The organism is Pseudomonas sp. RIT409 (genome assembly GCF_003052515.2).
In the GTDB taxonomy this organism is placed as follows: Bacteria; Pseudomonadota; Gammaproteobacteria; order Pseudomonadales; family Pseudomonadaceae; genus Aquipseudomonas.
Window position 1 is genome coordinate 288,358 of sequence record NZ_QARE02000003.1, and the last position, 114,340, is coordinate 402,697.

The 114,340-nt window shown below is 61.8% G+C and carries 97 protein-coding genes, 2 pseudogenes and 2 riboswitches (1 of these 101 cut by a window edge); of the genes and pseudogenes, 46 read left to right on the forward strand and 53 right to left on the reverse strand.

The window, feature by feature from the left end; genetic code table 11:
- A protein-coding gene (locus DBP26_RS05855; RefSeq protein WP_108236757.1) for a LysR substrate-binding domain-containing protein crosses the window boundary here: on the forward strand, nt 1-380 show its 3' portion. The gene continues 580 nt to the left of window position 1, outside the view; only the last 380 of its 960 coding nucleotides appear in the window; its start codon lies off the left edge, out of view; the stop codon is at nt 378-380.
- Between the two features lie 22 nt (nt 381-402).
- On the forward strand, nt 403-747 hold the full coding sequence (locus tag DBP26_RS05860) for an MmcQ/YjbR family DNA-binding protein (protein WP_108236530.1): 345 nt from the start codon (nt 403-405) through the stop codon (nt 745-747).
- Nucleotides 748-763: 16 nt separating this feature from the next.
- Here the strand turns inward: DBP26_RS05860 and DBP26_RS05865 are convergent, their stop codons facing one another.
- Nucleotides 764-1,198 (reverse strand): DUF1294 domain-containing protein, encoded by a 435-nt coding sequence (locus DBP26_RS05865; protein WP_108236529.1) that lies wholly within the window; start codon nt 1,196-1,198, stop codon nt 764-766.
- A gap of 4 nt (nt 1,199-1,202) precedes the next feature.
- The gene (locus tag DBP26_RS05870; protein WP_108236756.1) at nt 1,203-2,033 is read right to left on the reverse strand and encodes an undecaprenyl-diphosphate phosphatase; all 831 of its coding nucleotides are present in this window, start codon (nt 2,031-2,033) and stop codon (nt 1,203-1,205) included.
- 279 nt (nt 2,034-2,312) lie between these two features.
- On the opposite strand from DBP26_RS05870, the gene pnuC reads away from it, so the two are divergent.
- Both pnuC and DBP26_RS05880 read left to right on the forward strand, forming a co-directional pair.
- Nucleotides 2,313-2,876 (forward strand): nicotinamide riboside transporter PnuC, encoded by a 564-nt coding sequence (gene pnuC, locus DBP26_RS05875; RefSeq protein WP_108236528.1) that lies wholly within the window; start codon nt 2,313-2,315, stop codon nt 2,874-2,876.
- Between the two features lie 6 nt (nt 2,877-2,882).
- Nucleotides 2,883-3,410, forward strand: a complete 528-nt coding sequence (locus tag DBP26_RS05880; RefSeq protein WP_108236527.1) for an AAA family ATPase — start codon at nt 2,883-2,885, stop codon at nt 3,408-3,410.
- Between the two features lie 58 nt (nt 3,411-3,468).
- Here DBP26_RS05880 and DBP26_RS05885 read toward each other — a convergent pair whose 3' ends face one another.
- Nucleotides 3,469-4,788 carry a sigma-54 dependent transcriptional regulator gene (locus DBP26_RS05885; RefSeq protein WP_108236526.1) on the reverse strand — a complete coding sequence of 440 codons (1,320 nt, stop codon included), beginning with the start codon at nt 4,786-4,788 and terminating at the stop codon, nt 3,469-3,471.
- A 388-nt stretch (nt 4,789-5,176) separates the two neighbouring features.
- Between DBP26_RS05885 and DBP26_RS05890 the strand changes: the two genes are divergently transcribed.
- Nucleotides 5,177-5,443: a hypothetical protein gene (locus DBP26_RS05890; protein ID WP_108236525.1), complete on the forward strand. Its 267-nt coding sequence runs from the start codon at nt 5,177-5,179 to the stop codon at nt 5,441-5,443.
- 51 nt (nt 5,444-5,494) lie between these two features.
- Here DBP26_RS05890 and DBP26_RS05895 read toward each other — a convergent pair whose 3' ends face one another.
- The 4 genes from DBP26_RS05895 to cobW form a co-directional block, all read right to left on the reverse strand.
- Nucleotides 5,495-6,127: a VWA domain-containing protein gene (locus DBP26_RS05895; RefSeq protein ID WP_177411012.1), complete on the reverse strand. Its 633-nt coding sequence runs from the start codon at nt 6,125-6,127 to the stop codon at nt 5,495-5,497.
- Between the two features lie 26 nt (nt 6,128-6,153).
- Nucleotides 6,154-7,173, reverse strand: coding sequence for an ATP-binding protein (locus DBP26_RS05900; RefSeq protein ID WP_108236523.1), 1,020 nt, complete (start codon nt 7,171-7,173; stop codon nt 6,154-6,156).
- A 114-nt stretch (nt 7,174-7,287) separates the two neighbouring features.
- The gene (gene cobN, locus DBP26_RS05905) at nt 7,288-11,067 is read right to left on the reverse strand and encodes a cobaltochelatase subunit CobN (protein ID WP_108236522.1); all 3,780 of its coding nucleotides are present in this window, start codon (nt 11,065-11,067) and stop codon (nt 7,288-7,290) included.
- A gap of 3 nt (nt 11,068-11,070) precedes the next feature.
- Nucleotides 11,071-12,135 carry a cobalamin biosynthesis protein CobW gene (gene cobW / locus DBP26_RS05910; RefSeq protein WP_108236521.1) on the reverse strand — a complete coding sequence of 355 codons (1,065 nt, stop codon included), beginning with the start codon at nt 12,133-12,135 and terminating at the stop codon, nt 11,071-11,073.
- 123 nt (nt 12,136-12,258) lie between these two features.
- Nucleotides 12,259-12,479: riboswitch (cobalamin riboswitch) on the reverse strand.
- A gap of 125 nt (nt 12,480-12,604) precedes the next feature.
- Nucleotides 12,605-12,820: riboswitch (cobalamin riboswitch) on the forward strand.
- 94 nt (nt 12,821-12,914) lie between these two features.
- On the opposite strand from cobW, the gene DBP26_RS05915 reads away from it, so the two are divergent.
- The 4 genes from DBP26_RS05915 (at nt 12,915) to cobM (ending at nt 15,087) form a co-directional block, all read left to right on the forward strand.
- A complete protein-coding gene (locus DBP26_RS05915; RefSeq protein WP_108236520.1) occupies nt 12,915-13,100 on the forward strand; it encodes a CbtB domain-containing protein in 186 nt (61 codons plus the stop codon).
- An 11-nt stretch (nt 13,101-13,111) separates the two neighbouring features.
- Nucleotides 13,112-13,831 (forward strand): CbtA family protein, encoded by a 720-nt coding sequence (locus DBP26_RS05920; RefSeq protein WP_108236519.1) that lies wholly within the window; start codon nt 13,112-13,114, stop codon nt 13,829-13,831.
- Nucleotides 13,828-14,274, forward strand: a complete 447-nt coding sequence (locus tag DBP26_RS05925) for a cobalamin biosynthesis protein (RefSeq protein WP_108236518.1) — start codon at nt 13,828-13,830, stop codon at nt 14,272-14,274. Before DBP26_RS05920 ends, DBP26_RS05925 begins: the two co-directional genes overlap by 4 nt.
- 66 nt (nt 14,275-14,340) lie before the next feature.
- On the forward strand, nt 14,341-15,087 hold the full coding sequence (cobM, locus tag DBP26_RS05930) for a precorrin-4 C(11)-methyltransferase (protein WP_108236517.1): 747 nt from the start codon (nt 14,341-14,343) through the stop codon (nt 15,085-15,087).
- Nucleotides 15,088-15,164: 77 nt separating this feature from the next.
- Here cobM and nfuA read toward each other — a convergent pair whose 3' ends face one another.
- From nfuA to DBP26_RS05945, 3 genes are all read right to left on the reverse strand, one after another.
- On the reverse strand, nt 15,165-15,758 hold the full coding sequence (gene nfuA, locus DBP26_RS05935; protein ID WP_108236516.1) for a Fe-S biogenesis protein NfuA: 594 nt from the start codon (nt 15,756-15,758) through the stop codon (nt 15,165-15,167).
- Nucleotides 15,759-15,855: 97 nt separating this feature from the next.
- Nucleotides 15,856-16,878, reverse strand: coding sequence for an acyltransferase (locus tag DBP26_RS05940; protein ID WP_108236515.1), 1,023 nt, complete (start codon nt 16,876-16,878; stop codon nt 15,856-15,858).
- 196 nt (nt 16,879-17,074) lie between these two features.
- The gene (locus DBP26_RS05945) at nt 17,075-19,390 is read right to left on the reverse strand and encodes a fatty acid cis/trans isomerase (protein WP_108236514.1); all 2,316 of its coding nucleotides are present in this window, start codon (nt 19,388-19,390) and stop codon (nt 17,075-17,077) included.
- A 169-nt stretch (nt 19,391-19,559) separates the two neighbouring features.
- On the opposite strand from DBP26_RS05945, the gene metH reads away from it, so the two are divergent.
- A complete protein-coding gene (gene metH / locus DBP26_RS05950) occupies nt 19,560-23,270 on the forward strand; it encodes a methionine synthase (RefSeq protein WP_108236513.1) in 3,711 nt (1,236 codons plus the stop codon).
- 78 nt (nt 23,271-23,348) lie between these two features.
- Here metH and DBP26_RS05955 read toward each other — a convergent pair whose 3' ends face one another.
- Nucleotides 23,349-24,437, reverse strand: coding sequence for an ABC transporter substrate-binding protein (locus tag DBP26_RS05955; RefSeq protein WP_256600733.1), 1,089 nt, complete (start codon nt 24,435-24,437; stop codon nt 23,349-23,351).
- Nucleotides 24,438-25,117: 680 nt separating this feature from the next.
- Between DBP26_RS05955 and DBP26_RS05960 the strand changes: the two genes are divergently transcribed.
- Both DBP26_RS05960 and DBP26_RS05965 read left to right on the forward strand, forming a co-directional pair.
- On the forward strand, nt 25,118-26,776 hold the full coding sequence (locus DBP26_RS05960; protein WP_108236511.1) for a nitrite/sulfite reductase: 1,659 nt from the start codon (nt 25,118-25,120) through the stop codon (nt 26,774-26,776).
- Nucleotides 26,760-27,254 (forward strand): DUF934 domain-containing protein, encoded by a 495-nt coding sequence (locus DBP26_RS05965; protein ID WP_108236510.1) that lies wholly within the window; start codon nt 26,760-26,762, stop codon nt 27,252-27,254. Before DBP26_RS05960 ends, DBP26_RS05965 begins: the two co-directional genes overlap by 17 nt.
- A 289-nt stretch (nt 27,255-27,543) precedes the next feature.
- Here DBP26_RS05965 and sohB read toward each other — a convergent pair whose 3' ends face one another.
- Nucleotides 27,544-28,566, reverse strand: coding sequence for a protease SohB (gene sohB, locus DBP26_RS05970; RefSeq protein ID WP_108236509.1), 1,023 nt, complete (start codon nt 28,564-28,566; stop codon nt 27,544-27,546).
- A gap of 218 nt (nt 28,567-28,784) precedes the next feature.
- On the opposite strand from sohB, the gene DBP26_RS05975 reads away from it, so the two are divergent.
- From DBP26_RS05975 to DBP26_RS06000, 6 genes are all read left to right on the forward strand, one after another.
- Nucleotides 28,785-29,495 (forward strand): histidine phosphatase family protein, encoded by a 711-nt coding sequence (locus DBP26_RS05975; RefSeq protein WP_108236508.1) that lies wholly within the window; start codon nt 28,785-28,787, stop codon nt 29,493-29,495.
- A gap of 56 nt (nt 29,496-29,551) precedes the next feature.
- Nucleotides 29,552-29,866 (forward strand): SCP2 sterol-binding domain-containing protein, encoded by a 315-nt coding sequence (locus DBP26_RS05980; RefSeq protein ID WP_108236507.1) that lies wholly within the window; start codon nt 29,552-29,554, stop codon nt 29,864-29,866.
- A 208-nt stretch (nt 29,867-30,074) separates the two neighbouring features.
- A complete protein-coding gene (locus DBP26_RS05985; protein WP_108236506.1) occupies nt 30,075-31,142 on the forward strand; it encodes a phosphotransferase family protein in 1,068 nt (355 codons plus the stop codon).
- Between the two features lie 44 nt (nt 31,143-31,186).
- On the forward strand, nt 31,187-31,954 hold the full coding sequence (locus DBP26_RS05990) for an SDR family oxidoreductase (protein WP_108236505.1): 768 nt from the start codon (nt 31,187-31,189) through the stop codon (nt 31,952-31,954).
- Nucleotides 31,955-32,187: 233 nt separating this feature from the next.
- Complete coding sequence (locus tag DBP26_RS05995; protein WP_108236504.1) at nt 32,188-33,327, forward strand: Gfo/Idh/MocA family oxidoreductase; 1,140 nt, start codon at nt 32,188-32,190, stop codon at nt 33,325-33,327.
- 137 nt (nt 33,328-33,464) lie between these two features.
- Nucleotides 33,465-34,238 carry a TSUP family transporter gene (locus DBP26_RS06000; RefSeq protein WP_108236503.1) on the forward strand — a complete coding sequence of 258 codons (774 nt, stop codon included), beginning with the start codon at nt 33,465-33,467 and terminating at the stop codon, nt 34,236-34,238.
- Here the strand turns inward: DBP26_RS06000 and nudC are convergent.
- A complete protein-coding gene (nudC, locus tag DBP26_RS06005) occupies nt 34,200-35,048 on the reverse strand; it encodes an NAD(+) diphosphatase (protein WP_108236502.1) in 849 nt (282 codons plus the stop codon). The two genes, DBP26_RS06000 and nudC, sit on opposite strands and share 39 nt — an antisense overlap.
- Nucleotides 35,049-35,136: 88 nt before the next feature.
- On the reverse strand, nt 35,137-35,949 hold the full coding sequence (locus tag DBP26_RS06010) for a crotonase/enoyl-CoA hydratase family protein (RefSeq protein WP_108236501.1): 813 nt from the start codon (nt 35,947-35,949) through the stop codon (nt 35,137-35,139).
- Nucleotides 35,950-36,191: 242 nt separating this feature from the next.
- On the opposite strand from DBP26_RS06010, the gene DBP26_RS06015 reads away from it, so the two are divergent.
- Both DBP26_RS06015 and DBP26_RS06020 read left to right on the forward strand, forming a co-directional pair.
- A complete protein-coding gene (locus DBP26_RS06015) occupies nt 36,192-37,676 on the forward strand; it encodes an ATPase domain-containing protein (RefSeq protein WP_108236500.1) in 1,485 nt (494 codons plus the stop codon).
- Complete coding sequence (locus DBP26_RS06020; RefSeq protein ID WP_108236499.1) at nt 37,673-39,703, forward strand: PAS domain-containing sensor histidine kinase; 2,031 nt, start codon at nt 37,673-37,675, stop codon at nt 39,701-39,703. Before DBP26_RS06015 ends, DBP26_RS06020 begins: the two co-directional genes overlap by 4 nt.
- Before the next feature lie 163 nt (nt 39,704-39,866).
- On the opposite strand, the gene DBP26_RS06025 is transcribed toward DBP26_RS06020, so the two are convergent.
- The 5 genes from DBP26_RS06025 to DBP26_RS06045 all read right to left on the reverse strand — a co-directional run bounded on the left by DBP26_RS06025 (nt 39,867) and on the right by DBP26_RS06045 (nt 46,565).
- Complete coding sequence (locus DBP26_RS06025) at nt 39,867-40,244, reverse strand: response regulator (RefSeq protein ID WP_108236498.1); 378 nt, start codon at nt 40,242-40,244, stop codon at nt 39,867-39,869.
- A gap of 155 nt (nt 40,245-40,399) precedes the next feature.
- Nucleotides 40,400-41,581 (reverse strand): hybrid sensor histidine kinase/response regulator, encoded by a 1,182-nt coding sequence (locus DBP26_RS06030; protein WP_108236497.1) that lies wholly within the window; start codon nt 41,579-41,581, stop codon nt 40,400-40,402.
- Nucleotides 41,575-42,192, reverse strand: a complete 618-nt coding sequence (locus DBP26_RS06035; protein WP_108236496.1) for a chemotaxis protein CheB — start codon at nt 42,190-42,192, stop codon at nt 41,575-41,577. Before DBP26_RS06035 ends, DBP26_RS06030 begins: the two co-directional genes overlap by 7 nt.
- Entirely contained in the window at nt 42,189-43,010 is an 822-nt protein-coding gene (locus DBP26_RS06040; RefSeq protein WP_108236495.1) for a protein-glutamate O-methyltransferase CheR, read from the reverse strand. The genes DBP26_RS06035 and DBP26_RS06040 overlap by 4 nt, the downstream gene beginning before the upstream one ends.
- 48 nt (nt 43,011-43,058) lie before the next feature.
- Complete coding sequence (locus DBP26_RS06045; protein WP_108236494.1) at nt 43,059-46,565, reverse strand: response regulator; 3,507 nt, start codon at nt 46,563-46,565, stop codon at nt 43,059-43,061.
- 271 nt (nt 46,566-46,836) lie between these two features.
- On the opposite strand from DBP26_RS06045, the gene DBP26_RS06050 reads away from it, so the two are divergent.
- Nucleotides 46,837-47,202, forward strand: coding sequence for a response regulator (locus DBP26_RS06050; protein ID WP_108236493.1), 366 nt, complete (start codon nt 46,837-46,839; stop codon nt 47,200-47,202).
- Nucleotides 47,189-48,499 carry a glycosyltransferase gene (locus tag DBP26_RS06055; RefSeq protein ID WP_256600597.1) on the forward strand — a complete coding sequence of 437 codons (1,311 nt, stop codon included), beginning with the start codon at nt 47,189-47,191 and terminating at the stop codon, nt 48,497-48,499. Before DBP26_RS06050 ends, DBP26_RS06055 begins: the two co-directional genes overlap by 14 nt.
- A gap of 47 nt (nt 48,500-48,546) precedes the next feature.
- On the opposite strand, the gene DBP26_RS06060 is transcribed toward DBP26_RS06055, so the two are convergent.
- The 5 genes from DBP26_RS06060 to DBP26_RS06080 form a co-directional block, all read right to left on the reverse strand.
- A complete protein-coding gene (locus DBP26_RS06060) occupies nt 48,547-50,277 on the reverse strand; it encodes a PAS domain-containing sensor histidine kinase (protein WP_108236491.1) in 1,731 nt (576 codons plus the stop codon).
- A complete protein-coding gene (gene ercA, locus DBP26_RS06065) occupies nt 50,261-51,424 on the reverse strand; it encodes an alcohol dehydrogenase-like regulatory protein ErcA (protein ID WP_108236490.1) in 1,164 nt (387 codons plus the stop codon). The genes DBP26_RS06060 and ercA overlap by 17 nt, the downstream gene beginning before the upstream one ends.
- Before the next feature lie 94 nt (nt 51,425-51,518).
- Complete coding sequence (locus DBP26_RS06070; protein ID WP_108236489.1) at nt 51,519-52,058, reverse strand: methylated-DNA--[protein]-cysteine S-methyltransferase; 540 nt, start codon at nt 52,056-52,058, stop codon at nt 51,519-51,521.
- A 102-nt stretch (nt 52,059-52,160) separates the two neighbouring features.
- Nucleotides 52,161-52,838 carry a hypothetical protein gene (locus DBP26_RS06075; protein WP_108236488.1) on the reverse strand — a complete coding sequence of 226 codons (678 nt, stop codon included), beginning with the start codon at nt 52,836-52,838 and terminating at the stop codon, nt 52,161-52,163.
- Nucleotides 52,839-53,042: 204 nt separating this feature from the next.
- Nucleotides 53,043-54,179: an MFS transporter gene (locus DBP26_RS06080; protein WP_108236487.1), complete on the reverse strand. Its 1,137-nt coding sequence runs from the start codon at nt 54,177-54,179 to the stop codon at nt 53,043-53,045.
- A 424-nt stretch (nt 54,180-54,603) separates the two neighbouring features.
- Between DBP26_RS06080 and DBP26_RS06085 the strand changes: the two genes are divergently transcribed.
- From DBP26_RS06085 to DBP26_RS06105, 5 genes are all read left to right on the forward strand, one after another.
- Nucleotides 54,604-55,626: a LacI family DNA-binding transcriptional regulator gene (locus DBP26_RS06085; protein WP_108236486.1), complete on the forward strand. Its 1,023-nt coding sequence runs from the start codon at nt 54,604-54,606 to the stop codon at nt 55,624-55,626.
- 100 nt (nt 55,627-55,726) lie between these two features.
- A complete protein-coding gene (locus tag DBP26_RS06090) occupies nt 55,727-56,524 on the forward strand; it encodes a TIM barrel protein (RefSeq protein WP_108236485.1) in 798 nt (265 codons plus the stop codon).
- Nucleotides 56,517-57,476 (forward strand): sugar kinase, encoded by a 960-nt coding sequence (locus DBP26_RS06095; RefSeq protein ID WP_108236484.1) that lies wholly within the window; start codon nt 56,517-56,519, stop codon nt 57,474-57,476. Before DBP26_RS06090 ends, DBP26_RS06095 begins: the two co-directional genes overlap by 8 nt.
- A 75-nt stretch (nt 57,477-57,551) precedes the next feature.
- Nucleotides 57,552-58,868: an MFS transporter gene (locus tag DBP26_RS06100; protein WP_108236483.1), complete on the forward strand. Its 1,317-nt coding sequence runs from the start codon at nt 57,552-57,554 to the stop codon at nt 58,866-58,868.
- 14 nt (nt 58,869-58,882) lie between these two features.
- Nucleotides 58,883-59,866 (forward strand): NAD(P)-dependent oxidoreductase, encoded by a 984-nt coding sequence (locus tag DBP26_RS06105; protein ID WP_108236482.1) that lies wholly within the window; start codon nt 58,883-58,885, stop codon nt 59,864-59,866.
- A 47-nt stretch (nt 59,867-59,913) separates the two neighbouring features.
- Here the strand turns inward: DBP26_RS06105 and DBP26_RS06110 are convergent, their stop codons facing one another.
- Nucleotides 59,914-61,539, reverse strand: coding sequence for a methyl-accepting chemotaxis protein (locus DBP26_RS06110; protein ID WP_108236481.1), 1,626 nt, complete (start codon nt 61,537-61,539; stop codon nt 59,914-59,916).
- A gap of 563 nt (nt 61,540-62,102) precedes the next feature.
- On the opposite strand from DBP26_RS06110, the gene DBP26_RS06120 reads away from it, so the two are divergent.
- Nucleotides 62,103-62,384, forward strand: coding sequence for a DUF1652 domain-containing protein (locus DBP26_RS06120; protein WP_108236755.1), 282 nt, complete (start codon nt 62,103-62,105; stop codon nt 62,382-62,384).
- Between the two features lie 72 nt (nt 62,385-62,456).
- Here DBP26_RS06120 and DBP26_RS06125 read toward each other — a convergent pair whose 3' ends face one another.
- Entirely contained in the window at nt 62,457-64,970 is a 2,514-nt protein-coding gene (locus DBP26_RS06125) for a UvrD-helicase domain-containing protein (RefSeq protein ID WP_256600591.1), read from the reverse strand.
- Between the two features lie 270 nt (nt 64,971-65,240).
- Between DBP26_RS06125 and DBP26_RS06130 the strand changes: the two genes are divergently transcribed.
- Entirely contained in the window at nt 65,241-65,936 is a 696-nt protein-coding gene (locus DBP26_RS06130) for a pirin family protein (protein WP_108236479.1), read from the forward strand.
- A 65-nt stretch (nt 65,937-66,001) separates the two neighbouring features.
- Here the strand turns inward: DBP26_RS06130 and cobF are convergent, their stop codons facing one another.
- Complete coding sequence (cobF, locus tag DBP26_RS06135) at nt 66,002-66,763, reverse strand: precorrin-6A synthase (deacetylating) (RefSeq protein ID WP_108236478.1); 762 nt, start codon at nt 66,761-66,763, stop codon at nt 66,002-66,004.
- A 172-nt stretch (nt 66,764-66,935) separates the two neighbouring features.
- Here cobF and DBP26_RS06140 point away from each other — a divergent pair, with 172 nt between their 5' ends.
- From DBP26_RS06140 to DBP26_RS06175, 8 genes and pseudogenes are all read left to right on the forward strand, one after another.
- On the forward strand, nt 66,936-67,841 hold the full coding sequence (locus DBP26_RS06140) for an AraC family transcriptional regulator (RefSeq protein ID WP_108236477.1): 906 nt from the start codon (nt 66,936-66,938) through the stop codon (nt 67,839-67,841).
- A 241-nt stretch (nt 67,842-68,082) separates the two neighbouring features.
- The gene (locus DBP26_RS06145) at nt 68,083-69,408 is read left to right on the forward strand and encodes a sugar ABC transporter substrate-binding protein (protein WP_108236476.1); all 1,326 of its coding nucleotides are present in this window, start codon (nt 68,083-68,085) and stop codon (nt 69,406-69,408) included.
- A 153-nt stretch (nt 69,409-69,561) separates the two neighbouring features.
- Nucleotides 69,562-70,419: pseudogene (locus tag DBP26_RS06150) on the forward strand (sugar ABC transporter permease); the annotation flags it as partial.
- Between the two features lie 10 nt (nt 70,420-70,429).
- The gene (locus DBP26_RS06155; protein ID WP_108236475.1) at nt 70,430-71,263 is read left to right on the forward strand and encodes a carbohydrate ABC transporter permease; all 834 of its coding nucleotides are present in this window, start codon (nt 70,430-70,432) and stop codon (nt 71,261-71,263) included.
- Nucleotides 71,264-71,446: 183 nt separating this feature from the next.
- Complete coding sequence (gene ugpC, locus DBP26_RS06160; RefSeq protein WP_108236474.1) at nt 71,447-72,550, forward strand: sn-glycerol-3-phosphate ABC transporter ATP-binding protein UgpC; 1,104 nt, start codon at nt 71,447-71,449, stop codon at nt 72,548-72,550.
- A 34-nt stretch (nt 72,551-72,584) separates the two neighbouring features.
- Nucleotides 72,585-74,084 (forward strand): mannitol dehydrogenase family protein, encoded by a 1,500-nt coding sequence (locus DBP26_RS06165; RefSeq protein ID WP_108236473.1) that lies wholly within the window; start codon nt 72,585-72,587, stop codon nt 74,082-74,084.
- Nucleotides 74,085-74,091: 7 nt separating this feature from the next.
- Nucleotides 74,092-75,573 (forward strand): xylulokinase, encoded by a 1,482-nt coding sequence (xylB, locus tag DBP26_RS06170; protein ID WP_108236753.1) that lies wholly within the window; start codon nt 74,092-74,094, stop codon nt 75,571-75,573.
- A gap of 30 nt (nt 75,574-75,603) precedes the next feature.
- On the forward strand, nt 75,604-76,548 hold the full coding sequence (locus DBP26_RS06175) for a carbohydrate kinase (RefSeq protein ID WP_108236472.1): 945 nt from the start codon (nt 75,604-75,606) through the stop codon (nt 76,546-76,548).
- 177 nt (nt 76,549-76,725) lie between these two features.
- Here the strand turns inward: DBP26_RS06175 and DBP26_RS06180 are convergent, their stop codons facing one another.
- The 17 genes and pseudogenes from DBP26_RS06180 to DBP26_RS06260 form a co-directional block, all read right to left on the reverse strand.
- On the reverse strand, nt 76,726-77,340 hold the full coding sequence (locus tag DBP26_RS06180) for a hypothetical protein (RefSeq protein ID WP_108236471.1): 615 nt from the start codon (nt 77,338-77,340) through the stop codon (nt 76,726-76,728).
- A 301-nt stretch (nt 77,341-77,641) separates the two neighbouring features.
- Nucleotides 77,642-78,001 (reverse strand): helix-turn-helix domain-containing protein, encoded by a 360-nt coding sequence (locus DBP26_RS06185; RefSeq protein WP_108236470.1) that lies wholly within the window; start codon nt 77,999-78,001, stop codon nt 77,642-77,644.
- 76 nt (nt 78,002-78,077) lie between these two features.
- Complete coding sequence (locus tag DBP26_RS06190) at nt 78,078-79,202, reverse strand: GGDEF domain-containing protein (protein WP_108236469.1); 1,125 nt, start codon at nt 79,200-79,202, stop codon at nt 78,078-78,080.
- A 177-nt stretch (nt 79,203-79,379) separates the two neighbouring features.
- Nucleotides 79,380-80,291, reverse strand: a complete 912-nt coding sequence (locus DBP26_RS06195; protein ID WP_108236468.1) for a sigma-54 dependent transcriptional regulator — start codon at nt 80,289-80,291, stop codon at nt 79,380-79,382.
- Nucleotides 80,292-80,378: 87 nt separating this feature from the next.
- Entirely contained in the window at nt 80,379-81,326 is a 948-nt protein-coding gene (locus DBP26_RS06200) for a sigma 54-interacting transcriptional regulator (RefSeq protein ID WP_108236467.1), read from the reverse strand.
- 1,075 nt (nt 81,327-82,401) lie between these two features.
- Nucleotides 82,402-83,493: pseudogene (locus DBP26_RS06205) on the reverse strand (transglycosylase SLT domain-containing protein); the annotation flags it as partial.
- Nucleotides 83,494-83,571: 78 nt separating this feature from the next.
- Entirely contained in the window at nt 83,572-84,453 is an 882-nt protein-coding gene (locus DBP26_RS06210; RefSeq protein ID WP_108236465.1) for an NAD(P)-dependent oxidoreductase, read from the reverse strand.
- Nucleotides 84,446-85,810: an MmgE/PrpD family protein gene (locus DBP26_RS06215; protein WP_218565090.1), complete on the reverse strand. Its 1,365-nt coding sequence runs from the start codon at nt 85,808-85,810 to the stop codon at nt 84,446-84,448. The genes DBP26_RS06210 and DBP26_RS06215 overlap by 8 nt, the downstream gene beginning before the upstream one ends.
- 48 nt (nt 85,811-85,858) lie before the next feature.
- Nucleotides 85,859-86,626, reverse strand: coding sequence for an SDR family oxidoreductase (locus DBP26_RS06220; RefSeq protein ID WP_108236463.1), 768 nt, complete (start codon nt 86,624-86,626; stop codon nt 85,859-85,861).
- On the reverse strand, nt 86,623-87,465 hold the full coding sequence (locus tag DBP26_RS06225; RefSeq protein ID WP_108236462.1) for an N-acyl homoserine lactonase family protein: 843 nt from the start codon (nt 87,463-87,465) through the stop codon (nt 86,623-86,625). The genes DBP26_RS06220 and DBP26_RS06225 overlap by 4 nt, the downstream gene beginning before the upstream one ends.
- A gap of 89 nt (nt 87,466-87,554) precedes the next feature.
- Nucleotides 87,555-88,319: a carboxymuconolactone decarboxylase family protein gene (locus DBP26_RS06230; RefSeq protein WP_108236461.1), complete on the reverse strand. Its 765-nt coding sequence runs from the start codon at nt 88,317-88,319 to the stop codon at nt 87,555-87,557.
- A gap of 101 nt (nt 88,320-88,420) precedes the next feature.
- Complete coding sequence (locus DBP26_RS06235) at nt 88,421-88,810, reverse strand: cupin domain-containing protein (RefSeq protein WP_108236460.1); 390 nt, start codon at nt 88,808-88,810, stop codon at nt 88,421-88,423.
- Entirely contained in the window at nt 88,807-89,718 is a 912-nt protein-coding gene (locus tag DBP26_RS06240; RefSeq protein ID WP_108236459.1) for an NAD(P)-dependent oxidoreductase, read from the reverse strand. The genes DBP26_RS06235 and DBP26_RS06240 overlap by 4 nt, the downstream gene beginning before the upstream one ends.
- Nucleotides 89,719-89,736: 18 nt before the next feature.
- The gene (locus DBP26_RS06245; RefSeq protein ID WP_108236458.1) at nt 89,737-91,077 is read right to left on the reverse strand and encodes an MFS transporter; all 1,341 of its coding nucleotides are present in this window, start codon (nt 91,075-91,077) and stop codon (nt 89,737-89,739) included.
- Nucleotides 91,078-91,147: 70 nt separating this feature from the next.
- Complete coding sequence (locus tag DBP26_RS06250) at nt 91,148-91,543, reverse strand: carboxymuconolactone decarboxylase family protein (RefSeq protein WP_108236752.1); 396 nt, start codon at nt 91,541-91,543, stop codon at nt 91,148-91,150.
- A 94-nt stretch (nt 91,544-91,637) separates the two neighbouring features.
- Nucleotides 91,638-93,065 (reverse strand): aldehyde dehydrogenase family protein, encoded by a 1,428-nt coding sequence (locus DBP26_RS06255; protein ID WP_108236457.1) that lies wholly within the window; start codon nt 93,063-93,065, stop codon nt 91,638-91,640.
- Nucleotides 93,066-93,078: 13 nt separating this feature from the next.
- Nucleotides 93,079-93,960, reverse strand: a complete 882-nt coding sequence (locus tag DBP26_RS06260; RefSeq protein ID WP_108236456.1) for an NAD(P)-dependent oxidoreductase — start codon at nt 93,958-93,960, stop codon at nt 93,079-93,081.
- 168 nt (nt 93,961-94,128) lie between these two features.
- Here DBP26_RS06260 and DBP26_RS06265 point away from each other — a divergent pair, with 168 nt between their 5' ends.
- Nucleotides 94,129-94,455 (forward strand): NIPSNAP family protein, encoded by a 327-nt coding sequence (locus DBP26_RS06265; RefSeq protein ID WP_108236455.1) that lies wholly within the window; start codon nt 94,129-94,131, stop codon nt 94,453-94,455.
- A 113-nt stretch (nt 94,456-94,568) separates the two neighbouring features.
- Here the strand turns inward: DBP26_RS06265 and DBP26_RS06270 are convergent, their stop codons facing one another.
- From DBP26_RS06270 to DBP26_RS06305, 8 genes are all read right to left on the reverse strand, one after another.
- A complete protein-coding gene (locus DBP26_RS06270) occupies nt 94,569-95,249 on the reverse strand; it encodes a GntR family transcriptional regulator (protein WP_108236454.1) in 681 nt (226 codons plus the stop codon).
- A 156-nt stretch (nt 95,250-95,405) separates the two neighbouring features.
- Nucleotides 95,406-97,016, reverse strand: a complete 1,611-nt coding sequence (locus DBP26_RS06275) for a gamma-glutamyltransferase family protein (RefSeq protein WP_108236453.1) — start codon at nt 97,014-97,016, stop codon at nt 95,406-95,408.
- Between the two features lie 25 nt (nt 97,017-97,041).
- Entirely contained in the window at nt 97,042-98,133 is a 1,092-nt protein-coding gene (locus DBP26_RS06280; protein WP_108236452.1) for a polyamine ABC transporter substrate-binding protein, read from the reverse strand.
- Between the two features lie 20 nt (nt 98,134-98,153).
- The gene (locus DBP26_RS06285; RefSeq protein ID WP_108236451.1) at nt 98,154-98,933 is read right to left on the reverse strand and encodes an amino acid ABC transporter ATP-binding protein; all 780 of its coding nucleotides are present in this window, start codon (nt 98,931-98,933) and stop codon (nt 98,154-98,156) included.
- Nucleotide 98,934: 1 nt separating this feature from the next.
- Entirely contained in the window at nt 98,935-99,702 is a 768-nt protein-coding gene (locus DBP26_RS06290) for an amino acid ABC transporter permease (RefSeq protein ID WP_108236450.1), read from the reverse strand.
- 24 nt (nt 99,703-99,726) lie between these two features.
- Nucleotides 99,727-100,533, reverse strand: a complete 807-nt coding sequence (locus tag DBP26_RS06295) for an ABC transporter substrate-binding protein (protein WP_108236449.1) — start codon at nt 100,531-100,533, stop codon at nt 99,727-99,729.
- Between the two features lie 96 nt (nt 100,534-100,629).
- Complete coding sequence (locus DBP26_RS06300) at nt 100,630-101,310, reverse strand: GntR family transcriptional regulator (RefSeq protein WP_108236448.1); 681 nt, start codon at nt 101,308-101,310, stop codon at nt 100,630-100,632.
- 340 nt (nt 101,311-101,650) lie between these two features.
- Nucleotides 101,651-102,901: an aspartate aminotransferase family protein gene (locus DBP26_RS06305; protein ID WP_108236447.1), complete on the reverse strand. Its 1,251-nt coding sequence runs from the start codon at nt 102,899-102,901 to the stop codon at nt 101,651-101,653.
- A gap of 744 nt (nt 102,902-103,645) precedes the next feature.
- On the opposite strand from DBP26_RS06305, the gene arnB reads away from it, so the two are divergent.
- From arnB to DBP26_RS06345, 8 genes are read left to right on the forward strand one after another with little or no spacing between them, the layout of a single operon-like run.
- On the forward strand, nt 103,646-104,806 hold the full coding sequence (arnB, locus tag DBP26_RS06310; RefSeq protein WP_108236751.1) for a UDP-4-amino-4-deoxy-L-arabinose aminotransferase: 1,161 nt from the start codon (nt 103,646-103,648) through the stop codon (nt 104,804-104,806).
- Nucleotides 104,803-105,813 (forward strand): undecaprenyl-phosphate 4-deoxy-4-formamido-L-arabinose transferase, encoded by a 1,011-nt coding sequence (gene arnC / locus DBP26_RS06315; RefSeq protein WP_108236446.1) that lies wholly within the window; start codon nt 104,803-104,805, stop codon nt 105,811-105,813. The genes arnB and arnC overlap by 4 nt, the downstream gene beginning before the upstream one ends.
- Nucleotides 105,810-107,801, forward strand: coding sequence for a bifunctional UDP-4-amino-4-deoxy-L-arabinose formyltransferase/UDP-glucuronic acid oxidase ArnA (gene arnA / locus DBP26_RS06320; protein ID WP_108236445.1), 1,992 nt, complete (start codon nt 105,810-105,812; stop codon nt 107,799-107,801). Before arnC ends, arnA begins: the two co-directional genes overlap by 4 nt.
- A complete protein-coding gene (arnD, locus tag DBP26_RS06325) occupies nt 107,798-108,685 on the forward strand; it encodes a 4-deoxy-4-formamido-L-arabinose-phosphoundecaprenol deformylase (RefSeq protein WP_177411019.1) in 888 nt (295 codons plus the stop codon). The genes arnA and arnD overlap by 4 nt, the downstream gene beginning before the upstream one ends.
- On the forward strand, nt 108,682-110,328 hold the full coding sequence (gene arnT, locus DBP26_RS06330; protein WP_108236444.1) for a lipid IV(A) 4-amino-4-deoxy-L-arabinosyltransferase: 1,647 nt from the start codon (nt 108,682-108,684) through the stop codon (nt 110,326-110,328). The genes arnD and arnT overlap by 4 nt, the downstream gene beginning before the upstream one ends.
- Nucleotides 110,325-110,669: a 4-amino-4-deoxy-L-arabinose-phosphoundecaprenol flippase subunit ArnE gene (arnE, locus tag DBP26_RS06335; RefSeq protein ID WP_108236443.1), complete on the forward strand. Its 345-nt coding sequence runs from the start codon at nt 110,325-110,327 to the stop codon at nt 110,667-110,669. Before arnT ends, arnE begins: the two co-directional genes overlap by 4 nt.
- The gene (gene arnF / locus DBP26_RS06340; RefSeq protein WP_108236442.1) at nt 110,666-111,082 is read left to right on the forward strand and encodes a 4-amino-4-deoxy-L-arabinose-phosphoundecaprenol flippase subunit ArnF; all 417 of its coding nucleotides are present in this window, start codon (nt 110,666-110,668) and stop codon (nt 111,080-111,082) included. The genes arnE and arnF overlap by 4 nt, the downstream gene beginning before the upstream one ends.
- Nucleotides 111,079-112,473, forward strand: a complete 1,395-nt coding sequence (locus DBP26_RS06345) for a UDP-glucose/GDP-mannose dehydrogenase family protein (protein ID WP_108236441.1) — start codon at nt 111,079-111,081, stop codon at nt 112,471-112,473. The genes arnF and DBP26_RS06345 overlap by 4 nt, the downstream gene beginning before the upstream one ends.
- A gap of 67 nt (nt 112,474-112,540) precedes the next feature.
- On the opposite strand, the gene DBP26_RS06350 is transcribed toward DBP26_RS06345, so the two are convergent.
- Nucleotides 112,541-114,070: a phospholipid carrier-dependent glycosyltransferase gene (locus tag DBP26_RS06350; protein ID WP_108236749.1), complete on the reverse strand. Its 1,530-nt coding sequence runs from the start codon at nt 114,068-114,070 to the stop codon at nt 112,541-112,543.
- Nucleotides 114,071-114,340 lie beyond the last annotated feature (270 nt).

Consider the following 114,340-nt stretch of genomic DNA (forward strand, 5'->3'; position numbering starts at 1 on the left):
GCTCATTGACTCACCCGCGGGAGTTGCTGGACCTGCCGTTCCTCGGCGCCCTCGATCCCGATCGGCTGTCACGGACGCGGCTGTTTAACGCGAGCGGTGAGCGGTTCGACCTGGCGATGCCGGCAAGGCTGGGGGTCGAAGACTTCACCATGCGTAAACAGGCGGCGTTGGCGGGATTGGGCTTCACGGTGTTGCCCATGATGTATTGCGAAGCGGAACTGGCCGAAGGGACGCTGGTGCGCCTGCTTCCGCAGTGGCACTGCCCTCCCGCCTGGTTACAGGCGGTCTATCCTCACAGGCGAGGCGTCTTGCCTGCAGTGCGCGCCTGGCTCGAACACCTCACCCATGCCTTCGACCAATGCGCGGGGCGGCCTATTTGAAAACCCTGTCTTGAAAACCCCTATGAAGATTGAAGAAGTTGCACACTTTTGCCTGTCGCTGCCCGGCGCCAGGGAAGATTACAAATGGGGCGGTGTGCGCGTCTTTTCCATCGCCGAGACCAAAATGTTCGCGGTGATGGGGCTGGCCGGGGACGATCTGTCCTTTAAGGTCGCGCCGGAAGGCTTTCTCGGCTACGTCGACCGCCCCGGTATCCGCCCTGCCCCTTACCTGGCCCGAGCGCACTGGATCACCCTCAGGGTGCCGCTGGCCATGGGCGACGAGGAATTGCGCGATGCGCTCGTACGTTCGCACCAGTTGGTGGTGAGCCGGCTGCCGAAGAAACGCCAGGCAGCCCTCAAGCTCTGATTGCCCGGCAAACGACTCAATAGAAGTGCCGTGCGAGAAAGTTGCCGCCGGCCAGCACCTGATCGGCCCACAGCAGTTCATGCATCAGCACGATCAGCCAGAACACCCACTGAAAACTGAACTTGCGTGTCTTGTGGCGAAACACTTGTTGCGCCACCAGCGCGCCCGGCCAGCCGCCCAGAAGCTCGACGCTGTGCAACCACTTTTCGGCGATGCGGTGCCCCTGGCGGCGGGCCTGTTGCTTGTCGTAGCCGTACAGTCCGAACGCCAGCAGGCTCATCAACGGGTAGATGCCCAGAACCCACCCATGGCCGCCATGCAGACCGTAGGCGACCATGCCATAGCCTGGCAAGGCGCACAGGCCGACCAGCATCAGCAGCTTGAATTTGAGAAACCGTACTGGGCGTTTCTCGGCATGGCTGTCGCGGGTGGGCTTGATGGGCTGATTCATCGGCTTACACCTGCACGCTGGACCAGTCGACCCAGCCGAATGCCCACGTCGCCAGAATCAACAGGCCGAACGCGATGCGGTACCAGGCAAAGACCGCATAACTGTGGGTGGCGATGAACTTGAGCAGCCCTCGCACCGCAATCATCGCGAAGACGAATGAGGTAATGAACCCCAGCGCGAACACTGCGAAATCGCCCGGTTGAAACAATGCGTGGTACTTGTAGCCCGAATAGACCGATGCCGCGACCATGGTCGGCATCGCCAGGAAGAACGAGAACTCGGTGGCCGCTTTGCGCGACAGGCCGAACAACAGGCCGCCGATGATGGTCGAGCCTGAACGCGACGTCCCGGGGATCATGGCCAGGCACTGGGCGAAGCCCACTTTCAGGGCTTCGACCCACGTCATGTCGTCGACGGTCTCGGCGCGTATCTCATGCTCCCGGCGCTCGGCCCACAGCATGACGAAACCGCCGATGACCAGTGCCGCCGCCACGGTGATCGGGTTGAACAGGTATTCGTGGATCAGATCCGAAAACAGCATGCCCAACACCACGGCGGGCAACACACCGATGATCAGGTTGAACGTGAAGCGCCTGGCCTGGGGCTGAGTGGTCAGCCCGCTGGCGACATCCAGAATCTTGTGCCTGAACGCCCACATCACGGCGAGGATCGCCCCCAACTGGATGATGATGTTGAACGCCATCGCACGTTCTCCACCGAAGCCGATGAGGTCGGCCACGATGATTTGGTGGCCCGTGCTGGAGATCGGCAAAAACTCCGTCAACCCTTCGACGACACCGAGTATCAACGCCTGTGCGGCGGTCCAAAAATCCATCATTCCCCCAAATGGAGCCCGCTCATGGCAAGGCTCTCTTGATATGTTTCGAGCACTGTTCGGCGCACGATAAACCGGTTGATGTAAAAAACGCATGAACAGTCAAGACAGCACCTCCCGCCCGCAGGCGCGGCGATCCTACCAGACCTCCGGGACAATCGCTCTAGCCTCGCTCGAACCCCACGGCGCCTTGATGAGCTTTCCCGAGCACCGCTCACCACAACCGCCAACAAAGCGCTTACAATCCCCGCCCCTTGCGCAACGACCTCAGGAGCTTCCATGTCCGGGCTTGAATTGTTCGCCGCTGCACTCGGCGTCATCGCCGTCTGGCTGACGGTCAAACAAAACCCCTGGTGCTGGCCGATTGGCCTGGTGATGGTGCTGCTTTACGTCTGGATCTTTTTCGACGTGAAGCTCTACTCCGACATGCTCTTGCAGGTTGTCTATGCCGTGTTGCAGCTGTATGGCTGGTGGCAGTGGACCCGGCGCGGCGAACGCAGAGACGTGCGCCAAGTCACCTCGCTGGGCGGCGGCCCCCTGGCGATGAGCCTGGCCATCGGCGCCATCGTGAGCCTGGCGCTGGGGGCCGCGATGGCGCATTTCACCGACGCCGCGCAGCCCTGGCTGGATGCCGCGTTGACCGGCTTCAGCCTGGTCGCCCAGGTGTGGATGGCCCAGAAACGTGTGCAATGCTGGCCGCTTTGGATTGTGCTCGACGTCATTTTTGTAGGGCTCTTCCTTTATAAAGCGCTGTACCTGACAGCGGGCTTGTATGCTTTGTTCACGCTGCTGGCGGTCCAGGGTTGGCGTGAGTGGCGCGCAGACCCTGCGCTGGCACGCTGATCCACGATGAAAGTTCTGGTATTGGCAGGTCCGGAATCCAGCGGCAAAAGCTGGCTGGCCGAGCAGATTCAACAGCGCTTCGGCGGTGTGCTGGTGGGCGAATACGTGCGCGACTTCATTGACGAGCACCAACGAGACACCTGCTATGCCGACATTCCAGCCATCGCTCGCGGGCAATTGGCGCGAGAAGATGCCGCCCGGTCGGGCGCACCGTCACTCCTGACACTCGATACCCATCTGCTGAGCAACCTGTTGTGGAGCCAGACACTGTTCGGCGACTGCCCGCCATGGCTGGAAACCGAACTGCTCGCCCGGCGCTATGACTTGCACTTGCTGTTGTCACCGGACGGCGTCGATTGGGTGAGCGACGGGCAGCGATGCCAGCCGTTGCTCTCCGAGCGTCGAGCGTTCTTCCGCGCGAGCCAGAGCTGGCTGGAACGGCATCATCAGCGGTTCGAGGTGATCGACGGAAGTTGGAGCTACCGCAGGGATCGAGCGTTTGCGGCAGTGGAACGATTGCTGAATCAAGCGTGAAGCCATTGGCCAGCGTCCGAAGGGCCGGGGGGCACTCGGCAAGGCCGCGTAACGGTGATTATCGGATCTGATGCTTGTGCAACAACCGGTAGAACGTCGGCCGCGAGATGCCGAGCACCTTGGCCGCGACACTCAGGTTATCGCTGTGGCGGGTCAGCACGTCGCACAGCGCCTGTCGCTCCGCGCGGCTTTTGTACTCGTCCAGCGTGCCCATGCTCGAACTGATTTCCTCTTCACCGAGCAGCCCGAGATCGAACGCTTCGATCTGACGGCCTTCGGCGAGTACCAGGCCTCGACGCACGCGATTTTCCAGCTCGCGGACATTCCCCGGCCAGTCGTGCTTGCCCATAGCGACCAGCGCGTCTTGACTGAAGTTGCGCGGGCGTCGCCCGGTTTCCTGGCTGTAAAGATGCGCAAAATGATTGGCCAGCAAGGCCAGGTCGCCGTGCCGCTCACGGAGGGGCGCAGTCCCCACCTGCAAGACGTTCAGACGGTAATACAAGTCTTCGCGAAACCGCTTCTTGCGTATCGCCGACTCGAGATCGATATGGGTCGCCGCCAGGATCCGCACATCCACCAGCACCCGGCCCCCGGCGGTTTCGATATACCGGTCCTGCAGGAAGCGCAGCAGCCTGGCCTGCACGTCCAGGGGCATTTCCCCCAGCTCATCGAGAAACAACGTGCCACCGTCAGCGGCTTCGATACGCCCCGGTTTGCGCGGCGAACCACCGGGGTGGGTGTCACCTTCTTCACCAAACAATTCGACATCGAGCTGATGTTCGGGAATGGCACTGCAGTTGACTGAAACGAATGGCTGATCGCTCCGTTGCGACTGTTCGTGCAGCATGTGCGCCACCAACGCCTTGCCGGTGCCCGTCTCGCCCCGGATGAGCACTGGCGATTCGGTTGGGGCCAGCTTGGAAAGCAAACGACGCAACTCGCGAACGGGCCGACTCTCACCCAGCATCTGGTGCTCCGCTGCTGCGCTGTACCCAGCCCCCTGCGCACGCAGGCGGGCCATGCCGTATGCGCGCCCAAGCGTGACCTGCACCCGCGCGACATCGAACGGTAAGGTGTGGAAGTCGAAGAACCATTCGCAAACGAAGTCGCCAATGGACTCCCGACGCAGGTCGTCAGCGGTCAGCACCGCGATCCATTCGGTCTGGCTGCGGGTGATGAGATCCTTGATGCGCTGTGGCTGATCGAAATGCTGAGGCAGCAGACGAATGAGGCCAACGTCACACGGATGAGACAGCGCCTCATCCAACCCGCAGGTGTCGACTTCCCATCCCGCGATGCGCAGGCCAGGAATCAGACGCAAACAGTCTTCGCAGGGTTCGACGATCAGCAGGCGACGGACAGAGGCCAGTTCATGCATACGGGTTTCCTTGGCGCCGGAGGGCAACGGGATTTGCACACAGAAAACACATTTAGAAACAGTGTCTTGGCGAGGCTGATTGTTACATTAGCAAATATTTGACACGCGCTTGGACCGATTCACTATAAGCCTCAGATCGAAACGTGCTTAACAGGGTTGAGCGAAGGGCGGGAAGGATGAAGTGCAGGCGACGCGGGCCTATGGCATAGGACGGAGCCGACACGCGCGCAAACCCGATGCGACAAATCGCCGCGATGTGTAAATAAATTGAAAAAAGTTGAAATCTCTTGTGACTTCTCCGCTGTTCGCGGTCATCAGTACAGGTATCCAGCCGCTCGGTAAGCCCGCCGACGGGGATTGAATTGATTTGGGCACTTGAGGACATTCCATGAACGCCCCTTTGCGCTTCAACGATGCTTTGCTGATCGCCGGTCACGCCTTCGAACCCTTCCAGTGCGTGGCGTGGTCCCCACAGGACGGCAACGGCGAGCTGACACTGACCGTGATCGATCGCACCAGCACTCGTATTGGTCGCAAACAGATTCCCAGCAGCGCCTACTCCGACCCCAAGCAACTGGCGCATGTACTGGAACAGGCACGCGCTGAAATCAGCGAAGAAGGCTACCGCCTGAAACCCTGGACAATGCCCGCTTGACGCTGCCCGCCATCGTCACGCCGTCCCGGGCGGGGTGACGAACGGAATCGCTCACTGCGGATCGTCGATGTGCCGGTAGTCCGCCTCGAGTGCACGGGCGATCTGCGCGGCCCTGCCCAGACGGATCGGACCGCGCTCGATGTCGATCACCACGCTGGGGCTGTTCATTGGCTGCAGCGACGGCAGATCCTTGACGCGGCCATCGGTGAGGATCAGCACCCGCTGCGACTCGCCAGGATTGCGTTTACTGCGCTCGCTCAGCCAATCACGGGCTTGTGCCAGGGCGTCGAACAGCGGCGTTCCGCCGCCCGCCCCCAATGCATCCAGCCAGGGCTGCATCGCGGCACTGGCCTTCATTCCGTGGCGCTGCCAGCGGGCCGCCCCGCCGCTGGCGGTGAGCAGCGCCAACCTGACACGCTGTCGATAGGCGTCTTCGAACAGCTGCGCCAGCAGCCCCTTGGCGTCGCTGAGCGCCTGATGGCGCCGAGTCGATGCCGAGGCATCGACGATTACCAGCCACAGGGCCTGCTCGCGCCGGGTGCGTGGCAACCGAATCAGATCGACATGCCGTTGCGGGCGACCGCGCAATAACGTTGGCAGCCATGCCACCGCGCCCTCGACACCCGAACGCCGAGCACCGCTCCTCCCGCCGCTGAGCCTGCCCGGTCGAGGACTGGCATCCACCCCCGTGCGTTGCCGAGGGCGGATGCCTAAGGCTTTTTTGGCCAGGCAGGCACTTCACGGCGTTGGCCCGTGCTGAGCGGTTGTGCAGGCATTTCCCCCCACTGTCCGCTCGCCGAGTCCGGTTCGGCGCCTTGCGCCAACGACGGCGCGGGCGCAGGGGGCGCTGCAGGTGGTGTTGCCGGTTCAGGGGCTGAAAGGGTGCGCCGCCGATGCCGCAAGGCAAAATCGGCCACGGCGTCGATGTCTTCCAGCGCGATGGCCGATGATCCGCGCCACGCAGCGTGGGCGCGCGCGGCCCGCAGCCAGACCAGGTCGGCACGCACACCATCGACGCCTGCGGCAAAGCAACGCTCGGTAATGACCGCCAGGCTGCCATCGTCCAGTTCAATGCCAGACAGCAGACGGCGTGCGGTTTCGCAACGGGCCTGCAGCTCACGCTGCTCACCTGCCCAGTGCAGGCAGAAGGCGTGAGGGTCTGCATCGAAATCCAGGCGGCGGCGAATGATCTGACTACGCTGCGCCGGGGCGGTCTGGCCCCTCATGGCGACGTTCAGGCCGAAGCGATCCAGCAACTGCGGCCGCAGCTCGCCCTCTTCCGGATTCATGGTGCCAATCAGCACGAAACGCGCCGTGTGACGATGGGAAATGCCGTCACGCTCCACCTGATTGACCCCACTGGCCGCCACGTCCAGCAACAAATCGACCAAGTGGTCGGGCAGCAGATTGACCTCGTCGACGTACAGAACGCCACCGTCGGCCTTGGCCAGAACACCGGGCGAAAACTGCGCTCGGCTTTCGCCCAGCGCCGCGTCCAGATCGAGCGTTCCGACAAGCCGCTCTTCGGTGGCCCCGAGCGGCAAGGTCACGAACTGTCCGCTGGCCAGCAGGTCCGCCACCCCCCGCGCCAAGGTCGACTTCGCCATGCCGCGTGGCCCTTCGATCAGCACGCCGCCGATTTTCGGGTCAATGGCGGTCAGACACAGCGCGAGTTTCAGCGCTTCGGCGCCCACGACAGCGGCGAGAGGAAAATGCGGCACATCAATCATGGTGGCAGTCTCTGGAGATCCGGGCAGTCAAGGCTGAGAGGCGGATTGGCGCGCGGGCGTGGCATGACCCTGCCCTCCGGACCGCATCGCAGTTCATAAAAGTGCAGGGGGTCATCAGGTCTCCTCGATGTCCAAGAGCAGGTTTTCCAGCGCTTCGCGGTACGCTCCCGGCGCCTGCCACAAACCCCGCTGCTGGGCTTCCAGCATGCGTTCGGTCATGTCTCGCAGGGCATGGGGGTTGTGCTGCTGGATGAATTCACGGGTCGAGGCGTCCAGCAGATAGGCATCCGCCAGCAGCGCGTATTGATGATCCTCGATCAACTCCGTGGTGGCGTCGAAACCGAACAGGAAATCCACGGTGGCCGCCATCTCGAACGCACCTTTGTAGCCGTGACGCTTGACCCCCTCGATCCACTTCGGATTGGCCGCGCGGGAACGCACCACGCGGTTGAGCTCTTCCTTCAGCGTACGGATTTTCGGCAAGTCGGGTTGGCTATGGTCGCCATGGTAGCTGGCAACGCTTGCGCCGCTGAGGCTTTCCACCGCCGCCAGCATGCCGCCCTGAAACTGGTAATAGTCATTGGAATCCAGCAGGTCATGCTCACGATTGTCCTGATTCTGGACGACGGCCTGCACCTGGCTCAGGCGTTTGGCGAAATCCTGGCGGGCAGGCGTGCCTTCGTCTGCAGCCCCATACGCGTAGCCTCCCCAGTTGAGGTACACCTGAGCCAGGTCATCGCGGCTCTGCCACAGACGTCCGTCGATGGCGTTCTGCACCCCCGCGCCGTAGGCGCCCGGCTTCGCACCGAAGATGCGCCAGCCCGCCTGCTTTGCCGCCTGCTCCGCAGTCAGCCCTTCCTGCTCGTATTGCGCGCGCTCCTGGCGCACGCGGGCCGCCAGCGGATTCATGTCGTCAGGCTCGTCCAGCGCAGCGACGGCCTGCACCGCCGCATCGAACAGCCGGATCAGGTTGGCGAAGGCATCGCGGAAGAATCCCGACACGCGCAACGTCACATCGACCCTGGGCCGGTCCAGCAGGCTCAACGGGAGGATCTCGAAATCATCGACCCGCTGGCTGCCCGCTGCCCAGACCGGGCGCACGCCCATCAGCGCCATGGCCTGGGCGATGTCGTCGCCACCGGTGCGCATGGTTGCGGTGCCCCATACCGACAGCCCCAGTTGACGCAGGTAGTCACCATGGTCCTGAAGATGTCGCTCCAGCAAGAGGTTGGCCGACTGGAAGCCGATGCGCCACGCCGTCATGGTCGGCAGGTTGCGCACGTCCACCGAGAAGAAGTTGCGCCCGGTCGGCAGAACGTCCAGCCGCCCTCGACTGGGGGCGCCACTGGGACCGGCTGGCACGAAGCGCCCGCTCAGCGCGTCAAGCAATCCCTTGAGCTCTGCAGCACCGCAGCCGTCAAGACGCGGCGCCACCGTTTGAGAAACAGCGTTAATAACGCTCTCTAACTCATTGTTTTCGAAGCAGTAGACCGCAGAAGGATCCACCAGCGCTTGTGCGATCATTTGCCACGCGTATAGCTCGAGCCGCTCGCGGGTATCACCTACCGTTCGCCAAGGCTCGGCGCTGACTTCATGTAAAACCTGAGGTTTCGGACCCTGCCAGGCATCGCCCAGGGTGCAGTCCAGAGGATCGAATTCCAGCGCGAGCGCCTGGCTCAGCACCCGCAGCAGACTGGCATTGGCCCCGCGCCCATCGCCCCGGGGTACACGCAGCATCGCCAGCAGCGTGTCGACCCGCAAACGGCCGCTGGGCGACTCACCGAACACATGCAGCCCGTCGCGGATCTGCGACTCCTTGAGGTCGCACAAATAGGTGTCGAGCCGCGGCAACCAAATCGCCGCATCGGCTTCACCGTTCAGGTGCTCGTCCAGTGCCAGCTCTCGGTCCAGGTGGGTTTCGCGCACCAGCTTGAGGATGTCCCGTTGCAGCTCGCGAGCCCGACGCGGGTCGAGGAGCTGCGCCTCGTAATATTCGTCCGCCAGCAGTTCCAGGTGGCGCAGCGGCCCATAGGTTTCCGCCCGCGTGAGCGGCGGCATGAGGTGGTCGATGATCACCGCCTGTGTGCGTCGCTTGGCCTGTGCACCTTCACCCGGGTCGTTGACGATGAAGGGGTAGACATGGGGCATGGGTCCGAGGATCGCGTCCGGCCAGCACTGCTCGGACAGGCCGACGCCCTTGCCGGGCAGCCATTCCAGGTTGCCGTGCTTGCCGACATGGACCACCGCGTGGGCGCCGTATGCCTGGCGCAACCAGAAATAGAACGCCAGATAGCCATGGGGCGGCACCAGGTCCGGGTCGTGGTAGACGGCACTGTGGTCGACGTCATAGCCGCGCGCCGGCTGGATGCCCACGAAGGTCAGGCCGAACCGCAACCCGGCCACCATCATGCGGCCGTTGCGGCACATCGGATCGTCCTGCGGCGCTCCCCAGCGCTCGACCACCGCTCGCTGGTTGGCCTCGGGCAAGGCCTGGAACGCCGCCAGGTAGTCGTCCATCGCCAGGCTTTGATGACACGGCCGTTGATCACGACCGTCCGGGTCGTTGGTGACGCCGCCAAGCAGGTCGTGAATCAGCGCAGTGCCGGTCTGCGGCAGGCCTTCCACGGGGTAACCCTGCTGTTGCAATGCCTTGAGAATGTTCAGCGCGGCCGCCGGCGTATCCAGCCCAACACCGTTGCCGATGCGCCCGTCCCGGGTCGGGTAGTTGGCCAGGATCAGCGCGACCCGCTTGTCGGCGTTGGCGGTTCGCGCCAGGGTGACCCAGCGCCGCGCCAGTTCGGCGACGAAATCCATCCGCTCGGGCTGGGCGCGGTAGCAGACCACGTCAGCCTGGCTGCGCTCGCTGCGCCAGGCCAGGTCCTTGAAGCTGATCGGTCGGCTGATGATCCGACCATCCAGTTCGGGCAATGCGATGTGCATCGCCAGGTCCCTCGGCCCCAGCCCTTGGTCACTGGCGCGCCACCCAGGTTCGTTGTCCTGTGCGCAGATGGCCTGGATCACCGGGACATTACGACGGAACGGTCGTAAATGCGGCGCTTCGGGTGTCGACTGGGCGAAGCCGGTGGTGTTGAGGATGATCTCGCAACCCGCTTCGTCGAGCCAGTCCTGCACCGCGGCTAGGCAGGCGGGCTCTTTCAGGCTGGCGACCGCGATAGGCAGCGGATTGAGCCCCTGTGCCACCAGGCGCTCGCAGAAGATGTCGATGAAGGCGGTATTGGCCGCTTGCAAGTGGGAGCGATAGAACAGCACGGCAGCCACTGGCTGATCGGTGCGCCACTCAGCCTGCCAATCAATCAACGCAGCGCGAGCCACTCGAGGATGGTAAATAGCGACGCGGGGCAACACCTGCGGGACTTCCCAGGGGTAATCCCTACCCAGCCAGCGATCGGCCAGGCAATTGAACAACTGCAACGCGTTGTGTTTGCCCCCCTGACGCAGGTAGTGCCACAGGCGCTCGCGATCCTCTGCCGGCTCAGTGCTGAGCTCACTGAGTTCGGGGTCCGGGCGGTCATCCCCCGGCACCATGATCAGTTTGACGCCCTCGCCCTTTCTGGCACCCGCAGCCAGCTCCACCAGCCGCTCGACCCCATAGCGCCAGTAGCCGATCCCGCCATGCAGCGACAGCAGAATCACTTTGGCGTGGCGCAGCACTTGGTCGACATACAGGTCCACCGAGGCGTGGTTCTGCACCTGCATCGGGTTGGCCAGCCGCAGCGTGGGGTAATCTTCCGGCAGTTGCTGTGCGGTCTCTGCCAGCAGGGCGAGATGGGAATCACCGCTGCACAGGATCACCAGTTCGGCAGGCGTCTGGCCGAGGTCGGCGATGCTGTCGTCGGGCACGAACCCGCCGGGCTGGGTGCGCAGCAGGTGCATGCCTTACCCCTGAATGGCTTGGCGCAATTGAGCTTCGAGCACGGCGGCGTCAAGGTCCTGGCCGATCAGCACCAGGCGGCTTTCGCGGGCCTCGTCGGCTTTCCATGGCCGGTCGAAGTGCTTGTCGAAGCGTGTCCCGACACCTTGCACCAGCAGGCGCATGGGCTTGCCGGGAATGGCCACGAACCCTTTTACCCGCAGAATGCCGTGCTGCACGACCGCTTGCGTCAGGGCGTCGAGCAACAGCGCTTCATCGGCTTGCGGCAGCGCAATGGAAATCGAGTCGAAGGCATCGTGATCGTGATCGTCGTGGTCCTCGCCGTCGTGGTGATCGTGGTGCGTCTTGCGCCCGTCGATGTGCAATTCTGACTCGGCACCCAACCCCAACAGCACAGTGAGCGGCAACTGCCCTTTGCTGGCCTCGACGATTTTCACCGCCGCAGGCAGCTCTTCGGCGACTTCCGCCCGCACCGCAGCGAGCGCGGCGGCGTCCAATTGATCGGCCTTGTTCAGAATCACCAGATCCGCGCTGGCCAGTTGATCGGCGAAGAGCTCGTGCAGGGGCGATTCGTGGTCCAGATTGGGATCGAGCTTGCGCTGGGCGTCCACTTGCTCCGGGAAGGCGGCGAACGTGCCGGCGACCACCGCCGGGCTGTCGACCACCGTGATCACCGCATCGACGGTGCAGGCGTTGCGGATCTCCGGCCACTGGAAGGCCTGGACCAACGGCTTTGGCAGCGCCAGCCCAGAGGTTTCAATGAGGATGTGGTCCAGATCGCCGCGACGGGCGACCAACTCCTGCATCACCGGGAAAAATTCTTCCTGAACGGTGCAGCAGAGGCAGCCGTTCGCCAGTTCGTACACCCGCCCGGTGGCCTCTTCCTCGGTACAGCCAATGGTGCATTGCTTGAGGATGTCGCCGTCGATACCCAGTTCGCCGAATTCGTTGACGATGACCGCGATGCGACGCCCCTCGGCGTGGTCGAGCATATGGCGCAACAAGGTGGTTTTACCCGAGCCGAGGAAGCCGGTGACGATGGTGACGGGGAGTTTGGCCAGTGTTTTCATGATTGCCCTCGGGCACAGCGGCGGGCAGACAGGACGAGGACTGCGGGCCGCTGTCGCTGTGGACAGGCGCGCCGCTCGATTCGCCACCGGATCACCCCGCCCGGTTGTAATGAGAATGCGTGGACGTTTCGTCCGCTTCGAGGCAGGTCTCCTGGCTCACGGCGGCGCAGCACTGGCTGAGCCAGTGGCGGCGCATTCATCGCGCCTTCCCGCTCGCGCAGTGGCTGTGCAATGAACATGACCGTTTACAGTTGCGGGGGCAGCTGTGGCATTGACCACATTCCCTTCTTAGCGCCGGTGCCCAGGCAAGGCCGGGCCGGCGAACCTCGACTGCGCAAGGCTACGCAGTGGGCGGGCCGAGGTCAATGTGCATCCGGCAGAGGCTGGCGGGGTCACTGCGAGCCCACCTCACTCGAAGTGTCCGTCGGCGACGACGCGGCCAATTGACGGTTGCGCGCCGCCATGCTCTCCTACACACCTTGTTACGGGTGCCCTTCACAGGGTGAAACGGGAAACCGGTGCGTGCAGAGGGCGACTCTGCGCAAGTCCGGTGCTGCCCCCGCAACGGTAAGCGAGCGAAGGATCAGATCCACTGTGTCGGTCAGCGATATGGGAAGGCGATTCTTGAAGGCATCTTCGGTGCCCCTCGCAAGCCCGGAGACCGGCCCGACATTGACACCTGACAAACCCGCGGTGGGCGGGCGCTGTTGAGTTCGCGACTGACGACCGTCCGTGGCTCGCTTGCGCCTTCCCTACGCCAACACCACGAGGGAACCGCCATGTCGATCAGCACCGCCAGCCATACCGCCTCTTCTACCAGCACCTTGACCCAACGCCTGACCGCCGCTATCAGCGCCATGGTACTGGGCGCCTGCCTGGTCTACTTCGCGGGTTTCTCTCACATCGCGGCCGTCCACAATGCCGCACACGATACCCGTCACAGCTCCGCCTTCCCTTGCCATTGAGGTTCGCTCCCATGTTCAAGCGTATCGCTCAAACGGCCGGCTTCACCGGGCTGCTCGCGGCCCTGATCCTGACGTTGCTGCAAAGTTTCTGGGTCGCGCCGTTGATCCTCAAGGCAGAAACCTACGAAAAGGCTCCGGCCGCCGAAATGCATGAGCACGAGGAAGGCGCCATGAGCGGCCATGTGCACGATGAGCAAGCCTGGGAGCCGGAGGACGGTTGGCAGCGTGTCCTGTCCACCACCGGTGGCAACCTGGTCGTCGCGGTCGGGTTCTCGCTCATGCTGGCGGCGCTGTACACCTTGCGCGAGCCCACTGGCGTTCGTCAGGGCGCGCTGTGGGGGTTGGCCGGTTACGCGGTGTTTGTCCTGGCGCCCACGCTGGGCTTGCCGCCCGAGTTGCCCGGTACGGCAGCGGCTGACCTGACCCAACGACAGATCTGGTGGATCGGTACGGCAGCATCCACGGCCGTCGGATTGGCATTGATCGTGTTTGCTCGCGGCGGGTTGTTGAAAGCGCTCGGCGCCGCGATTCTGGTGGTGCCACACGTGATCGGCGCACCGCAGCCGCAGGTGCATGCCGCGCTGGCGCCCGAGGCACTGGAGGCCGAATTCAAAGTGGCTTCGCTGTTGACCAACGCGTTGTTCTGGGTGGCGATGGGCCTGATCAGCGCGTGGTTGTTCCGCCGCCAGGACGCCCGTCAGACCCAAGCCGGTTTAGACCCCGCGATATGAGCGCACGCCCTCCTCGACCGGTCCGCGTGATCGGCCTTGGCTGCCAGCGCGGTTGCCCGGCGGAGGTGTTGATGGGGTTGGTCGAAGTCACGCTGCTCGAACATCGGATGGCCCTGAACGAGATCACCGCCCTCGCCTCCATCGACACCAAGTCCACGGAGGCCGGGTTGCTTGAGCTCGCCGAACACCTTTCACTGCCGTTGCATTTTTTCGATGCGGGGCAATTGGCGGCTTACGAATCCCGTCTCAGCCACCGCTCGCAGGTCTCCTTCAACCACACTGGCTGCTACGGGGTGGCCGAAAGTTCGGCCCTGGCGCTGGCCACACACCTGAGTCACCAACCCGCCGAGTTGGTGATCGAACGCCGCCACAGCACGCGTGCGACCCTGGCAATGGCCGTTAGCCGAGCCCGGGTTTCGCCTTCCTCTTCACTACACGCTTAGCCCGACGTCTTCGCGAAACATGAGGTTCAACGGGGTCGGCCCCTGCTTCAGCCCTTCGGAGTTTCAATGACTGTTTTTTTCATCGGTGCAGGCCCTGGCGATCCTGACCTGATCACCGTCAAAGGCCAGCGTCTGATCCGCACCTGCCCGGTGATCATCTACGCCGGCTCGCTGGTCCCACCCGCCGTCTTGGAGGGGCATCGAGCGAGCCAGGTGATCAACAGCGCGGCGCTTCACCTCGATCAGATCATCGCCTTGATGAAATCCGCTCATGCACAAGGCCAGGATGTGGCGCGAGTCCATTCAGGCGACCCTAGCCTCTACGGCGCGATCGGTGAACAGATCCGTTGCCTGCGCACGCTGAACATTCCATTCGAAATCATCCCGGGGGTCACTGCCACGGCAGCGTGTGCAGCCTTGCTCGGGACCGAACTGACGCTGCCGGACATTTCCCAAAGCGTCATTCTGACCCGATACGCCAACAACACCGCCATGCCCGAAGGCGAATCGCTGCACGAGTTGGCTCGGCACCGGGCGACCATGGCCATTCACCTGGGAGTCCAGCACTTGGCGAACATCGTCGCGGAATTGACCCCGCATTACGGCGCCGACTGCCCGATTGCCGTGATTCATCGGGCCAGTTGGCCTGATCAGGACTGGGCGCAGGGAACGCTGGCAGACATCGAAGAAAAGGTGCGAGCCAAGGGCTTCCGCCGCACCGCGCTGATTCTGGTAGGCCGGGTGCTGGGCAATGAAGTGTTCGGGGAGTCATCGCTGTATCGCGCCGGCCATGCCCATCTGTTCAGGCCTTGATGCCAGCCATGAGCGCCACCTGACGTAAATGAAAATGCCCCGACAAGTCGGGGCATTTTGCGCAATGGAGCCGCCAATCAGTAGTAGGCGTTCTCTTTCTGCGTATGGTCGGTCACATCGCGCACGCCGGACAGTTCAGGGATGCGCTCCAGCAGGGTGCGCTCGATGCCTTCCTTGAGTGTCACATCGGCTTGGCCGCACCCTTGGCAACCACCTCCGAATTGCAGCACCGCAATGTTGCGCTCGTCTTCCTCGATCACGTCGATCAGCGTCACCTGACCGCCATGGCTGGCCAGGCCGGGATTGATCTCGGTCTGCAGGTAATAATTGATGCGCTCGTTGATGGGGCTGTCGGCGTTGACCATAGGCACTTTGGCGTTCGGCGCCTTGATGGTCAGTTGACCGCCCATGCGGTCGGTGGCGTAATCCACCACCGCGTCTTCCAGGAACGCTTCGCTGAACGAGTCGATCCAGGCGGTGAAGCTTTTCAGGCCGACGGCCTTGTCTTCCGGTTTCTCTTCGCCGGGCTTGCAGTAAGCGATACAGGTTTCAGCGTATTGGGTGCCAGGCTGGGTAATAAACACGCGGATGCCGATGCCAGGGGTGTTCTGCTTTTGCAGCAGATCGGCCAGGTAATCGTGGGCGGCATCTGTAATCGTAATAGCGGTCATGAAATTTCCTCGCAGACGTGGGGCGGAGTTTACGCCATTCCACGGCAACTGACAAAGTCCCAGTAATTCGCTCAGGTAATAGCCCCGATCACTCTTCTCAACGCGCCGCGGTGCCCTGCTCGACCGTTCTCCTGCGGTCCAGCCAGCCCTTGAGGCGACGGTACAGACCCTTCTCGATCCATTCGTAACTCAGCCACGCCCCCAGGGCGATGATCGGCACACACACGGCAAACGCTGCGTAGGGGTTCAGGCCATAGCGCTCGGTTGCCAGCCAGCCCCCGTACAGCACCAGCACGTGCAACAGGTACACCGAATAGGAGCAATCACCCATGGCTTTGAGCAGTCGGCTGCCGCGTAGGTATGGCTCCAGCGACAGGCACGCCACCACGATGACCGCACTGGGCAGCCCCCAGTTGATGATGCGAAGGTCTGGCGGCAATTGCTTGATGGTCAGCAATGCCGCGCCGATGGCCAGCAGCGGCAACCACAAGCGTTCGGCGATCCAGCCACGGCGGTACAGGATACCCACGCCGATACCCAGCAGGAATTCGTAGACAATGTCGTTCCCGTAAAACCGGCTGACCAGCCCCGAGCGCCCCAGCACGTCGGTCACCGCCACCAAGGCTGCGGCGATGATCAACGGGCGCAAGCGTTGCTGGAACAGGAACACCATGGAAAACAGCACGTAGAACAGCATTTCGTAGTTCAGTGTCCAGCCGACGTTCAGCGTGGGGTACAAGCCATAACCGCCAGGGTTTTCCGAAGGAATGAACAGCAGCGACAGGACAAAACTCTGCCAATCGACCACCTGGTGGGGTAACAAGGGATGGGCCATGACCACCAGCAGCCCCATGGCCAGTGTGTAGAGCCAGTAGGCCGGGACGATGCGAATGATGCGATGGAGCATGAAACGGCGAGCGGGAATGTCCTTGTCGACAGTGGAGAGGTAGATCACCAGCCCGCTAATGACGAAAAAGATATCGACGCCCACGGCGCCTTTCTCGGTGAAGAAACGGCCAATCGGGCCGCTGGGATGAAAGTCGAAAAAAATCTGCATGAAGTGGTGACATACAACGACCCACGCGGCGAGTGCCCGCAGGGCTTGAACCGAAATCAACATCTGCAACCTCTTGCTCACACCAGTTTGACCCGCGATCTCAGCCTTCGAAAAGGCCCAGGTCTCGCGGGGGCGACTCAGGGGTCGGAGTCGATGTCGGGCAAAAGGTTCGCAGGCACTGACGGGCTGCATAATGGCTGCGAGCCATGATTTATCAGGATTTTTCGGTCAATCGCCCGCCGTGCGCCCGTTTCGGGTGTCAGAGATTCTCGTACCGGTTCATGTCCAGCACGCCCGCCTCCTGAGGTTCGGTTTCCTGGATGTACCGGTCCAAATCGTGGAAGTAGGTCCAGAACAGCGGGTGGCTGCGCCGCACGCCCCAGCGCTCGACGATTTTCTCGAACGCATCCTTGTGGCCGCGAGCCTGTTCCATCGCATCGACGAATGCAGGGACTTCATTGGCCGGAATGTTGAACATGAAATTCGGGTAGCTGGTGAGTACACCCGGGTAGATGGTCAGGTTGTCCAGCCCCGGCTCGTAGCGGTAGGCCTCGCCAAGGAGGAATGCGACGTTGGTGTGCGCACGGTTGCGCAGCATGCTGTAGACGATGCGCTTACCCGTGCCGTCCTGGATGCGCAACATCGTGGCTTCAGGCAATTGATCGATGACCCTGAGCCCTGCAGCCGGCCTTGCCACCAAGCGACTGAGTGCCTGCTCTACGTCACTGAACACCGGCCCGATACCGGGACGTGAGCAGTACGCGCCGGAACAACGATTGATTGGGTCAGGTGCGACGTTGAGCGTGCCCGCGCGTTCGATCAACTTGCGTTCGAAATCACGCTGTGGGGCCTTTTCATCCAGCTTCATGCCGGTGGGCGTGTCGTCGTCGATGGCCTGGTAGTCCAGCCACATTTTCAGCTTTCCGCTGTTCTGGTACCAACTGCCGAGAATATCGTCGCGCGCGTCGGCAGGCATCAGGCGCAGGAAGTTGACCTCGGCGCCATTGCGAATCAGGTCGAAATACAGCCGCGTCTGAACCTGATGGGAGACGTTGCCGTAGACGTCGAAATTCACCACCAGTTGGTAATACGTGCGCTCCAGCAATGGGTAGTCGAACAGCCAGACGGTGGTCGGCAGGTCGCCGATCAGGCCTTTGTTGACGGTCGCACTGTCGAAGTGGCGGAAGATGGTAAGCAACGCGTTGTCGTTGCCGGCCCACAGCGTGGCCCAACCCGGCGGCGGCATGTGCGCGTAGGCGTCCCGGCGCAGGTCCTCATAGGCATTGCGCTTGTTGCGATAGTCGAGCCACAGGCTCAGCACGCTGCCCACGTCATCGTTCTGGCCCGGCATCGCCAGCAACGGCGTGGCCTCGGCACGGTAGCCGGCGTCGGTGACGTACCGATCGTGGGCCGGCTCCTGGAACAAGGCCCAGAAATGGTCGCGGATCACATCCGTTGCGATCTCGCCCCGACAGACCGGCCCTCGAATGAAGGTGCGCACGAAGTATTCGGCGTTATCCAGCATGAACTGATAACGCGCCACGGCCGGAATTTCCTTGAAGGTATCGAACGGATTGGCGCGGCGCTGAGGGCCATACCCCGGCAACTCGGTGGCGTGCCAATCGCCGCTGTAGAACAGCTGCTTGACCCGCGCCAGCTTCTCCGGCCCCATCGGGTAGGTGATGTGGGTCTTGTGCACGATCACGCCTTGCACCGGCATCAGGCGGTAATAGAACGTCGTGCCCGGATCGTCGTCGGGACGGCGGGTCGCGATCAAGTCCACGGGCTGGCCGCTGGGGGTCCGCGAGCGGACCCACTGGAAGAAGTGCCCGGGCTCGCCGCCGGTGAAGTAGATGTGCGCCAGGAACAGGTGCTCGTAGAGCCAGCGCGCGACCAGCGCTTGCGTGGAACCCGGGCGGTTGAACAGCTGCTCCCATTCGGTGATCTGCGCCGCCTCGCCTGCACTTGGCTGCAAAGGCGCCTGCTCCACCGGCGCCCCGGCCGCCAGCCAGCTTTGCAAGGTGTCGTACTGCGCGTCCGTCAGCCCGGTCACCGCCAACGGCATGCCTTGCCGCGGATGAGAGGCGGCGTAACCATCGAACTCCTGAGGCAACGGGCACATGTTCTCCCGGTTGAGTCCAAGCTGGATGTCATCGGGCAGTTTGGCATTGGGCACCAACGGCGTGCGGTGCCCGAACTCCAGCATGCGCGCCATCAACGCCGCCTGATTGCTCTGGCCGTCGAGCACCGAGTAAAAGCCTTTCTTGCGCCAGGCCTCCGGGCCCTCGGCATCATAGAAAATCCGCGTTGGCGCAATGGCCTGGCTGCGCTCCCCTTGGTACACCGGCACCTTGGACGCGCCGCGCAGCACGCCTTCGCCGCTGCCCAGGTTCAACTGGCAGGCCGCGTCGTTGCATGCATGGCAGGCTACGCATTTCTCGGTAAAGATCGGTTGGATATCACGACTGTAGGAAATTGCCGGGTGAGACGCCGGGGTCGATCCGGAGGGTGACTGCGCGAACGCTGCACCGCAGGAAAATACCGCCAAGACAATGGCAAACACGCGATGCAACATGGAACGAACGTCCTGAGAAGAAAAAACCGGAACGATTCTACCTGTGGCGAGCCGCCATCAACATGAACAGAATTCATCTAAATCGCGTCACGGTTTAAAAGCGTGCAGGTTTGCTATTATTTCGCACCTTTCATCGTCATCTTTTCGCTTTTGTCTTCCAGGTAGGCCTATGTCCGATCGCAACGCGCGTCTCAAAGCACTCCATCAAGCGCTCAACGAGCGCATTCTGATTCTGGATGGCGGCATGGGCACCATGATCCAGAGCTTTCGCCTGGAGGAAGAAGATTACCGCGGCAAACGCTTCGCCGACTGGCCAAGCGACGTCAAGGGCAACAACGACCTGCTGGTCCTCACGCGCCCCGACGTCATCGGCGCCATTGAGAAAGAATACCTGGACGCCGGTGCGGACATCCTCGAAACCAACACCTTCAACGCCACGCAAGTGTCCCAGGCCGACTACGGCATGGAAGCGCTGGTCTATGAGCTGAACGTGGAAGGCGCGCGCCTCGCCCGCCAGGTGGCGGACGCCAAGACGCTCGAAACCCCCGACAAGCCGCGCTTCGTCGCCGGCGTTCTCGGCCCGACCAGCCGCACCTGCTCGCTGTCGCCCGACGTCAATAATCCGGGCTATCGCAACGTCACGTTCGACGAACTGGTCGAGAACTACACCGAAGCCACCAAAGGGCTGATCGAGGGCGGTGCGGACATGATCCTCATCGAAACCATCTTCGACACCTTGAACGCCAAGGCGGCGATCTTCGCCGTACAAGGGGTGTTCGACGAATTAGGCTTCGAGCTGCCGATCATGATTTCCGGCACCATCACCGACGCCTCGGGCCGCACCCTCTCCGGCCAGACCACCGAAGCATTCTGGAACTCGGTGCGTCACGCCAAGCCGATTTCCGTGGGCCTGAACTGCGCCTTGGGCGCCAGCGAGCTGCGTCCGTACCTGGAAGAACTGTCGAACAAAGCCGACACCCACGTATCCGCCCACCCGAACGCCGGTCTACCGAACGAATTCGGCGAGTACGACGAATCTCCGGCAGAAATGGCCAAAGTGGTCGAAGAGTTCGCCCAGAGCGGCTTCCTAAACATCGTCGGTGGCTGCTGTGGCACTACCCCGGCGCACATCAAGGCCATCGCCAACGCCGTGGCCAACTACATGCCGCGTGCCATTCCGGACATTCCGAAAGCCTGTCGTCTGTCGGGCCTTGAGCCTTTCACCATCGATCGTCAGTCGTTGTTCGTCAACGTCGGCGAGCGCACCAACATCACCGGTTCCGCCAAGTTCGCCCGGCTGATTCGGGAAGACAATTACACCGAAGCGCTGGAAGTCGCTCTGCAGCAGGTCGAGGCCGGCGCGCAGGTGATCGACATCAACATGGACGAAGGCATGCTGGATTCGAAGAAGGCGATGGTCACCTTCCTCAACCTGATTGCCGGCGAACCGGACATTTCCCGCGTGCCGATCATGATCGACTCGTCGAAATGGGAGGTGATCGAAGCCGGCCTCAAGTGCATCCAGGGCAAGGGCATCGTCAACTCGATCAGCATGAAAGAAGGCGTCGAGCAGTTCATCCATCACGCCAAATTGTGCAAGCGCTACGGCGCAGCGGTGGTGGTCATGGCGTTCGACGAGGCCGGTCAGGCCGACACCGAGGCGCGCAAGAAAGAGATCTGCAAGCGCTCCTACGACATCCTGGTCAATGAGGTCGGCTTCCCACCAGAAGACATCATCTTCGACCCGAACATCTTTGCCATCGCCACCGGCATCGAGGAGCACGACAACTACGCCGTCGATTTCATCAATGCCTGCGCCTACATTCGTGATGAATTGCCCTATGCGCTGACCTCGGGCGGCGTGTCCAACGTGTCGTTCTCGTTCCGGGGCAACAACCCGGTGCGCGAGGCGATCCACTCGGTCTTCCTGCTGCACGCGATCCGCAATGGGCTGACCATGGGCATCGTCAACGCCGGTCAGCTTGAAATCTATGACGAGATCCCGGTCAAGCTGCGCGACGCGGTGGAGGATGTGGTGCTCAACCGCACCGATGACGGCACCGAAGTGCTGCTGGCCATCGCCGACGAATTCAAGGGTGATGGTTCAGTCAAGGAAGCCGAGACCGAGGAATGGCGCGGCTGGGAGGTCAATGAGCGCCTCAAGCATGCGCTTGTCAAGGGCATCACCACCCACATCGTCGAAGACACCGAGGCCTCGCGCCTGACCTTCGCCCGGCCGATCGAAGTCATCGAAGGCCCGCTGATGGCGGGGATGAACGTGGTCGGCGACCTGTTCGGCTCGGGCAAGATGTTTCTGCCTCAGGTGGTGAAATCGGCCCGGGTGATGAAGCAGGCCGTGGCGCACCTCATCCCCTTCATCGAAGCGGAAAAAGGCGACAAGCCGGAAGCCAAGGGCAAAATCCTCATGGCTACGGTGAAAGGCGACGTGCATGACATCGGCAAGAACATCGTTGGCGTGGTGCTGGGCTGTAACGGCTACGACATCGTCGACCTCGGCGTCATGGTGCCTGCAGAGAAGATCCTGCAGGTGGCCAAGGAGGAAAAATGCGACATCATCGGCCTTTCCGGCCTGATTACGCCGTCGCTGGACGAGATGGTCCACGTAGCCCGCGAAATGCAGCGCCAGGATTTCCATCTCCCGCTGATGATCGGCGGTGCTACCACGTCGAAAGCCCACACCGCGGTCAAGATCGAACCGAAGTACAGCAATGATGCGGTCGTGTACGTCACCGACGCTTCTCGCGCCGTGGGTGTTGCTACGCAGCTGCTGTCCAAGGAGCTCAAAGCCGGGTTCATCGAGAAAACCCGCGCCGAGTACGTGGAGGTTCGCGAACGCACCTCCGCGCGTAGCGCCCGCACCGAACGCCTGAGCTACAGTGCGGCCATCGCCAAGAAGCCTCAGTTCGACTGGGCCGCTTATGCCCCCGTCAAGCCGACCTTCACTGGCACCCGGGTGCTGGAAGACATCGATTTGAACGTGCTGGTGGATTACATCGACTGGACGCCGTTCTTCATTTCATGGGATCTGGCCGGCAAATACCCGCGCATCCTCACCGACGAGGTGGTGGGCGAAGCAGCGACCGTACTGTTTGCGGATGCACAGGAAATGCTGCGCAAGCTGATCGACGAGAAACTGATCCGTGGTCGGGCTGTGTTTGGCTTCTGGCCGGCCAATCAAGTCGATCATGACGATATCCAACTGTTCGACGACCACGGCCAGCCTCTGGCGAAGTTGCATCACCTGCGTCAGCAGACGATCAAGACCGATGGCAAGCCAAACTTTTCCCTCGCCGACTTCGTCGCACCGAAAGACAGCGGCGTGACGGATTATGTGGGGGGCTTCATCACCACCGCGGGCATCGGTGCCGAAGAAGTGGCCAAGGCCTATCAGGACAAGGGCGACGACTACAACGCGATCATGGTCAAGGCCCTGGCCGACCGCCTCGCGGAAGCCTGCGCAGAATGGCTGCACCAGGAAGTGCGCAAAACCTGGTGGGGTTACGCCAGGGATGAGCAACTGGACAACGAAGCCTTGATCAAGGAGCAGTATGTCGGCATCCGCCCGGCCCCCGGCTACCCGGCGTGCCCGGACCACACCGAAAAAGGCGTGCTGTTCGATCTGCTCGATCCGACGCAGGGCGATGGCAAGCCTGGCATCAGCGGTGTGTTTCTCACCGAGCACTACGCGATGTTCCCGGCAGCGGCGGTGAGTGGCTGGTACTTCGCTCATCCACAGGCCCAGTACTTCGCCGTGGGCAAGGTGGACAAGGATCAGGTCGAAAGTTACAACGCCCGCAAAGGCCAGGAGATGCGCGTCACCGAACGTTGGCTAGCGCCGAATCTGGGGTATGACGAGTAACGGCTGGACAGACAAGTCGGTCGGCCCCGCTGACCGCGGAGCTCCGCGCTGAACATCGGTGTCTCTTCAGTGACCGGTTCAGCGCACTGCCTCGACCCGCTCAAAGGGGTACGCCACACCCGCCGGGCTGTGGCCACCCACGAACTGGCGCACATCGATCCCATAGTCGTCCTGGTTATTGGCCTGCATGAAGCGGACACTGTCGCTGCGTTCCCGAACCTGCATCGCCCGCACGCGCCAGGTGGCGATGGGCGAGCGAGTGCGGCTGTCGGCGCGGTCGTAATCGTTCAGTAATACCAGCGCCCAGCCTCCCAAGGTGAAATGGCCGCCGACCACCACACTCAATTGGCCTTGCACCAGCGCCTGCAACGCGGCCGTGGAGTCGTTGACGGTGCCAAGCGACACGTCGACCCCGGGGCGCTTTCCGCTTTCGCCCACTGCGTCGATCACGCCGAACGCCATCAAATCGCTGGCCGTCCAGATGAGGCTGATGGCCGGATAGCGCTTGAGCAGCACTTGCGCCTGTTCGTAAGCCCTGTCCCGCCGCCAGCCGCCCAGCACGATCTGGCGCAAGCGGACTTCAGGGTGTTCGGCCAGCGCCCGGTACAGACCTTGCTCCCGCTGCAGGGACACGGGTGTGGTGTTGGTACCGGAAAAGGCGAGCATTTCCACTGGCTGGCCTGAGGCGTTCGACGGACGGGATTCGATGAGGCGCTTGGCGACCAGGTAGCCGCCCTCTTCATCGTTGGCCACGACGCTGCCGAGAAAGTCCGGGTAGCGAGTGCGCAGATCACCGAGGATGCTCAATTGATCCGCGGTGAAGGTGTTATTGACGGCCAGCAGCTTGACGCCGCTGCCCCGCGACAGGCGCAGGATTTCCGGGGCGACGTTCAGTTCGTTGGAAAATACCAGGTAGTCAGGCCGCGCACTGCCTTGCAACGCCTCGCGAGCAAAGGTCAGCAAAGTGCGGGTGTCACGGTTGGTGTAGTGAATGGTCAGGCCCATGCCCAGGCGATCCGCTGCAGCCTGCATGAAACGCGAGTAACTGTTCCAGTACGGGTCCGGCACGGAGCCGGGATTGAGAAATACCACCGAGGCCGCCCACGCTGCCCCGCCCCACAGCCAAGCCACGCCACACATGAGGCAGCCAATGAAACACCTGATCATGGACACCGAGCCTCATCACCCATAAGTCGTTCGCCGACCCGCATAGGTCTGCTTATACCTTATCGGCCGCTGGCGGGTAAGTCGTACCCCTGCGTGAAGCGGGTATCGCTGCTATTGATGGCTGACCCAGAAAACGGCGGCCCCCACCACGAGGATGATCAGGAAGAGAATCGCCCAGGCGTCTACGCGACTGTCGGACTTGGCAGTTTTAGGATGGGATCTACTCATTGCATCGCCTCTTGTGCTTCTTATGGGTGATTGCAGATGAACCGGTGACATCGAAATCATCGACGCACCTTGCGCAGCGGCACGGCCACTCAGCGAACCTGCGGCCCGCCCTTATCAGCCGCCTCAATCGCCGGGCTGTCGCGAACGGCCTTTCACAGGCTCCGGCGCCGACCGAAGACGGTTGACCTCGGCCCTTGGATGAGTAAAGTCGAGGCCTGTCCTTTGCACAAGTCAGGGCGAAAGCGGCTGACGAAGGGCTTATTACTTCCGGTTCTTTGCTTATATTCAAACTTCACTTTTGCGCATATCAGCAAACTGGTAACCTCCCCCGGCCTCGTTGGAGGCTGCGCGACCGTGCGCGCAGATTTGTTGGGACGCACCGAACGCAGGTGACATCGCATCGCCTCTCTGTGCGTCCAGGCAGCAGTGAATCGCCTGAGAACAGGACCACCATGTACGTATACGACGAGTACGATCAGCGGATCATCGAGGACCGCGTCAAGCAGTTCCGCGACCAGACCCGCCGCTATCTGGCCGGCGAGCTGAGCGAAGAAGAATTTCGCCCGCTTCGGCTGCAAAATGGCCTTTATATCCAGCGCTTCGCCCCGATGCTGCGCGTGGCTGTGCCCTACGGCCAACTGACGTCCCGTCAGGCCCGGATGCTGGCGAAAATCGCCCGCGACTACGACAAGGGCTACGCGCACATCAGCACCCGCCAGAACGTGCAGTTCAACTGGCCCGCGCTGGAAGACATTCCCGATATTCTCGCTGAACTGGCCACCGTGCAGATGCACGCGATCCAGACCAGCGGCAACTGCCTGCGCAACGTCACCACGGACCAGTTTGCCGGCGTCGCTGCCGACGAACTGGTTGACCCGCGCCCCTGGTGCGAAATCGTCCGTCAATGGACGACTTTCCACCCGGAATTCGCCTACCTGCCGCGCAAATTCAAGATCGCGATCAACGGCTCGACTTCTGACCGGGCCGCCATCGAGGTGCACGACATCGGCCTGGAGCCGGTGAAAAACGCTGCCGGCGAGCTGGGCTTCCGCGTGCTGGTGGGTGGCGGTTTGGGCCGCACCCCGGTGGTGGGGGCGTTCATCAATGAATTCCTGCCCTGGCAGGACCTGCTCAGCTACCTGGACGCCATCCTGCGGGTCTACAACCGCTATGGCCGTCGCGACAACAAGTACAAGGCGCGGATCAAGATTCTGGTCAAGGCACTGACCCCCGAAGTCTTTGCCGAGAAGGTCGAGGCGGAAATGGCTCACCTGCGTGGCGGCCAGACCACCCTCACCGAAGCCGAAGTGCACCGCGTGGCCCGGCACTTCGTCGACCCCGACTACAAGACGCTGCCCGACTTCAGCGCCGAACTGTCGGCACTGGACAAGGAACACCCGGGGTTTGCCCGCTGGCGCTCGCGCAATGTCCTGGCGCACAAGAAGCCTGGCTACGCCGCCGTCACCCTGTCGCTCAAGCCGACGGGCGTGGCGCCGGGCGATGTCACCGACAAGCAGTTGGACGGCATCGCCGATCTGGCCGACCGCTACAGCTTCGGCCAATTGCGCACCTCCCACGAGCAGAACGTGATTCTGGCCGACGTCGAACAGAGCCAACTGTTCGCGATGTGGGGCGAACTGCGCGAGCAAGGTTTCGCAACCCCGAACATCGGTCTGCTGACCGACATCATCTGCTGCCCCGGCGGTGACTTCTGCTCGCTGGCCAACGCCAAGTCGATTCCTATCGCCGAGTCCATCCAGCGCCGTTTCGATGACCTGGACTACCTGTTCGACATTGGCGAGCTGGACCTCAACATCTCCGGCTGCATGAACGCCTGCGGCCACCACCACGTCGGCCACATCGGCATTCTGGGCGTGGACAAGAAAGGCGAAGAGTTCTACCAGGTGTCGCTAGGCGGCAGCGCCAGCCGCGACGCGAGCCTGGGCAAGATCCTTGGCCCGTCGTTCGCGCAGGACGACATGCCGGACGTGATCGAGAAACTGATCAACGTCTACGTCGAGAAACGCAACGAGGACGAGCGCTTCATCGACACGTACCAGCGTATCGGCATCGACCCTTTCAAGGAGCGCGTCTATGCAGCGAATCATTAAGAACAACGAAGTCGTGGACGAGACCTGGCACCTGCTGCCCAAGGACACCCCCCTGGACGGCCTGTCCAACTGCGACGATCTGATCGTGCCGCTGGCGCTGTGGCGTGAACATGCCCACGCGCTCAAGGCCCGTGACGGCGGCCTGGGCGTTTGGCTGGACAGCGACGAAGAGGCCGAAGAAATCGGGGACGACGCCAACCAGTTCCAGGTCATCGCCCTTAACTTCCCGGCCTTCACCGACGGCCGCAGTTACTCCAATGCGCGGCTGTTGCGCGACCGCTATGGCTTCAAAGGCGAATTGCGGGCCATTGGCGACGTGCTCCGCGATCAGTTGTTTTACCTGCGTCGCTGCGGGTTCGACGCCTTCGCCATCCGGGCCGACAAAGACCCGTACGAAGCCCTTGAAAGCCTCAAGGATTTCTCGGTGACCTATCAGGCCGCCACCGACGAGCCGTTACCGCTGTTCCGTCGCCGTTGATTGAACGCTGACGTTCCGCCATGCAAAAGCCCCGGCTTCTCACGAAGCCGGGGCTTTTTGTTATCACTCGTATCGTTGATCGTTCCCACGCTCCGCGTGGGAATGAATCGCGTGACGCTCCGCGTCACCGGACGCAGAACGTCCAAGGCTGCGTGCCCACGCAGAGCGTGGGAACGATCAACGACTCGTATCGTAGGAGCGCGCTTGCCCGCGATGGCGGCGTGCCTATGACACAGATGTCGCCTGGCACAACGTCATCGCGGGCAAGCGCGCTCCCACAACAAAATAATTACCAGAACCGCTGTTGAGTCAATCGGCTCCACCAGCCGGTCACCAGCCGATCCACCGAACCACTGGCCGCCAGCCCCACGCGCTCTTGCAGGCTCTTGCGCTCGGCGTAGTGCAGGTGGAAGACATCAGCGGTCTTGGCTTTGTCCGCCAGATACTCGTCGCTGGTTTTCAGCTCATCGACCAGTTGTTTGTCCTTGGCCGCCATGCCCAGCCAGACCTCGCCCGTCGCCACTTCATCGATGTGCAACTGCGGGCGATAACTGGCAACGAAGTTCTTGAACAGCTCATGGGTAATGTCCAGGTCCTGCTGGAATTTTTCACGACCTTTTTCGGTGTTTTCGCCGAAGACCGTCAGGGTTCGCTTGTACTCACCGGCGGTCAGGACTTCGAAGTCGATGTCGTGCTTTTTCAGCAGACGGTTCACGTTGGGCAGTTGCGCCACGACGCCGATCGAACCCAACACCGCAAACGGTGCGCTGATGATGCGATTGCCGATGCACGCCATCATGTAACCACCGCTGGCCGCGACCTTGTCGATGCACACCGTCAGCGGAATCCCCGCCTGACGGATACGCGCCAATTGCGAGGAGGCCAGGCCGTAGCTGTGGACCATGCCGCCGCCGCTTTCCAGGCGCAGCACCACCTCGTCCTTGCCCGTGGCGAGGCTGAGCAACGCGGTGATCTCATGGCGCATGCTTTCAGTGGCGGACGCTTTGATGTCGCCGTTGAAATCCAGCACATAGACCCGCTGTTTCACCTCGCCCTGCTTCTTGTCCTTCTTCTGCTCCTTGGCCTGGGCCTTGCGCAGCGCCTTGAGCTTGGCCTTGTCCAGCAGTGAACCTTCCAGGCGATCACGCAGGCCCTTGTAGAAATCGTTGAGCCGGGTCACGTGCAACTGCCCACCGCCGCCACGACGCCCGCGGCCCCGTAGCGAGGCGATCATGACCAGCACCACGATGATCGCTATGACCACGGTGACGGTTTTTGCCAGGAAGCTGGCGTAATCGAAGATGAACTCCACAGAGGCTCCTTACCTACATGTGCAGGGCCCGGATCGCAGGCCCGAGACAGAATCGCGAACGCCCCAGCATACCGTCGCACCCGGCGGGGAGCCAGCGAAGCGACGGCCAAAGAGGATGACAGTCGAACAATTCAAACAAGCGTATGTTTTTTCGTTGACAGACCCTGCACCGCCCTCCTAACCTCCCAACACTTTCAACGTACCGGGGCGAAGCGGACGTGGGCAGCATCTACCTCATACGACATGGCCAGGCTTCTTTTGGTGCCGACGACTACGATGTCCTGTCGCCGACCGGTTATCGCCAGGCCGAAGTCCTCGGTGCGCACCTCGCCCACTTGGGCCTGACGTTCGACCGCTGCATTTGCGGCAGTCTGTTTCGCCAACGCCACACCGCCGAGACGGTCATGGCGCAGCTGGATGCCGCCGGGCTGACCACCCCAGCGCTGGAAACCGATCCATCATTCAATGAGTTCGACGCCGAAGGCGTGATCCGCGCCCTGCTCCCGGCGATGCTGCCGGACGAACCCGAAGCGCTGGCGATCATGCGCAATGCCGCCCATAACCGCGCCGAGTTTCAGCGCCTGTTCGCGCTGATCATTAGCCGCTGGCTCGGCGGCCAACACGATACCCCGGCGCTGCAAACCTGGCTCGCGTTCGTCGAACAGGCCCGACGCGGCCTGGACGCTGTCCTGGATCAAGCGGCGCCAAGCGACCGCATCGCGGTCTTCACGTCGGGCGGCACCATCACCGCCCTGCTTCACCTGATCACCCGCATCCCTGCGGCCCAAGCATTCGAACTCAACTGGCAAATCGTCAACACCTCACTCAACCACCTGAAATTCAGAGGGCGCGAGGTGTCGCTGGCTTCCTTCAACAGTCATGCACATTTGCAACTGACGAAGGCGCCGGAGCTCATCACTTACCGGTGAGCCCGGCCAACTGCACCGCGAGGTGCCTGCAATCACTTCAATAAAAGGATGACACCATGACCTCCGTAGCCGACGCCGTACAAGCGATGAAAGCCAAGTTCGACCCAAGCGCCGCTGCAGGCCTGGACCTGGTTTTCGGCTTCCGTATCGACGAGGACAAACACTTCTCCCTGATCGTCAAGGACAAGACATGCGAGTTGCAGGAAGGCGAAAACCCTGATGCGCAAGTGACACTGGTCATGGATGGCGACACGCTCGCCGGCATCGTCAGCGGCGAAACCGACGGCATGCAAGCGTTCATGGCGGGCAAACTGCGCGCGGAAGGCGACATGATGCTGGCGATGAAACTGAGCCAGCTGTTTCCGTCCTAAGCGCGCAGGCGCCTCGCTCAACACCGAAGAACCGAAGCCGACCGGCTTCGGTTTTTTTTTGCCAGCCCTGGGTGAGTCGGGCATCAAAGCGGCTGATTACTTCGTAACACGCTCGCCTATAACGGCCCACATGCGCTGTTCCTCACCCTGAGCGCGCATTAGATTAGTCAATGATCCTGATCCTCCGAAATAAACGACAGGGATAAGCATGGCGCTCACCGACCAGTCCACTCAGGTCCGATCCGGCGAAGAACTCGACGCTGGTCTGATCGACCCCTATTTGAAAGCCCACATTCAGGGCCTGACCGGCAGCGCACGCATCAGTCAGTTTCCGGGAGGTGCGTCCAATCTCACCTACCTGCTGCAGTACCCCGAACAGGAATTCGTCCTGCGCCGCCCTCCCTTCGGCCATAAGGCCAAAAGCGCTCACGACATGGGGCGCGAATTTCGCATCCTCAATCAATTGAAGGAAGCGTTCCCTTACTGCCCCAAGGCGTATGTGCATTGCACCGATGAATCGGTGATGGGTGCCGAGTTCTACGTCATGGAGCGGGTCAAGGGCATCATTTTGCGGGCGGAGCTTCCGGCCGAACTGAACCTCGACGCGGCGCGCACCGAAGCCCTCTGCAAAAGCTTCATCGAGAAGCTGGTGGAGCTGCACCAGGTCGACTACAACGCCTGCGGTCTGGGAGACCTGGGTAAACCGCAAGGCTACGTCGAGCGGCAGATTCGTGGGTGGACCGAACGCTATGACAAGGCCCGGACGCCGGACGCGCCAAACTGGGAGCGCGTCGCGCGATGGCTGGCCGACAAGCAGCCCGCCGACCACCCCGCCCCCAGTCTGGTGCACAACGATTACCGGTTCGACAATGTGATTCTCGACCCCACCAATCCGATGCGGATCATCGGCGTGCTGGATTGGGAACTTACGACACTGGGCGATCCGCTGATGGACTTGGGCAACAGCCTGGCCTACTGGATCCAGGCCGATGATCCGGCGCCCGTGCAAATGATGCGTCGCCAGCCAAGCCATGCGCCCGGCATGTTGACCCGCGATCAATTCGTCGCGTACTACGCCGAGTGCTCGGGCATTCGCATCGACAATTTCGACTTCTACTACACCTACGGGCTGTTCCGCCTGGCAGGCATCGTCCAGCAAATCTATTACCGTTTCTATCACGGCCAGACCCAGGACAAGCGCTTCGCACCGTTCATCCACATGAACGCCTTGCTGGAGCAGATGGCCCTGCAGGTCATCGACCGCTCGGCGCTCTGAACCCTGTGTGCAGCCTCCGTTCGCAACACCCCAAGGAAGACACCATGTCCAAGACTCAACTGTTCGACCTCGACGGCAAGATCGCCTTCGTCTCCGGTGCCAGCCGCGGTATCGGCGAAGCCATCGCCAAGCTGCTGGCTCAGCAAGGGGCTCATGTCATCGTCTCCAGCCGTAAACTCGACGGCTGCCAGCAGGTGGCCGATGCCATCATCGCCGAGGGCGGTCAGGCGACGGCCATGGCCTGCCACATCGGTGAAATGGAACAGATCAATCAGGTGTTCGGGCGCATCCGGGAGACCTTCGGGCGCCTGGATATCCTGGTCAATAACGCGGCGACCAATCCGCAATTCTGCAACGTGCTGGACACTGACCTGGGTGCGTTTCAGAAAACCGTCGACGTGAACATCCGCGGCTATTTCTTCATGTCGGTTGAAGCTGGCAAGCTGATGCGCGAACACGGCGGCGGCAGCATCATCAACGTCGCGTCGATCAATGGTGTTTCGCCGGGGGTGTTTCAGGGCATCTATTCGGTGACCAAGGCCGCAGTGATCAACATGACCAAGGTCTTCGCCAAGGAATGCGCCCCGTTCGGCATCCGGTGCAACGCCTTGCTGCCGGGGCTGACCGACACCAAGTTCGCTTCGGCACTGGTCAACAACGACACGATTCTGAAGACCGCGCTGGCGCAGATTCCGCTGAAGCGAGTCGCCGCCCCGAGCGAGATGGCTGGCACGGTGTTGTACCTGGCCAGCGATGCATCGAGCTACACCACCGGCGTGGCGCTGAACGTGGACGGCGGGTTCCTGTCCTGAAGCCTGCGTGTATGACTCAGCAGGGGCGAGTCGACAGGCCAGCCCTCACGCGTCCCTTTCTGCAACGGCCAACCCGCCTGCGCACCGTCAGCTCATCGACTGCAGTGGCGACTGCAGCTCGGTGACCGGCCCTTGAGGTCAATCTGAGGTGCTGGTGAGGGAATATCGGTTCCCTCGAGCCCCATCCCGGCATAGATTTTCAGCACAACAATGAGCCTTCAAGGACATGCGTCATGCGTGAATCTTCTCTGCCGGATTTGGGTGTCGGGCTGATCGGCACCGGCTTCATGGGGCGCGCCCATGCGCTGGCGTTTCATAGCGCGCGCACCGTCTTCGACCTGCCCGTTAACCTCCGACTCGTTGCCCTGGCCGATGCCGACGCCGCTCGCGCTGAGCAGTGCGCCCGATCCTGGGGCTTCGACCGCAGCCACGCCGCGTGGCAAGCGCTGATCGACGACCCCGCGGTCGATCTGGTGGCGATCACCACACCCAATCACTTGCACTACCCGATGGCCATGGCCGCCCTTGAAGCGGGCAAGGCGGTGTATTGCGAGAAGCCGCTGGCGGTCAACCTGGCGCAAGCCCGCGAAATGCACAGCACGGCGAAGAAAGTCGGCGTCGTCACACGGGTGGGCTACAACTATCAACACAACCCGATTCTGGGCCTGGCGCGGCAGATGATTCAGGCAGGCGAACTGGGCCGGATCGTCAGTTTCCAGGGCGAATTCAGCGAAGACTTCATGGGTGATCCGCACGCCCCGTGGTCGTGGCGTTGCGAACACACCCATGCCGGGGGTGCGCTGGCCGACCTGGGCAGTCACCTGCTGGCCATGGCCCGGTACCTGGTGGGTGATGTCGACTCGGTGTGCGCGGACTCGCAAACGGTGCACGCCGAACGCCCTGCCCTCCACGGCAGCCCGGAACGCCGCCAGATCGCCATCGACGACCAGACGTACGCGTTGTTGCGCTTCAGCAATGGCGCGCGCGGTACCTTTGCCAGCAGTTGGCTCAAGCACGGCTACAAGAATCATTTGAGCTTCGAGGTCAGCGGCACGGGCGGCACGCTGTCGTTCGATCAGGAGCGCCTCAACGAACTGCGCTACTACCGCGCAGACGCTCCAGGGCGAGATGGCTTCCAGCGGATTCTGGCCGGTCCGGCTCAGCCCGGTTACGCGGCCTTCTGCCCTGCGCCAGGCCATCAGTTGGGCTACAACGAGCTCAAGACGCTGGAAGTGCACGCCCTGATCCAGGCCATCTGCGGCGGCGGGAACGAAGGGCCGGATTTCGCCGAAGCGCTGGAAGTGGAACGCCTGGCCGCGGCCATCCGAGTGGCGGCCAGGGAAATGCGCTGGGTCAACGTGGCGGACATTTGAGGGCGCCGCCGGGAGGAGCCGGCCTCCACGCCTTGCAGGTTTCGAGAGCAGATGGGCCAGCCAAAGGCCATGGATCACAGGTAGAATGCGCCGCTTCCGGGCAGCCATTCTGCCCTGCTGCCAATAAGCCCTGACCCATGCCCTTCGAACTGTCCGTTGACCTCACTACATTGTGGGTACTTGCCCTCGTCGCCTTCGTGGCCGGTTTCATCGATGCCATCGCCGGTGGTGGCGGGCTGCTGACCACCCCCGCCCTGCTGACCGCGGGTCTACCGCCGCACCTGGTGCTGGGGACCAATAAACTCAGCTCCACCTTCGGCTCAGCGACCGCCAGCTTCACTTTCTATCGCCGCAAACTGTTTCACCCTCGACAGTGGACTCGCGCGTTGCTCGGCACCTTCGCCGGGGCACTGATCGGGGCTGTGGTCGCGCATTATCTGCCCGCCGAATGGCTCAACCAGATGCTACCGGTGATCGTCTTCGGTTGCGGGCTGTACCTGTTGTTTGGGGGCACGCCAAAGGCGCCGCTGGACAGCGATGTGCCGATCAAGACCCGATGGCAGGCAACGCAAGGGCTGGGCCTGGGTTTCTATGATGGCGTGGCAGGCCCGGGCACCGGGGCATTCTGGACGGTGAGCACGCTGTTGATGTACCCGGTTGACCTGGTCAAGGCCAGTGGCGTGGCCCGAAGCATGAATTTCGTCAGCAACGCAGCGGCGCTGACCGTCTTCGCGATCAATGGCACCGTGGACTGGGTGATCGGCCTGTCGATGGGCGCGGCCTTGATGGTCGGTGCCTTTCTCGGCGCGCGGACGGCCATTCAGGGCGGTGCCCGATTCATCCGCCCTGTGTTCATCAGTGTGGTGCTGGCGCTAACTGTCCGCCTGGCCTGGCAGCACTGGTTCAGTTAAGCCCAGTCGCTGTGCCAGATAGAGGTCGATCAGATAACGGGCAATGGAACGGCTCGCGGGCAAAGGCGGCATGGCATGAATGCTGAACCACTGGGCGTCCTCGATTTCGTCGGCCTGAGGCACGATCTCGCCGCTGTCGTATTCGGCGTGGAACCCCAGCATCATCGAATGCGGAAACGGCCAGCATTGGCTGCCCTTGTACTGGATATTCTTGACCTTGATCTGCACCTCCTCCATGACTTCGCGGCGCACGCAGTCTTCGGCGGACTCGCCGGGCTCGGCAAACCCGGCCAGGGTGCTGTAGACCCCGGTGACGAAACGCGGCGAACGCGCCAACAGCACCTCATCGCCACGGGTGATCAGCACAATCATGCTCGGTGAGATACGCGGGTAGGCGCGCAGGTCGCAGTGGCTGCAGTGCATGGCCCGCTCACGCGGAATCTGCTGAGTGGGCCGTCCGCACTTGCCGCAAAAGCGATGCTCCCTGGCCCAGGTGCTGATCTGCGCGGCGTACCCGAGCACCTGAAACAGATCGGCATCCTCGCCCAGCATGAACTGACGCAATGTCTGCCAACGGACGCCTTCCAGTTCGACCGGACGCTCCAGCGCGTAGAGGTACACCGGCTCACCGTCGAAATGGCCGATGCCGTGCTCGCTCAGCAGCGGCAGCTCTTGCCGCCTGAGCCACTCGCGAGGAAACATCGCACCGTTGTCATCCAGCAGAAAACCCTGATCGCTGTGGACCACGGCCCACCCGCCGGTGTCCAGAGGGTCGAGCACAGCGGTGGTCCAACGCCTGGGGCGCGTCATGAAAGCTCTCCTGTTCAGCGGCGACCCAAGCCCCCGGCGCTCGGCTAAGGCCTGACGACGTCAGGCGGCGGGCTGCCTGGTATCACGGTCAATTATCGAACACCGGCTTCTGTTTGCTCATGTGCGCAGCCAGTGCCCGTTTCAGATCCGCCGATTGCAACATGGCAGCGTTCCATGTGGCAACGTATTCCAGGCCGTCGTCCACGCTGTGATCGCGCATGTAACCGATCATGCGTTTGCTGCCGCTGACCGCGATCGGCGACTTCTCGGCGATATCCCTCGCGATAGCGAAGACGCCTTCCAGCAGTTGGTCGTTATCGGTAAACGTGCGATTGACCAGGCCGATGCGCAGTGCCTCGTCCGCCTTGACGTTGCGACCGGTGTAAGCCATTTCGCGCATCATGCCGTCGCCGATCAAGCGCGGCAGGCGTTGCAGGGTGCCCACATCCGCGGCCATGCCCATGTCGATTTCGCGGATCGAAAACAACGCATCGTCCGCGGCGTAACGCATGTCGCAGGCGCTGATCAAGTCAATGGCACCGCCGATGCAATAGCCCTGGATCGCCGCCAGCACCGGCTTGCTGCAACGGTCGACGGCGCTGAACGACGCCTGCATCTGCAGGATCTTGCGCCGCAGCATTCGCGCGTTGCGGCCGACATCCTCGCCCAGTTCATTGGCCACCGATGCCAGCATCATCAGGTCGATGCCCGAGGAGAAATGCTTGCCCGCGCCGCTGAGCACCACCACTCGCGCCTCATCGGTCGCGTCGACCCACTGGAAAATATCGATGATTTCGCTCCAGAATGCCGTGTTCATGGCGTTGACCTTTTCCGGGCGGTTGATCTGTACGTGGGCGATGTGGTCGGTCAAGTCGACCTTGAAGGCGCTGTAGTCGGACACGGCGATTATCCTGTTGAGAGAGGGTAAGGCAGCAAGGCCATCTCGCCGGACTATATCAATGGAGCGAAACCGACGCAGGCAACGGTTGCGCCATTTGCCGGACAATGGCAGCGTTGAAAGACTGAACGCCTGTGTACGGCCGGGGTCCAGAGAAGTGCCAGCGAATCGCCTATGAATCGCTGTGCGGGGCAACCGATTTCGCGATCTGCCCCTTTCCACTACAGGTCGCATGAGGGCGATTTTTGACTACATCAAAAGCGGCAACCGGCATCGAAGGTCTGGACGACGTCCTCTCTGGCGGTCTTTCGAGGAATCACGTCTTTCTTCTGGAAGGCGAGCCGGGCACCGGCAAGACCACCATCGCACTGCAGTTTCTGATGGCAGGTGCGGCGGCTGGCGAGCGCTGTCTGTACATCACCCTCTCTGAAACCGAGCAGGAATTGCGCGACGGCGCTCAGTCACACGGTTGGTCGCTGGGCCCGAATATCGACGTGTTCGAACTCACACCGCCGGAAGACCTGCTCGACGCCGAGCACCAGCAAAGCCTGCTGTACTCATCCGACTTGGAACTGGGCGAGGCCACCCGGCAGATTTTCGAAGTGGTCGAACGCGTACGTCCGAGCCGCGTGGTCATCGACAGCTTGTCGGAGATTCGCCTGCTGGCGCAGGCTTCGCTTCGCTACCGTCGCCAGATACTGGCCATCAAACATTACTTTGTCCGCTATGACGCCACGGTCATCCTCCTTGACGATCTGACGGCGGAACACCAGGACAAGACGGTCCACAGCGTCGCCCATGGCGTGATACGCCTCCAACAGCTGACACCCAACTATGGCGCCGAACGCCGGCGCCTGCGGGTGCTGAAATACCGCGGCCAGAAGTACCGCGGCGGCTATCACGATTTCACGATCGCAACCGAAGGCGTCCAGGTATTCCCCCGCTTGATCGCGGCAGAATACAGGGCCAGCTACGAGAGTCGTCAGGTCAGCAGCGGTATTCCGGAGCTCGACTCGTTACTGGGCGGCGGTATCGACAGTGGCTCCAGCACGTTGATCATCGGGCCTTCGGGCACGGGCAAGACGCTGATTGCCCTGGTGTTCGGCGTGGCGGCCGCCCTTCGAGGCGAAAAGGTGGCAGTGTTCATTTTCGATGAGGAAAAGGGCCTGCTGATCAATCGAATCAATAAGCTCGGGATCGACCTGGCCGCGTTACAGGCGTCCGGCAACCTGGTGGTCGAACAGGTCGATGCCGCCGAATTGTCGCCGGGGGAGTTTTCCCACCAAGTGCGCAGGCGTGTCGATGACGAGGGGATCACCACGGTAATCATCGACAGTCTCAATGGGTATCACGCCGCGATGCCTGAGGAGAATGCCCTGGTTCTGCATGTCCACGAACTGCTGCTGTACCTGAATCGTCGCGGCGCCTCGACCTTCCTGACGGTTGCCCAGCATGGACTGGTGGGCGAAATGGAGGCGCCGGTCGACATCACTTACCTGGCGGACACGGTGATCCTGTTGCGGTATTTCGAGGCCATGGGCAAGGTCCGCCGAGCCATTTCGATCATCAAGAAACGCACCGGGACCCACGAATCCAGCATCCGCGAATACCGTATCGGCGGTTCGGGCCTGAAAATCGGTGTGCCGTTGGACGCGTTCCAGGGCGTATTGCGCGGCGTCCCGGACTACGCAGGTGAAAGCAGCCCCTTGCTGAGGGATGAGGACGCGTGAGTACACCGGGACAACTGTCAGAACGAGCCATCATCCTGGCCCCACTCGGCAGGGACAGCCAGATCGCTTTGCGGATTCTTCAGGAAGCCGGTTTTCCGGCATTGATCACCCATGACCTTGCAGGGCTGTGTCGGGAATTGATCTCCGGTGCCGGGCTGGCCATCGTGGCTGACGAAGCGTTGCGTGGAGTGGACATCAACCCGCTGATGAGCCTCTTGAGCAACCAACCTACGTGGTCGGATCTGCCCATCGTCCTCATGACCCGCCATGGCAGCCCGGAACAGAACCCTTCGTCGCGACTGGGCAAGTTGCTGGGCAATGTGACGTTTCTCGAGCGGCCCTTCCATCCAGTGACGCTGGTGAGCCTGGTAACCACTGCCGTGCGCAGCCGTCGGCGGCAATATGAAGCCCGCAGCCGAATGGAAGACCTGGCCGAAAGCGAGCAGCGTTTGCAACATGCGCTGAAGGCAGGCAGCCTCGGGCCGTGGCAATTGGAAGCGGAATACCTGGAACTGGACTGCTCAGCCCTCACCCGCTCCCACTTCGGTCGCGATGAGAACGCGCCATTCACCTACCCTGAATGGCTGGATGCGGTGTATTCCGAAGACCAGCCGCGTATGCAGTCGGCGCTTCAGCAGAGTCTCGACACCGGCAGCGATTTCGTCATGGAATTCCGTAACGTCTGGGCGGATGGCTCGCTGCATTGGGTCGACGTGCGCGCGCGTGCCCTGCGGGCCCGCAACGGCCGGGTGAGCCTGCTGGCTGGCGTGACCTCGGACATCACCGAACGCAAGCTGGCCGAAACCCAACTGCGCCGCCTCAACGAGACCCTGGAGCAACAGGTCGAGGAGCGCACCGCTCAACTGCGCCACAACGAAGAGGCGCTGCGTCAGTCGCAGAAAATGGAAGCCGTGGGGCAACTAACCGGCGGTATCGCCCACGATTTCAATAACATGCTCACCGGCATCATCGGCAGCCTGGAGCTGCTGCGCCGGCGGATCGCCAAGGGCCGCACCGACGACCTCGACGGGCTGATCGATCTGGGCGTGACCTCCGCCAATCGCGCGGCGGCATTGACTCACCGGTTGCTGGCGTTCTCCCGTCGCCAGTCGCTGGACGCCAAGCCGGTGGAGATGAACAGTCTGGTCATCTCCATGGGGGAGTTGCTGCACCGCAGCATCAATGAAAGCGTCAGTCTGGACATGTGCCTGGCACCAGAGCTGTGGACCGCGGAAGCCGATCCGAATCAGTTGGAGAGTGCACTGCTGAATCTGGTGCTCAATGCCCGAGACGCCATGCCCAGCGGCGGCATGCTGATGATCGAAACCTTCAACCGCCGGCTGGACCCCACCTTCACCGATGCCTATGAAAACCTCTTGCCTGGCGACTATGTGGTGTTGAGCGTGAGGGACACGGGCTCAGGCATGCCGGAAAACGTGATCAGCCGCGCGTTCGACCCGTTCTTCACGACCAAGCCGATTGGCCAGGGAACGGGCCTCGGGTTGTCGATGATCTATGGCTTCGCGAAGCAATCACGGGGGCATGTGGCAATCGAAAGTCAGGTGGGCCACGGCACGACCGTGCAGTTGTTCCTGCCGCGCTTCAAGGGTGACCAGGAGGCGCAGAACCCTCTGATCGATGCCCAGGCGCTGGAAGCCCGGGACGGTGAAACCATCTTGATTGTCGAAGATGACCCCGCGGTACGTGCGCTGGTCAGCCAAGTCCTCAGTGAACTGGGCTATGACTACCTTGAGGCGGGCGACGCCCTGGCCGCGGTGCCGATTCTCGAATCGGGTCAACGCATCGATCTGATGATCAGCGACGTGGGGCTGCCGGGCATGAATGGGCGGCAACTGGCGGACATCGGGCGGCAGTTGCGTCCCTCTCTGAAAGTGCTGTTCATTACGGGCTATGCGGAAAACGCCGGGACTCATGCTGGTTTTCTGGACGTCGGCATGCAGATGATCACCAAACCGTTCGCCTTCGAGCAATTAACCCTCAAGGTGCGGGAGATGATCGAAGGGTGAACCGGTCACCCTGCTGGCGGTGACCGGCGGTCGAGGGCTCGCACGCCGGTCGGGCATTGCCTGCCCGTCTGCGAGCGCGTCGATCGCCATGGGCGTCGAGCGGCTTAAGCAGCGCTGCTGAAGCAGCGTGTAACCTGCCCTCACCGCCCGTAACAGTGCAGGCTCAATTCAGCAGCGTCTGGATTTGCGAGTGCAGGCTGTCCATGGTGAACGGCTTGGCCAGAATGGGTGCCTTGCGTGCGATGGGGCTTCCGGATTCGACGATTTCCGCCGGGTAGCCACTGATGAAAATGACCTTGAGCTCCGGTCGCAGCTTCACCGCGGGCTCGGCGATCATGACACCGGACACGCCACCCGGGAGGCGGTAATCGGTAATCATCAGGTCCAGATGAGGTTTGGTGGCCAGGATTTCGAACGCCTGTTCACCGTTCTCCGCCTGGAGCACCCGGTACCCTTCTCCCGACAGATAGTCGGACAGCAGCATCAGGATCAGCGGCTCATCTTCGACGATCAAAACGACATTTTCTGCATCAGAGCTCATGGTAACGCCTTCAATCTTTAAATAGCTGCCATTACGACCATGGCGCGCTGTGGAGGTTGCGCAGGCAAATCAGATATTTAGCAGTCGCCGACAAAAGCCCGGTGACCGACCGCAACGGATAATCAGCGAAGCGCTCTGCCACGGGCCTCTGGGGTTCAAAGCGGCAGGCTGACCCTGAACGTCGAACCCTGGCCTTCTTCGCTTTCGACGCTGATGCTGCCGCCGTGGGCCGCGACGATCTGGTCGGAAATGAACAGACCCAAGCCCAGGCCTGCCACGGCGTGACTGGCCGACACCCGCTCGAACTGCTGGAAGATGCGCTTCTGGTTTTCCGGGCTGATGCCAATGCCTTGGTCCTTCACCTCGACCCGCGCCTCGCTCTCTGCGGCGTAGACCCGCACGTCGATCGGTTTGTGGGCGCCGTAGCGCATGGCGTTGGTCAGCAGATTCGCCACCACCTGTTCGATGCGGAACTCATCCCAAATGCCGATCACGGGCTCGCTGGCGTGCAGTGTCACGACACAGTCGGCGGCAGCGATTTGCGCGGAGTAACTCTCTACCAGATTGACCACCAGCTCGGACAGGTCGAACGCGCTGGTGCGGATCGACAACTTGCCGGTTCGGATGCGCGAGACGTCGAGCATGTCTTCGATCAGGCGAATCAGGCTCTGGATCTGGCGCTCGTCACGCTCGACCATCGCCTTGAGCTTGTCCAGGGTGAACGCCGAGGCGTTGTCCTTGGCCAGGTGCAGTTTGCGCAGTTGGGTTTCCAGAATCAGCCCGTTGAGCGGGGTACGCACTTCGTGAGAGACGATCGACATGAAGTCATCGCGCATGCGGATCGCATGCTCCAGCTCATTCTGGGTGGACTTCAGTTCGCGCAACAACGCCTCCTGCTCCTGCCGACTGCGCTCCAATTCCTCGACCTGCTGCTTCATCGCCTTGCGCTGGCGATACAGGTCGACGAATACGTTGACCTTGCTCTTGACCGCATGAATGTCCAACGGCTTGTGCAGGAAATCCACCGCTCCGCTTTCGTAGCCCTTGAACGCGTAGTTGAGTTCACGGCCAGCGGCACTCACGAACACGATGGGAATGTTTTTGGTCTTTTCCGTGCCCCGCATCATTTCGGCCAGTTCGAAGCCATTCATGCCCGGCATCTGCACGTCAAGAATCGCCATGGCGAACTCATGCTCCAACAGCAGCGACAACGCTTCGTCTGCCGAGGTGGCCTTGTAGACCTGACGGTCCTCGCGTTTGATCAGCGCTTCAAGGGCCAGCAGGTTTTCCGGCAAATCGTCGACGATCAACAACTTGGCTTTGATTTCACTCAGCATGCGATACGTTCCAGCTCAATGAGCAACAGGCCAATGTCGGCCAAAGACAGGAGAAAGTCAGGGGTGTGTAACGCCAATGCAGCGTCCGGCATCGCCCGTGCCAAGGCTTGCGCCGGGTCTTGGACCACGCTAAGACCGCCGTACTCGGCAATTCGTGCGATTCCTTTGGCACCATCGTTGTTGGCCCCCGTCAGCAGCACACCCGCGAGCCTGTTTTCGTAGGCATCGGCGGCGGACTCGAAGAGGATATCCACACTGGGCCGCGAGTGGTAAACACGCTCTTCCTGGCTGAATGAAAAGGTCAGGTCGCGCTCCACCGACAGGTGATAGCCAGGTGCGGCAAAGTACAACGTGCCAGGGACGATGGGTTCTTTGTCGTCCGCCTCCTTGACCGGCATGTTCAACTGCGATCCGAACACCTCGGCGAGCAGGCTGCGGCGCTCGTCTGGCAGATGAAGCACGACGATGATCGGAAGACGAAAGCCCCTGCGCAGCGGTCGGAAAACGCGCAGCAACGCCTCGACGCCACCTGCGGAGGCGCCCACGACAACCGCATCGACCTTCGGCAGCGCGGGCATCCCCGGATCGGCTGCGGAAAACGACGTTCTCATGATTTACGGTAGATCCGCTCTTGTTTGACCAAGGGCTCGAACTGATCCTTGTAAGCGGAAAACTCCAGCGTTTCCTTGCTGCCCAGCACCAGGAAACCGCGATGGCACAGGGAATCGTGAAACAGTCCGAAGGCCCGATCCTGCAAGTTCTTGTTGAAGTAAATGAGCACGTTGCGACACGAAATCAGGTGCGTCTCGGAAAACACGCTGTCCGTGGCCAGGCTGTGGTCGGCGAACGTGACGTTCGTCCGCAGCGTCTTGTCGAAGATCGCGTAGTCATAGGCTGCCGTGTAGTAATCCGACAGCAGCCGTTTGCCGCCCGCCTTGAGGTAATTGTTGTGATAGTTGTGCACATGCTCCATGGAGAAAATGCCCTGTTTGGCCTTCTCCAACGAGCGGGGGTTGATGTCGGTGGCGTAGATGATCGTGCGGTCAAGCAGGCCCTCTTCGCGCAACAAAATGGCGGTCGAGTAGACCTCTTCCCCGGTGCTGCACCCGGCGATCCAGATTTTCAGCGACGGGTAGGTCTTGAGGATGGGCACGACTTCCTGGCGAATCGCCAGAAAATGGGACGGGTCGCGAAACATTTCGCTGACCGGCACCGTCAGGAACTGCAACAGTTGCATGAACATCGCAGGGTCATGCAGCACGCGCTCCTGCAACGCGGAGATGGTCTTGAGCTCGAATTGACGCAACGCATGAGCGACGCGCCGTTTCATCGACGCGCCGGAATAATCACGAAAGTCATAGCTGTATTTCAGGTAGATCGCCTCGATCAACAGACGCAATTCGATCTCGGCGTTTCGCTCATGGGCCATCGGTAAAACCTGGTGTCTCTGCGGGCGTGGTCAATTGATCCGGCTCATTCAAATACGTTCCATTTTGGGCAGCCACACGCGGATCAGCGAGAACAGGCGATCCAGATCGATCGGTTTGGCCAGGTAGTCGTTGGAGCCTGCCTGCAGGCAGCGCTCCTGGTCGTCCTTCATCGCCTTGGCGGTCACCGCAATGATCGGCAGCTTGCGCCAGCGCGGGTCCTTGCGGATTTGCAGGGTGGCCTCGTAGCCGTCCATTTCCGGCATCATCACGTCCATGAGCACCAGGTCGATATCCTCGACACTGTTCAGTTTGTCGATGGCCTCAAGGCCGTTACGACCGACTTCCACGATCGCACCCTTGTGCTCCAATGCACTGGTGAGGGCAAAGATGTTGCGCACGTCATCGTCCACCACCAGAATCTTGCGCCCCTCGAAGACCCGGTCGCGGCTGCGCGCGGTCTTGAGCATTTTCTGACGCTCGTTGGACAGTTGCGACTCGACCTTGTGCAGGAACAGCGTCACCTCATCGAGCAGCCGCTCCGGGGAGCGCGCGCCCTTGATGATGATGGTTCTGGAGTACTTGAGCAGCTCGGCTTCTTCCTCACGCGTGAGGTTGCGTCCGGTGTAGACGATCACCGGCGGGAACGCGCGGATTTCATCCGTCGACATGCGCTTGAGCAGGTCATTACCGAGCATGTCCGGCAGCTTCAGGTCGATGATCATGCAGTCGTAAGCGTTGTCGCGCAGCAACGCCAGGGCATCCTGAGCGAAGCCGACGGCGGTGATTTCGATGTCGTCGTCGCCGATCAGCCGGGCTATGCTGTCACGCTGCAGGGCGTCGTCTTCCACCAGCAGCACGCGCTTGACCTTCTGCGTCAGCTTGGCCTCGAGACGAGCGAACACGTCCTTGAGTTCTTCACGCGTCGTCGGCTTGACTGCATAGCCGATGGCCCCCATCTGCAAAGCCGCTTCCTGGCGGTCTTCCACGGAGATTACATGCACCGGGATATGGCGCGTCGTCGGCATTTCCTTCAAGCGTTGCAGGACGGTCAGCCCGGAATGGTCGGGCAGGCGCATGTCGAGCAGGATGGCGTCCGGCAGGAAATTGGACGCCAGGTCGAAGCCCTCATCGGCAGCATGGGCCACCAGGCAGTGGTAGCCCAGTTCATGGGCCAGGTCGTAAAGAATGTGGGCAAAGCGCACTTCATCTTCGATGACCAGAATGCAGCGGTTGTCGAACGGCACCTTTTCCCGGTCGTCGGCGAACCGAGGGATGGGTTCGGCCACGGCTGCCGGCGCTGAAGCCATCGACGCGGGCTGTGCAGCGGCAGGCGACACGACCGGCGCAGGGACCGCGGGGGCTGGCGCGGCCTCGATAAGGGTAGCGTCCTCGACGTACTGTTCCGGGAGCACGAGGGTGAACACACTGCCCTGCCCCAACGCACTGGTGACCGAGATGGAACCGCCCAGCAGGCGCGCCAGATCGCGGGAGATCGACAGCCCCAGGCCGGTGCCGCCATAGCGGCGGTTAGTGGTGCCGTCTGCCTGATGGAAGGCTTCGAAGATGCTGTCCTGCTGGTCTTCGGCAATGCCGATGCCGGAGTCTCGCACCGTGAAGACGATCCCTTCGCCGGGCTGACGCGACACGGTCAGGCTGACTGAACCTGCCTCGGTGAATTTGATGGCATTGGACAGCAGATTCTTGAGCACCTGTTCCAGCCGCTGGCGGTCGGTGTACAGCGCCACGGGAGAGCCAGGCTGGATCTCTACCGAAAACTGCAGGCGCTTATCGGCCGCCAGCGGCTCGAACAGCATCCGCAGGCTATCGACCAGACGGCTGACGGAGCAGTTTTCCGGGCGCACATCGAGCTTGCCGGCCTCGACCTTGGCGATGTCGAGAATGTCGTTGATCAGGTTCAACAGGTCGTTGCCGGCGGAGTAGATCGATTCGGCGAATGTCACCTGCTCTTGCGTCAGGTTTTCCTGCGGGTTGTCCGCCAGCAACTTGGCCAGGATGAGCGAGCTGTTCAGCGGCGTGCGCAGCTCGTGGGACATGTTGGCGAGGAATTCGGATTTGTATTTGCTGGAGCGCTGCAACGCATCGGCGCGCGCTTCCAGTTCGATCTGGGCAATGTTCAGTTCTTCGTTGTTGCGATCCAGGGCGTCGCGTTGCTCGGCCAGTGCCTTGCTCTGCTCGGACAATTGCAGGTTGGTCTGCTCCAGCTCGACCTGTTGGGTTTCCAGGTGAGCCTGGGATTCCTTGAGGATGCGCGATTGCTCCTCCAGCTCTTCGTTGGCGGTGCGCAATTCTTCCTGCTGGACTTGCAGCTCTTCGTTGAGTTGCTGGGTCTCCGCCAGAACCTCCTGTAGCCGCTGCCGGTAACGGGCGGCTTCGATGGACGTGCCGACGTTGTCGGCGACCAGCTCCAGAAACTCCAGGTCGCGCTGGGTCAGCTCGCGCAGGAAGCCCAACTCGATGACGCCATTGACCTGGTCGTCATTGCTGGTCGGGACCACGACCACACTGCGCGGCGACCCCTCACCCAGGCCCGAAGTGACCTTGAAGTAATCCTGCGGCACGTTGTCCAGGGTGATGATCCGATCCTGTTCGGCGGCTTTGCCCACCACACCCTCACCGCTGTAGATCGACTGTTCCTGCTGCTCTTGCTCACGGGAAAAACCATAGGAGGCCACGCGCACCAGCCCCCCATGCTCCTGGCGGACATAGGCCGCGGCCACCACCGCCCCAAGGTGTTGCGCAAAGAACTGCAGCACATTGCGCCCCAGCAGGTTCAACGTCAGTTGCCCGATCACCTGCTCGGCCAGGGCGCTCTGGCCATTGCGCAGCCAGGCCACATGGGCCAGGCGCTCGGCATCTTCTTGTTGAGCCTTCATGTTGGCGTTGTAGGTCGTGGACAGCGCCGTCATGTCGCGCCGCCCGACCCAGGCCAATATCCCGCTGACGATCAGGACGAACACCACGTAAAGCGAAACCGATATCACGGTGGTGCGGGTCACGTCCGAGTTGCGCGTCAGCCGCAGTTGGTGCTCGACATTGGCTGCCTGATCGTATTGCTCGCGAATCTCATCGGTCAGGCGCTTGCCCTGACGGTTCAGCACGGGTGTCGCGTAATCGCCATTGTTGCGGCGCAGATTGATCATGCTTTGCGCGAACTGGTTCCACGATTCCTGCATCGCCGCCAGACGGCGGAAGCGATCGACCTGATCGGGATTGTCGGCCACCAGCTCTTCCAGGCCCTTGAGCTCGGAGATGATGTTGGGCTTGGCCACTTCGTAAGGGTCGAGAAAACGTTCGTCGCCCGTCAGGAGGTAGCCGCGCATGCCGGTTTCCATATCCACCGACAGCTTCAGCGAGCGGTTGATGTTGTTGATGACCCGATCGGTGTGCTCCACCCATTGAATCGCCGACAGCAGGTAACTGATTAAAATCACGAAAAACGCGGCACTGAGGACGCCGACCGCGAGGGGAAGACTCACATTGCGGCTCAGCAGTTTGCGGAAACGTTGCTCATTGACAGCAGAGGTTTGGATCATCGCAAGGCCCGGGACACATTCGGATAAACGTGGGAGTTTGCCGCATTCTGCGACAAAAAACTCTGACTTCATGGCACAGATCAAAGTTTTTATGCGCTGGAATCGACAGGGCCAGTGCGCGCACTATACGTTTGCGTGATTTCTTTGCGCCATAACACTCAAATGAGGTGTGTTTTTGCGGCCTGGATGTTGTCACAATCACCCGCTTAGCTGTTTACACTGATCGGGGCACACTCCACCTGATCGATCAAACCATTTGAAGGAACCTTCCATGTCCGACCCAGCCCGCACGATTCTGGTGGTTGAAGATGACGACATCGTGCGCATGTTGATCGTCGATGTACTTGATGAGCTCGAATACACCGTGCTCGAAGCCGCCGACGGCAGCGAAGCGCTGACCTTTCTAAACAAGGAAGACCTCACCATCGACCTGATGATGACCGACCAGGGCTTGCCCGACATGCGAGGCACCGACCTGGCCATACAAGCCGCCGCGTTGCGTCCGTCCCTGCCCGTGCTGTTCGCCAGCGGGTATGCCGAGAACATCGATGTGCCGCCGGGCATGCACCTGATCGGCAAGCCGTTTTCCATCGACCAATTGCGCGACAAGGTCAACGGTATCCTTGTCCAGTCATAGTCACCCCGCCCGCGTACTGATCATCGGATACGTTTGGCCAGAGCCCCGCTCCTCGGCCGCCAGCGGCCATGTGATGCAACTGATCGACTGTTTCCTCGAGCAGGGCTGGCACATCACCTTCGCCAGCGCGGCCACCGAGGGCGAGCACAAGGCCGACCTCGCCGCCCTCGGCATCGTCGAAGTGCCCATCGAACTGAACAACAGCAGCTTCGACGCCTTCATCGGCGAGCTGCAACCGGATGTGGTGCTGTTCGACCAGTTCCTGATGGAAGAACAGTTCGGCTGGCGCGTGGAACGGCACGCGCCGAACGCGGTGCGAGTGCTTGAGACGTCCGACCTGCAAAGCCTGCGTCATGCCCGTCACCGACGCGTCAAGGAACGCCTCGACGGCCATCCGGACGTCGACCTGTCCAGCTACTTCGAGATGCCCCATGACGCGCTTTTTTCAAGCATGGCGACCACCGATATCGCCCAGCGGGAAATCGCCGCCATCTACCGGTGCGACTTGAGCCTGATGGTCTCCGATCTGGAAATCGCCCTGTTGACCGAGCAATTCGGTGTGCCATCGTCGATCCTGCACTGGGCGCCGTTGTTGGTGCGCACTGTCCCACGGCAGGCGCCCGGCTATGCAGAGCGTGCGCATTTCTTGACCATTGGCAATTTCCGCCACGCTCCGAACTGGGATGCGGTGCTGTGGTTGAAAAACGCAATCTGGCCGCTGATCCGCCAGTGCCTGCCGACGGCTCAGTTGCACGTGTACGGTGCCTACACGCCGCCCAAAGCGACCGCGCTGCACAATGCGGCACAGGGTTTTCACATCATGAACCGGGCCGAAGATGCGCTGGCGGTGATGTCCGCCACCCGGGTGTCGCTGGCACCGCTGCGCTTCGGCGCCGGGATCAAGGGCAAGATCATCGATGCGATGATCTGCGGTACGCCCACGGTCACCACCCCCATCGGCGCCGAGGCCATGCACGGCGAGCTGCCCTTCCCCGGTGCCATCGCGCGGGATGCTCGCTCACTGGCGGAACAGGCCGTGCAGCTCTACACCGATCAGGCGCGCTGGGAAGCCTCGCAGCGTGACGCTTGGAAGGTGCTGGAGGCGCGCTTTCGCTTCGCACCGCACTGCCAGGCTTTGATCGAGCGCATCGATCACCTGCGCAGCGACTTGGGTGCGCACCGTGCGGCGAACTTCACCGGCGCCATGCTGCGTCACCATTTGCACAAGAGCACGCAGTACATGGCCCAGTGGATCGAGGCGAAGAACCGCAATCCCCAGCCTCTCAGCCGTGACTGACACCCATCGGAGCAGTTGGGCCATCGTCTGCGCTGTTTCCCAGAGAATCAGCCCAGCAGTTGGCTCAACACTGCCCGCAGTTTTCCGGGCTTCACCGGCTTGTTCAACAGCGGCGCGTTGAGCGTCTGCAGCGCGTGTCGACAACGGTCTGTTCGGTCGGCGGTGATCATCACGCAGGGAATCGCGACACCGAAGTGCGCGCGCAGGCGCGCCACCACGTCACACCCCAGCACGCCATGATCAAGATGAAAATCGAACAGAATCGTTTCGGGCGCCCGCCCCGCCAACACCTCCAGGGACGACGCTTCGTCGCTGGCGGTGAGCACCTCGCAGCCCCACTGGCCCAATAGCGCGGCCATGCTTTCCAGAATGCCGGTCTCGTTGTCGATGACCAGCAAACGACGGCCGGGCAAGGGATCACCGATACCGGCTTGTGGCTGAACGCTGACGGAGGCCGGAACAGGGACTTCGGCCGAGAGCGGCACGTCGAAAGCGAACACCGAGCCTCGGCCTGGGCGGGAGCGCACCTGAATGCTTCCACCGAGAATCCGCCCGATACGCTCGACGATGGCCAGCCCCAACCCGACGCCCTTGCGGTCCGACGTGCGCCCGACGTCAAGCTGATTGAATTCCAGAAAGATCGATGCCAGACGGTCTGCCGCAATGCCACATCCGGTGTCCCAGACCTCGATCCGCAGGTGAGCCCCGCGCTTGCGCGCCCCCAGCAAAATGCCGCCTCGCTCGGTATAACGGCAGGCGTTGCTGAGGAAATTGCGCAATATCCGCGTCAACAGGCGAAAGTCGGTGCGAACGGCAAATGCGCCGATGTGCGCCCGCAAGCTCAACCCCGCCGCCGCTGCCACAGGCTGGAATTCCGAGACGAGGGGCGCCAGCACCTCATCCAGTCGATACAGGTCGATGTCCGGCTGGATCGACGCCCGGTCGAACTTGGCGATGTCCAGCAGGTCGGTCAGCAGGTCCTCTGCCCCTTCCAGCGCGTGGTGAGTGCGTTCGACCAGGGTCGCCTCCGCCTGCGGCAGGTGACGTTCGCGCAACGTCGAAATCAGCAAGCGGGCCGCGTTCAACGGCTGCAACAGATCGTGGCTGGCGGCCGCCAGGTATTTGTCCTTGCTGAGGTTGGCCGCTTCGGCAGCGTCCCGGGCGTCGCGCAAGTCGTGTTCGATCCGTTCGCGGCGAGCAATCTGCTGCTGAAGATTGAGGTTGGCCTCCCACAACTCGTCGGTCCGCGCGGCCACCCGTTGCTCCAACTGATCGTTGAGCTCCTGCAAGCGCTGTTGAGCCAGCTTGCGTTCGGTGATGTCCGCAACGAAACCCTCATACACGCCGTCTTCCTCGGGCTTGAGCAAGAGGCTCATCAGCACGTCGATGCAACGGCCGTCCTTGCGCTTCAGGCGAGTCTCGTAGCCTTGAACGCCGCCTTCGCGGGTCAAGGCCGTGACGATCCGGTTCATTTCAGGCTGACCGCCGACGAACAGGGCGCCGGCCAGGTCGTCGAGGGCCAGCAAGGCTTCTTGCGGATCGTCATACCCCAGCATGCGCGCCAGCGCTGGGTTCGCCGCCCGCAACCCCTCATTCACACGCGCCTGGAAAATGCCATACACGGCATGTTCGAACAGCCATTTATAGCGATTGCGCTCGTTCTCCAGCTCCGCCAGACGCAGCGTCAGCTCCGGGTAATGGCTTTTGCGCGTCGAGTGATTGCCCAGACCGAGCAGCGCGGTCAGCGCGTTTTCCCGGGGATCAGAGGGCTTCGCCATACACCACTTCGACGTCGCGCTGACTCGAGGCCCGGGGGTTGGTCAGGATGCATGGATCACCCATGGCGTGGCGGGAGAGGAACGGGATGTCGCTGCTGCTCACACCGTGCCGACCGAGGGTTTCGTGAAAGCCGATCTGGCGCTTGAGCGCGATCAGGTGCTCGACCAGGCGTTTGCTGATGGCCGCGTGGTTGAGGCCTCGGCAATCGATGCCCAGCGTCTCGGCGATGACCTTGAAGCGCTCCGGGGCGGAGCTGTAGTTGAAGGCCACCACGTGCTCGACCAACACCGCGTTGCACAAGCCGTGCGGCAGGTCGAGGAAGCCACCCAGGCTGTGGGACATGGCGTGCACCGCCCCCAGGATCGCGTTGGAAAATGCCAGGCCCGCCTGCATGCTGCCCAGCATGATTTTTTCTCGCAGGGCGAGGTCTGCGGGGCTGGCGATCATCTGTACCAGATGCCCATTGATCAGACGCATGGCCTCCAGTGCGTGAGGGTCGGTCAGCGGCCCGTGGCCGGTGGACACGAACGCCTCGATGGCATGGACCAACGCGTCGATCCCGGTACAGGCAGACAGGAACGGGTCCATGCTCAGGGTGGTTTGCGGGTCGATCAACGCCACATCCGGCACCACGGCCTTGCTCACGATGGAAAACTTCATTCGCTCCTGCTGATCGGAAATGATCACGAACTGCGAGACGTCCGCTGAGGTGCCCGCGGTGGTCGGGATCAGAATCAGCGGCGGGCTGGGCACCCGGAGGGTATCCACGCCTTCGAACTCTAGAATGTTGCGCCCGTGCGCCACGGCAATGCCGATCGCCTTGCCGCAATCCATCGGGCTGCCGCCGCCGACGGCGACGATGACATCGCAGCCGTGTTCCCGATAGCACTCGGCCCCCCGCATCACTTCCTCGACCCGAGGATTGGGCGACACTTCGCTGTACAAGAAGGTATCAAGCCCCTGGCCGTGCAGGCTGGCCTCGATGTCCGCGACCCAGCCGGCCGCGATGACCCCAGAGTCGCTGACGACCATCACCTTGCGCGCGCCGAACGTCCGGGCATAGTTGCCCACGCTGTGGCGGCTGCCCGCGCCGAAGATGATTTCCGGGGACACGAATTTACGCAGCGGGTTGAGGCTCTGGCTCATGGCGGGCAGGTGATCGATTAGGCAGTTGATCGCCAGCGTAGAGCATCCGAACGGCAAAGCAATAGCACCTTGGTGCCGCTTTGGCGTAACCCGTTCAAAACAGCGGGACCTGCCTCGAGGGCTCGTTTCGGCCTCGTCGGGCCGGCGTTCGAGGCAGCCAGCCCTCCAGCGTCAACAGCCATTCTTTGGCTTCCAATCCACCGGCGAAACCGGTCAGTGCGCCGGAACGGCCGATCACCCGATGGCAGGGGGCGACGATAGAGATCGGATTTCGGCCATTGGCTGCACCCACCGCCCGCACCGCGGCGGGGTTGCCCAATTGGGTGGCAATGTCCAGATAACTGCGGGTTTCGCCGAACGGAATCGTCAGCAACGCCTGCCAGACCTGCATCTGGAACGCGGTGCCGTGAAACGCCAGCGGCAGATCGAACCGATCACGCGCCCCTGCAAAGTACTCGGCCAGTTGCCGCTCGGTACGGTCCAGGATGTCACTGCCGCAATCCGGGTCCATTGCGCCGAGCAGTACCCGGCCAGGTCGGTCGTTTTCCCAGAGAATGGCCGCCAGTGCAGGGCCTTTGGCGATCAATTTCAATTGCCCGACCGGAGAATCGATGAAACGGTAAGTGAAGGTCATGCCAGGCTCCTCGCTACGCGACGAGCGCCATATTACCGGGCGCCAAGGGCGAAACCATCCTGTTCTTGCGTTCAAATCACCCCGTGCAGAAGCGCCACCGGCTCAGGTGGGGCACCCCACCGCACCATCATTCAGATTTTGTTTGTAGTTTTCGTACTGCAAAGTCGCTTTGCCGTCGTTCCATTTCAGGGTCAGCACCATCACCGAATCGAAGTCATCGCCGGTCCAGTCCTGAACCAGTTTCAGGTCTTGGCCGGAGGCCCGCTCGGCGACCTTGTTGATCAGCTCAGGCAAGTAGCCGTGGGACCAGGCGGTGTAAATGGTCGCGTCGTGGTATTTGTCGCGCATGAGCTCACGGGCCAGGTCGCTGGTGTCGTTGGCCGCGAAGTCGATATTGACCGGCAATCCCAACTTGATGGCGCTGGGCCCTACGGTCATTAGAGGGCGCAGATAGCTGTAGGAATGGTCGCCGTCACCTTCTTCCACCCGGCGGTTGGGGTTGGCGGCGAAGATGAAATCGGCGTTGCCGAACGTATTCGGCAAAACGGTGGACAGGTCAATGGCGCGGTTCAAGCCTTGGCAATTCAGCTGCCCCAGCCCACTCTCGGGTTTCTCGGCGTGGCGCAGGAAAACCAGCGTCTGCGTACCATCCTTCGGCTCGGCGTGCACCCCCTTGCCCGCGGCGAACCAGAACAGCGCAGAGCCCAGCAGCAGCAAAGGGAGGGAGAGACAAGCGAGACGTTGCAACGGCGTTGAAGCGTTTGTTTTGAAGAAGGTCATGGTGGCCCGGGTTCTGTGTGAAGGGCGGACGCGCCCTGAACAACTTCCCTGTCCGCTGGCATCACTGGCCAACGCAGTTTGGTGAAACTTTATGTCCGTATGAAGAATGACCATCAGAGGCGAAAACACATCAAAGGTTGCATGCAAGCCCCTGATCTCGCGCGGTAATCGCCGAACGGTAGGTAAGCGAATGTTACAGCGCGCTCAAGCCGTCGCTTCGCGCACCTTGTAACGGCTGCAGATGATCGCGCTGATGACCACCGCCAGGCCGGCCAGGCTGTACACCCAGGATGGGGACGCAATGGGCAGAAGCACCCCTGCCAGCAGCGGTCCGACACCGGCCCCCACGTCTCTCCACACCGCATTGCCCGCCAAGGCCTGCACCCGTGCCGCGCCGGGGTTGCGTTCGGCCACCAGCGTGGTGACCAAAGGCAATTGCAGCGCCCGGAGGATCAAGACGCTGCCGGCGCCGATGATCAGCCAATGAAAACCAAAAGCAGTGAGCGCCAGCGTCGTGAGCCCGGAAAAGATCACCAACATGCGCACAGCGCCAAAGTGCGCCGCCGCCCGGCCACCCAAGGGGCTGAGCAGCATTTCCGAGGCATAGCGCAGGGCCAGCAGCACACCGGCAATGAACACGGCATTGCCTCCCAGCACCGATTGCGCTTGCAGGGAGAGGCCGAAAATGAACAGCCCGTCCAGTGCCACACCTTCGACGAAGGACCACATGGCGATACTGTCCGGCGCCTTGAAACGCCGCCCGCCCGTGCTGGGCATCGCGTGGGCCAGGTCAGGCAAGCCTCTGGCGACCACCCAGGCAACCAGCGAGCAACAGCCCAGAATCAGGAAGATCACCCGAGGCCCGAAATGCAGGCTGATCAGGGCCCCCAATGGCAAAGCCAGCATCGGCCCGATGGCGATGATCGCCCGTGAAGTCCCCGACCGGCGAGCGGCCCCGGCGGGTTCGGAGGTGGCCAAGGCTTGGGTCGAGAGGTTCAGCGCACCGAAGGTCAGCCCCCACCCCAGGCGCAGGATCAGCAGCCACCAGAAACCGACGAAAAACGAATTGCCGAATGCACACAGCGCCGAGACCAGCGCCGCCAGCATCACCGTGGGGCGGTCCCCGTGGCGGGCGTAGAAGCGCACGACATAGCTGTAGCCGAAGATCCGCACCAATCGATTGGCGGCCAGCAGAATCCCGGCCTCCGGCAGGCTGATACCGAAGGCCTCGGCGTTCATCGGCAGCAACAGATACAACAGGACATCACTGGGCAGGCACAGACTGAGAACAGTCGCCGAACGGCGTGATGCGGCGTCGGCAGCTCGGGCAGGGGCAGACATGCGCAGAAAGGTCCTGTAACACAATTGAAAGATGCAGCATGCAGAACGTGAAGGCTCGCTGACAATGTTTATCTTTCCCGGTCGGGGTTCGCTGGTTCATTTCGCTATTTAGTTGAGTAGGCGCCATCCCCTTCCTCCGCCATCGTCAAACGACCTGCCCGCTGTTGGTCTGGCAACAGCGGTTCAGCATTGTGTTGCGCTTTTTGACCTCACTTATGCCCTTGATCAGGGCTCAGGTCAGGCGCTGGTCGTCTGGCCCGGTCGCCCTGCTGAATGACAGGGCCCGTTTCGAGTACCCCCCCCATCACCTTTCATCCGATCCCGAGTTGACGACGCGTTCGCTTTGGTGTTTCCTGAAACCGGTTTCAGAGCCACACGCGCTCTGCCTCGAACGCCTGCTGACAACTCCAATAAGGGCCAGGCCATGAACAGCATTCCACTGCAGACGCGCGCCCGCGTCACCATGAACGATGTCGCCGACCTGGCCGGCGTGTCCAAGGCCAGCGTCTCGCGTTTCATCGGCGACGACCGCCAGCTCCTGTCCGAAGCCATCGCCCAGCGCATCGAGCAGGCCATCGACACCCTCGGCTATCGCCCCAACCAGATGGCCCGCGGCCTCAAACGCGGGCGTACCCGCCTGATCGGCATGCTGGTGGCGGACATTCGCAACCCCTATTCCATTGCCGTGATGCACGGCGTCGAAACCGCTTGCCGCAAGCACGGTTACAGCCTCGTGGTGTGCAATACCGATCGCGACGACGAGCAGGAACGCCTGCACCTCGCAGCGCTGCGCTCGTACAACATCGAAGGCCTGATCGTGAATACGCTGGGCCACCACCTCGACGAATTGCGCGAACTGCACAACGAGTTGCCTATGGTGTTGGTTGACCGCAAAGTCGATCAGTTGCAAAGCGATCTGGTGGGCCTCGACAACATTGACGCCGTGAATCAGGCACTCGACCACCTGCAAGCGTCGGGTTTCCGCGACATTCTCATGGTCACCGAGCCTCAGGACGGCACCAGCTCGCGCATCGAACGGGTCGAGGCATTCAACGCGGGCATCGCCGCTCGCTCGGCGCTGCGGGGCGACGTGACGGAAACCGGCGATCACCTTGCGCAGGACCTGCGCGCCTTTCTCGCGAACACCGGCCACGGCCCAAAAGCGGTATTCACCGGCAACGGGGTCGCCACCCTCTGCACCACGCGTCACTTGCACGAGTTGGGCTGCCAGCTATTCGACGACATCGGCCTGATCGCACTCGACGACCTGGACTGGTACCCGTTGGTGGGGAGCGGCATCACCGCCCTCGCGCAACCGACCCACGACATTGGCGTCACGGCTTTCGAGTGCCTGCTCGATCGCTTACGCGGGGATCGAGAGCCCACGCGGCTGTATGACTTCTCGGCGCAACTGATCGTCCGCGGGTCCACTCGCCGACGCGGCTGAAAAGCGCCGCCGCAGGTCGCCCTGGCCTGCCAATTGAACGAACTTTGCTGAAAGGCGCGAGTTCGAACGAAAATGAAACCGGTTTCAGAGGACGATAACAATGAACCGATACCCCGTAGCCATTAGCCTGGGCGCCTACGGTGCCGATTTGGTCCGCGAACGTGGACAGGCGGTTTTCATACCGCTACTGGCAGACGCCGGCGTGACGCGGATCGAATTGCGCGAAGAGCTCTTCACCGGTCGCGAGGACTTCTCCGCCCTCGCCGAAGCCATTCGCGCCCAGGGCCTTGAATGCCTGTATTCGGCGCCGTTGGAGCTCTGGCCAACGGATCGGCGCCACCCCAATCCGGAACTGGAATCTGCTCTGCAGCGGGCCCATGCCTGTGGCGCCACGTGGCTGAAGGTTTCGCTGGGCCACCTGACAGAAGACAGTGACGTCGCCGCACTGGCAGACCGACTGGCCCGCTACGACATCCAACTGCTGGTGGAAAACGACCAGACCGCGCAAGGGGGGCGCATCGAGCCGCTGGTGCGTTTCTTCGCGCGCGTCGAGGCCTTGCAGATGCCCATCAGCATGACCTTCGACATCGGCAACTGGATGTGGCAGGAACAATCGGCCAGTGCCGCCGCGCGGCAGTTGGGTCGCCATGTCCGCTACGTGCATTGTAAGGCGGTCGCGCGCAACGCGGCGGGGAAACTGGTCGCCGTCCCGCCCCGCGCCGCAGACCTGCACCTGTGGGAGCAGTTGTTCAGGCACATGCCCAGCGGCGTGCCCCGCGCCGTCGAATACCCTTTACAGGGCGAAGACCTGCTTGAAATCACCCGGCTTCAGGTTCAGACCCTGGCGAGCCTGGGCCAGCCTGAACCGCAATCGACGGAGGCGTTGAGCCATGTCTGACATCGATATCCTCTCGTTCGGCGAAACCATGACCATGCTGGTGGCCGAGCAGGCCGGTGATCTGGCGGCTGTGCGGCATTTCGAGAAACGCATCGCCGGTGCTGACAGCAATGTGGCCATCGGCCTGTCGCGGCTGGGGTTCAAGGTGGCCTGGCTGAGCCGGGTAGGCAATGACTCCATGGGCCGCTTCGTGACCGACAGCCTCTCTAAAGAAGGCGTCGACTGCCGTCATGTCACCGTCGATCCGTCGCACCCGACCGGCTTCCAATTCAAGTCACTGGAGCTGGAAGGCGCCGATCCGGTGGTCGAGTACTTTCGACGCGGTTCAGCGGCCAGTCACCTGTCCATCCATGACATCGTGCCCGACCTGCTGAAAGCGCGGCACTTGCACGCGACGGGCATTCCCGCTGCGCTTTCCGACACCTGCCGCGACTTGTCCCACACGCTGATGAGCCAGATGCGCGATGCCGGGCGCAGCGTGTCGTTCGACCCCAACCTGCGCCCCTCGCTGTGGCCAAGGCAGGCCACGATGATCCGCGAGGTCAACCGCCTGGCCAGCCTCGCCCACTGGGTCATGCCGGGGCTGGCGGAAGGCGAAGTGCTCACCGGCTTCGACACCCCGGGCGACATCGCTCAGTTCTATCTGGACCTGGGCGTCGAAGCCGTGATCATCAAACTCGGTGCCAAAGGCGCGTACTACCGCACGCAGCTCAACGAGGCGTTCATTCCGGGTGTACCGGTGGCGACAGTCATCGACACGGTTGGCGCAGGCGACGGCTTTGCAGTGGGCGTCATCAGCGCGTTACTGGAAAACCTCGACTTCGCCCAGGCGACTGCCCGTGGCAACTGGATCGGCAGCCAGGCGGTGCAAAGTCGCGGCGACATGGAAGGCCTGCCGACCCAGGGGGCCTTGCGGTTGGCCGAGCGCGCACCTCGACGACAGAGCGCCTGAACGAGGTCAACGTTTACCTGCACATTTTTGCCCCATACCTGCTGCAACAAAAACAACATGCTCAGGAAGCCCGACATGAACACATCACTCGACAACGTGAAACACGCTGGCCTGAAACGCCGCTGGTGGCTGATCATGCCCATCGTGTTCATCACCTACAGCCTCGCTTATCTGGACCGCGCCAACTATGGCTTTGCCGCCGCCTCCGGTATGGCCGAGGACCTGCACATCACCCCTGGCATGTCGTCGTTGCTGGGGGCGCTGTTCTTCCTCGGCTACTTCTTCTTTCAGGTGCCGGGCGCCATTTATGCGCAGAAGCGCAGCGTGAAGAAACTGATCTTCGTCAGCCTCATTCTCTGGGGCAGCCTGGCGACCCTGACCGGCATCGTGTCAAACGCCTACATGCTGATTGGTATCCGGTTCATGCTCGGCGTGGTCGAAGCAGCCGTGATGCCGGCGATGCTGGTGTACCTGTGCTACTGGTTCACCAAGGCTGAGCGCTCCCGGGCCAACACGGTGCTGATTCTCGGCAACCCGGTCACCCTCCTGTGGATGTCCGTGGTCTCGGGTTACCTGGTTGCACATTTCAGCTGGCGCTGGATGTTCATCGTCGAAGGCCTGCCTGCGGTGATCTGGGCATTCATCTGGTGGCGGCTGGTGGACGAACGCCCGGCGCAGGCTGACTGGCTGACCACCGACGAGAAGACCGAGCTGCAAGCACGGCTCGATGCCGAGCAGGTCGGTATCAAACCGGTGAAGAACTACGCCGAAGCCTTCCGGTCGCCGAAGGTGTTGCTGCTGGCTGCCCAGTATTTCTGCTGGAGCATCGGCGTCTATGGCTTCGTCCTGTGGCTGCCGACCATCATCAAGAAAGGCATGGAAATGGACATGGTCGAGGCCGGTTGGCTGTCGGCGTTGCCTTACCTGGCTGCGGTGATCGGCATGGTGGTGGTGTCTTGGGCGTCGGACAAGGCGCAAAAACGCAAGCTGTTCGTCTGGCCCCCGCTGCTGTTGGCGGCCGTAGCGTTCTACGGCTCGTACGCGCTGGGCACCGAGCACTTCTGGTGGTCCTACACCCTGCTGGTGGTCGCGGGGGCCTGCATGTACGCCCCCTACGGTCCGTTCTTCGCCATCGTGCCGGAAATCCTGCCGGCCAACGTCGCTGGCGGGGCCATGGCGCTGATCAACAGCCTCGGCGCCTTGGGTTCGTTCGCTGGCTCCTACCTGGTGGGTTACCTGAATGGCGTCACCGGCACACTCAGCGCTTCGTACCTGTTCATGAGCGGCGCGCTGTTGGTGTCGGTGGTGCTGACGCTGCTGCTCAAACCCGATGCTGCCGCCACGCCTTTGCGCGAAGGGCCGAACGTTTCCCGTACTCCTGCGCACCCTTGACCTGGACTTCCACAATGAAAAAACACGTCGTTTTGTACAAAACCCTGTCCGCGCCTTTGATGGCGCGCTTGGAGGCGGTGGCGCAGGTCACTGTCGTGGAGAACCCGAAAAGCCAGGACGGCTTGGCTCATCTGCGCGATGCCTTGCCCGAGGCTGAGGGGCTGTTGGGCGCGAGCCTCACGCTGGATGCTGATTTATTGTCGCTCGCCCCCCGCTTGCAGGTGGTGTCCAGCGTCTCGGTGGGCGTCGATAATTACCCTATCGACGAGCTGACGCGGCGCAGGATCCTGCTGACCAACACCCCGGATGTGCTCACCGAAACCACCGCAGACACCGGCTTCGCGCTCATCATGGCGACCGCCCGGCGCGTGGTCGAGCTGGCCAATTGGGTGCGCGACGGGCAATGGAAACAGAATATCGGCCCTGCCCATTTCGGCACCGATGTACACGGCAAGACGCTGGGCATCATCGGCATGGGGCGTATTGGTGAGGCGCTGGCGCAACGCGGCCATTTCGGGTTTGGCATGCGCGTGATTTACCACAGCCACTCGCAAAAACCGGCGGTGGACGCCCGCTTTGGCGCTGAATACCGAAGCCTGGACGCGCTGCTGCAAGAAGCGGACTTTGTCTGCCTCACCCTGCCCTTGACCGCCCAAACCCAGGGATTGATCGGTGCGGAACAATTCGCTCGGATGCGCCCCGAGACGATCTTCATCAACATCGCTCGAGGCAAGGTGGTGGACGAGCAAGCGATGATCGAGGCCCTGCGAAGCGGCCAAATCCGTGCCGCGGGGCTGGATGTCTTCACGCAGGAGCCGCTGCCTGTGGATTCCCCATTGCTGACGTTCGACAATGTCGTCGCCACGCCCCACATGGGCTCTGCCACCCATGAAACCCGCGAAGCGATGGCCGCCTGTGCGGTGGACAACCTGATCAGCGCGCTGAACGGTCAGCGACCAAAGGATTTAGTGAATCCCGAAGCCTGGCCGCGCGGATGAGGGCGTCGCAGCACTGCAGTGCTGCGACTTTCCCGACCATCCCTCCGTCACACTTTGAACCGGGTCACCATGGCCTTGAGGTCCACGGCCAATCGCGACAATTCATGGCTGGCAGCGCTGGTCTGATTAGCCCCTGCCGCGGACTGCGCCGCCAGATCGCGAATGTTCACCAGGTTCCGGTCGACTTCGCGCGACACTTGCGCCTGCTCCTCGGAAGCGCTGGCGATCACCAGGTTGCGTTCGTTGATCTGCGCGATGGCCTCGGTAATAAGTTCCAACGCATCCCCCGCCGAACTCGCCAGGCTCAAGGTGGTTCGAGCGCTCTCGGTGTTGCGCGACATCGACTGCACAGCGTCCCCGGTCCGGGTCTGGATGCCCGCGACCATTTGCTCGATCTCGGTGGTCGATTGCGCGGTGCGGTGGGCCAGCGCCCGGACCTCGTCGGCCACCACGGCAAAGCCGCGCCCGGCCTCACCCGCCCTCGCCGCTTCAATGGCCGCGTTAAGCGCCAGCAGGTTGGTCTGTTCGGCAATGGCGCGAATCACATCCAGCACCTTCCCAATGTCACGGCCCTGCTCCGCCAACCCCTCGACGACCGCAGTGGTGGACTGAATCCGCTGGCTCATGTCCTGGATCGACTTGACGGTTTCCACGACTTGATCACGACCTTGGCCAGCGGTCCGACTGGATTGCTGAGACGCTTCCGAGGTCGAGACTGCATTGCGCGCCACTTCTTCCACGGCCGCCGTCATCTCATTGACCGCCGTGGCGGCTTGCTCGATCTCGTTGTTCTGCTGTTGCAGACCGCGCGACGACTCTTCAGTGACCGCGCTCAGTTCCTCGGCGGCTGAAGCCAACTGTGTGGCCGAGCCAGAGATCAACTCCAAGGTCTGGCGCAGGTTCTTCTGCATCGTCACCAGGGAATGCAGAAGTTGGGTAGCCTCGTCTTTACCATCCACCTCAATGGGTTGGGTCAAATCGCCGCCGGCAATGCTTTCCGCAGCCCGAACCGCTTTAGCCAGCGGGTTGACGATACTTTTGGTCAATAACCACGCCAGTAACACTGTCATGAGCGCTGCAATGACCGAGACACTGATGACACCAATGTTCGCCCCATCGTATTGCTGTTTGGACAACGCCGCCGCTGCTGTCGCGTTAGCCTTGTTAATTGTGATGAGTTGATTGAGTTGCACGCCCATAAGATCCGTGGCGTCCTTCATGCGCGTATTGATCATGTTGCGCATTTCTTCGACTTTATCCTGACGAGACAAGTCGAGCACCTGCGCCTGGACATCGAGGAACGTGGCCAGCGTCGCTTCGAATTGGTGGTAAGTCGCAAGCTCTTCGCCTTCGGCAGGTAACGCTGCGTAACTCTTCTTGGCGTCTTGCAACTTGCCGATCAAATCCGCGATGCGCCCCTCGGTTTCACGCAATGCGGCGGGTTCGCGGTTGACCAACGTGCGGAAGGACGTGATACGCAACCGCAAGCTGCTTTCCAGCATGTTACCCAGGAACCCGACACTGGGGAGTTGATTGGTTTCCATGTCAATAGTGGCCTGGCGAATCACTGCCATGCGGTTAATGGAAAAGAAGCCCAGCCCGATTACCAGAACGGCAATGAACGCGAACCCCAGAAATGCACGCGGCGCAATATTCATGTTTCTTATTGACATGGAAAGTCTCTCTTTTCAGTCTGCGGAGCGCATCCATGCCGGGTTATGCCTCAGCCGCTATCCACTGCACATCTCGAGGGGGCGCAAAAATAAGTTGGCCTTTGACGCCTCTAATTCTCTATCGGCTGGCGGTATGAACAGGACCAGTGGACTTTAGGAATTTTTTTTAAACGTGCGTTTTTGCGGATCCAATTGCGAAAAATGACTTGAAAAGCTGTGTGCGTTATTACACACGTGAATACTGCTACAGAGCCCAACTAATATAGTGGCCACGTGCCTTATTATTGACGTCAAAAAATTAAGAACACCCTAATAACTTCAACGAATAAGCGCAGGTGACGTTCATCAAAGAAACGTAAAGTTTTTCGTTTAGTAGGAATTTTTTCTCATCGTTGTAAGAAGTCAGTGCTACTTTTACCTGACTCGTGATCTGCACCGCCTGATTCGACCCACGAAGGACGACCCACAAAGCACCGCCCTGCTCTGGCATGCGCGTTGCGCCGTTCCTCGGATCCGGGCGACAGACACTGTTTTCCTGCCCTGCGGAGCTTTGGAATTGCTCGATTGATGAGGTGGGTCCCATGAACAAAGTCACGTTTCCCAACGCCTGCCAACTGATGCGCTGGCATTTTCACCCGGTGGGCTTTGAGGCCAGCATGGATGCGCCTGGCAGCATGGTGGCGCGCCTGTTCGACCGCGCCAGCGGCGAGACGATGATCGCCATCGCGGGCATTCCCTGCGCAACGGTCATGAATGCAATGGACGTCGAGCACATCATCGAGGCCATTGAGTTGGAATTGGAGACGTTCGTGCCGCATCAACCGTCGTATGACCGTCAGGCGTGATCGCCACCCTGCATTGAATTGGCCGGCGGCAGCCAGCGTCCCCACCGCCTGCCACCCTTGATCAGGCGTAACTCAGCCTTCCAGCATCGTCACGCCGCCGCGCCGGTCGTCGAAAAACGCCTTGTCTGACGCAATCCGCGCTGACGCTTTCGGCACATTGGCGTCCTCGTTGCCCGCCGCGTCGATGAACCAGTAACACTGCCGGACGGCACGAGTGATCGCCACATAGGCCAGGCGCAACACTTCGTCTTTCTGGGCATTGTCGAACGCTTCGAGGTCGCCTGCCGTTCCCAGCCCTGCCAGCTGGTACACCTGGTTCTTGTAAGGCGACTGCGTCAGGTGCTGGCAATCGCCCAGCAGAAACACGGCGTCCGCCTGTAGCCCCTTGGCGCTGTGATAGGTCAGTTGTTTCAGACGCCGCGCGTGGGGTGGCAGTGCCCGGTCAGCGTCGATCAATGCCTGAAGCGTCTCCGGCAAGCGGTTGCGCTCGCTGCCCTTGCGATACAGCAACAACACCGAGTCGCCGGCCTCGTAATGTTTCACAAGGCTGGCCACCAGCAGCTCGTCGTTGCGGTCCAGCACGGTGACCGGCAGCAGGTCCTGAACCGGCCCGCTCGCCTTGGCCTTCTTCCCCGGAATGGCAGGTGCAGCGCGTACGATGTGCTCTGCGGCATCGATGATGTGTTGGTGGCTGCGAAAGTTGTCGCTGAGCATCACGCGCGTGGTAGAAGGCGCCGGGAATTCCTTGGCGAATTCCATGAAGAATTTCGGCGAACTGCCCCGCCAACCGTAGATGGACTGCCAGTCATCACCCACGCACAGCAGCGAGGAACGCTGGGCTCCCCTGCCTTGATGCAGCGACGCGCCACGGCTGCGCACCTCGCGCAGGCTGGCGCGCAGCCAGGAGACGATCTGCGGCGACACATCCTGGAATTCGTCGATCATCAAGTGGGACAGCGGCCGCAGGCCGGCATCGCTGACCAACTTGAGGTTTTCCGGCGCATTTTCGCCGAACAGCGCGAACATCCGGTTGTACGTCATGACCGGTGGCGACATCCCCAGCAGGTGATCCTCGAACGCCCTCCAGTACAGACTCAAGGCCTCGAAAAAGAAGCGATCCGGCTCCTGATCGGAGAAGCGCATGCGAGCAACCGCGTCGGGTACGTCCAGGCCCAGGTTTTCGATGAATCCTGCAGCGGCAACGAAACTGTCCAGCAACGGCGCCGCACTCAGCTCGCCCTTGACCTTGTACTCGAAGCCCGGCCCAGCCACCGCCGCCCCGGACAAGGATTGCATCATGCCCCGTGACGCTTCGTAGTTCTCCAGCCAGATCACCGGTTTACGGGAGAACGCCTGAAACAGCGTGCGTTTGATGGCCCACTCGGCGCGCACGGGAAGCTTGGCGTCGGCTCGGCGCAGGTGCTGATCCTCGCTGGGGTCGAAGCCCAGAACGATCCAGGCATCGAGCTCGGCCGCATAGCCGTGGACGTGGAAGGTCAACCCACTGACTTCGACGGCCTGACGCATGGGCTCCACCCCCTGGATCGGCCACATCCCTTTGCGGATCCACAGGTCCTCGATGACATCGCACAGCTCTTCGTCCCGCGAAGACGACAGCCCCATGACCGTGATGCGTTTCTGCACGTCCGGGTGGTCGCGGTCCAGCGTCTTGAGCTGCATGGATTGTCGGTACAGCGGCGCAATGAGCTCGCGAAAGCGGGGGTTGGCCGCGTACAGGTCGCGATAGCAGAGGTTCATCTGCTGACGCTGTGCATCATTGATGCGCAGATCGAACGGGTTGGTGTCGACCTCGGTGTCCGTCGTTGGATGGCCGAACAGATCCTGATTCTGACTGCTCAGCGTCTCGAATGCCTGCAACTGCTCGAAGCCCGGCAAGCTGCGCACCAACGGCAGAATGCGCGAATGAAAGGTGCGAACCACCTCGCGGGCCTGCCGCGGCGACAGCTCATGGCCCCACAGGCCCAAGACCTCGATCAGCTTGCCGATGAAATCCTTGCGCGACTCACGGGTGAACGTCACGACGGTCATGGCATCCAGCTCGAACCCCAAGTAGTGGTGCAGCAACAGTACCCGCAGCACCAGCGAAGTCGACTTCCCAGCGCCCGCGCCGGCGATGACGTACGTGGACGGCGTATCGCTGAAGATCATTTTCCATTGCGCCGTCGTGGGCTGAGCATGGGCAGGCAGCTTTTGCGCCACGTCGGCCTTGATGCGCTTCTTCAGTTCAGGGGTCAGCGGCAAGCGCCAGTCATCGAACAGATGGTCATCCACCTGAGGTCCGCGATGAGCTTGCGGGCGGGTATCACGGATGACCAGTACCCGGCGCCCCTCCTCGACACCGTCAAGCCGACCCTCCGCATACCCCTCATCCATGCCCTGTGCATGCCCATTGAGAAACCCGTCGGCATGGCCCAACTCCCAGGACGGCAGATGCTGCGCCTGCAGGCGTGTCAGCCCTCGTCCGATCAGGCGGGCGAGCAGACGTTTGAGGAAGGGCAATCGATGCGGCGATTTGAGATCTGGGGGCAGGTCATGGGCAGGTTCGGCTGGAAAATCGTGTGACACGCAGGCTCCGAATATCAGCTTGGATCGAGAGGTCGCTATGGTCGCCTCATTCAGCGCCGAGCTCCAGCGAAAAGCTTGTGGGTCATGGAGTTAGCCGATCAACTGCAAGGGAGATCGCACGAGACAGCACGGCTTATAATCTGATATTTCGATCATAATCACGCAAATCTTACGCTTTTTATCGATATTTAGTTGATGGATCATGGGCTCATCAACTAACAGCGGCGCCCTACCTCAACGGCCCGGCACTGCTAACGGAGGAACTGAATCATGCTGCAACTTCGCCCTTTCACATCCCTTGGCGGCGCGGACCACGGCTGGCTGAACGCGCATCACCATTTTTCATTCGCCAACTATTACGATCCTGCCCGTATGAACTGGGGCCAACTGCGCGTCTGGAACGACGACGTGATCGAAGCCGGCACCGGCTTCCCGCGCCATCCGCACCGGGACATGGAAATCATCACCTACGTCCGGGAAGGCGCGATTACCCACGAAGACAGCCTGGGCAACCGTGGCCGCACCGAAGCGGGTGACGTGCAAGTGATGAGCGCGGGCACCGGCGTGGCTCACAGCGAATACAATCTGGAAGCCAAAGACACCAAGATCTTTCAGATATGGATCATGCCGGACGAGGTCGGTGCGCCGCCTTCCTGGGGTGCCAAACCCTTCCCGAAAGGCAATCGTGAGGGCTTCGTGACGCTGGCCAGCGGCAAGGCAGACGATGACATCGAATTGCGCATCCGCGCCAATGCACGCCTGGTGGCCGCGAACCTGAAAGCCGGTGAAACCGCCGAGTACGCCATGGACGAAGGGCGCCGCGCATACCTGGTGCCGGCCACTGGCCTGATCGAAGTCAACGGGTTGCGTGCCGAAGCCCGCGACGGTGTGGCGGTCGCCGAGGAGCGTGTGCTGCGAGTGACCGCCATCGAGGACAGCGAGATCGTGCTGGTGGATGTCGCGTGAAGCGTCCCTGAGAGGCTCGAAACAAAGGCGCCGGTGTCACTTGATACCGGCGCCTTTTTTGTGGATCAGTCCATTGGCCGACGCAGCAGGTAGCTGTCCATGATCCAGCCCTTTTCGCGCCTGGCAACGTCCCGGGTGTGCCTGATCCGCTCGCTGACCTCGCTCAACGGGCCTGCAATCAGGATTTCGTCCGGCGTGCCCACGTAGGCTCCCCAGTAAATCCAAAGTTGCTCATCGACGAAGCGCGTGAATGTGCATTTGGCATCGAGCATCACCCAGACGTTATCGAGCGAATCGACCGGGTCCCGCTCGAGCCGTCGGCCGGTGGTGATGCGGATCGGCTCGCCAATGCGGTTTAGAGCAACCCGATGCCGGGCGGCCAGCGACTGCACACTGGTGATGCCGGGAATCACTTCGTAGTCGAAAGACGTCCGACCGCGGGCCAATACCTGCTCCAGAATACGCAGTGTGCTGTCGTACAGCCCCGGATCACCCCAGACGAGAAAGCCGCCCGTCTCACCGTCATTCAGCTGGTCGGCAATCAATTGCTCGAACAGTATCGCGCGCTGAGCATGCCAGCGCGCGATGCCCTCCCGGTACGAAGCCGGATCTTCTTCACGCCGAGGGTCACGCACTTGCACCCACCGGTAGTCGTCCCCCTCGATGAAGCGTTCGCACATGTCCCGTCTCAGCCGCAGCAGATCATCGCTGTCGTAGCCTTTATCGAGAACGAAGAAGGCCTGCACCCGGTTCAGCGCCTTGATCGCTTGCAGCGTGATGTGGTCCGGATCTCCGGCGCCAATGCCGATGAGGAGGATTTTTTTCATAAAGGGGGCGTCCGGTGCTGCCGCAGGGTAATCGGGGTGGCCGAGGTGTGTAGTATCCACCAACCCGAAGCGGTTCGGGCGAGAGCGGCGAGTTTTGTCAGATCGGATGCAACGCCTGGCAGAAATAGTGCACATTAAGGGTCAAGCGTCCCCTGCTACCTAGGCCTTTCGCATGACCAAAACAACAAAAGTCACCGACCCTTCCTACGAGTTGATGGACGACCACAATGGTCTATCGATCATCTACCGCGAACACGGATTCCCCTGCCCGCTGGTCCGCTGGCATTTCCACAAGGAATACGAGCTGCACCTGATCGTCGCCAGCTCCGGCAAGGTATTCGTTGGCGACTACATCGGCAACTTCCACCCAGGCACCCTGTTTCTCACCGGCCCAAACCTGCCACATAACTGGATCAGCCAGGTCGGGGAGGACGAGGTGGTGCCCAAGCGCGACATGCTGGTGAACTTCACCGAGGAATTACTGGAAAGCGGCAATCAGGTGTTCGCCGAGTTGAAGACCTTGACGCCCCTGCTGGAGCGGGCGCAATACGGAATCGAGTTCCGCTGCAAACGGACGATCCGCCAGGCCAGCAAACTGATGCAGAAGATAGCCGACTCCAGCGGCATGACCCGACTGGGGCATTTTTTCATCCTGTTGGAGTTGTTGGCGGCGAGCGACGACTTCCAGTTGCTGTCAGGCACCACAGCGTCGCAGCTGTCGGACGATCATGCAGTAGAGCGCACCAACAAAGCGGTGGATTACATCTTCAGCCACTACGCCCGCGAGCTGACCCTGGAAGAGGTCGCGGAGCATCTGGGGATGAAACCGACCTATTTCTCGCGGGTATTCAAACAGGCCACCGGCCGCACCTTCGTCGAATTCGTCAATCGCCTGCGTATCAGCAAGTCCTGCGAGTTGCTCGCCGACGGCGAGAAACCGGTCACCGACGTGTGTTTCGAATCCGGTTTCAACAACATTTCCAACTTCAACCGGCGCTTCCAGCAACTCAAAGGCATGACGCCATCGCATTACCGACGCCTCGCCGTGCAGCGTTTGACCGAACAAAACCTGTACTGATTCGCCGCCTGCCCGCCCCCATCGACTACGCTGGCACTGCGCCGCGCCATGCCGGAACGCGATTCCGTCGCGTTGCCACTTGAACTCTGAGTGCAAGAAAGTATCAGTTCAAGTGTGTCGCAGGATTTGTCATCGTCTGTGCGGCCCGTTGTAATCAACGGACTTCTTCCAGGTCTTTTGGAAGGAACAAAAACAATAAACCAACCTTCTGTTGCCACGAGGCGCAGAAGAGGAGAGATACATGAAGACCTCTGCAAACGTTCTGCTTGCTTGCGCCTCTCTGTCACTCGGCCTGACCCTCTGCACCACAGCCTCAGCGGGCGACGTGACCATCGCCACAGTCAACAACAGCGACATGATCCGCATGCAGCGGCTGTCGAAAACCTTCGAAGAACAGCATCCCGACATCAAACTCAAATGGGTCGTCCTGGAAGAGAACGTCCTGCGTCAGCGCTTGACCACGGACATCGCGACCAAAGGCGGTCAGTTCGACGTGTTGACCATCGGCATGTACGAAGCCTCACTCTGGGGCGCCAAGGGCTGGCTCAAAGAGATGGACAACCTGCCAGCGTCCTACGCGCTGGACGACGTGTTCCCCTCGGTGCGTGATGGGCTTTCAGTCGACGGCAAGCTCTTCGCCCTGCCGTTCTACGCAGAAAGTTCGATCACTTACTACCGCAAGGACTTGTTCAAGGCCGCAGGCCTGACCATGCCTGAGCGGCCGACCTGGACCCAGATCGCCGAATTCGCCGACAAGCTCACCGATAAGTCCAAGGAGCAATACGGCATCTGCCTGCGCGGCAAGGCCGGCTGGGGCGAAAACATGGCGTTGATCACCACCGTCGCCAACGCGTTCGGTGCCCGCTGGTTCGACGAACAGTGGAAGCCACAATTCGATCAGCCAGAATGGAAAAACGCGCTGACCTTCTATACCAACGTGATGAAGAAGGACGGCCCACCCGGCGCCTCCAGCAACGGCTTCAACGAAAACCTGGCCCTGTTCAACAGCGGCAAGTGCGCCATCTGGGTCGATGCCAGCGTCGCCGGCTCATTCGTGACCGACAAATCCCAGAGCAAGGTCGCCGACAACGTAGGGTTCACCTACGCGCCCCATGAAGTCACCGACAAAGGCTCGGCCTGGCTGTACTCCTGGGCCCTTGCCATTCCCACCAGTGCCAAGAACGACAAGGACGCACGTACCTTCACTGAATGGGCGACTTCCAAAGAATACGCGGCCCTCGTCGCCGAGAAAGACGGCGTCTCCAACGTGCCGCCAGGCACGCGTGCCTCGACCTACACCGACGCCTATAAAAAAGCCGCGCCATTCGCTGACATCACCTTGGAATCGCTCAAGGCGGTTACGCCGAAAGCGCCGACGCTCAAGCCTGTGCCTTACGTCGGCATCCAGCTGGTGACCATTCCCGAGTTCCAGTCGATCGGCACCTCGGTGGGTCAGCAATTCTCGGCCGCCCTGGTGGGCACCGCCTCGGTCGACCAGGCGCTGACCAACGCCCAAAGCGTCTCGGAACGTGAAATGAAGCGCGCCGGTTACCCGAAAAAGGGCTGATCCCGCTCGTTTCCAGGCAGCGCCCGGCTCAGCTGGGTCGCTGCCCCGCTTCCGCCCATGCCCCGGTTCGGAGTCACCATGAACACCTCAACCCTTCCGCCTCCTGCGTCTTCTGTCGCCGGAAAAGACCCGAAAAAAGCCAGCGTCACCAAACCTGGCTGGTTTCTGGTCAGCCCCTCTGTGGCCTTGCTGCTGGTCTGGATGATCGTCCCGCTGGGCATGACCATCTACTTTTCGCTGATCCGCTACAACCTGCTCAACCCGGGTGAAAACGAGTTCGTCGGCCTCGAGAACTTCGAGTTTTTCGTCACCGATTCAGGCTTTTTTCCGGGCGCCATGAACACCTTGCTGCTGGTTGGCAGCGTGCTGGCCATCAGCGTCATCCTCGGCGTGCTGATTTCAGCGCTGCTGGAAGCGACGGAGTTTTTCGGTCGCGGCATCGTCCGTGTGCTGCTGATTTCCCCGTTTTTCATCATGCCCACGGTCAGCGCTCTGATCTGGAAGAACCTGATTTTTCACCCGGTGTCCGGCATCCTCGCCTGGGTCTGGAAGTTGTTCGGGGCCCAGCCGGTAGACTGGCTGGCCAATTATCCGATGTTGTCCATCATCATCATCGTGTCATGGCAATGGCTGCCGTTCGCCATCCTGATTCTGATGACCGCCATGCAATCGCTCGACCAGGAACAGAAAGAAGCGGCGCGCCTGGACGGTGCGGGCCCCATCGCCATTTTCTGGCATTTGACCCTGCCCCACTTGGCGCGTCCCATCGCGGTGGTGCTGATGATCGAGACCATTTTCCTGCTCTCGGTGTTCGCTGAAATCTACACCACCACCAACGGCGGCCCGGGTTTCGCGTCGACCAACCTGGCGTATCTGATCTACAACCAGGCGCTGCTGCAATTCGACGTGGGCATGGCATCGGCGGGCGGCTTGATTGCCGTGGTCATCGCCAACATCGCAGCGATCATCCTGGTACGGATGATCGGCAAAAACCTCACTGAAAAATCCTGAGGGCACGGACATGATGACGCTCAAGCAATCCCGTCGCCTGCAAAGCCTGCTGCTCGGCAGTTTGTCCTGGTTGATCGCAGCGCTGATCTTCTTCCCCATCTTCTGGATGGTGCTGACCAGCTTCAAGACCGAGATCGACGCCTTCGCGACACCGCCGCAATTGTTCTTCACCCCGACGCTGGAGAATTACCTGCACATCCAGGAACGCAGCGATTACTTTCACTTCGCCTGGAACTCGATCCTCATCTCGTTCAGCGCCACGATCCTGTGCCTGCTGATCGCCGTGCCGGCCGCTTACTCCATGGCCTTCTTCGAAACCAAGCGCACCAAGAAAACCTTGCTGTGGATGCTCTCGACGAAAATGCTGCCGCCGGTGGGCGTGCTCATGCCGATTTACCTGCTGGCCAAGAGTTTCGGCCTGCTGGATTCGCGCATCGCGCTGATTGTGATCTACACCCTGATCAACCTGCCGATCGTGGTCTGGATGATTTACACCTACTTCAAGGACATTCCCGGCGAAATCCTGGAGGCCTCGCGTCTGGATGGCGCAAGCACCGGGCAGGAAATCTTCAGGGTGCTGATTCCGATCTGCAAGGGCGGCCTGGCCTCGACCGCGTTGTTGTCGTTGATCCTGTGCTGGAACGAGGCGTTCTGGTCGTTGAACCTGACTTCCTCAAGCGCCGCGCCGCTGACCGCGTTGATCGCCTCCTATTCGAGCCCCGAAGGCTTGTTCTGGGCCAAGCTCTCGGCGGTGTCGACCCTGGCTTGCGCGCCGATCCTGATTTTCGGCTGGATCAGCCAGAAGCAGTTGGTTCGCGGGTTGTCGTTTGGTGCGGTGAAATGAGTCAAGCCACGATCTCACCCTGTAAATGATGGTTCCCACGCTCCGCGTGGTAACCGTGACCCGGACGCTCCGCGTCCAAAGGCCGACGCACAGCGTCAAGGGCGGCATTCCCACGCAGAGCGTGGGAACGATCTCCTAACCACCCTTTTTTGATGCACGTGAAGAATAAAACTGGAGCCCCACATGGCTAACCTGACCATCAGAAATCTGCAAAAAGGCTTTGACGGCCACCAAATCATCAAAGGCATCGACCTGGACGTCAAAGACCGTGAATTCGTCGTTTTCGTCGGTCCGTCCGGCTGTGGCAAGTCCACCCTGCTACGGCTGATCGCCGGGCTGGAAGACGTCACCAGTGGCAGCATCGAGCTCGATGGGCGGGAGATCACCGAAGTCACCCCAGCTAAACGCGACCTGGCGATGGTGTTCCAGACCTACGCGCTTTACCCCCACATGACCGTGAGCAAGAACCTGTCCTTCGCCCTGGACCTGGCAGGCACGCCCAAGGCCGAGGTGGAGAAAAAGGTCGCCGAGGCGGCACGCATTCTGGAACTGGGCCCGCTGCTGGAACGCAAGCCCAAACAGCTTTCGGGCGGCCAGCGCCAGCGTGTAGCCATCGGACGTGCCATCGTGCGCAACCCGAAAATCTTCCTGTTCGACGAACCCCTGTCCAACCTCGATGCCGCGCTGCGGGTGCAGACACGCCTGGAGCTGTCGCGACTGCACAAGGAGCTGGAAGCGACCATGATCTACGTCACCCACGATCAGGTGGAAGCCATGACCCTGGCCGACAAGGTGGTGGTGCTCAACGGCGGCCGCGTGGAACAAGTGGGCTCTCCGCTAGAGCTTTATCACCACCCAGCGAACTTGTTCGTGGCAGGTTTCCTCGGGACACCCAAGATGGGCTTCCTCAAAGGCAAGGTCAGCCGGGTCGAGGCCAGCGGCTGTGAAGTCACGTTGGACGCGGGAACCACCATCAGCCTGCCCTTCACCAACGCCCAACAGAGCGTCGGTGATGCCGTCACCCTGGGTATCCGTCCTGAGCATCTGGAAATCGCCAAACCCGGCGAATGCCAGCTGCAGGTGGTGGCCGATGTCAGCGAGCGGCTAGGCAGCGACACCTATTGCCACGTCCGGACGGCTTCCGGCGAAGCCCTCACCATGCGGATTCGCGGTGACCTGGCCAGCCAGTATGGGGAAACCCTCAACCTGCACCTGGACAGCACCCATTGCCACCTGTTCGACGCTCAGGGGCAGGTCATCCGCAAAGCCATGCAAGCCGCGGCCTGAAACCGCGGCATCTACCCGAATCGAGAACGCCGTCATGAAACTGAACAAACAGAACCTGTCGAATCTGGGCCCTGGTATCGCGGTGCCCGGCTACGCCCTCGAAGACCGCCGCCAGGGCATCGCGCATATCGGCGTGGGCGGCTTCCATCGCGCGCACCAGGCGTTTTACACCGATGCGCTCATGAACACCGGCGAGGGCCTGGACTGGGCCATTTGCGGCGTCAGCCTGCGCGAAGAGGACCGCAACAATTTCGAAGCCCTGAAAGGCCAGGATTTTCTCTACACCCTGTTCGAACTGGGCGACACACCCGATACCGAGACCCGGGTCATCGGTGCCATGAGTCAGATGTTGATGTCCACCGACAACGATCTGGCATTGATCGACAAACTGGCCAGCCCCGAGATTCGCATTGTCTCGTTGACCATCACCGAGGGCGGCTACTGCATCGACGACAGCACCGGCGAGTTCATGAGCCATCTGCCGCAGATCCAGCATGACCTGACCCATCCGGCCACCCCGAAGACGGTGTTCGGCTACCTGTGCGCGGCCCTGGCCAAGCGCCGAGCCCAAGGCATACCGGCATTCACGTTGATGTCCTGCGATAACCTGCCGCACAACGGCGCGGTGACTCGCAAGGCGCTGCTGGCCTTCGCCCGGCTGCGCGACACGGAACTGCATGACTGGATCGCCGAAAACGTCAGCTTCCCCAATGCCATGGTCGACCGCATCACGCCGATGACCAGCACCGCCCACCGCTTGCAGTTGCATGACACCAAGGGCATCGACGACGCCTGGCCAGTGGTCTGCGAGCCCTTCGTGCAGTGGGTACTGGAAGACAAGTTCGTCAATGGCCGCCCGGCGTGGGAAAAAGTCGGCGTGCAGTTCACCGACGACGTGACCCCTTACGAAGAAATGAAGATCAAGCTGCTTAACGGCAGCCACTTGGCGCTGACCTACCTGGGCGCGCTGAAGGGCTACCGCTTCGTCCATGAAACCATGAACGATCCGCTGTTCGTCGAGTACATCCGCACCTACATGGACCTGGACGTCACGCCGCAATTGGCGCCAGTGCCCGGCATCGACCTGACGGAGTACAAGCAGACGCTCATCGAGCGTTTTTCCAACCAGGCGATCGCGGACCAATTGGAGCGTGTCTGTTCCGATGGTTCGTCGAAATTTCCGAAATTCACTGTCCCGACGATCAACCGGCTGATTGTCGATCAAGGCAACCTGGACCGCGCCTCACTGGTCGTCGCGGCCTGGGCCCTCTATCTGCAGGGCAACAGGAACGGGGATTTCAAAGGCGAGAACGGTGTGGAGTACAAGGTGGTCGACCCGCGTGCCGAGTTCTGCAAGGCGCTGGTGGCCGATGACGTGCTGATCACCCAGCGTCTGTTGGAGGTCGAGGAGATCTTCGGCGCCGCGATTCCCAAGTCGGCGGCTTTCGTCGCCTCGTTCGAAAAGAACCTGAATAGCCTGAAGCAGTTGGGCGTCAGCAAAACCCTGGAAAACCTGTTGGCGAAAACCGTGTGAGGTGAACATGTTTCTCGGCATCGATTGCGGCACTCAAGGCACCAAGGCGATCGTCCTGGATGCCACCAGCGGCAAGGTTCTGGGCGAAGGCTCGGGCGCGCATCACATGATCAGCGGGCCCAACGGGCGGCGCGAGCAAGATGTGCAGGAATGGCTCGACGCGTTCGAACAGGCGACGGCCGTCGCATTGAAGCAGGCGGGCGTTTCCGGTGCCGAGATTCAGGGCATTGGCGTGTCCGGCCAGCAACACGGGCTGGTGATGATTGACTCACACGGCGAGGTCTTGCGTCCGGCGAAGCTGTGGTGCGACACCGAGTCCGCCCCCGAGAATGACCGCCTGCTGGCGTACCTCGGCGGCGAAACCGGATCGCTGGAGCGGCTGGGCATTGCCATCGCCCCCGGCTATACCGTTTCCAAGCTGCTTTGGACCAAGGAGCAGTTTCCCGACCTGTTCGCTCGGATCGACAAGATCCTGCTGCCCCACGATTACCTCAATTACTGGCTGACCGGGCGCTGTTGCAGTGAATTCGGCGACGCCTCCGGGACCGGCTATTTCAATGTACGGACCCGGCAGTGGGACCTGGACATCCTTAACCACATCGATCCCGCGGGGCGCCTGGTCAACGCCTTGCCGACCCTGCTGAAAGCCCATGCGCCGGTCGGCAAAATTCTGCCTGCGATCGCCGAGCGCCTGGGCCTCAACCCTGAAGCCATCGTCTCCAGTGGAGGCGGCGACAACATGATGGGCGCCATCGGCACCGGCAACATCGCGCCGGGTTCCATCACCATGAGCCTGGGCTCGTCAGGGACGGTGTATGCCTTCAGCGACGAGGGCACCGTCAGCGACCAACCGTCGGTCGCGACATTCTGCTCGTCGTCGGGTGGATGGCTGCCGCTGATCTGCACCATGAACCTGACCAACGCCACCAGCGCCATCCGCGAACTGTTCGCACTGGACATCGGCGCCTTCAACGCCGCCATCGCCTCGTCGCCAATTGGTGCGCAAGGTGTACTGATGCTCCCGTTCCTCAACGGCGAGCGCGTGCCTGCCCTGCCCCATGCCACTGGCAGCATCCTGGGCCTGGACAGCACCAACCTGACACAAGCCAACCTGTGCCGCGCAGTGGTCGAAGGCACCACCTTCGGCTTGCGCTACGGCCTCGACCTGCTGCGCGACAGCGGCATCAAAAGCGCCACTATCCGCCTGATCGGCGGGGGTGCGAAAAGCGCGATCTGGCGGCAGATCGTCGCTGATATCATGGACACACCGGTCATCTGCACCACCGGGACCGAAGCGGCCGCACTGGGCGCTGCGATTCAGGCGGCCTGGTGTCACGCCCATAGCGTCGGCGGCAACGAGTCGCTGCAGGCGCTGAGCGAGCGATGCGTCAGCCTCGATCCTGACAGTGAAACGCAACCGATCGCCGAACATGTGGCCGCCTATCAACAGGTTTATCAGCATTATCGCAATCAATTGCAGGGCCTCTGACGCTGGCCGTCTGCCCTTAATGGAGCACCTATGTATCTGGTCTGTGGCGAAGCACTGTTCGACTTTTTCAGTCAGCCGGACGCTAACGGAGCGAGTAACAGCAACAAAGTCGCCTTTCAGGCCATTGCCGGCGGCTCGCCGTTCAACGTCGCCGTAGGGTTGCGCCGCCTGGGAGTGGACGCTGGCTTCTTTGCCGGCCTCTCCACCGACTACCTCGGCAAGCGCCTGGAAGCGGTACTGGATGAAGAAGGTGTGCGCGATGACTTCCTGGTTCACTTCGATGCGCCCACCACCTTGGCGATGGTCGCGGTCGGAGCGGACGGCTCACCCCATTACAGCTTCCGGGGCGAAGGCTGCGCCGACCGCTTGCTCGCGCCCAAGCATCTGCCGGCATTGGACGACAACGTGCGCGGGCTGCACGTCGGCTCCTTCTCGCTGGTGGTGCAGCCGGTCGCCGACACCCTCCTCGCGCTCGTCGAGCGTGAGAGCGGCAAGCGCCTGATTACTTTCGACCCCAACGTGCGCCTGAATCCGGCACCGAGCATCGAACGCTGGCGCGGCCAAGTGGCGAAGTTCGCCCAGCACGCACACATCATTAAAGTCAGCGACGAGGACCTCGGCCTGCTGTACCCGGACATCGAGCCGGCAACGGTAGCCAAGGGCTGGCTGCAGCATAACTGCCAACTGGTGATCATGACCCGAGGACGGCAGGGCGCGACCGTCTTCACCCGCGAACTCGGCCACTGGTCGGTGCCCGCGCGCGAAGTGAAGACCGCCGATACCGTCGGTGCCGGCGACACGTTCCAGGCGGCGCTGATTACCTTCCTCACCGAACGGCAGCTCGACAACCCGGCAAGCCTGACGACACTGAGCCGTGAAACCCTGACCGACATGCTGAATTTCGCCGTGGCCGCCGCTGCGGTGACCTGCACCCGGGTCGGACCGGATCTGCCGTATCGGGATCAGGTGATCTAGGTTCTGCAGGAAAAGCCTTGATACTTGGTGATGCCGCGTTGGAAAGCCTTTTTACAGACCCAGGGTAAGTTCATACCGCTGCAGCCTCGCCAGAATGGCGCGACCTTACCATTCATCCATGAAAAAGGGGCAGCCGGTCCAAGAGCGCTGCCCCTTTTTCTTTCATGCTTATCGACTTCAGGCCATTTCGGCCTTCGCCATGGCAATCCTGGCCTTGACCTCTTGCTCGGCGATCTGCTGCTCCTGTTTCTGCTGTTGCAACTCGGCGACTTTCTTGTCCACGGCCGCCTGCTGCTCGGGCGTCATCTTGTCGTACTCCTCCTTCGAGACACCGGTCAATTGCTGGCGCATTTTCTCGGCATCGGTCTGGTTCATGTACGCCAAGAACCTTGCCTGGGCAAAGGTGCTGGAAGCGCCGCCATCACTGACGCCATCGACGGCCGCCATTTCCTGATCAACCGTTTGACTCACGCTGTCCGAGGCCGCCACCTGCTTGTCGCTGCTGGCGGAGAACGCCGCAGCGGCTGCTGCCTTGTCGTCGTCCGACACCGAAGCGGTGGTGTTGGCCAGCGCTGCTTTGAGGTTCACCATCATTTTGGCGAAGGACTCGTTGTAGCCTGAGTCGTTGCTGCTCTGGGTCGAGCCGTCAGCGATGTTCGCCACGCCTGTCACCGGCGCCGATGCGCCCGCCAATGCCGCGGCGGTGTACGCATCCCGGTCTGTCGTGTCGTGCGGCGTGTGAGACACGACTCTGGACACGAAATGCTGAATGGCACTGCTGCCAATGATCATCTTTCACCTCCTTATCAGGTCATCGATGCGAAGGGGGTGCAGCAAAAGCAGTGCCATATGAGCTGAGAGACGCCGTGCGCCCCGTGCGGGTGAGTTTCACCGATCGATGCCCCCTCGGCGAGGGCCTGGCGCACGGCCCTTTGTTGCCGCTGGCGGCAGCCGCTGGCCGCCCCTCACGTGGGGCGGCAAACTCGCTCTCTCGCCGGATGACCGGGCGCTCATCCCGTGTACCTCTCGGGCACAGCGCCAGGTGACGCGAAAAAAACGTCTGCCAGGGTCACGGGGCGAGCGGGAAGAACACTTATCGCGGCGGGTTTTGTGCCTGCAGCAGCAGACCCCAGTCACGCAAGGAGGCGACCACCGGACCCACCTCGCGACCTTTGGCAGTCAGCAAGTATTCCAGGCGCGGCGGGTGCTGCTCATACATACGACGCTCGATCAAGCCATGGGCTTCGAGCGCCTTGAGCCGCGTGGACAGCGTGCTCGGCGCACAGCCCTTGAGCGACGCCTGCAGGTCCTGAAAGCGGCGAGCGGGGTTGCGCAGGAGGTCTCGCAGAATGAGGATGACCCAGCGTTCGCCGATCACGTCCAGCGCAGTCATCACCGGGCAAAAGGCGTAGGTGGGAAAGGTTTCCGAGGGGTCGAGTTCGATGTCAGGCATGGGTCGGAGTCTAGCAAGGGTCTGCCGGGCAGGAAAGCTTGAGGCCTGGCAGACCGACCGAGTCTGCCGCCACGGGTCATGCCACCGCCGTGCGGTTACGGCCCTGCGCCTTGGCGCAGAACAGCGCCTTGTCGGCGTCATTGAGCAACGTCTGGAACGTCTGATCACGGGCCGTCATCGTTGCAACACCCAGGCTGGCGGTGATGACCTCGCCGTGATCGCAAGTCAATCGAGCGATGGCATCGCGCAACTGCTCAGCTCGCTTCTGCGCGTCGTCAGCCGCGGCATCGGTCAGCAGCAGCGCGAACTCTTCGCCGCCGAGCCGGCCGCTGATGTCGACGTCCCGAACCGAGTCGCGGATGGCCGCGCCGATCTGCCGCAGCACCTGGTCCCCCGCCTGGTGGCCGTACGAGTCGTTGATCCGCTTGAAGTGATCGATATCCAACATCACCACGCTCAGCGCCAGACAGTGGCGCTTGCAATGGTCGAAGGTCTTCTCGGCCTGCCTTATAAAAGCCCGGCGGTTTTTCAAGCCCGTGAGTTCGTCGGTTTGCGCAGCATGGCTGGCGAGGCGGTGGGCATATTCCATTTCCCGCGTCGTGTAGAAAGCTCTTTCCATGGCTTCCGAGAGTTTGCGCGTTGCGCTAACCACGAAAGAGGCGAACACCAGAGACGCCACGGCCATGCCGACCTGAATGCCACCCGGCTGGCACAATAGCCACAATGTGCAGGGCAGCAGCACAAGGCCGATGGCGACGATGGTCATGGACCGGTAAGCCGAGTAACAGGACACCGCACTCACCGACATACCCACGGCGAATAACAGCACCAACGCCTGCGTCACCACGTCCACCGGCCCCATCAGTGATACGGCGCCACCGCCCCAGATGCCCGCGGACAAGGCCAGGGTGAGCCAATACTTCATCTCCCAACGTTCCGGCGTGCGCAGGTTGAGCGGGCTGCGGAACCACGCCCAGAGCAACAGCCCGCGCAGCAGCGTCGAGCCGCTGAGCAGGGACAGCCAGGTAATGACCAGCGCGTGGTCAACGCGCGCCCAGCACAAGCCGCTCAGCATCAGCGCGCCTAGCAGGCTGCCGGTCACCGAGAACACGCTTTGGCGAAACAGCAAATGCAAACGATCCGCTCTGACCTGAGCGTTTATCAGGCCATCGCGCTCGTGTTGAAACTCTAGGAGATACATCGGATAGGCCTGCCTACGTCACCCTGACTGACAGAGATTGTGGCACCCTGCCATAACGCTAGACAACGTGCCAAGCGATAAACGAAGAAGAAAGGACGGTGAAAGCGCTAACGCCCGTTACATTACCCTCGAAACGCGCCTCCATTTCCCGCCCTGCATCCGAATGAGGGGCTCCCTTCAGACGTCCAACTCCTTCATGCGGTGATAGAGCGTGCGCCGGGGAATGTTCAACTCCTGACTCACGGCATCGATGCTGTTGTTGTGACGCTTGAGGGCGGCCTGGATCAAGACCTTCTCGATCACCCGCAGCTGTGACTTGAGCCCAGTCGACGATTCGGTTTCTTCCTCTGTCGCGCTGCCAAGCAGCGGTACACCCAATACGAAGCGCTTGGCGGACGATTTCAGTTCCCGGATGTTGCCCGGCCAGTCGTGGTTCAACAGGACATGGCTCAGCACCGTCCCAACCTCAGGCATGGCCAGCCCTGCATCCCTCGCCGCAGCCAGGGCAAAGCGGCGAAATAAAGGCAAAATCCGTTCGCGGCGGGCACGCAAGGGGGGAAGCTTGAGCGTCAATACGTTAAGACGGAAATAGAGATCTCGACGAAAACGCCCCGCCTCCACCAGTTCGTCCAGCGAATGCTGCGCGGACGCGATGATGCACACGTCCAAGGCAATCGGGGACGTTGAACCGAGCCGCTCCACGGACCGAGTCTCCAGCACCCGCAACAGCTTGGCTTGCAAACTCAAGGGCATGCTGTCTATTTCGTCGAGGTACAGCGTTCCGCCTTGGGCGGCTTCGATATAGCCAACCCGGGAACGGTCCGCGCCGGTGTAAGCCCCGGTAACGACGCCAAACAACTCGCTTTCCGCCAGCGATTCCGGAATTGCCGCGCAGTTCATCGCGACCAGCCGCCCCTTGCGCCCGGACAACTCGTGGATGCGCTGGGCCGCGGTGTCCTTCCCGGTACCGGTTTCGCCCGACAGCAGCACGTCAATCCCCAGTTGCGAAATGCTTTGAGCCACGACCGTCAGGTTCGGCAGATGACGATCGTCCTCCAATTGCTCATCGAAAAAATCGTACACACTCATTCACGACCTCTGGCAGTTCAAGCGCCGGCAGCCTCACGGGCATAGCAGACCTTTGACACGGATCACGAGACCACAAGGCTTGCGCGATTAAGACAGCAAGGGGTCGGCCGCGCCTTGGCACGACAGGCCCAGTTCCTTCATACGGTGGTACAGCGTCCGGCGAGGAATCTCGAGTTCCTGCAGCACGGCATCCAGGCGATGCTTGTGACGCTTCAAGGCGTCCTCGATGAGCATCTTCTCGATCACCCGCAACTGGGTTTTCAGCCCCGTCTCAGGATCGCGGTCCGGCTCGATGTCGGCGCCCAGCAGCGGAAACCCGAGAACGAAACGCTTGGCCGCTGATTTCAGCTCACGGATGTTGCCCGGCCAGGCATGGCTGAGCAGCAACTGCACGAGACCGTTACTCAATACAGGCACCGCGCGGCCAAATTCGCGAGCGATCGTCTGGGTGAACTGGTCGAACAACGGCAAAATCTGTTCGCGGCGATTGCGCAGGGCTGGCGTTTGAATGGTCAGCACGTTGAGCCGGAAAAACAGATCACGACGAAAATGCCCTTGTTCCACGAGTTCATCCAGCGGCCTCTGAGATGAGGCGATGACCCGCAGGTCTACCGGAATGAAGGTAGTGGAGCCCAACCGCTCGATGCCTCGAGTTTCCAGGATCCTCAACAGCTTGGCCTGTAGGCTCAGCGGCATGCTGTCGATCTCGTCCAGATAGAGGGTGCCGCCGCTGGACGCCTCGATGTACCCCTCTCGCGCACGGTTGACCCCGGTGTAGGCGCCATTCACCACGCCGAACAGTTGACTCTCGGCCAGCCCCTCAGGGATGGCGGCGCAGTTCATGCCAACGAAGGCACCGGTGCGACCTGACAGCGCGTGAACACACTTGGCCAGCGTATCCTTCCCCGTTCCGGTTTCACCGCACAACAACAGATCCATACTCAAGTTCGCAGTGTTCATTGCGATCTGATGAATATCGAGTGCTGCGTTTCCCCCAAATGACGCCCAACCGCTTACATCGATTTCTTCCTTCATCGATACCTCTCAAGTGGGTGCAAGCGAGTTATTAGTATCACGCTTTACAAAGGCAGCAATATTTAATTTTAGTTCCCGTACTTGATGAGAACCCTGTCACAGCTCAGTAAGTGATATCAGTATGATTTCACTGAAACCTTTACCCCTGTCCGAGGCTGCCGTTCAAACGTTTATTTAAAATTTCAGCTTGCCTTATTTTGCGGGTTGACTTAATGGGAATCCGACCACAGCACAGGATATCGAAATCGATTTATACCCTTTGATATCAATGACTTACGGCACTTTATTGTCAATTCTTCCATGCTCGTCCAAGCCCGCGCCGATGAGTCAGACCGGGTCACGAGATGTTTACCCTTATCTTAAGCAATCGCTCTCATGCCGAGCGCAAACCGAGAAAGCTTTATATATCAGCGGCACATTAAAGATTAAAAAAAAAGCCACCCCGAAGTTTTAAATTATCCTGATCAGCAGTTGAAATGACCTGTCAGAAATTTCCGAGCGTGCGCTTTCTTAAATAAATTAATTCAGACACATCGAAAGCGCGCCCGAAGATTAATCAACTCATGCGTTCGGAAAACCAACTAAGCCTATTCGGTTTTCCGAACGAAACATGGACGGGTGTTAGATCATGGCGCGAAGCCCCCATTTTTAGGGGGGCTGGCGCCTCACTCAGGTCAGACTTTCGATGAGCACCTGCTAAATCGTTTGTGCATCGAAGCGACGCCGGGCCCTTGGGATCCAACTAAGATGGCCATCTGGAAGTGTGGTGGGAGCATGTCGCCGCATTCATTAGTAGGCTAACGACCAAGAAAACGATGTTTCAGGATATGTCGAACTAAGCCACTTCCCATGGTATCGACGTAGGGTTGCGCGGGTCGCAAAAAGTTCACCGCAAAAAACAGGCTTCTACAGCGATAATTGCCGTTACTGAACGCTTGTCGGAACGTCAGCAAAAATGTCGGCGAAAAATCGCCCCGTTTCGGTGCTTCGCGCGAGGGAATCGCGCATTTTTGCGCAGGTTCGAATCATTCCACTGGTGGCGAAGAGGCCGGCTTCAGGGCAGCGACCTGACGGACGGTGTCACCGGGGTGCCGCTGACAGCCAGTGCTTCGCCTTGCGCTGGGCTCAACCTGGCAAGGCCCGCCTTGACCTGACTCGCCTGTTCCCTGGGTACCAGCAAATGTGCGGGGCCGTCCACCGTTCGTTGCCGCAGGAACGCTGGGTTGAGCCTCAAGAGCACCGCTTCGTCGATTCCCGCCGTGGAGGCCAGTTGTCGAAGGTCCACGGGGCGGGACAGTTCGATGGCCATGAAATAAGGCGAATTGGCCACAGGGTTGAGGTCGACCCCGTACGCGCCCGGCTCGCGTACCAACATCGAGAGCGCGAGCAACCGGGGCACGTAGTCTTGTGTTTCTCGCGGCAGACTCAAATGCCAATAGTCGGTGGGCAAACCGCGTTGTCGATTGGCGGCAATGGCGCGCCCCACCGTACCTTCACCGGCGTTATAGGCGGCCATCGCCAGCAGCCAGTCTCCGTCGAATTGGTCATGCAGCCGAGTCAGGTAGTCCATCGCCGCTTTGCTGGACGCGACCACGTCGCGCCGCCCGTCGTACCACGCCGTCTGCCGCAGATTGAAATCACGACCGGTGGCCGCCATGAACTGCCAAAGACCGGCGGCATCCCGTACTGAATTGGCTTGAGGGTTGTAGGCGCTTTCCACGATGGGCAGCAATGCCAGTTCGGGAGGCATGCCCCGAACGTCCAGGCTCTCGGCGATGAAATGCAGATAAGGGCCCGCCCGCAGACTGGCAGTGCGCAAAAACCCCGGCTTGCTCAGCAGCCAGTCGCGCTGACGTTCGATACGCGCATTCAGGCCGTTCTGGTCCACCAGGGTGAACCCCTGCCCCAACCGACCCCAGATGTCGTTGCCATCGTACGCCACGGGAACGGCGCGCCTTGGCGCGACGTCCCTTTCGGACGAGCGGTTGAGGCCCGCCACCAGCCGGGGGGTGCGCTCCACCGACGGTGCAGGTGGATAGCCCACCATTGCCGAATAGTCGACTGCCTGACAGGCCGCCGTGCACATCAGCGTGACGCTCAGCGCGCTGCCGCGCAGTTGACGAAGGAACCTGAAGGGGGTGCTGAAGGGAAGCGGAACGGGTGGCATGGCGTGCGGGTCCGGAAAGCGATCTCCTTGGGTGGCCCGCGCGGCCAAGCGGTTCCCTGCGGTTACGCCAGCCGCGCATCAGCCCTTCGACCAGCGTTCCACAGTGCGCACCAGTTCGGTGAGGTCCCGGTCGCCGCCATCCTGCTGAGCGGCGACGGCCCACAATTGCCGCGCAGCGTTGCCTAACCACATTGGCACGCCCAAGGCCTGGCACTCTTCCACTGCCAGCCCTATGTCCTTGCAGACGCTGGCAACCGGGAAGCCGAAATCAAAGCTCCCTGGCAGCACATGTTTGGGGAATTTGTCCAACGTGGCGCCGTTCTTGCCGCTGCCGGCATTGATCACCGCCATCATCACCTCGGGGTCGAGCCCGCCTTTGACACCGGCCACGAAGGCCTCGCTGGTGATCGCGAACGCCGTGGTGGACAGCATGTTGTTCAGCAGCTTGAGCAGTTGCCCCTGCCCGGGCTGCTCGCCGACGATGAACACCTTGCCAAAGACGTCGAACAGCGGGCGCACGTGCTCGACCACGGCGGGCTTGCCCGCGATCATCAGCGCCAGGGTGCCTTTGCTCGCGCCCGCAGCACCGCCACTCACGGGCGCGTCCACGGTTTCGATCCCGTGGGCGGCCAGACCGGCAGCGACCTCGCGTTCGGCACGCGAACCTACCGTCGATAGGTCCACAAGGATGCGCACCGCGCGTCCCTCGACGATCCCGCCGGCGCCCAGCGCCACGGTCTTGAAGATAGCCGGGCTCGGGAGGCTGGTGAAAATCACGGACGCCGTGTCCGCGACTTCTTTAACGCTCCCGGCGACCTGAGCACCGAGCGTGCCCAATTCAGCGACGGCATTGGCATCCTGGTCATAGATGACCAAGGCATGTCCTTGCTCCAATAGACGGCGAGCCATGGGCCGCCCCATGACCCCCACGCCGATGAAGCCCAAGGGTTGATCAGCCATGATGAATTCCTGCGAATGAGTGACTGGCCAAGCGCATGACGGCGCCCGCGTCGGATGAATGTTCCAGCGCCCACACGGCATCGATCAAGGGGTCAGGCAGGCAGCCCGAACCTCCGAGCGCCGCCAGTTCGCGCAGTTTGTCTTCGAGAAAACGGTCGCTGAGAGGGGCACCAAGGCTGCCCAATGACGCCTCGACCCGATGGGTCAACGGTTCTCGATGATGAAAGTGGATCTGAACCTGTGCTGCCTCGACCCGGTAACGGTCGTCGTCAATGAAGTGCACCCGTTCATGCAGCGCCCGCAGGCGGGCGTCGTTCACCGCCGCATCGCTGAACTCCGCCAGCCCTGCCTTGCCTGTTGCCAGGGCGACGGCCACGGCATGCTGGGCACTGACCTGTGACTGCCGGCCCTCCCGGACGCCGGGCCGGTCGGTGCGTTGCCGCAGCAGCGGATGCCCAGTCAGCTCGATCCGGGCGATGTCATCCAGCGACCAGGTTCGCCCGTGGGCCAGCGCCAGGCAGGCTTCGATGACGGGGTTGAGCACCACGCCGCAGGGCCAGGGCTTGTAGGTGTTGGCCATCAAGGCCCAGTGCTCGCCCCAACCGGCACAGATCGTGTCGACGCGTGGCTGTTCACCGAACACGCGCAGGAACCCATGCTCGCCTTCCAGCGGCTGATCAGGTCCGGCAAAGCCGTCCTGCGCGAGCAAGGCCGACAGCAATCCATTGCGGGCTGCATTGCCCACCCCCATGCTTTTTGCCGCAGTGCCGAGCGTTTCCACCAGGCCAGAGGCCTGCGCACTGGCATTGCCCAGCGCCCACCGCAGTTGCGTTGCGGTCAGGCCTAGCAATTTCCCCACGGCCATCGCCGCGCCGAACACACCGCACGTTGCGGTGATGTGCCAACCCCGTCGGTAATGCTCGGGAGAAATGGCCATGGCCAACCGGCATTCCGCTTCGACACCCAACGCGAAGGCCAGCAACAGTTGCGGCCCGGATACCTTCCGGGTTTCTGCCACTGCGAACAGCGCTGCCGCGACAGGTGCGGTGGGGTGCAGGATGGTGGGCATGTGAGTGTCGTCGTAATCGAACACATTGGCGCTCATTGCGTTCAGCGATGCGGCGCCGAGCATGTCCAGTGTCCCTTCCCGACCCACGACGTGAGCCGGTCCCAACGCGCTGAAACGGCTGATCAACCGGGTCGCCGTAGCCATATCGGGGTCGCTGCAGCCGGCCAGCGCCGCTGCGAAATAATTGATCAATGCCCGCTGGGCCTCGTGCCGTACCGCCGTGGGCAGATCGGCCCAGCAGCTACGCTCGATGAACTCAGCCAACTGGAGGCTCAGGGTGCTGCTCATGGGCTTTTTCACCGTTGTCAGGGGGTCCATATCAAAGGCTATCCGGGCCTAGCCGGCCATCCACCCGTCGTCCACGGGCAGGGTCGCGCCGGTGATCGAGCCGGCCGACTCGCTGCACAGGTAGACGATCAAATCCGCCACGTGAGAGGCGTCGACGAAGCGGCCGGTCGCCTGCTTGCCTTGCAGGAACATCCGCGTCGCGGTGTCACGGTCCAGCTGCTTGTCTGCCATCAGCGCCCTCAGGCGCCCTTCGATGTTGGGTGTCAGGACCGAGCCAGGACTGACCGCATTGCAGGTGATGCCTTGGCCTTGGGTTTCCACCGCCACTGCCCGGGTCATCCCGAGCAGCGCGGTCTTGGTGGTGACGTAATCGACACGATTGGCAATGCCGCGCGCGCCGTACGCCGAGGACAGATTGACGATCCGTCCCCACTGGCGAGCACGCATACCCGGCAGCACGCTCTGAATGGCACGCAAAGCGGCGGTCAGGTTCACCGCCAGCGCCTGATTCCAGTGGGCCAGCGGGAAGTCTTCGATCGGCGAGAAATACCGCACCACGGCGTTATTGACCAACACATCGACGGGGCCTGCCTCGGCAAACAAGTGCTCGATCTGATCGATGTCCGACAGATCGGCATACACGTAGCGCACATTCACCCCATGCTTGCTCATCAATTCATCACAGGTGTGGCCCATCGTGTCCGCTGCCGCCAATCCATGCAGCACCACCTGGCAACCCGCCGCCGCCAGGCGCGCGCCGATGGCCAGCCCGAGCCCATCGGACGACCCGGTCACCAGGGCCGTTTTGCCTTTCATACCCCGGCCCCATGCGCATCGATGCGCACCGCGAACTGGGGGTCTTGGGGATCGACCGGCGCGAAACGGTTCATCACTTGCGGGTCATGGCCCGGAATTACCAAGGCGCCAGGCCGCTTCATCCATTCGCGCATCTGCTCATAGCCGCGGTACATGTCCGCCAGGCTGTCGAGCACTGCGAACGGACGATCCAGCGTCAGTTCCTCGTAATAATGGATGGCATCCGAGGCAAGAATCACAGGCCCTTCGGGCATTTCCACGACCACGGCCATCTGCCCAGGGGTGTGGCCGCCGATCACATGCAGTTCGATACCGGGAATCAAGGTGTGACGCGGTCCGTCGAGTAAGGTGATGCGACCTTCTCGATGCAGCGCCTGGATACGCTCGATGTCCAGCGGGTCGATGTGATGGCCATATTGCGGACGTTTGCCCATGTCGGTGCCCCAGAACTCATACTCGGTGCGCGACATGACGATCTTGGCATTGGGGTACAGCCCCAGGTTCCCAGCGTGGTCGTAATGGGCGTGGGTGAGGACCAGCAGATGGACGTCTGCCGGATCGATGCCCAGCCGTGCCAGCGCATCCGCTGGCGCAACCACCGGCTGTCGCCGCCGGGCCACAGCCGCTTCGGGGCTGAAGCCGGTGTCGATGACGATGGTTTGCTCGGCGTTGCGGAAAATCCAGAAGAAGTAATCCATGGTGATTTCCGCATCGGGCTCGCGATAGGCGCGGAAGTTGTAATAACACTCGCTTTTGGTGGTCTGTCGGGTGCCGTATCGCACAACGATGACTTCGGGGTCGGTCCAGTCCGGCTTGGCGGGCTGTATGGGCGCGTTCATTATTCGTTCTCCCTGCTCGGGTTTTCAGGTATCGGGACTGGGACGGCGTACTCGCCTAAATGGCGCGCCGTGGCGATGTGTGCAGCGGATCACTGCGGGGCGGCGCTGCGTTCCAAGGCCTGTTCCAGCAATGGCGCCGCTTCCAGTGCGCCGTGGATGCCGATCAGGCTGACGATTTCCAGCAGTTCCATGAGTTGGGCCGCCGTGGCGCCATAACGCAGCGCGTTGCGCATGTGCAACTTGAGCCCCGGTACATACAGATGCGTGGCGGCGGCATCGAAGGCGCAATACATAAACTCCTTCACCACGGGCTCGAGAACGCCGGTACGCCACGGCACCGAGGAGAACGACACGTAGGCCTCGAACAGTTCCGGGTCCAGCTCCAGCAGCCCTTCCCAGGACGAATGCCAGTAGCCGCGGTTGTCGATGAAGCGGGCCTTCAGCGCTTCGCGGCGCGCATCCAAAGGCACAGGCCCCTCGCGCATGCCTTCCTCCTCGAGCACCTCCAGCAAGACCGGAACCCCAACGTTGGAGGCATGGATGCCGACGGTGCTGATCAACTCGATTACTTCAACCAATTCTTCCCGCGTCGCACCGTGACGAATGGCCATCGCGAGATGCTCTTGCATGCCCGGCCGATACAGGTGCGTCGCCGCAGCGTCTGCCGCGAGGGCAATGAAGGCTTTCACCTTCCCCGACAAGTGATTGTTCTGCCAGGGCACACCGGCAAAGTCGGCATAGGCTGCCACGAAGGCAGGGTCCAGACGCAGGAGGCTGTCCCACCCGGCATTCCAGGTGCCTTGGCTGCGTTCGAAGGCCGCCTTGGCGCTTTCCTGTTGTTCATTCAAGGTCATGATCGTTCTCTTTTATCGGGGGTAACCGACCCGACGCGGACCACCGAGGGCCCCGCCACACTTGGACGCCTGGCGGGCTCCGCATCGCGCCATGAGCCGGCTCACTCCGCGCTGCGCAGGTAGTCGGAATCGGCCACCGCCTCTTGCCACACGGTGTTGCCGATGGACGTCGCGGTGTGGACCATGAAATTTTTCGTGTTGGCGCCGTGCCAGTGCCGCTCATGGGGGCCGATCCACACCGTGTCACCCTGGCGGATCGGTTGCGGGTCGTTGCCTTCCAGACAAATCCAGCCGCTGCCCGCCGTGACGTAGAGCACCTGGCCCTGTTCGTGGTAATGCCAATGGGTGCGCGCACCGGGGTTGAACGACACATTGTTGATGGTCACGCCATCGGTGGTCGGCATCACCGGATCGGCCCAGACCACGCCGGTGAACGTGGCGCCACGCTGCTCGGAAATCGCGCCTTCGACGCTGCCGTGAAACACCTTCATGCTTTGTCTCCTTCTTTTGATGCGTAAAGCCGCACGCCACCGGACATGTCACCGATGGCATCTACCACGCGATTGCTGATCAGGTCGCCATAACCCAATGCCGTCTGCAGCCCGAAACTGGCCAGCGGCCCGGACGCATTGAGCGACGCCACCCCCAACTCGCGAACGCGGTCCAGATAGAGCACCACGTCCTTGCTCATCAACTTGCCGGTCAGGCCGCCTTCCAGGTAGTTGCCGTCGACGATGTGCGGAAAGCGGTTGAGCGTGGCGAAGTTCACCCCGCTGCTGTTGTTGAGCACGTCGAGCAGCCGATGCAGGTCCAGGCCGGCCTTCTTGCCTGCGACCATCACCTCCGCCGTGGCTGCGAGGCTGACGGCATTGAGAAAGTTGTTGAGCAGTTTGGTGGTATGCCCGGCGCCGCTGTCGCCCATCAGAAACACCTTGCTGGCGATGGGTTCGAACACCCAGGCCAGTGCCTCGACCGTGGCTGCGTCGCCGCCGACCATCAGGGTCAACGCACCCTTTTCCGCCGCCGCAGCGCCCCCGGAAATCCCGGCATCGACGTACTGCACGCCGCGCTCGGCAAATAGACCGTGCAGGCGAATCGTCGAACTGGCCGCCGCCGTGCTCAGATCCACGACAATCTGACCTTCACGACAATGCGCCAGCAAGCCGTCGGCGCCCTCGACCACCGCTTCCACCACCTTGCTGTCCGGTAGTGACAGCAGCACCACATTCGCCTCGGCCATCACATCGGCCATCGACGCAGCCACCTGGGCCCCTGCGGCCTTGGCGCGCAGGGGGTCAGTGTCGAAACCCAGCACAGGCAGCCCGGCGTTCACCAGGCAGCGCGTCATGCGCCCGCCCATGTTGCCCAGCCCAATGAAACCCACGGTTTTGCTCTTCACGACAGCTCTCCTCGTGGATTAGAAATCAACGTCTTTGGTTTCTGGCCCCATGTAGGCGCCGATGGTCGCGATCACCCCGCCAATCACCAGCAGCACGGCGGGCGTCACGGTGAACGGGATGAACTGGCCCAGCCAGGCCATATAGAAGGCGTAGAAAGAAGGAATGATTACCGACAGGCTGAAGCCGACGCCGAAGCCCGTGGCGCGCACGTCGGTCACGAACCGCTCGTTGATGTAGGTCACGATCACGCCCCAGGGAGCGGTCACCAGGACTGACAACACGCAGACCAGCGCCATGATCGCTGGCAGTGACAAGCCGGGTACGTTGGCCAGGACGTACATGATCCCTGCCCCCACGGTGGCGATGATCGGCCCCAGGGTGATGAAAAACCGTCGCCGTCCCATCTTTTGCCCAAGGATCCCTGAAGCGATGTAGCTGAAGAACAGAATCGAATAGGCCAGCAGCAACGTCCCGGTCACCTGCAACCCGGACAGGTGCAGGGTATTCACCAGCAGGCCGGTGGGCAGGAAGATGGTGATGATGTTCTGGGTCAACCAGAAGCCGGTCATCATCAACAGCACTTGCAGCAGATTGCGCCCGCTCTTGCCCTTGACCAGATCGGTCAGCGGCAATTTTTCCCGAGGCTTGTTGCCGGTTTCGCTTTCCCAGATTTCCGATTCGGAAACCGCATAGACGTAATACAGCGCCAGCACCCCCGCCAACAGCGCGCCGATGACGAACGGAATCCGCCAGCCCCACTGCACGTACGGCGAGCCAGAGCCGTCCAGCGGGAACAGCATGAACATCAGCATCGCCACCAGGTTGATACTGACGTAGGCCAATGGAAAGCCGGCGATGATCAAACCGCCCACGAAGCCCCGCTGGTGTTTCTTCGAGTACTCGATGGCCAGCGGCATGGCACCGGTGTAGCCACCGCCGAGAAAAATGCCGTCGACGAAACGCAATAACACCAACGCCCAGTAAGACGCGATGCCGATGGTCTCGTAGCCAGGCAAGAGCGCAATCAGCAGGGTGACCACGCCAAAACCGGACACCGAATAGATCGACGCCATGCGTCGTCCGGTTTTGTCGGCGATCATCCCGAACAACAAGGCGCCGATCGGGCGTCCCAGCAGCGTGGTGATGAACACCAGCGACGCGAGTATCGCGGCCATGCCGGGCGAGAGCTGGGCGGGCTGGAAGTAAAACAGGACCGGTGACAACACCACCACCGGTAGGTAGATGTCGAACATGTCGATGTATTCGGAAAAGAACGCCCCTTTGATGGCATTCCTTCTTTTCTTTTCGATCGACTGCTCGGTTTCAGCCACCGCAGTGGCCGGGGCGTATGTGCTCATGACGTTTCCTTGTAGTTATTGTTGAACGCATGTTCGGGGTCGAACCACGGCCCTGAAGCCGCGCGAAGGGTCAGCTGCTTCCGATTTCGGCCTCATAGGCCTTGATGGCCTCCGATGCGACTCGGAACGCCGCCAGGCCCAGCGGCGCGCCGCAATACACCGCGGCCTGCATCAACACGGCGCGAATCTCGTCCTGGGTCACCCCGTTGCGCAAGGCACCGCGCACATGAACGCTCAATTCATGGTGCTGACTCATGGCGGTGAGCATGGCGATGTTGATCATGCTGCGGGTCTTGAAGGGCAGCGTCGGGTCGCCCCAGATTTCGCCCCAGCAGTATTCGGTGACCAGCTTCTGCATCGGGCGGTTGAAGTCGTCCGCCGCCGCCCAGGACTTTTCCACATGCCGGTCACCCAGCACTTCCTTGCGGTTGTTGAAGCCCTGATTGAAACGCTCGTTATCTTCCATCGTCATTCCACCCTATTCCGTACTATCGACAGATTGTCATACAGATAAAATCGTCAAATTTTTTTGGACTGCAGTGTGCTCGACGGAATACGCGTCAAGCGCCGTAACCCACCATTGACTTCACCTCCAGGTATTCGCGCAACCCGTATTCGCCCCATTCCCGACCGTTGCCGGAGCGCTTGACCCCACCGAAGGGCGCCGCAAAATCCGCTGGCGGGTAATTCAGGTGCACGGTGCCGGCCTGCAGTCGTCGGCCCACGTCGCGGGCCCGCTGGTGATCGGCCGACTGCACGTACGCGGCCAACCCATAGTGAGTGCCGTTAGCGATCGCAATGGCTTGCGCCTCGGTGTCATAAGGGATCATCGACAGCACCGGGCCGAAGATTTCCTCCTGCGCGATGGTCATGCCAGGAGTGACGTCCGTGAACACCGTCGGCTTGGTGTAATAGCCACGATCAATGCCGTCGGGCAGGCCAGTGCCCCCGGTGACCAGTCGCGCGCCTTCATCGATGCCGTTCTGGATGAGCGCCTGCACGCGACGGAACTGGGCGCGATTGACCAGCGGGCCGAGTTGAGTGGTCTCATCGGTCGTGGCGCCGACGCGGTAGCCCTCGGCGGCGACTTTGGCGATATGTGCGGCGTCGTGCATCAGCGTCCGGGGCACCAGCATGCGGGTCGGAATCGAGCAGGACTGGCCGCTGTTGGTGAAACACGCCGCCACCCCGCGCGTCACGGCGTCCTGCAGGTCGACGTCATCCAGGAGAATGTTGGCGGACTTGCCGCCCAATTCCTGAGCGACGCGTTTGACCGTATCCGCAGCGGATTTCGCGACCAGCACCCCGGCCCGGGTCGAGCCGGTGAATGACAGCATGTCGATGTCCGGATGCGCCGACAGCGCCGCCCCCACGCCCGGTCCGTCGCCGTTGACCAGATTGAAGACGCCGGGCGGTACACCTGCTTCGTCCAGCACCTCCGCGAACAGCAGGCTGCTCAAAGGTGAATATTCGCTGGGCTTGAGCACCATGGTGCAGCCAGCCGCCAAGGCGGGGCCGACTTTTACCACGATCTGATTGATCGGCCAGTTCCAGGGCGTAATCAGCCCGCACACGCCGACAGGCTCGTGGCGAATCAGGGTGGTGCCGCGCGTTTCCTCGAAGGCGAACCGCTCCAGCACCTCGATCAATGCGTTGAGGTGCAGCCAACCCCGGGGAACCTGGAACTGGCGAGAAAAGGTGATCGGCGCGCCCATCTCCAGGCGCATGGCCTGGGCAAATTCTTCCTGCCGCCGTTGGTAGATGGACACGATGCGCCTGAGCAACGCGACACGTTCTGCAACCGGCGTCTGGGAATAGGCTGGAAGGGCCGCACGGGCGGCGGCAACGGCACGATCGACATCCGTGGCGTTACCCAATGCCAGCCGCTCGACCACACGTTCACTGGCCGGATCGATCACGTCGAACCAACTGGGTGCCACCGGTTCGACCCATCGTCCGTCGATGTAAAAAGAAGCAGTGTGTGACATGGCTCGGCTCCCTTCACTCGCCTTCATTGGCCAGCATGCGGTACATCTCGGTGTGATCGGTGGCCGGGGTCGCCTGTTGCGCGACATCGTTCCAGACCTTGATCGCGCTCCGGCCGAAGATCAGCGGGTAATCCAAGGCGTCGGACAGTCCTTTGGCGATCTTGAGGTCCTTGTTCATCAGTTGCATGGAGAACCCGGAGCCAAAGGTGCCACTGAGCATGAATTGCCTGGCCTTGTTCAGGGAGGTGTTGCTGCCCCCGCTGGAAGCATTGAGCACGTCCACCATGACATCGGGATCGATGCCGAACCGTTTGGCGACATGCAGGGCTTCGACCGTGGCCATCAGCCCGGCTGCCGATACGAAATTGTTCAACGCCTTGGCGGCGTGGCCCGAACCTGCCCCGCCAATGGACAGAATGTTCTTGCCCATTGCCTCGAGCAGCCGGCGACAGCGCTGCAGCACGTCAGGTTCGCCGCCGACCAGGATGGCCAGGCTGCCGTCGACGGCACGTTTCACGCCCCCTGACACCGGTGCATCCAGATAATGGAGGTCAAGGGTCCCAAGGGTTTGGCCCAGCTCGCGCGAACGGGCGGGCTCCGATGAGCTCATGTCAATGACCACCGCGTGGCGCGACAGCAGGCGGGCCCAACCTCCCTCGCCCAGCAGCACACGCTCGACAATGTCCGAGTTGGGCAGCATGGTGATCAGCACGTCGAGGTCCGACGCATTTTCCGGGGTCAAGGCGCTGGCATTGAGCGTAGCCTGCACCTCAGCCAGGCGCTTGGCATCAGCGTCGGCGAGAAACAGTTGAAAGCCAGCAGCGGCCAAGCGAGCGGTCATCGGCGTGCCCATCATGCCCAATCCGATGAAGCCGATCCGTTGAGGTTGCGTCATGTTCGTGCCCTTTGATTTTTGTGTTCTTGTCAATCGGGTCGAGGCGATGCCTGCTAACGCTGCGGGACCATCGCCAGCAATGAGACAAAATTATAGGACTGTCATACAATCGGTCAATAGGCTAATTTACAGTTTTCTACCCGCAGCACTTCACGAGGAGTTGAATGCATGATCGTCGAACTCAGGATTTACCACTGTGCACCCGGCCGACTGCCCGCGTTGCATGACCGCTTTACCGGCACGACCTTGGGCTTTTTCGAGAAATACGGGATACGGCAGATCGGCTTCTGGACCAACCTGACCGGCGCGACCAACCAGTCGTTGACCTACCTGCTGCAATGGGAAAGCCTGGCGGAGCGGGAAGCCAAGTGGAATGCGTTTCAAAGCGACGCAGAATGGATCGCCAAACGGGCGCAAAGCGAGGCGCAGGCTATCATCGTCGAAAGGATAGAAACCCAGTTCCTGACCCCGACCGCGTATTCGGCATTGCGCTGATGGGCAGTGCTTGCCCGTGGTAGCGGACGGCCCTGCCCACGCTCGGCGCGGGCAGGTTCAGCAGAAGACTTGCGTCTGACAGCGCGCCCGGCAAGGAGGTGAAAACGGCGGGCTCACTCTCCCGAATGCCCGCCGTTTTCCGCCAGCAGCGCCAGCACGTTTTTCGAAGCATTCGCCACATGGAGCAAGGCCGCGGCGCAGGCGCCCTCTTCATCTCGACGTTCGATGTTGCGCACGATTTCCTTGAGCTCTGCCAAGGTGTGCGGCATCCGGCCTTCCCTGCCCAGCGACAATGCGCGCAACAGGCTCACCCGATTGTTCAATTGTTCCAGCATGCCGCCGACCACCCGGCTTTGCTCGATATCCAGCAGCACATGGTAGAAACGGCGCTTGATGTCCAGCAACGCTGTGCCGTCGACGCAGCGGGTATGGGACTGCTGCTCGAATTCGTCGAAGACTTCCACCAATTCACCCACGTCTTCATCGGTGGCATGACGGACGAAATTGCGCACCGCCAGCACCTCCAGGGCGCCGCGCACATCGTAGATCTGCACGGCATCCTTGGCGTCGACCGAAGCGACGTAGGCGCCTCGGTGGGGCACTTGCTCGACCAGCCCCTCGGCCTCCAATTGCCGCAAGGCTTCGCGCAATGACGTGCGGCTGACATCCAGCGCGGTGTACAACTGCTGCTCCACCAGACGATCGCCGGGCTTGAAACGGCCCGAGATGATTTCGTTGCGCAGTGCATCCTGCACTTGATGCCGCAAAGAAGACGCTTGGCGTAGTACTTTCATGCTGTATTCCCGAAGACCTGTGGATGCGATGAGGCTGAAGGGCGCGCACGGCCACCCTTCAATCGATCAGGGGGCCGATCCTCATGATTCAGCCCCGCTGAAGCCATCGTATTGTATTACAGGCCATTTCGGAAAAATAATTCCGCTGCTGACGGATCACCAGGCCGCGATGCTTGAGTCCGCCCTCGGCTCGGTGCCCCCGCACAGAACACCCGTCATCGGGTCTCGCACGATGATCTGTCCACGGCCGTAGTCCGTGGAGTCGTAGGCGATGCTGATGTCGTGTCCTCGGCGGGCCAAGGCTGCGGCCAGGTCCGCAGAAGCGCCCTGCTCGATCCCGACCTTCTTCGCGCCCAGCCACTGCCAGCGGGGCGCATCCAGCGCCGCTTGCGGGTTGAGGCCGAAGTCCACGAGGTTCATCACCATCTGCACATGCCCTTGAGGCTGCATATAACCGCCCATCACCCCAAAAGGCCCGACGGGTTGGCCATCCTTGCTCAGGAAGCCGGGGATGATCGTGTGGAAGGTTTTCTTGCCCGGCACCAGGCAGTTGACGTGGCCGGGATCGAGACTGAATTCCTGCCCGCGGTTCTGTAACGCGATGCCGCTGTCTGGCAGGACCACGCCAGAGCCGAAGCCGTGGTAGTTGCTTTGGATGAACGACACCATGTTGCCTTCGGCGTCGGCGGTGGCCAGGTAGACGGTGCCACTGGCATGCGGGTCGCCCGGGTTCGGGGCTTGTGCCTGCTCGCCGATCAAGGCCCGACGCCGCTCGGTGTAGCGGTCGCTCAACAGATCGGCCACCGCCACGCGCATGTGCAGAGGGTCGGTGATGTGATGCAGGCCGTCACTGTACGCCAGCTTCATCGCTTCCAACTGACGGTGCCAGGTGAGTTGGCTGTCGCGATGATCGAATTCGAACCCCTCCAGAATTTTCAGCGTCATCAAGGCCACCAGGCCCTGGCCGCTGGGCGGAATTTCCCAGACATCGTACCCCCGGTAGTTGATGCTGATCGGGTCCACCCATTGAGGGTGATAACTGGCCAGGTCCTCGGCGCGCAGGTAGCCCCCCGTCGCTCGAGCATGCGCGTCGATCCGCTGCGCCAGTTCGCCCCGATAGAGGCTTTCGCATTCGGTGCGGGCCAGTTCCTGGAGGGTTCGCGCCTGAGCCGGGTTGGCGAACAGTTCGCCCGCCTTCGGCGCCCGTCCATCCAGGAGAAAGGTGTCGAACCAGCTTTGCAGCGCCGGGCTGCGGTGGGCGCTGAATTCGTCCAGCGCGATCTGCCACTGATGGGCGACCACCGGCGACACCGGGAAACCGTCCCGCGCCAGCGCGATCGCCGGTTGCAGCAGCTCAGCGAAGGGCAGCGCGCCGAAGCGCCGTGACAGCTCGGCCCAGGCCGAAGGGCATCCGGGGACTGTCACCGGCGTCCAGCCGTACAATGGCATCTGCTCATGACCCGACGCCTTGACGGCGTCGATATTGAGTGCTGCCGGCGCATGACCATTGGCGTTCAGGCCATGCAACTGGCCCTTGCACCAGACCAGCGCGAACGCGTCGCCGCCAATGCCGCACCCGGTGGGTTCGACCACGGTCAGGGCGGCGGCAGTGGCAATGGCCGCATCGATGGCATTGCCACCTTTTTGCATCGTTTCGATGCCGGCCTGCGCCGCAAGCGGTTGGGACGCCGCCACCATCCCGCGGCGTGCGAAAACGCTCTGGCGACGGGAGGGATACGGGTATTCATGGGCTGAAAAATTCAACATGCGCAAGACTCTTCGAAAACGTCAATCATTGGCCGGACTTGATGCGGTTCCATTCGCGGGTGATCAACCGCTGAATGGTGTCCGGCAGATCCGCAGAAACGAAGGCGTGGTCGATGACCTCGTCACTGGGGTAAATGCTGGGATTACCGCTGACTTTACTGTCCATCAGGGGCGTCGCGTCCTTGTTCGGGTTGGCGTAGCCCACGTAATCGCTGACGCTGGCAATCACCTCTGGCCGTAATAGGTAGTCGATGAACGCGTGGGCATTGGCGACATTGGTGGCGTCCTTGGGAATGGCCAGCATGTCGAACCACAGGTTCACTCCTTCCTTGGGCATCAGGTAGCGAATGTCGATGTTCTTACCGGCCTCGTGCGCACGGCTCTGGGCCTGCATCACGTCCCCGGAATACCCCACCGCCACACAAATGTCGCCGTTGGCCAGGTCGGCCGTGTATTTGGAGGAATTGAAGTAGGTCACCGATGGGCGCAGCTTCATCAGCAGTGCCGAGGCTTTCTTGTAGTCCTCCGGCCGCGTGCTGTTGGGGTCCAGCCCCAAGTACTGCAAGGTCTGGGGAATGATTTTCACCGGGGCATCGAGAAAAGCCACGCCGCAGGACTTGAGCTTGGCCAGATTGGCGGGGTCGAGGACCATCGACCAGGAGTCGAGCACGGCATCCTTGCCGAGCACCGCGCGCACTTTCGCTTCGTTATAGCCGATGCCAACCGTGCCCCACAGGTAGGGCACGGCATAACGGTTGCCCGGATCGGCTGCTTCGAGGCGCTGCAGCAAACGCGGGTCCAGGTGGTTCCAGTGGGTCAACAGCGAACGTTGCAAGGGCTGATAAGCGCCGGCGCGAATCTGCTTGGACAGGAATTGGCTCGAAGGCACCACCAAGTCGTAACCCGAATGCCCGGACAGCATCTTGGCTTCGAGCATTTCATTGGTGTCGAAAATGTCGTATTCGACCTTGATGCCGGTCTCCTGCTGGAAATTTTTCAAGGTGTCCGGCCCGATGTAATCGGACCAGTTGTACATTTTCATCACCCCCTCGGCGGCCTGGGCGACGGGCAGGAAGACAGCGGTACACAAAGCAGCGACACAGCAGAATGAACGCATGACGGTTTTCCTTGTGAACGTTAGAGAACGCGGCTCAGAAACGCCTGGGTACGCGGGTGCCGAGGGCGACTGAATATCTGCTCGGGCGGCCCCTGCTCGATCAGTTCACCCTGATCCAGCACCACCACCCGGTCGGCCACCTCGCGGGCGAAGCCCATTTCATGGGTCACGACGACCATGGTCATGCCGTCTTCAGCGAGGGCTTTCATCACCTGCAATACGTCGCCGACGGTTTCCGGGTCAAGGGCACTGGTGGGCTCATCGAAGAGCATGGCCTTGGGTTTCATCGCCAGGGCACGGGCAATCGCCACGCGCTGTTGCTGCCCGCCGGAAAGCATGGACGGATAGTGCCCGGCCTTGTCGGCCAGCCCGACCCTGGCCAACAGCGCGCGCCCCTCGTCGAGGGCGGCTTCCCTGGTCATGCCCAACACGTGAATCGGTGCCTCGATGATGTTTTCCAGCGCGGTCATGTGAGCAAAGAGATTGAAACGCTGGAACACCATACCGATGTCTCGCCGCTGGCGGGCGATGTTGCGCTCCGAATCCCGGACCAGACGGCCGTCGGCCCGCTCACGGTAACCCATGAGCTGACCGTTGACCCGGATGCGCCCGGACTGGATGTCCTCCAGCAGGTTGATGCAGCGGATGAACGTGGTCTTGCCCGAGCCGGACGCGCCGATCAGGACCACCACTTCGCCTCGCCGCACGTGCAGCGAAACGCCTTTGAGAATCTGCAGATCACCGAAGGACTTGTGCACGTCCAGCGCCTCGATGATCCACTCGTCGTTCTGATTCGCCATTTCAACGCCCCCTCAGCAGTTTCATCGCGCTGCGTCCGAACAGGCGCCTGGCTGCCGGCGGCTGACGATCCGACTGGCCGAACCGCTGTTCCAGCCAGCGCTGGAAAAAGCCCCACACGGTGGTGAGCATCAGGAAATAGATCGCGACCACCAGGTACAGCTCGAACACACGGAACGTGGCCGACGTAATAATCTGTGTGCTCAACAGCAATTCCTGCACGCCGATTACGCTGACCAGCGTGGTGTTTTTCAACATCACATTGAATTCGTTGCCCAAGGGCGGGACGATCACCCGGAACGCCTGGGGCAGTACGATGCGGCGCATCAGCTTGCCGAAGGTCATGCCCAGTGACCGACCGGCTTCGTACTGGCCTTTGTCCACGGCGCCGATGCCGGCGCGGATGATCTCGGCCATGTACGCCCCTTCATTGAGGCCTAGGGCGATGATCGCCGCCTGGATATTGCCCGGCACGACCACCCAACCCAGGTCAATGTCCTCGAAGCGGAAGATCCCGCCCGCCGCCAGCGCGGTGTAGAGAAACACGATCTGCACCAGCAACGGCGTGCCCCGCATCAGCCAGATGTAAAAGCGCACGGGCAGGTTCAACAATGGATTTTTCGAGAGCCGCATCAACGCTGCGATCAACCCCAGTGCGCACCCGATCAGCATCGCCAGCACGCTGATCAGGCAGGTCAGCCACAAGCCGGTCAGGTACACGCCGCTGGGCTGCGACAGGTACTGCCAGAACACTTCCCAATTGAAATTCATCGGTCTTTTCCGTTCCGCCGTGAATCAGTCGAGTTTGTCGCTTTCGACGTGCCATTTGGCGAGCAACTGGCTGTAGCTGCCATCGCTGCGCATGTCGTTGAGGACCTGCTGCACGGCGGTCGTCAATTGCGGGTCGTCCTTGCGAATGCCCAACCCGGTCAATATGCGGCTGAACGCAGGCACGCCTTCCTGGAACAGGTCAGGCGCCATCGCCGCGTAATAGCCCGCCGTTTCGACGGTCGTGCCGTAGGCGTCGACTTGATGAATGCGCAACGCCTGGAAAGCGTCCGTATCGGTGTTGTAGACCACCAGTTTCAACGGCGGCTTGCCGGCTTTGGTCAGGGATTCATTCTGGGCATCGAGCAGCGACTTGATGGTCGAGCCATTGAGCACCGCCACTTTGTTCCCGGACAGATCGTCGAGTGACGTGATGCCTTTCGGGTTGCCTTTGGGCACGACCACCGACTGGCTGGAGTACATGTAGTTGACGATGTTGATCACTTCCCGGCGCTCAGGCTTGTCGAACAGTTGGTCGACGATCATGTCGCACTGCTGCGCGAGAAGCGCAGGCACCAGACCGGAAAAAGGAATCACTCGCCACTCGACCTTTTTGCCACCCAGCCGCTTGGCGATTTCGAGGCCCAAGTCGATGGTCAGGCCCACCGGTTTCTGCGCGGCATCGAAGGACACCAGCGGCGGCGAATCCATGCCCGAACAATATGTGAGCTTGTCGACCTTCTGCAGACGGTCTGGCACGGCCACAGCAGCGGATACGAGCGGTGTGCACAGGCTCAAGGACACAAGCGCAGCCAGCGCGGCGATTTTATGCATGACGAAAGCTCCGGTTTCGGTAAGAAAGTAAGGGCAGTTCTGAACGTCACAGGGGTACGGGTTGCGGGGCGGATGGGGGCCGCTCTGGTTTGGTTTTCAGGGTGAGGGTCTGGCCTGTTGCTCGAGAAAAGCGATGAGGCTGGGGACAGTGCCCTCGATGTGATCCTTCAGGACGCGTTCGGCCTGCTCTGGATCACCGGCCCGCACGGCGTCAAGGATCACTGCGTGCTCATCCCGCGCACTGAGCGGCTTCTCGCCGTGTTCGAGCCAGACGCGCATGTGCGGCTCGATGACGGTGTAGAGCGCCGATATCTGACGCATCAAGCGCGACCGCCCACTCAGGCTGCAGAGGAACTCATGGAATGCACGGTGCCGACTGACCCACTCCGAGCTGTCGTGGCGGTAATCGTCCATGTCATCCAGCAGGCGCTCCAAGTGAACCCAGTGCCGCTCGGTAACGTTCGGCACCGCGACACGAATCGCCAGCCCTTCCAAGGCGCTGCGCATCTCGAAGACCTCTCGCATCTCCTCGATGTTCAGGCCACTGACGACCGCGCCCCGATTGGGGCGCAGCGTCACCAACCCTTCCGCCGCGAGGCGCCGGAATGCCTCGCGCACTGGCATGCGGCTCATCCCGATCTCGGTGGCGATGTCTTCGGCAATCAGGCGCTCCCCCATCCGGTAGGTGCCCTTGCAAATGGCATCGAGCAGAAACGCGTACGCCTCTTCTTCGGCGGTCGCGGGTGCAGACGGGGTGTATCCAGAGACGAGACGCATGGCGTTACCTTTGAATTTTTGTATCCAATTATCCACGGATACACCAAAGCAAAAGCGATGCCAGCGTTGCCCTGTCGAGCTAAGTGACTGATGTTGGGAGCAATGGACCTAAGGGTTGAGCCAAAGCGGCTCGGTGGGCTGCTACTTAACGGACCAGCCGCGAACGAACTCGCACAACAAGTGTGCGCTGGGAAACCGCTTCAGAGGGGACGCCATGGCCAGCGCGGATGGCGTCGAACGGATGCCACGCGATCCGTGCAGGAGTGAGCGATGATCTGCCCATCCTGCTCGCGGTCGGCTCAGCGCCTTTCACCAGCAAGCGCTGAGGACGGTTTGCGCTTTACGTCAATTCGGCCAGGCAAGCCTCGAGAATGTCCAATCCTTCCTCCATGACCTGCGGCTCGATGGTCAGCGGTGCCAGCAATCGGACGATGTGCCGGGACTTACCGCTGGGCATCAATAGCAGACCCCGCTCGCGGGCGCTCTCCAGCAGTTGGGCCATTTGCGCAGTGCCCGGTTTCCCGTCAGCGGTGCACAGCTCAATGCCGCGCATCGCGCCCACGCCGGTCAAGCGCCCCAGACAGGGCGTCAAGTTCTGACTTTTCCAGCGCTCGTAGCGCTGCACCACTGCTGTGGAATAGGCCTCACCCCAGGTGGCCAGGCGCTCGTCGCTCATTTGGTCGAGGGTCGCCAGCCCGGCCGCGCAGGCGATGGGGTTGCCCGAATAGGTCCCGCCAAGCCCGCCCTTGGGCAGCGTATCCATCAACGCCTTGCGTCCCACCACCGCGCCCAGTGGCACGCCCCCTGCGATGCTTTTACCGAGCAACAAAAGGTCCGGTTCGAGGCCCAGGCGGCTGAAGGCGAAGCGGTCCCCGGTGCGTCCGAACCCGGATTGGATTTCGTCGACGATCAGCACGATGCCTTTTTCATCGCACAGTGCGCGCAGCACGCGAGCGAACTCGGGGTCCAGCGCGAGGAAGCCACCCTCGCCCTGCACAGGCTCGATGATGAAGCACGCCACCTCGTCAATGTCGATTTCCACACTGAACAGGCGATCCATGGCCTTGACCGCCTCCGCCACCGAGACCCCGCTGTCCACGCTGGGGTACGGCAGGTGATAAACGGGCCCAGGCAGCAGGCCGACCTTCTGCTTATACGGCGCCACCTTACCGTTGAGGTTCAAGGTGGCCAGCGTCCGCCCATGGAAGGCGCCGTCGAACGCAATCACTGCGGACTTGCCGGTGTGACCTCGCACGATCTTCAAGGCGTTCTCCGCCGCCTCGGCACCGCTATTGGTCAGCATGCCGCTCACCGGGTAATCGACCGGGATGAATGCGGCGAGGCGTTCGATGAATCGTTGGTAGGGCACGTGGGGCGCGGCGTTGAACGCATAGTGGGTCATGCGTTTTGCCTGTTCGCAGATGGCGCTGACGATCGCCGGATGGCAATGCCCCAGGTTCAAGACGCCAATGCCGCCGACGAAATCGATGTACCGCTTGCCCTCGTCATCCCAGACCTCTGCATTTTGGCCGTGGGTCAGGCTGACGGGATGAACGAAGGAAATGGAATGACTGACCGCAGGAAAAGCCATGTTCGGGCCCTGTTAACGATGAGGATGGCGGTATCAAGCAATGAATCCGGCCGGCCGACAAGCGAAATAAATGCAGGGGTTTATTCCACGAAGGACTGACGTGTAAGGCTGAAAAGCTTTGATACAGACCCCGGACAGAGCGCTCACGTGCCCCACGACGCTACGCACTCTCTTCAGCCGGGTCACAACTTTTAATAACGGACTTGTTCGTGCTGAACGGGCACGGCTTAGTTGATTCACTACTTGACCCGACGCCCTACCAATGCCCGAAGATTTCGGAAAGGTTTTCAGTTTGCGTTCAGCTTGACCGGCGTACGCTTTCATTCAAGTTCAGGGATTCCCATTCATGGCGATGCGGGCATACGCGCGCCGGAGAAGGCTCACCCTCGGTGGCCGAAGCCTTTGTGAGCCGGCGCGGTCGGGCAATAGCGGCCCCTGAGCATAAGGGCGAAAGATGACTGTAGCGTTTCACGATAAAGAACATTAGATGAGGCAGTCGCGTTTCAAGACTTCAATAAAAAACCCACGAGGCGTCAACGGAATTTTCATCTTTATCCTTTTATCTTGCGCATGGGGCCTATTAGAAAATGCGCCCTCACGCAGGAAGTTTTAAAAAACTTTTGATCACTTCGCACATTAACTTAGTTGCCATTTTCAATATAAACAGCGGCCCTTTCCTGGCGTAAGGATCGACCGCGGATGCCTGCGCGCCCGCTTACCGGCGGTGTGCCCGAGGGGATGGATATGAATCAGGACTTTCTGCCGTTTTCCCGCCCGAACATCGGTGACGAGGAAGTGGCTGCGGCGAGTCGCGTGCTGCGCTCGGGCTGGATCACCACCGGTCCCGAAGCCCAACGTCTGGAGAGAGAATTCGCCGAGCGCTGCGGCGCAGAGCAGGCGGTTGCCCTGTCGTCTGCCACCGGCGCGATGCACATCACCTTGCTCGCCCTGGGTGTCGGCCCGGGCGACGAAGTCATTACCCCATCGCAGACTTGGGTGTCCACCGCCAACATGATTTGCCTGCTGGGGGCCACACCCGTTTTCGTCGACGTGGACCGCGACACGCTCATGGTGGATGCGACGCGCATCGAGGCGGCGATTACCCCTCGAACCAAAGCCATTGTCCCGGTGCACTACGCGGGTGCCGCACTGGACCTGGACCCGCTGTACGCACTCGCCCGTCGCCATCGGATCGCCCTGATCGAAGACGCCGCCCACGCCACCGGCACTCGTTATAAGGGCAGGCCGGTGGGGGCAGAAGGCACCGCTATTTTCTCCTTCCACGCGATCAAGAACATGACCTGCGCCGAGGGTGCGATGCTGGTCACCGACGACGCAGAACTTGCCGATCGGGTACGCCGCTTGAAATTCCATGGGCTGGGTGTCGATGCCTATGACCGCATGACCCACGGCCGCAAGCCCCAGGCCGAGGTGATCGAACCGGGGTTCAAATACAACCTGGCGGACGTGAATGCCGCGGTGGCGCGAGTCCAGCTGCAGCGCCTGGATGCCATCAATGAACGGCGCACAGCACTTGCACACCGCTACCTCGACCGCCTGGCCGGCAGCCCTGCGCTGCCCCTCGCGACGCCGAGCCACCCCCATCGGCACGCCTGGCACCTGTTCATCCTGCGCATCGATCCACAACGCTGCGGGCTGGACCGCGACACCTTCATGAAGGCCCTGCAAGCGCAGAACATCGGCAGTGGCATTCATTTCATCGCCACCCACCTGCACCGCTATTACCGGCAACGCTTCCCCAACGTCAGCCTGCCAGACACCGAATGGAGTTCTGCTCGGCTGTGCTCCATCCCGCTGTTCCCGGACATGACCGAGGCCGATGTCGACCGCGTCGTCGGCAGCATCGAAACGATTCTTGCCCCAGCAGGAGGCGCCCGCCGATGAAGCCCTACCCCATCGAACGCGTGTCGATCGTCATTCCCGTCTACAACGAACAGCAGAGCCTGCCCGAGCTGCTGCGACGGACCGAGGCCGCCTGCAGGCAACTGAGCGTCCCGGCGGAAATCATTCTGGTGGACGACGGCAGTCGCGACCAATCCGCCGAACTGCTGGTGCAGGCCAGTCAAAGACCGGGCAGCCCGGTGGTCGCCGTCATTCTCAACCGCAACTATGGCCAGCACGCCGCAATCATGGCCGGCTTCGGCCAGTGCACGGGCGATCTGGTCATCACCCTGGATGCGGATCTGCAGAACCCGCCCGAGGAAATTCCGCGCCTGGTCAGCCTTGCCCGTGAGGGTTATGACGTCATTGGTACCGTACGCGGCGACCGTCAGGATTCTGCGCTGCGACGCTGGCCTTCGAAACTCATCAACCTGGCGGTGCAACGCTCCACCGGCGTGGCCATGACCGACTACGGCTGCATGTTGCGCGCTTACCGGCGCACCATCGTCGACGCCATGCTGGCCTGCAGCGAGCGCAGCACATTCATTCCGATTCTGGCCAACAGCTTCGCCCGCCACACCACCGAAGTGGTGGTCCGGCATGCCGAGCGCGAACACGGCGAATCGAAGTACAGCGCGATGAAGCTGATCAACCTGATGTTCGACCTGGTGACCTGCATGACCACCACGCCGCTGCGCCTGTTGAGCGTCATCGGTTTCGGCATGGCGTTTCTGGGCCTGGCATTCGCCACGATGCTGATTGTGCTGCGCCTGATCTTCGGTGCCCCTTGGGCCGGGCACGGCACCTTCGTGCTGTTCGCTGTGCTGTTCGTGTTCACCGGCGGCCAATTCATCGGCATGGGCCTGCTCGGCGAATACCTGGGCCGCATGTACAGCGACGTGCGCGCTCGCCCCCGTTACTTCATCGAAAAGGTCGTGCGCAGTGCGTCCGTCGTGCCGGTCAGCCAAGACGACTCCCCTACCCCTGTGTTGAATAAGGTTGCGCCATGAGCCTCAGAGCCGTCGTTTTCGCCTATCACGATATCGGTTGCGTGGGCATCGAAGCCCTGCTGAACGCGGGTTATGACGTTGCGGCCGTGTTCACCCACGCCGACGACCCGAGGGAAAACACCTTCTTCGACTCGGTTGCGCAACTGTGCGCCCGCCACGAGATACCGGTGCACGCCCCGGACGACCCCAATCACCCGCTGTGGATCGAGCGCATCGGCAGCCTGGCGCCGGATTTCATCTTCTCGTTCTACTACCGGCACCTGCTCGGCGAGCCGCTGCTGGCCTGCGCCCGTCAGGGCGGCTTCAACCTGCACGGTTCGCTGCTGCCGCGCTACCGTGGCCGGGCACCGGCCAACTGGGTGCTGGTCAACGGCGAAACCGAAACCGGTGTGACCCTGCACCGCATGGTCAAACGCGCCGACGCTGGCGCCATCGTGGCACAACAACGCATCGCCATCAGCCCGACCGACACCGCTCTGAGCCTGCACGGCAAGCTGCGCACCACGGCCGCCGACCTGCTATTGGAGACCTTGCCGCTGCTGGCCAGAAACCTGTTGCCCGGCGTCGCGCAGGACGAATCCAAAGCCTCGTATTTCGGACGGCGCACCGCCGCTGATGGCCTGATCGACTGGCAGCGGCCGGCCTCGGCGCTGTACAACCTGGTGCGTGCCGTCACGCAGCCCTATCCGGGGGCATTCTGTGCGGTGGGTGAGCACAAGTTGATCGTGTGGGCGGCGAAGGTGCAGGCGGGGAACGGCGGTCAGGCACCCGGCACAGTGATCGGTTGCGAGCCGCTGCGCATCGCCTGCGGTGAAGACTCCCTGGTGATCAGCGCGGGGCAGCGTGGCGATCAGGGCCTGTTCCTGAGCGGGCCGCAACTGGCGCGCGAGTTCGGTCTGGTCGACGGCTCACGCCTGTCGGGCGCTGGCATGCGCCGGGCCACGCGCCGCACACGCGTGTTGATCCTCGGCGTCAACGGTTTCATCGGCAATCACCTGTCCGAGCGCCTGTTGCAGGATGACCGTTACGAAATCTATGGCATGGACATCGGTTGCGATGCAATCGACCGGCTGCGCAGCCACCCGAATTTTCACTTCATCGAAGGCGATATCAGCATCCACACCGAGTGGATCGAGTACCACATCAAGAAATGCGATGTCGTGCTGCCGCTGGTGGCGATCGCGACGCCAATCGAATACACCCGTAACCCGCTGCGGGTTTTCGAGCTCGACTTCGAGGAAAACCTGAAGATCGTCCGCTACTGCGTCAAATACAACAAACGCGTGATCTTCCCCTCGACCTCGGAGGTCTATGGCATGTGCCAGGACCCGAGCTTCGATGAAGACACCTCGAATCTGATCGTCGGGCCGATCAATAAACAGCGCTGGATCTACTCGGTGTCCAAGCAACTGCTGGACCGGGTGATCTGGGCCTATGGCCAGAAAGGCCTGCCCTTCACGCTGTTTCGTCCGTTCAACTGGATGGGGCCCCGCCTGGACCGTCTGGACTCGGCGCGCATCGGCAGCTCCCGGGCGATTACGCAACTGATCCTGCACCTGGTGGAGGGCACCCCCATTCGGTTGGTGGACGGTGGCGCGCAGAAGCGCTGCTTCACCGACGTGGCCGACGGCATCGAAGCCCTGGCGCGCATCATCGAGAACCGCGACGGCCGCTGCAACGGCCAGATCATCAACATAGGCAACCCGGACAACGAAGCGAGCATTCGTCAATTGGGCGAAGCATTGCTGCGTCAGTTCGAGGCGCACCCCTTGCGCGGACACTTTCCACCCTTCGCCGGTTTCCGCGATGTAGAGAGCCAGTCGTTCTACGGCAAAGGCTATCAAGACGTCAGCCACCGCAAGCCCAGCATCGACAATGCCCGGCGTTTGATCGACTGGCAGCCGAGCATCGAATTAAGCGAAACCATCGCCAAGACCCTGGATTTCTTCCTCCGTGAGGCCATGGCTGAAAAGGCGTGCGCGCAGTGATTCCCGCCGGCCTGCGCATTGACGTGGACACCTACCGCGGCACCCGTGATGGCGTGCCGCGGCTGTTGGAGCTGCTGGACGAAGCCCAGGTCAAGGCGACGTTCTTTTTCAGCGTCGGGCCAGACAACATGGGGCGCCATCTGTGGCGCCTTATCCGGCCGCGGTTCTTCTGGAAAATGCTGCGCTCCCGCGCCGCCAGCCTATATGGCTGGGACATTCTGCTGGCGGGGACCGCCTGGCCAGGCAAACCGATCGCCCGCGACCTCGGGCCGCTGATGCGCCGCGCACAGGAGGCCGGCCATGAAATCGGCCTGCACGCCTGGGATCATCACGGCTGGCAGGCCCATGCCGGGCAGTGGTCTGTGGCGCAACTGACCCGCCAGATCGAGCGAGGGGTCGATTGCCTGGCCGACATCCTCGGGCAACCGGTGACCTGCTCGGCCGCCGCCGGTTGGCGTGCCGATGAGCACGTGGTGCAGGCCAAACAGGCCTTCGCGTTTCGCTACAACAGTGACTGCCGGGGCCGCAGCGTGTTTCGTCCGCTGCTGGCCGACGGCCGGGCGGGCACCCCGCAGATTCCGGTGGACCTGCCGACGTTCGATGAAGTGATCGGGCCCCATCTGGACGCTGCCGCCTTCAACGACTACCTGCTGCGACAGTTCCAGCCCTCGAAACTGAACGTCTACACCGTGCACGCGGAGGTCGAAGGCATCGTCATGGCCGACGCGTTTCGTCATCTGCTTCGCCAGGCGAAGCACCGTGGTGTGCAGTTCCGCCCTCTGGGCCACTCGCTCCCCGACACCCTCGAGCGTGTGCCCACCGGGCATCTGGTACGCGGCACGCTGCCAGGGCGTGAGGGTTGGCTGGGAGTGCAGCACCCATGACCCGTGCCCAGTCGATCGGAATACTCGCCGTTGCGTTCGGGCTTGCTTATCTGCTGCCACTGGGTTTTCACGGCCTGTGGATTCCCGACGAAACCCGGTACGCCCAGGTCGCCCAAGAGATGTTGCACAGTGGCAACTGGGCCGCGCCCCATTTCATGGGGTTGCGTTATTTCGAGAAACCCGCCGCCGGTTACTGGCTGATTGCAGTCTCCCAGGCCATCTTTGGAGAGAATCTGTTCGGGGTGCGCTTCGCCTCGGCGCTGACCACGGGCCTGACAGGCGTGCTGGTCTACCTGCTTGCCAGCCAGCTGTGGGAGGACGCGCAAAAACGCTTCGCCTGCGCGCTGCTGTTCTTGAGCTTCATGTTCGTGGCCGGTCAAGCTGGCTATGCCAACCTCGATCCGCAGTTCACCCTGTGGGTCAGCCTGTCGCTGGCGGCTTTCTGGCTCGCGGTGCATCGGACCGGGAACATCAGGCTGCTGTACTGGGCGCTGCTGGGTGTCGCCTGCGCCTTGGGCTTCATGACCAAAGGCTTCCTGGCCCTGGCCATGCCGGTGCTCGTCGCGCTGCCTTATATGCTCTGGCAGCGCCGTTTGCGCGAGCTGTTCACCTTCGGCCCGGTCGCGGTGCTGGTGGCGACGCTCATCAGTTTGCCCTGGGCGCTGACGGTGCAGGTGCGCGAGCCGGACTTCTGGCATTTCTTCTTCTGGCACGAGCACATCCGCCGCTTCGCCGGCGAGGACGCCCAACACGCGCAACCCTGGTGGTTTTATCTGCCGTTGCTGGTGGCCGCTTGCCTGCCCTGGGCCGTGTTGCTTCCCGCCACGTTGCGTCAAGCGTGGCACCAGCGCCGACTTGAGGCGACCGGCTTCCTCCTGCTGTGGTTGTGGGTGCCGCTGATCTTTTTGAGTGCCGCGAAGGGCAAACTGCCCACTTACATATTGCCCTGCCTCGTGCCCTTGGCCCTGCTGATGGGCAGCGCGCTGGTGGACCGCTTGCGAACCGGCGCCATGGCGTCGGTACGCTGCAACGGCCTGTTCAATGCGGCACTGGGTGGCCTTGCACTGGCTGCCTTGGGATTCACGCAGATCAAAAAGCCGCTCTACTTTCATGAGCCGCAGCACCTGACCTTGGCCGTGACGCTGCTGTTGCTGTGGGTCGCCTGCAACGTAATGCAAGCGCTCAGGCCGATGCGCTTCTGGGCCCTGCCCGCCCTGGGCGGAGGGTTACTGGTGGCCCTGCTGCCCATGGCCCTGCCCCATGACGTGGTGTTCAACAAGACGCCAGACCGGTTCATCGCCCGATATCAGCAACCGTTGGCCGCCACTCGGCACCTGCTCAGCAATGACCTGGGCGTTGCCGCCGCGCTGTCTTGGCGGCTGCAACGTCAGGACGTGGTGTTCTACGACACCCGAGGCGAGCTGGAATACGGCTTGAGTTATCCGCAGGCCACGCCCCGCGAAGTGGACTGGACCCAGGTGCAGGCCTGGATGCGCCAGGCCCGGCGGGAGGGTTCGGTTGGTGTGGTCATGCGTGGCGATGGCCCCGATCAACAACATGCGCTGAGTTTGCTACCCACCGACGGACAGCAATATCGGGAAGGCAATCTGTTGATTCTGATCTTCGACAGGATGCCGTCATGACCTTCGTTCTGCTGTTTTGCGCCGGTCTGTTGACCTGCTTGGGCCAACTGGCACAGAAGCTGACCGTCGAGCGCTGGGGCAGCGGTTTCCCTGGCGTGCGCAGGGGGTGGCGCTGTATCTGGCTCTGGGTCGCCCTGGCCTGCCTGGGCGCGGGGCTGGCGCTGTGGCTGCTGGTGTTGCAACGCCTGGACGTCGGCCTGGCCTATCCCATGCTGGCGCTTAACGTCGTACTGATCACCCTGATCGGGCGCTACGCCTTCGATGAGCCCGTCGACGCTCGCCACTGGCTGGGGGTGGCGCTGATCGTGCTGGGCGTGACCCTGCTGGGGCGCCAGGCATGAGCCTGCGGCAAGGCCTGCTGCTGGCAACGAGCAGCGTGGCGTTGGTCAGTGCTGCGCAATTGGCGATGCGCTGGAGCATGCTCAGACTTCCCTCCCCGACCCAGTGGCTGGATGCCGTGCAGGCGGGCCGCGTCGATCCGGTCGCACTGGCAATCCTCGCCGGGGCGATCACCGCCTATGGCCTGTCGATGCTCTGCTGGCTCGGCGCCCTGCGCGACATGCCCCTGAGCCGTGCGTATGCGTGGCTGAGCATCAGCTATGCGCTGGTGTACCTGCTTGCGGCCACTCTGCCCTTTTTCAACGAGACACTCACCGTCCCGCGAACGGTGGGTGTGGCCCTGATCGTCCTCGGTGTGGTGACGATCAATTTCCGACGTGACCTGAGTCACAGCGCCAAGGAGTGTTCCCGATGAAAATCAGTGTATTCGGCAGTGGTTATGTGGGCCTGGTGCAGGCGACGGTCTTGGCGGAAGTCGGCCACGACGTGGTGTGCATGGACATCGACCCCGCCAAGGTGGAGCGGTTGAGCAAGGGCCACGTGACGATCTACGAACCGGGCCTTGAGACGCTGGTACGGGAGAATCTGGAGGCCGGCCGGTTGCACTTCACCACGCAGGAGCAATGGGCGGTGGAGCACGGCGAGGTGTTGTTCATTGCCGTGGGTACGCCGTCACGCCCGGACGGGTCGGCGGACCTCAGCGGGTTCTTCGCCGTAGGCGAAGCCATCGCACGGCATCGTGTGGCGCCGGTGATCGTCGTGGAAAAGTCCACCGTGCCGGTGGGCAGCGGGGACGCGCTGCGCAGTCATATCGACCATCATTTGCGCCAGTCGGCGCGGCTGCTGAAATTCGATGTCGTCTCCAACCCCGAATTTCTCAAGGAAGGCTCGGCGGTCAAGGACTGTCGCCGCCCTGACCGTATTGTCATCGGCTGCGGCAACCCGGAGGTGTTTGCGGTCATGCGCGAACTCTATGCGCCGTTCAACCGCAACCATGACCGCATCCTGTTCATGGACCTGCGCAGTGCCGAGCTGACCAAATACGCCGCCAATTGCATGCTGGCGACCAAAATCAGTTTCATCAATCAGATCGCCGAACTGGCCGAACACCTGGGCGCAGACGTGGAGTCGGTGCGGCTGGGCATCGGCGCCGACTCGCGAATCGGCTATGACTTCATCTATCCCGGCTGTGGCTATGGCGGCTCATGCTTCGGCAAGGACATCCGCGCGTTGATCCACAGCGCGCGCGAAGCGGGCTGCTCCAACGACCTGCTGAACGTGGTGGAAGACATCAATGAGCGGCAGAAGCACAAGCTGTTCGACCGCATCAACGCGTTCTATCAGGGCGAGCTGAAGGGCAAGACCTTCGCCTTGTGGGGCCTGGCATTCAAGCCCAACACCGACGACATGCGCGATGCCCCCAGCCGTGTCCTGATGGAAGCCCTGTGGGCGGCGGGGGCCACCGTGCGGGCGTTCGATCCGGAAGCCATGCAGGAAACCCAGCGGCTGTACGCCGACCAGCCGAATCTGGTGCTGATGGGGACGCCGGAATCGGTCCTGTCAGGGGCTGACGCGTTGATCGTGTGCACGGAGTGGCAGCAATTCAAAGCACCGGATTTCGAGTTGATCCACCAACGTCTGAAAGCGCCCGTGGTGTTCGACGGGCGCAATCTGTACGACACCGAACGCATGGCCCGACGCGGCTTCCAGTACTTTCCGATCGGACGCGGCGACTCCTGTCACTTGCCCATCCCGTTGCAGCAGTGGGCCCCGTACGAATTGCTGGCCAATCATCACGCGGTCTAGGCAACCGACACAGAGGGTGCCTGGGGAGCGCCCCCCCCTGCCGCCTGTTTGACGCGCTGGCATGAACTCAACGCCCCGGCACCCGTAGCAGAACGTAGTCCTCCTTGTCGAACCGTCCGCTGAGCAGGACCGGCAGTTCCGCGAAAAAGGTGCCTTGAAGCTGCTGCAGGTCGTTATTGCTCATCACCACGTAAGCCGGGCCGGCAATTGCCTGCAGTTGTTCGGGTGTCTCGGTGAAGACCGGTTGCAGGTCTTCATCGACGTTGACCATGAACTTGATGCCCTTGGCATCCCTCCCCATGCCGTGCAGCACCAGCGGCGAATGTTCCGAACGGGTCACATCGCGCACCGCCTGGGTGAAGTGACGGGTGTCGTACAGGATGCGCTCGGCTTTCTCGAAGACGCCGATGTAACCGATCCACACGGCCAGCACGGCACAGGCCGGTAGGCCATACAGCCTCAGCCGGGGGCGCATCAGCAGCGGCAAGGCAATGAGTTGCAACAGCCCCAGCGCCGTCAGCACCGGCCCGATATCGCTCAAGCCTTCGGGAAACCGAGGGCGCACCGCCAACAGGCCGGCCAGCAATGCACCCGGAATGAAGCAGCACAGCGTCAGAATCACGCCACGCATCCAGGCGTATGCACGCCCCGCCCGGACCTGAAACGGATACGCCGCGACCACGGCGGCCAGCGGCAGCATGGGCAGGATGTAGCGCGCTTTCTTCGCCTGCGGGATCGACAGGCCGACCATGACCGTCAACCCCGCGAATGCACACAGGTAAACCAGGCTGCGCGCCTCGCTCGGGGACCTGCGCCCCGACAGCAGGACGATGCCCATCACCGCCAGCGCCAAGGGATACGCCAGCGCGTAGTTGCCCAATGAGCTGCCGAAATACCACAGCAGCGGGCTGGCCCCTTCGCTACCGTCCAGCCGTGAAGTGATTTGCATGCGGATCACTTCATCGAAAAACGCCGGCCCACCGCTGAACCAGGCCAACAGCAGCAACAGCGCCATGCAGGCGATCAACAACCCCAACGCCGTGGCTGCAAAGGTCGCTAGCCGTCGCCATTGCCGGCTCAGCAGGTAATAACTGCACAGTACCCCGGCGGGCACCACCAGACCGATGGGGCCGCGAATCGCGAACCCCAGCACCAGCAAGCCCAGCATCCAGCCCAGCCGTCGGCGGGCAGCGAAATGGTCGTGGGCATAGGCCAGGTAGAAGGCGGAGAAAGAGACCGTCGCCAGCATCTGATCCAGCGACACCGCCCGGGTTTCGGTGATGAACGTGTTGCTCAGCAACAGCAAGGCGATGCTCAACCATGCCCAGCGTCGCGAATAGGGTGCGAGCAGGCGATACATCAGCCCCACCGTCACGGCGGATGCGATGCACGTCGGCAGCCAGGCGCAAAAGCTGGTGACCTCGCCGAACGGCAGGGAAAACAGGTAAATCAGCCAGGTCGAGAACCCCGAATAATCCGGGTACGGCGCGCCGTAAGTGGTGGGAAAGGCGCTTGGGCCGTGGCGCAGCATTTCCTGGGCGAACAGCACGAAACGCGAGTCGAAGCCGATGATGCTCAGGTGCCAGCTGGCTGCCATGAACAGCAACAAGGCCAGCCCGCCCGCCTGAATCGCCTGGCGTCTGGCCCGCTGCGGGGTGACGCCAGACAGGAACTCGGAAGCAACGGCAGTCAATACTTACCCCTTATAGCGGCATCGGCACTCGATGGCTGACAACAGAGTAGCCCCGATCCGCAGACCGCGGCAGCGCTGGACGCCCAACGGCAACGGATCCCGCCATCGTCGCAAGCCGTTTTCACAACGCCAGCGCCGCGGGGGGGCCCAGCCCTACCGAGAAGCAACATCCCG

Excerpts from the sequence above, each read along its gene's own strand:
- DBP26_RS05860 (WP_108236530.1), top strand. The coding sequence starts at position 403 with ATGAAGATTGAAGAAGTTGCACACTTTTGCCTGTCGCTGCCCGGCGCC.
- DBP26_RS05865 (WP_108236529.1), bottom strand. The coding sequence starts at position 1,198 with ATGAATCAGCCCATCAAGCCCACCCGCGACAGCCATGCCGAGAAACGC.
- DBP26_RS05870 (WP_108236756.1), bottom strand. The coding sequence starts at position 2,033 with ATGGATTTTTGGACCGCCGCACAGGCGTTGATACTCGGTGTCGTCGAA.
- pnuC (WP_108236528.1), top strand. The coding sequence starts at position 2,313 with ATGTCCGGGCTTGAATTGTTCGCCGCTGCACTCGGCGTCATCGCCGTC.
- DBP26_RS05880 (WP_108236527.1), top strand. The coding sequence starts at position 2,883 with ATGAAAGTTCTGGTATTGGCAGGTCCGGAATCCAGCGGCAAAAGCTGG.
- DBP26_RS05885 (WP_108236526.1), bottom strand. The coding sequence starts at position 4,788 with ATGCATGAACTGGCCTCTGTCCGTCGCCTGCTGATCGTCGAACCCTGC.
- DBP26_RS05890 (WP_108236525.1), top strand. The coding sequence starts at position 5,177 with ATGAACGCCCCTTTGCGCTTCAACGATGCTTTGCTGATCGCCGGTCAC.
- DBP26_RS05900 (WP_108236523.1), bottom strand. The coding sequence starts at position 7,173 with ATGATTGATGTGCCGCATTTTCCTCTCGCCGCTGTCGTGGGCGCCGAA.
- cobN (WP_108236522.1), bottom strand. The coding sequence starts at position 11,067 with ATGCACCTGCTGCGCACCCAGCCCGGCGGGTTCGTGCCCGACGACAGC.
- cobW (WP_108236521.1), bottom strand. The coding sequence starts at position 12,135 with ATGAAAACACTGGCCAAACTCCCCGTCACCATCGTCACCGGCTTCCTC.
- DBP26_RS05915 (WP_108236520.1), top strand. The coding sequence starts at position 12,915 with ATGTCGATCAGCACCGCCAGCCATACCGCCTCTTCTACCAGCACCTTG.
- DBP26_RS05920 (WP_108236519.1), top strand. The coding sequence starts at position 13,112 with ATGTTCAAGCGTATCGCTCAAACGGCCGGCTTCACCGGGCTGCTCGCG.
- DBP26_RS05925 (WP_108236518.1), top strand. The coding sequence starts at position 13,828 with ATGAGCGCACGCCCTCCTCGACCGGTCCGCGTGATCGGCCTTGGCTGC.
- cobM (WP_108236517.1), top strand. The coding sequence starts at position 14,341 with ATGACTGTTTTTTTCATCGGTGCAGGCCCTGGCGATCCTGACCTGATC.
- nfuA (WP_108236516.1), bottom strand. The coding sequence starts at position 15,758 with ATGACCGCTATTACGATTACAGATGCCGCCCACGATTACCTGGCCGAT.
- DBP26_RS05940 (WP_108236515.1), bottom strand. The coding sequence starts at position 16,878 with ATGTTGATTTCGGTTCAAGCCCTGCGGGCACTCGCCGCGTGGGTCGTT.
- DBP26_RS05945 (WP_108236514.1), bottom strand. The coding sequence starts at position 19,390 with ATGTTGCATCGCGTGTTTGCCATTGTCTTGGCGGTATTTTCCTGCGGT.
- metH (WP_108236513.1), top strand. The coding sequence starts at position 19,560 with ATGTCCGATCGCAACGCGCGTCTCAAAGCACTCCATCAAGCGCTCAAC.
- DBP26_RS05955 (WP_256600733.1), bottom strand. The coding sequence starts at position 24,437 with ATGATCAGGTGTTTCATTGGCTGCCTCATGTGTGGCGTGGCTTGGCTG.
- DBP26_RS05960 (WP_108236511.1), top strand. The coding sequence starts at position 25,118 with ATGTACGTATACGACGAGTACGATCAGCGGATCATCGAGGACCGCGTC.
- DBP26_RS05965 (WP_108236510.1), top strand. The coding sequence starts at position 26,760 with ATGCAGCGAATCATTAAGAACAACGAAGTCGTGGACGAGACCTGGCAC.
- DBP26_RS05980 (WP_108236507.1), top strand. The coding sequence starts at position 29,552 with ATGACCTCCGTAGCCGACGCCGTACAAGCGATGAAAGCCAAGTTCGAC.
- DBP26_RS05985 (WP_108236506.1), top strand. The coding sequence starts at position 30,075 with ATGGCGCTCACCGACCAGTCCACTCAGGTCCGATCCGGCGAAGAACTC.
- DBP26_RS05990 (WP_108236505.1), top strand. The coding sequence starts at position 31,187 with ATGTCCAAGACTCAACTGTTCGACCTCGACGGCAAGATCGCCTTCGTC.
- DBP26_RS05995 (WP_108236504.1), top strand. The coding sequence starts at position 32,188 with ATGCGTGAATCTTCTCTGCCGGATTTGGGTGTCGGGCTGATCGGCACC.
- DBP26_RS06000 (WP_108236503.1), top strand. The coding sequence starts at position 33,465 with ATGCCCTTCGAACTGTCCGTTGACCTCACTACATTGTGGGTACTTGCC.
- nudC (WP_108236502.1), bottom strand. The coding sequence starts at position 35,048 with ATGACGCGCCCCAGGCGTTGGACCACCGCTGTGCTCGACCCTCTGGAC.
- DBP26_RS06025 (WP_108236498.1), bottom strand. The coding sequence starts at position 40,244 with ATGAGCTCTGATGCAGAAAATGTCGTTTTGATCGTCGAAGATGAGCCG.
- DBP26_RS06030 (WP_108236497.1), bottom strand. The coding sequence starts at position 41,581 with ATGCTGAGTGAAATCAAAGCCAAGTTGTTGATCGTCGACGATTTGCCG.
- DBP26_RS06035 (WP_108236496.1), bottom strand. The coding sequence starts at position 42,192 with ATGAGAACGTCGTTTTCCGCAGCCGATCCGGGGATGCCCGCGCTGCCG.
- DBP26_RS06040 (WP_108236495.1), bottom strand. The coding sequence starts at position 43,010 with ATGGCCCATGAGCGAAACGCCGAGATCGAATTGCGTCTGTTGATCGAG.
- DBP26_RS06045 (WP_108236494.1), bottom strand. The coding sequence starts at position 46,565 with ATGATCCAAACCTCTGCTGTCAATGAGCAACGTTTCCGCAAACTGCTG.
- DBP26_RS06050 (WP_108236493.1), top strand. The coding sequence starts at position 46,837 with ATGTCCGACCCAGCCCGCACGATTCTGGTGGTTGAAGATGACGACATC.
- DBP26_RS06060 (WP_108236491.1), bottom strand. The coding sequence starts at position 50,277 with ATGGCGAAGCCCTCTGATCCCCGGGAAAACGCGCTGACCGCGCTGCTC.
- ercA (WP_108236490.1), bottom strand. The coding sequence starts at position 51,424 with ATGAGCCAGAGCCTCAACCCGCTGCGTAAATTCGTGTCCCCGGAAATC.
- DBP26_RS06070 (WP_108236489.1), bottom strand. The coding sequence starts at position 52,058 with ATGACCTTCACTTACCGTTTCATCGATTCTCCGGTCGGGCAATTGAAA.
- DBP26_RS06075 (WP_108236488.1), bottom strand. The coding sequence starts at position 52,838 with ATGACCTTCTTCAAAACAAACGCTTCAACGCCGTTGCAACGTCTCGCT.
- DBP26_RS06080 (WP_108236487.1), bottom strand. The coding sequence starts at position 54,179 with ATGTCTGCCCCTGCCCGAGCTGCCGACGCCGCATCACGCCGTTCGGCG.
- DBP26_RS06085 (WP_108236486.1), top strand. The coding sequence starts at position 54,604 with ATGAACAGCATTCCACTGCAGACGCGCGCCCGCGTCACCATGAACGAT.
- DBP26_RS06090 (WP_108236485.1), top strand. The coding sequence starts at position 55,727 with ATGAACCGATACCCCGTAGCCATTAGCCTGGGCGCCTACGGTGCCGAT.
- DBP26_RS06095 (WP_108236484.1), top strand. The coding sequence starts at position 56,517 with ATGTCTGACATCGATATCCTCTCGTTCGGCGAAACCATGACCATGCTG.
- DBP26_RS06100 (WP_108236483.1), top strand. The coding sequence starts at position 57,552 with ATGAACACATCACTCGACAACGTGAAACACGCTGGCCTGAAACGCCGC.
- DBP26_RS06105 (WP_108236482.1), top strand. The coding sequence starts at position 58,883 with ATGAAAAAACACGTCGTTTTGTACAAAACCCTGTCCGCGCCTTTGATG.
- DBP26_RS06110 (WP_108236481.1), bottom strand. The coding sequence starts at position 61,539 with ATGTCAATAAGAAACATGAATATTGCGCCGCGTGCATTTCTGGGGTTC.
- DBP26_RS06130 (WP_108236479.1), top strand. The coding sequence starts at position 65,241 with ATGCTGCAACTTCGCCCTTTCACATCCCTTGGCGGCGCGGACCACGGC.
- cobF (WP_108236478.1), bottom strand. The coding sequence starts at position 66,763 with ATGAAAAAAATCCTCCTCATCGGCATTGGCGCCGGAGATCCGGACCAC.
- DBP26_RS06140 (WP_108236477.1), top strand. The coding sequence starts at position 66,936 with ATGACCAAAACAACAAAAGTCACCGACCCTTCCTACGAGTTGATGGAC.
- DBP26_RS06145 (WP_108236476.1), top strand. The coding sequence starts at position 68,083 with ATGAAGACCTCTGCAAACGTTCTGCTTGCTTGCGCCTCTCTGTCACTC.
- DBP26_RS06155 (WP_108236475.1), top strand. The coding sequence starts at position 70,430 with ATGATGACGCTCAAGCAATCCCGTCGCCTGCAAAGCCTGCTGCTCGGC.
- ugpC (WP_108236474.1), top strand. The coding sequence starts at position 71,447 with ATGGCTAACCTGACCATCAGAAATCTGCAAAAAGGCTTTGACGGCCAC.
- DBP26_RS06165 (WP_108236473.1), top strand. The coding sequence starts at position 72,585 with ATGAAACTGAACAAACAGAACCTGTCGAATCTGGGCCCTGGTATCGCG.
- xylB (WP_108236753.1), top strand. The coding sequence starts at position 74,092 with ATGTTTCTCGGCATCGATTGCGGCACTCAAGGCACCAAGGCGATCGTC.
- DBP26_RS06175 (WP_108236472.1), top strand. The coding sequence starts at position 75,604 with ATGTATCTGGTCTGTGGCGAAGCACTGTTCGACTTTTTCAGTCAGCCG.
- DBP26_RS06180 (WP_108236471.1), bottom strand. The coding sequence starts at position 77,340 with ATGATCATTGGCAGCAGTGCCATTCAGCATTTCGTGTCCAGAGTCGTG.
- DBP26_RS06185 (WP_108236470.1), bottom strand. The coding sequence starts at position 78,001 with ATGCCTGACATCGAACTCGACCCCTCGGAAACCTTTCCCACCTACGCC.
- DBP26_RS06190 (WP_108236469.1), bottom strand. The coding sequence starts at position 79,202 with ATGTATCTCCTAGAGTTTCAACACGAGCGCGATGGCCTGATAAACGCT.
- DBP26_RS06195 (WP_108236468.1), bottom strand. The coding sequence starts at position 80,291 with ATGAGTGTGTACGATTTTTTCGATGAGCAATTGGAGGACGATCGTCAT.
- DBP26_RS06200 (WP_108236467.1), bottom strand. The coding sequence starts at position 81,326 with ATGAAGGAAGAAATCGATGTAAGCGGTTGGGCGTCATTTGGGGGAAAC.
- DBP26_RS06210 (WP_108236465.1), bottom strand. The coding sequence starts at position 84,453 with ATGGCTGATCAACCCTTGGGCTTCATCGGCGTGGGGGTCATGGGGCGG.
- DBP26_RS06215 (WP_218565090.1), bottom strand. The coding sequence starts at position 85,810 with ATGAGCAGCACCCTGAGCCTCCAGTTGGCTGAGTTCATCGAGCGTAGC.
- DBP26_RS06220 (WP_108236463.1), bottom strand. The coding sequence starts at position 86,626 with ATGAAAGGCAAAACGGCCCTGGTGACCGGGTCGTCCGATGGGCTCGGG.
- DBP26_RS06225 (WP_108236462.1), bottom strand. The coding sequence starts at position 87,465 with ATGAACGCGCCCATACAGCCCGCCAAGCCGGACTGGACCGACCCCGAA.
- DBP26_RS06230 (WP_108236461.1), bottom strand. The coding sequence starts at position 88,319 with ATGACCTTGAATGAACAACAGGAAAGCGCCAAGGCGGCCTTCGAACGC.
- DBP26_RS06235 (WP_108236460.1), bottom strand. The coding sequence starts at position 88,810 with ATGAAGGTGTTTCACGGCAGCGTCGAAGGCGCGATTTCCGAGCAGCGT.
- DBP26_RS06245 (WP_108236458.1), bottom strand. The coding sequence starts at position 91,077 with ATGAGCACATACGCCCCGGCCACTGCGGTGGCTGAAACCGAGCAGTCG.
- DBP26_RS06250 (WP_108236752.1), bottom strand. The coding sequence starts at position 91,543 with ATGGAAGATAACGAGCGTTTCAATCAGGGCTTCAACAACCGCAAGGAA.
- DBP26_RS06255 (WP_108236457.1), bottom strand. The coding sequence starts at position 93,065 with ATGTCACACACTGCTTCTTTTTACATCGACGGACGATGGGTCGAACCG.
- DBP26_RS06260 (WP_108236456.1), bottom strand. The coding sequence starts at position 93,960 with ATGACGCAACCTCAACGGATCGGCTTCATCGGATTGGGCATGATGGGC.
- DBP26_RS06265 (WP_108236455.1), top strand. The coding sequence starts at position 94,129 with ATGATCGTCGAACTCAGGATTTACCACTGTGCACCCGGCCGACTGCCC.
- DBP26_RS06270 (WP_108236454.1), bottom strand. The coding sequence starts at position 95,249 with ATGAAAGTACTACGCCAAGCGTCTTCTTTGCGGCATCAAGTGCAGGAT.
- DBP26_RS06275 (WP_108236453.1), bottom strand. The coding sequence starts at position 97,016 with ATGTTGAATTTTTCAGCCCATGAATACCCGTATCCCTCCCGTCGCCAG.
- DBP26_RS06280 (WP_108236452.1), bottom strand. The coding sequence starts at position 98,133 with ATGCGTTCATTCTGCTGTGTCGCTGCTTTGTGTACCGCTGTCTTCCTG.
- DBP26_RS06285 (WP_108236451.1), bottom strand. The coding sequence starts at position 98,933 with ATGGCGAATCAGAACGACGAGTGGATCATCGAGGCGCTGGACGTGCAC.
- DBP26_RS06290 (WP_108236450.1), bottom strand. The coding sequence starts at position 99,702 with ATGAATTTCAATTGGGAAGTGTTCTGGCAGTACCTGTCGCAGCCCAGC.
- DBP26_RS06295 (WP_108236449.1), bottom strand. The coding sequence starts at position 100,533 with ATGCATAAAATCGCCGCGCTGGCTGCGCTTGTGTCCTTGAGCCTGTGC.
- DBP26_RS06300 (WP_108236448.1), bottom strand. The coding sequence starts at position 101,310 with ATGCGTCTCGTCTCTGGATACACCCCGTCTGCACCCGCGACCGCCGAA.
- DBP26_RS06305 (WP_108236447.1), bottom strand. The coding sequence starts at position 102,901 with ATGGCTTTTCCTGCGGTCAGTCATTCCATTTCCTTCGTTCATCCCGTC.
- arnB (WP_108236751.1), top strand. The coding sequence starts at position 103,646 with ATGAATCAGGACTTTCTGCCGTTTTCCCGCCCGAACATCGGTGACGAG.
- arnC (WP_108236446.1), top strand. The coding sequence starts at position 104,803 with ATGAAGCCCTACCCCATCGAACGCGTGTCGATCGTCATTCCCGTCTAC.
- arnA (WP_108236445.1), top strand. The coding sequence starts at position 105,810 with ATGAGCCTCAGAGCCGTCGTTTTCGCCTATCACGATATCGGTTGCGTG.
- arnT (WP_108236444.1), top strand. The coding sequence starts at position 108,682 with ATGACCCGTGCCCAGTCGATCGGAATACTCGCCGTTGCGTTCGGGCTT.
- arnE (WP_108236443.1), top strand. The coding sequence starts at position 110,325 with ATGACCTTCGTTCTGCTGTTTTGCGCCGGTCTGTTGACCTGCTTGGGC.
- arnF (WP_108236442.1), top strand. The coding sequence starts at position 110,666 with ATGAGCCTGCGGCAAGGCCTGCTGCTGGCAACGAGCAGCGTGGCGTTG.
- DBP26_RS06345 (WP_108236441.1), top strand. The coding sequence starts at position 111,079 with ATGAAAATCAGTGTATTCGGCAGTGGTTATGTGGGCCTGGTGCAGGCG.
- DBP26_RS06350 (WP_108236749.1), bottom strand. The coding sequence starts at position 114,070 with ATGGCAGCCAGCTGGCACCTGAGCATCATCGGCTTCGACTCGCGTTTC.